This is a genomic window from Flavobacterium aeripolare, from assembly GCF_013294025.1.
Taxonomy (GTDB): Bacteria; Bacteroidota; Bacteroidia; order Flavobacteriales; family Flavobacteriaceae; genus Flavobacterium.
Genome location: NZ_JABSNL010000001.1, coordinates 1 through 115343, shown reverse-complemented (window position 1 = coordinate 115343; position 115343 = coordinate 1). Strand labels below are relative to the sequence as shown.

Below are 115343 nucleotides of genomic sequence, written 5' to 3'. Positions count from 1 at the left end.
ATTGATTAAAAAATTATCTTTTTCGATAGAAACAACGGTGTGTCCTTTAGTTTTTTTAGTACTAACTTGACCATTGGTCGCTATGCTAAAAAGGAATAATGCCGTAATTGATAGACTATAAACTATTTTCATAATGTTTTAATTAAATTTTGAATGGGTTTCCTTTTAAAGTAACTGTGCTAACAACCACATTGGCTTCTTTTACTCTTTCCTCATTTGGTTGTGCTCCTCCTACAGAAAAAGTGTAATCGCCTGGACTTACTTCCATTTTTACATCAGCATTGATTTGTGCCAATTGTTTTGGTTGCACTTTAAACGAAATAGTCTTTGTTTCACCTGCTTTTAGAAAAGTTCTTTCAAAACCAACCAATGTTCTTATGGTATTTTGAAAATCGTCTTTGGCACTTTTCATATACAATTCCGTTACTTCGTCACCATCTACTTTTCCGGTATTAGTAACATCAACTGAAAGTAGAATTTCTTTGTTGGTTGCTTGTTTTTTGTCTAAAACCAAATTGCTGTATTTAAAGGTGGTATAACTCAACCCAAAACCAAATTCATACAAGGGTTTTCCTTGAAAATAACGATAGGTTTTGCCTTTCATGTTGTAATCATCAAAAGCTGGAATATCATTAATGTCTTTATAAAAAGTAAGAGGCAAACGTCCTGATGGATTGTAATCACCAAATAAAATATCGGCAATTGCAGTTCCTCCCGCTTGTCCAGGATACCAAGCTTCTAGAATTGCTGAAATATTATCGTTTTCCCAATTGATGGCAAGCGCACTACCATTTAGCAAAACCAAAACCATTGGTTTCCCTAGTGTGCTTATTTTTTTCATCAAATTAGTTTGAGAAGCTGGTAGTTTGATATCTACACGATCACCACCTGCAAAACCGTCTACTTTCACTTTCATTTCCTCTCCTTCTAAAAGCGGACTCAACCCCATACAAAAAACGACAACATCAGATGCTTCAGCCAACGCCATTGCTTCTTTTTCAAGATTTTCATTAGGCGCTTCCCATAAAAAACGCATAATAGCATGCTCTGAATTGTCTTGCTTGTATTCTAATTTAATTTTATAGGCTTTGTTTGCTTCTAAGTCTAAATACTCGTATTCTGTTTTAGGCTCATAAACATTATCACTTTCGACAATTAATTTATCATCAACATACAATTTCATTCCAGAATAAGATTGCCCTCCTATCGCATAGCGACCTGATTTGGGAACCGAAAGATATCCCGTCCAGCGAACTGAATATTTATCATAACTCATATCTGAGAATGGAGGAGTTGTTGCCCACAAAAAGTCAACATTTTTATCGATTTGCTTGTGCGATGGGTTACCTTTTAAAGTGGTATTCGAAAAATATTCCGCTTTCAAACCTTTATTTTTTAATTTGCTGTCGGTATATAAAACAGCTGCAGGAACTGCTTCTAAAATTGGCAAACCATCTGCTAGTCTACACCCTTGTGCAAAACTCACATTGGCATTTGGCAATTTATTTTTAATCCCTTGCAAAGGTGTAATTGGTTGTGACGGAAAACCGTTGTAGTTTCCAAGTAACACATCGGCATCGTTTGCATTTGGACCAATAACCGCTACTTTTTTCAAATTTTTGCTTAATGGCAAGAGGTTATTATTTTTTAATAAAACCATTGATTTTCTAGCAGATTGAAGTGCTAGTAAACGATGTACTTCTGAATCTACTACACTATAAGGAATATCTTCATACTTCACATCGCCCTTTGGTGCAAACAAGCCAAGTTTTAATCGTGCTTCTACCAATCTTTCTACAGAAACGCTTAGTTCATCTTCAGAAATCAAACCTTGTTCTACGGCTTTCACCAATGAAGGATAAGAATCTCCACAATTTAAGTCGGTTCCCGCTTGTACGGCCATTGCAGATGCTTGCTCTTTAGTTTGTACTACTTCATGTGCTCCTTTGTTATAGAAATCAGTCACTGCCCAACAGTCAGACACGATATATCCTTTGAAACCCCAATCTTTTCTCAATAAATCACTTAATTGTTTGTTCCCGCAACAAGGCACACCTTTGAAGCTGTTATATGCACACATTACAGAATACACGCCCGATTCCTTCACCACTTTTTCGAATTGTGGACTGTAGGTATTCAACATATCAAAATCGGATGGGTCTACATTAAAACTATGACGACTCGCTTCTGGTCCGCTGTGTACCACAAAATGTTTGGCTGTTGCGATCAGTTTGTAATATTTAGGATCGTTCCCTTGTAAACCTTTTATAAATTGTACCCCCAATTCTCCCGTTAAATAAGGATCTTCTCCGTAAGTCTCCATTCCGCGACCCCATCTTGGATCTCTAAAAATATTAATGTTGGGTGTCCAGAAAGTCAAGCCTTGGTGAATACCTCTTTTATTTTTCGATACAAAATCATGGTGTTTGGCTCTCGCTTCATCTGAGATTGCATTGGCATTTTCGAACATTTGCTTTCTATCAAACATGGCACTCATTCCGATTCCTTGCGGAAAAACAGTTGCAATTCCCGCACGAGCTACTCCGTGTAGGCATTCGTTCCACCAGTTCATTTCAGGAATTTCTAATCTATCTATTGCAGCAGAGTTGTAGGTCATTTGAGAAACCTTCTCTTCCAATGTCATTTTCGAAACCAAAAAAGAAGCGCGTTCTTCAAAAGTTTTTGAGGCATCTTTATGCACTGCTACCTGTGCACCACAAGTTGTGATGGCAAGTAAAAAGAAAAGACAAATCTGTTTAGATGGAGACATATTGTATTTTTTAATTTGTAATTAGATAAATCTTGCTTGACTATTTGGTGCTGTTTTTATTTCGAAAACAGTTTGATTTTTAGGATATAAAACTGAATTTTCAAGACAAATTTGAACTTACTATTCTTAAATTATTAGCTGTTATAAAACAGACTAGTAATTGTAAAAACTGTTTGGTAAAAGTAGCAGGATGTTCCATTGTCAAATGACACTTTTGAAGCTATAACTACAACAAATCGCGCGTCTTTGACTATTTTAGGTCTTTGAGGCGGCAAGTTGAAGCGAAAATGTAAATTTTGATAGATACTAAAAAATTATAAATAGCATTAAAAAACTCCATTATTATTTAGATAATCGTAAAAAAAATGACTTTTATATAGAGATATTTATATTAAAATTGCTCAGCTGAACATGACTAAAAACGCTCAACTTTGCCCTTTTAATATTACTTGAGGATAAGACACAAAAAAACGGACTCTTACCTACAAGTCACAATTTAGCTGCTAATTCATCAGTAAAAAAGTGACCTGTAGATCTGAGTCCGTTATCTAAGTTTGCAGATTATTTTAATCCTTCAAGGAAACCGGTGTGTGCTTTTTTCACACTGTAATCGTCATTATACATTAATGGCCAATCAATATGTCCCCAGAAATCTAGTAACCAAGATTCACTATCTCTCATGCCCCAAACAGTAAGTGCATACTGATTAGCTGCAGGAATAGCATTGAAAATTTTCACTACTTCTTTATACTTATTTTTTTGTTGAAGTGCTCTTTCAGGAGTTAGTGAAGTTATATCAGTATCAGGGTTAGCTTGAATATCTAGTTCAGAGAAGTGCATTAATAAATTTCTAGAAACTGTTCCATCCACTACCGCTTGAATTTCTGAAGCAGCAGGCCCTTTATAACTAATGTGCATTTGTGCACCTAGACCATCAATAAGGTTGTCTTTTTTCAAATCATCAGCAATCTTGAAGATTGCAGTTCTTTTAGTAGCAGAAGATGCGAAGTTGTAATCATTATAAAATAATTTGCATGCAGGATCAGCAGCTCTAGCCCATTGATAACATTTTTTGATATAATCGTCGCCCAATTTTTGTTTGAAAATAGAATTTCTCAACGGGTTTCCATTACCATCATCAACAGCTTCGTTAACAACATCCCAAGATTTTACTTTTCCTTTGTAACGTGTTACTACTGTAGTGATATACTCTTTAACCATAGCCTCAAACTCAGCATTTGTACCAGTAAAATTTTTAACCCAGTCAGGTACTGCATTGTGCCATATTAGAGCGTGCCCATGAAGATTTAAGTTATTATCTGTAGCATACTTTACAATTTTATCAACTGCTGTAAAGTCATACGTTCCCTTACTTGGATACATTTGATCCATTTTCATTTCGTACTCAGACGTAATATTATCATATTCTCTTAAGATAATATCTGATGTTATTCCTGTTAATCTGCTAGACCTTACAATCATACCCACGTTAAAGTTAGCTGCTTCTTTTAGCGCCGTCGTAGGTTCAGGTCCTGTACTGATTATTTCTGTTGCGATCACGTTTGAAAATGCCGAAATTGCCTCTCCTCTCACCGCTCTTACTCTATAATAATAAGTAGTACCAGAATCTAAACCATCAATATCGAGTGTAAGAGCATTCACTACCAATTCATTATAATTTGGTAATACACTTGAAAAGTCAGCATTTGTAGCTACATCTACTAAATATTTATCAGCACGGTACACTCTTGTCCAGTTGGCAGTAAAACCAGAGTTAGTGAGGTTTACTGCAAAATAAGCATTAGGGACACCAGCAATTACTGCTACTTCATCATCGTTCTTAGAGCAACTTAATGCAAATAAACCGATACAGATAAACAAAAGAACTTGTTTTATTTTTAATTTTTTCATCTTCATTTTTTTTATAAAAAGGTTGTTGATTATTTACAACAACCTTTTTAAATATTAACATTCTCTACCTTAAATCGAATTAACGTAAAACCTTAAATCTAATATTATCAAATTGAACCTTAGAAGGATTGGGTGTCCCACCATTTTGATTAATTGTCATTTTAACTTGGTTAATTTTAGAAGGATTTACATCTCCTTGACCTTGCTCTGATGAATCATAATTAGCTCCAAAATCAGAAGTTTTAACTTCTATCGTCTGCCATCCTGCAGTTGCAATTGTATAAGAATATGCCCAGTTTCCGCCATCACTATCTACAATAAGTAAATCAATTTTAGTTCCTATCGCTCCTCCACTATTTACATCTATAAGATAAAACGCTTTATCAGCATCAGTAGCTGTTTCTTTCAAGAAAGGATTCCCTCCATCAGACTGGCTTCCATTATATCCATTTGCTGTGGCACCTGCCCATGTAAACTCTGCATAATTTCCAGATATTCCTCCTACTGCTGAATAAGTGAGGGTATTAGCATCTCCATATTTTACCCAATTGTTGTTTGGACGTAAGCTACCACCATCAAAGTCAGCTACTTTGTATAAATCAAACCCTTGATCTATATCTAAAAATCTTTTTGTAGTTCCTCCAGGGGTTGTAATCTCTACATCACCTCCAGCAATTGCAGTAGCAGGTACCATAAAACTTAATGAAGTAGAATTAATACGCGTAAAACTAACTGCTTCTCCTGCGAATTTGACAGCGGAAATATTAAAAAACCAACCCCCATTTACCGTAACTACTGTTCCTACTTTTGGAATTGCAGGTTCGAATTTTTCAGAGATGATAACTTTTGGTTGTAGAATTTCAAAACTAGAAACAACTACTTCACCATTCCCTTTTGTGATTTTTAATTCTTGCACTCCAAATCTGCTTCCCTTTTTATCATCAAAAGGGACATTAAAGAATAACGATAGATCAGAACTCAATTGTGGATTAAAAATGACATTAACTACATTGTCAAATTCAACTGTTTTAACATTACTTAGTCCTGATCCTTCTATTTTTACTAAATCCCCGGGATAGCCTTTATCCTTATTTTCAGTTGGCGGAGAGGTAGAATTGTCTAAACTGTATACGCCTTCAAACACTGCGGCACTGCTAGAATCATTATCATTTGAGCATGATGATAGTACTAAACACACAGTCAAGAATCCTATAATTTGTCTACTATTTTTTATTATTTTAATCATTGTCTTATCTTTTTAAGTATTAAAATTGAAAAGGAACTGGCGTCTCTCTTAGCAATGGATTCGCATCTAATTCAGAAGCTGGAATGGGAATCAAGAAAGAATTTGCCGTTGGTGTCACTTTTTTAGAATTTACTTCTAACAAAGCAATATTGCTGTATGCTCCTCTTTCCTGATTTGAAATAATATTTATTGCTTCCGCTCTATCTCTTCTTACTAAATCAAACCAATAATCTCCTTCCATAACCAGCTCGATTCTTCTTTCTTTAAAAATATCATTTTTCGTAATACTCGTTTTTGTAGGTAATCCTGCTCTAGTTCTCACTTTATTGAATGATGCTAAAGCATCTGCTGATGAAGTTGATCCTGAGCCAGCTAGTATTGCTTCAGCATGAATTAATAATACTTCGGCATAACGCAGCATAGTCGTATTTTGATTAGTTTGTTGCGGACATGCTCCAACAAATTCTGCTACTGAACCAATAACATATTTTCTAAAACCCATAGATCCACCAAAACCACCATTACTTACTGTGTAACCTCCTTTTTTGGTTACTAATTCTGGATAAAAATCACCAGGCAACATGATTGTAGATTTTCTTCTTTTATCATTCTCTTCATAAGCAGTACGCAAATCAATACTAGGAACAAAAGTTTTCCATCCTGTATAATCTCCTGTAATTTCAGATGTTGGCGTAATATAAGATTGCGCTGCGTTACCGTATCCATATCCTACGCAACCTACCCATTGTAATGAGAATATTGATTCTCTACTGTTATTATTTGTTGGGCTATTGAATAGTAATCCATAATCATCAATAAGAGAATAATCACCGCTTCTAATCACATTTTCAGCATGAATTTTAGCATTTGGATAATCTTTTAAAGTGATGTACACTTTTGCTAACATTCCATCGCAAGCACTTTTTATCACTCTACCTCTTTCAAGAGAACTATTCCCTGTTACTAACGGTAGACGTTTGTATGCCTCGTTATAATCGCTAATAATAAATTTGTACACATCATCCACATTGTTTCTATAGGTAGGAACTTTATCTGTGTACTGCTCAATTTTGTTTAAAATAGGCACCGCACCAAATAGTCTAACCAAATAAAAGTAAGCAGTAGCTCTCATAAAATAAGCCTCCCCTTTAACTCTTTCAACTACTTCAGGAGTAGTTTCTGGTCCTACGTTTTTTTCTAAGTTGTTTAATAGTGTATTCGACTGTGCTACAACATTAAATAATGATTGCCATCCTTCAAAAACAAACTGATTAGTTGAATTTATTGAGAAGTTCTCAAATTGCGCTAAATCAGAATAAGCACCCACAGCGTTACCGGCATAAGTATCCAATCCGTAAACAAACTTCTCATTAAAATAGAACCAAGGACGACCGTAAAGTCCGCTACCAGACCCTAATATTTGTCCATCTGAAGTATAAAAATTATCTAGAACTAATTTATCCTCTGGCGGATTGTCTAAAAATTCTGTTGAGCACGATACTGTAAAAAATACAGCTATCAAAAGCACGAAATATTTAGTTGAATTTTTCATGTTGTTATTTTTTAAAAATCTAAATTTAAACCTAATGTAAATACTCTAGCAACTGGGTAACGACCATTGTCAACTCCTGATAATAAGGCATCTTGACTAAACGAACCTACAGCAGGATCTAACCCAGAATAGTTTGTGATTGTGAACAAGTTTTGTCCTGTCATGTATATTCTTAATTTACTAAAAAATTTAGTTCTACTTATAAATTCCTCAGGCATAGTATAACCAAAAGTTACATTTTGTAATCTTAAATAAGATCCATCCTCCACAAATCGGTCAGAAACTCTACTGTTTCCATTAGGATCACCATTTACATATCTTGGTATGTTTGTGTTTTCATTTACACCTGCTATAAAACGGTTGTTTACATCAGCACTTTGGTTTGAATACGGTCCACCAGTTCCACCTAAACTTTCAGTAAGTTTTCTAGTCCAGTTGTAAATTTTGTTTCCTTGCGTTCCTAGAAATACAATAGACATATCAAGGTTTTTGTATGAGATATTATTGATTACACTGTAGGTAAAATCCGGAATTGGATTCCCAATATTTGTTCTGTCTCCAGAATCAATTTTACCATTACCATTGATATCCTTAAATTTAATATCACCAACCCATACTTTACCATTTGCACCAACCTCATTATCTGGTGTAGGGCTATCAGCAATATCTTGTTCAGATTTGTAAATTCCATCTACTTGATACCCAAAAAACTGTCCTACTGGAGAACCAACTCCCGTTTTTGTTAGCGTATTATTAAATTGAAAGTTTCTGTAAATTGCTGAATTGTCATCTCCAAAAGAAGTAAGCTTATTCTTGAATGTAGAAAATATAAATGAAGAAGTCCAGTTGAAATTATCATTTGAAATGTTTCTAGTGTTTAAAGTAATGTCCCAACCTTTGTTTTCGATATCACCAAGGTTAACAACTTTTGCTCCTAGACCTAAATTACCTTGTTGTGGATTTGTACCCAGATAAGCAGGCACTGGTTCATTAAATAAGAAGTCACTTGATACTTTTTTATAATAATCAACTTCTAAACGTAAGGCATCTTTAAATAATCCTACTTCTACACCAAAGTTAGATGCTTTGGTTGTTTCCCATTGTACCGTTGGGTTTTGAATATTTTCTTGTGCAAAACCAGTTCCAAAACCAGTAGGAAAACTTACAATTGATGAACCATACTTGTAATTACCAATATTCTGATTCCCAACTTCTCCATAACCAGCTCTAAATTTTGCGTGATTTACCACGTCTTTTATTTTTTCGAAAAAAGGCTCATTACTAATTACCCAACCTGCAGCAAATGAAGGGAAGTAACCTGTTTTGTAACCATCTCCAAAATTTGAAGAAGAATCTGAACGTAAAGTTGCAGTTAATAAATATTTGCTATTAAAGGAATAATTTAAACGCGTGAAGTAAGAATTCAAACTATTTGTTCCTTTATAATTGTCATTTGTAGCTGTCTTAGAATCTCCAAGTCCTAGCGTTGTAATATCATTTGATAAATAACCCGTTCTTGATCCTGATACTCCTTCATATTTAGATTCTTGTGATTCTTGACCTAATAAAGCAACAATATTGTGTTTCCCAAAAGTCTTAGAATACGTAAAATAATTTTGTAAAGTCCAGAAAATACTTTGATTTTGTTGCTTAACAGATACACTACTCGTACTTGTTGTTCCTATCGTAATATCTGGGTAAAAAACAGAACCATTAGTAGTATTAAAATCATATCCTAAAACAGATTTAAAAGTCAAATTTTTACTGAACGAAATTTCACCAAATAGGCTTCCTACAATTTTATATTTATCTAGGGTGTTCCCTTTGTTTAAAGCTGTAGCTACAGGATTAGAAGCCGATGTATTACCAAAACCTTCGATTGGCCCACCAAAAGTTCCATCAGAATACCTAACAGGGATATTAGGTGATTGTGATACTGCAGTACTGATTACACCATCTTCAGTGTCGTTAAAAGCTATTTTTTGTTTGGTATTAGATAGCGTAACATTATTTCCTATTTTAAACCAGTCGTTAACAGTAGTATCAACATTCAAACGCATAGAATATCTTTTAAAACCAGTGTTTATTACTATACCATCTTGCTCAAAATAATTCATCGATGTGTAATATCTTGTATTGTCTTTTCCTCCAGAAATAGTCAACTGATGATTTTGCATCTGTGCATTTCTAAAGATTTCTTTTTGCCAGTTTGTTCCTTTTCCTAGTATTTCAGGATTTTGAAATTCGTAGGGAATTTGTTGTCCTAATTCAGTGCTTACACTTGCTCTGTATTTAGCAAAATCTTGTAAATTAAGAACATCTAAAAATTTAGTTACTTGTTGAACACCGGTGTAGCTTTCATAAGAAATCACCGATTTTCCTTTCTTACCTTTTTTGGTTGTGATCAAAACTACTCCATTAGATCCTCTTGATCCATAAATCGCAGTGGCCGATGCATCTTTAAGAATATCCATAGATTCAATATCTGATGGATTTATCGCTGTTAAAGCACTTGACTTTGTTTGTCCGTTTGCACCTCCTAAAGAGTTATAATTAAAAGAGTCGTTATTGTCACCACCATTAATAGGAACACCATCGACAACATATAAAGGCTCATTTCCTGATAACGAGGCAATACCACGTATTCTGATAGAGACACCACCTCCAGGAGTTCCTGAGTTTTGAGTGATGGTAACTCCAGAAACTTTTCCTTGCAAGGCTTGATCTATTCCTGTAAATGGTTGGTCTTTTATTGATTTAGCGCTAACAGTAGAAACAGCTCCGGTTACATCTTGCTTTTTAGCAGATCCATAACCAATTACAACTACCTCGTCTAAGTTATTAGTGTCTTCTATAAGACTTACATTGATAGTACTTTTACTATCTGCTGCAATTTCCTTTGAGGTAAACCCTATAAAACTAAAAACGATTCTAGAGTTTGTAGGAACATTATCTATAACAAAAGAACCGTCTGGATTAGTGATAACTCCATTTGAAGTTCCTTTTACAGAAACATTTACACCAGGCAACGGCAATCGAGCCTGATCTGTTACGACCCCTTTAATGGTCTTGGATTGAGACAGCACCGTCTGAGTGCAAATCATTGCCAACGCTATTAGTGCGAATTTTAGCTTGATCATCATGTTAATTTGGTTTTTATTAGTTAGTTTTTTTAGTACTTGTTAAGTGCGTCACTATTAAATTGTATCGCTTCAAAATCATGTTCACTTTATCGTATTTTTCATAACGACTATTCTGGTTTATCAACATTATTTTGAGAGCTTATTGTAGAAATAAAAAAAAATATTTTTCCCCGCATAGTTTGTTTATTAATGGTTTACTTAAAAAATGAGTTTGTATTTATTAATTAGTTTACAGAGCCAAAATTAGAGGAACAGCACCCCTACAGTATAAAACAAATGATGCAAAATATAGCTCATTTGATGCATCAAAGCCGTTTGAGACCACTGATTACGGTATATTATGAATATTGATTCAAAAAAGCCATTTTATGCGGAATAATCAATCAACAGCGAATGTAATTTTATTAAGTAAAAAAAAACAGCTAAATAAATACAGAATAAGCAAGGGCAGTAAAAACATTTCACTTGTATTTTTACCGATTTTTATCGAAAATTAACACAGATTGAAATCACGATTTAAACACCGCTAATTAGTATACTATAGCCACCGAAATAGGTTAGAAATAATTCAATAAAAAAGAGCCCTTATGGAGCTCTTTTTTATTGAATTCAACTTGATTATAATCTCAATCTAATTTATTTTTTTCAAAATCTGTGGGTAGTTCTCCATATTTTGCTTTATAACATTTAGTAAAATAGGATGGAGATGCAAAGCCCACTATATAACTTATTTCGTTGATATTGCTATCTCCTAATTGTATAAGTTCTTTTGCTTTCTCCAATCGGACATTTCGAATAAATTCATTTACTGAAACTCCTGTCAACGTTTTAATTTTTCGGTACAACTGACTCCTACTTAAAAAAACTTTTGAAGCTAAAACCTCCACACTCAAATCAGAGTCACTAATATTTTCATGAATAAAAGTTAATGTCTTTTGTATAAAATCATTATCAAGAGTAGTTGTCTTTTCTTTCGTGTTCTTGGTGATTCCTTTATAAAATTTATCAAACATGATTTGCCTGCTGTTGATTAATTGCCCTAAACTGGATTTTAAAACATCCATATCAAAGGGCTTACTCATGTACATGTCTGCTCCAGAATCGATTCCTTCTAACTTGTCCTGAACTAAAGCCTTTGCCGAAAGCATCAGCAAGGGAATATGACTCGTTTTTAAATCAGCTTTTACCGCTTTACACAATTCAAGACCATTCATTACTGGCATAATCACATCTGTCAAAATTAAATCAGGCAATTTTTGTTTAGCTAATTCAAACCCTTTCTGACCATTTTCGGCAACAATTACTTTATAACTTTTTTTCAATTCGTCTTTCAAGTAATTTCGCAATTCGGTATTATCTTCAACGATTAATATCGTGTGCGTAATTTCGGCTGTAGTGGCTACTGTATCGCTTGCTGCTTTTTCATCAACCACTGCTTTTTTAATCGACTCTCTCAATACTACTTGATGTTCCTCGTCTAGAATTTCAGCTTCGGTAAAATATTCATTTCCCAACGGAAACACTACGGTAAATGTCGTTCCTACACCCAGTGTACTATCTACTTCAATCTTACCCTTGTGCAATTCAACAAAACCACGCACTACCTCCAGCCCTATTCCTGTACTTCCATAATAGGTTTTATTAAGATTGTTCACTTGGTAAAAACGATCAAAAATACGTTTGATCTCTTTCTTGTTCAATCCTGCGCCGGTATCTTCAATAGCTATTTCAAATGTTTCTACTTTGTTTTGAGTGTTAGCAAGCGGTAAAAAAATCATCTTTTGTGATGCGTTGATACTTACTTTTATTTTCCCGCTGTCAGCAGTTACTTTGAATGCATTGGAAATAATATTGAAAATAATTTTTTCAAACATTTTAGGGTCTAACCAGTCCTGCAGCGATTCTACAGTAGATTCAAATTGTAAATCAATAGCGCGACTCGCAGCTTCTTCTTCAAAATAACTAACAATATTTTTGGTAAAACCCACAACCTCTACTTGCTGTACATGCAAAGCCATTTTATTAAACTGTAGTTTATTAAAGTCCATTAACTCATTAATCAATCGCGACAATCGATCTGAACTTTTGTGAATAACAAACAATTTATTTAAAACTTCAGCAGGTAATCCAAAGCTTTTATTTTTTAAAATATCTTCTAGCGGATTAATAATCAACGTTAATGGTGTTCTAAATTCATGAGAAATATTGGTAAAAAACTGCAATTTCTTTGCATTTAATTTTTCGATTTGAACGGCCTTGTCCCTTTCAAATTGAATAGCTTGCTTCTCTTCAAATCGGTTTTGCAAAAATTTCTTCATGTAAAGAGATAACAGGATAAAAGCCAATAAATATAAGAAATAAGCAAAAGTCGTGCGCCAGAATGGCGGCAACACCTCAATATGCAATTGCAAAGGTTTTTCACTCCACACACCGCCTCTTTTGGATGCTTTAACATTAAAAATGTATTTTCCAGCAGGAAGATTGGTATAGGTAGCAGCTCTTTTTCCTCCCACAAAATTCCATTCTTCTTCAAATCCTTCTAAATAATAAGCATACTCGTTTTTACCAGGATGCGAATAATTTAAACCTATAAATTCAATAGTAAATACTGATTGATCGTACTTCAAAACTAAATGATCTGTCTCTGAAATCACTTTGCTAAGCGGAGAATCTACATCATTAGGACTAACTGATTTATTGAATAATTTAAAGTCACTAAAATATAGTAACGGTTGCTTTGCGCTTTTTGAAATTTGTTTAGGATTGAAATAATTGATTCCTTCGTAGCTACCAAAGTATAAATCGCCGTTTTTATCTTTTAAAACTGAATTATTATTGAAATCGTTATCAAGTAGTCCGTCGTCTTTTGTGAAATTTACGGCATTTTTATTCTTCAAATCAACTTTTGTAATTCCAGCTTTTCCGCTAATCCATATTGCTCCTTCCTGATCTTCAACAATCGCAGCAACTGACTTTTCTACTAATCCCTTATAATTATAATAGTAATCAAAATTATTTGTTGAAGGGCTAAAACTAAATAGTCCGGCTCCATCTGTTCCTATCCATATTTTTTTATTTTGGGACTCGTACAAAGATAAAACCGACTGGTTTTTTTGCATCTTCTTGTCCTTCATCATTTGGTTTTTTAATGCTACGACCTTAAACTTGAAATTATTGTCATGCGTAACTAAAAATAATCCCAAAGTGGAACCAAGCCAAATCCTATCATTTGAATCTACCAGCACTTTTCTAACATCTCCATTTGTCAAGCCATTTGATGAAAATGATGGCGAGTCACAATGGTAAAATTTGTTTTGGGAAGGTACATAGTAATGTAATCCTCTTAAATAAGTACCAATCCATATGATACCATTAGAATCTTCAGAGAAACTAAGCATTCTATTTGAGGCTATACCTTCAGTGTTACCAGTGTTATAATTCACAAAATTATTGGATCCTTTCTTCAAGAAGTAAATTCCGCCATCCCAACTTCCTAACCACACATTCTCTTTACTATCTAAAAATACAGTTTGAATATCATCACTTTTTAAACCCGATAAAAAAGATGCGTTTTTACTGTTGACATGCTTGTTTAATTTTTTAATTGGGTCATAATAATCAACGCCTCCGCCTTCAAGACTAATCCACAATTTCCCTACTTTATCTTTAACGATACCTGTTACCGATCTCGCTTGCAGCGAATTTTCTTTGTTATAAAGATTGCTACCTATAGCATTAAATTTGCTGTATAATTTATCAAATACATCGACGCCTTGATTGTAATACCCCAACCAAATTCGGTTTTCCTTGTCAGAAAATAAGGACCATACTGAATTTGATTTTAAGCTGTTGTTTTCAGTTTTATTATTCAAATACTTTTTGAGAATAGCACCTTGAATATCTACAAGAAACAAACCGTCATTTTCAGTAGCACATAGGATAGCATTGCCCTCAGCTTGTAACATGGCCATCACTCGTTTCTTAGTTATTGGGAATGAATTCTTAGAAAATCCAGTCACATCTCTTGATACCTTGACTAATCCATTATAAAAAGTTCCTAACCATATATTTTGCTTTCGATCTAAAACAATGGATTCTATATGCTCATTGACCAGGGATTCTCCTGCTGCATTGCGCACATTTTTCACGATTTTAGAACCAGCTTGCAAAGACTTTAATCCAAAACTAGTTCCCACGTAAATAGTACCATCTACTGCTTTAGTAAAGCAATTTACCTGATAATTAGTATAAGTGACCACTTCTGAATCTATAAAGGATATAATTGATGTTTTTAAATTGAATTTCAAAATACCTCTCCCGAAAGTCCCAATAATCAAGTTGCCTGAATTGTCTTGAATGATACTTTTTACAGGAACATCACTTTTACCGCCCTTTAATTGCTTTATTTTAAGATCAATAGTTTCAAATTTATTGAGTTCTCGATTGTAAAAACACAATCCCTGATCAGTACCAACCCATAATTTATTGTTTGAATCAACATAAGTACAATAGATAATGTTGCTTATAATCGAACTATCTTTTTGCCAATCATTTTCGAAAACGGTATAACTTAATCCATCATATTTATACAAACCAGCACCAAAAGTACCAATCCACATATACCCATATTGATCTTGAGTAATACAAGAAACTCCTCTTTTAGAAATTCCCTCATTTATATTTATAAATTGATAACCTTCATACAATTTTTGTGAATGTGCCACATTAGTAACTATACTCAACATGATAAACAAGATGAGTATCTTAAAAAATGGGAACGTTTTAATCATTTTCAAAATAAGTGATGGTTAAAAATTATAGTATCAATTTTAATTAAATAAATATGTCCTAGAGGAAATGCATGAGATGGTAAATATCAAATAACTGATTCGAATAAGCAACAATAGTGCATTCTTATTTTAAGTTAATTTTAACATTGTAAAAAAACTTGTAGCTCCTCTATAAATTTCTTTTTTATCGAAAGTTAAGTCCTTAATTTTGATCAATTAAGAAATTTCATTTCCATAATCTCGTTTCCAATGATAAACTGATCTAACAACCTAGGGATAGTGCTCCTCTTTTTATTGTATTACTTGAAACTCTAATACGATATCGTTATGATAGGTTTCAGTGGGTTGCAAAATGGAATTGGGGAAATGACTATTATGAGGAGCGTCAGGAAAGTTTTGAGGTTCAAAACAAACAGCCGGAAAAGCACCTTCACCCAAATTATTTTTGAATTTCAAATTAGGAAATTGTTTGGGAGTGTAAATGACCATTGCGGGTTGATTATGGTAGACATTCATTTTAACTCCAGACTGAGATGAATACAAACTAGCTTTCAACTGCCCCTCTCCCATCACAAATGTATCATCAAAGCCTCCAAATGTAGGTTTATTAATTTTTGAAGGAACAGTGTAATCAAAAGCCGTATTTACCGACTCTAAAATACGTCCTGACGGAATTAATTGCGCATCAACTTCTAGATGTTGCATACTATTAATCCACAATTCTTGATACAAAACAGTACCTGAACCGCTAACATTTATATAAGGATGAATCGTTAAATTAACTGGTGTAGCCTGATCTGTAATCGCTGAATAACTAATTTTTAAAGTATTAGTATCCGTGATTTCAAATGAGGCTTCTACTTTTAATTCTCCAGGATATCCATTTTCTAAATGCGGACTCACATACGTCAAAACAATGGTACTATCTGTTTGTGATTTTAAATCCCAATACTTTTTATCAAATCCTTCCCCTCCGTGCAAGTGGACACCATCGTTATGTTCTAACGGATATACCTTGCCGTCAACTTCAAATTTCCCTTTAGATATTCTTCCAGCATAACGACCTACTGTACTTCCTAAAAACAGAGTTACATCAGTATAAGGTGCTTTGATATACTCTTGAGCTTCTTCTAAACCCACGACTACATTAGTCACAGTACCTGATTTATTAGGAACTTTTAAACTAATAATTGTCGCACCAAAATTGGAAACTTCAAGTTCCATTCCGTTTTTATTCTTTAGAGTATATACTGCCAGAGTGTTCATTTAATGAGTTTTAATAGTAAGTTATTTTGATAGAACTAGTAATCCTAATTTCAAAAATTACATCGTTGCTGTGAATCCTTTAATAAATTAAATAGTATCAGCAGGGTAAACAATTCCCGCCTCTTTACGCACTTGGTCTGCGATAGTGATTAAGTCCAAACTATTTTGATGTGACCACATTTCGCTTTCAATTTTATTAGCAGCGATAGATTTATGACATTCTTCGATTTCATAGGTAAAACCTTTTCCTTTTGTAGGTAAATCAAACTTTGTTTCTACCTCATCTTGAAACAATGAATAACTCTGAGCTTCATGCCAAAGAGGGTCAATTACAATACGTCCTTTTTCACCGCTTATCGTAGCATGCATGTTGGTTCTAGCGATAAAACTACTATGTAAAACCGCTTGTGCTGTTGGATAATTCAAAAGCATGGTGGTTTGTTTGTCGGCTCCGCCTTCATAAAAAAGTGAAGATGCCGCAATGTTTTCAGGTTTCCCTAAAATCATATAGGATAAAAACAAGGGATAAACGCCCATGTCTAATAATGATCCACCGCCTAGATTCACATCTTCTAGGCGGTTTTGACCATTGTTCATTATAAAGCCAAAATCGGCATTTATGTATTGTATTTTCCCTAATTCACCCGCTCTTATTTTTGATAAAACAGCTGTAAAAGTAGGATTGAATCGGGTCCAGAAAGCCTCCATAAAAAAACGATTGTTTTTTCTAGAAGCGGTAATCATTTGCGAAGCTTGTACAAAGTTGATCGCAATTGGTTTTTCGCAAAGCACATGCTTTTTTGCATTTAGTGCTTGTATGCTCAAACTAGCATGCGAATCATGTGGCGTAGCAATATAAATGATATCAACTTGATCATCATCAAGGAGCGAATCGTAATCTCCGTAGCTTTTTACAGCACTAAACGTAGTACCAAATTCGGTCGCTTTTTCTAGTGATCGAGATGCTACAGCATACAACTGTGCATTTTCAACCAAAGCTAAATCACGCGCAAATTGCTCAGCGATATTCCCCAAACCTATAATGCCCCATTTGATTTTATTTTCGCTCATCTTGATAATGTTAATTGATAATCGCTACTAAATATGATAGTGCATTTGCTAGCACAATACAACCTAACATTGTCGTATTTGTACTTTTAACTATTGACTTTCAACTGTTAGCTTTTGACAATTAGCTATTGCCTTTCAACTTTTAACTTACAACTGTTAGCTTTTGACTATTGGCATTTGACTTTTCAACTGTTAGCTTTTGGCTATTGCCTATTGCCTTATGGCTATTAGCTATTTACTTTTACGAGCCATTACTTTTTGAACGGCTTTTAAAATAGCTTCACTATTCAAACCATATTTTGCCATCAATTGTGCTGGAGTTCCGCTTTCACCAAAAGTATCTTTGGTGGCCACATACTCTTGTGGTGTCGGTGTATTCAAGGACAATAATCCCGCGACACTTTCACCTAAGCCACCTAAATAATTGTGCTCTTCACACGTTACAATACAGCCTGTTTTGGCAACCGATTTTAAAATCGCTTCGTCGTCTAAAGGCTTAATAGTATGAATGTTAATTACTTCGGCACTAATTCCCATAGCTTCCAATTGCTCAGATGCTTGTAAAGCTTCCCAAACCAAATGTCCTGTTGCAACAATAGTTACATCTGTACCTTCAGTTAATTGAATAGCTTTTCCAATTACAAATTTATTTTCGTTTGCAACATCGGTATATTTAGGCATAAATATTGGCACTACTGGACGTCCAAAACGTAAGTATACAGGGCCGTGGTGTTCAGCAATTGCAATAGTAGCTGCTTCTGTTTGGTTGTAATCACAAGTATTAATAACAGTCATACCTGGTAACATTTTCATCATTCCGATATCTTCTAATATCTGATGCGTTGCTCCATCTTCACCCAAAGTTAATCCTGCGTGAGAAGCACAAATTTTTACATTTTTATCAGAATACGCAACAGATTGACGAATTTGATCGTACACTCTTCCTGTTGAAAAGTTGGCGAATGTTCCTGTAAACGGAATCTTGCCACCGATAGAAAGTCCTGCTGCAATACAAATCATATTTGCTTCGGCAATACCAATTTGAAAAAAACGTTCTGGGTTTTCTTCAATAAATTTTTCCATTTTAAGCGAACCAATAAGATCCGCACAAAGTGCAACAACATTAGGATTTGTTCTTCCTAATTCGGCAAGACCTGCTCCAAAACCAGAGCGCGTGTCTTTTTGTTCGGTAAATGTATATTTTTTCATTGTTGTAAATTCAAAGATTAAAAAAAGAATAATAGAAAGATTTTTAGCGACAATCTGAAAACTGATCACTCATCCCAGCACTTAAGTAGCAATCAAAGAACTTGAGACTGAATACTGAGACTGAAAACTTTCTAATAATCCCCCAAAGTTTCTGGATTTTGTCCTAATGCGTTTGCTAATTGCTCGTCACTAGGTGCTTTTCCGTGCCATGCGTGCGTATGCATCATAAAATCAACACCATTTCCCATCATGGTATGCAACAAAACACAAACAGGTTTTCCTTTTCCAGTTCTTGATTTGGCATCTTTCATTCCAGCGATAACTGCTTCGATATTATTTCCTTCTTTGATTTCGATCACATCCCAATCAAAAGCAATAAATTTATCCTTCAAACTTCCCATGCACAAAACAGTGTCTGTAGAACCATCTATTTGTTGCCCGTTAAAGTCGATTGTAGCAATAAGATTATCCACTTTTTTGGCAGAAGCATACATAATTGCTTCCCAGTTTTGGCCTTCTTGCAATTCTCCGTCACCGTGAAGTGTATAGACTAAATTAGTGTCTTTATTTAGTTTTTTTGCTTGTGCTGCACCAATCCCCACAGACAATCCTTGACCCAAAGATCCTGAAGCAATACGTACGCCAGGTAAACCATCGTGAGTTGTTGGGTGCCCTTGTAATCTTGAATTTAATAATCTAAAAGTACTTAATTCCGAAACAGGAAAATAACCACGTCGTGCTAGAACACTATAAAAAACTGGTGAAATATGACCATTAGATAGAAAGAATAAGTCTTCATCTTGACCTACCATTTCAAATTCTGGTTTCAATTCCATTAGTTCATTATACAATGCTACTAAAAACTCCGTACAACCCAAAGAAGCCCCAGGATGTCCCGAGTTTACTTTGTGTACCATTCTTAAAATATCTCTTCTGGTTTGAGATACATTATCTTGTAATTGTGAAATTTCCATACTTAGTTTCCTTTTTGGTAATCGGCTAAAAATTGTGCTAATCCGCTATCTGTCAATGGGTGTTTTAATAATCCTGTGATTGAAGATAAAGGACCTGTCATAACATCTGAACCAACTTTAGCGCAGTTGATTACATGCATTGTGTTACGAACAGAAGCAGAAAGAATTTGCGTTCCAAAATCGTAATTATCATATACTTGTCTGATTTCGGCAATTAAACCCATTCCATCGGTACAAATATCATCTAATCTTCCTAAGAAAGGCGATACATAAGTAGCACCTGCTTTAGCCGCTAATAATGCTTGACCTACTGAAAACACAAGAGTTACATTCGTTCTAATTCCTTTATCAGAGAAATATTTACATGCTTTAATTCCTGCAGCAATCATTGGTAATTTCACCACGATTTGTGGGTGCAAAGCAGCTAATTCTTCTCCTTGACTAATCATTCCTTCATAGTCTGTTGCAATAACTTCTGCAGATACGTCACCGTCCACGATTTCGCAAATTTTCACATAATGCTTCAAGATATTATCTGCACCTGTGATACCTTCTTTAGCCATTAACGATGGATTTGTAGTTACTCCATCCAAAACCCCTAAGGCTTGTGCTTCTGCAATTTCAGCTAAATTTGCTGTATCTATAAAAAATTTCATTTTTAGTTATTTTAGTTAGTTTTTAGTTTAATTTTTTTTATTTATTATCCCATAATTGGTTCATTTCCTCTAGAGTTTTCCCCTTAGTCTCTGGTACAAATTTCCAAACAAACAGCATGGCTAAGATTCCCATAACTCCATAAACCCAGTAGGCAAAACCATGATTAAACAATGCGATCAATTCGCTATTTTTATCCATTATAGGAAAAGACCAAGACACAAGATAGTTTGCTACCCATTGCACTGCTACGGCCACGGCTAATGCTTTACCTCTAATATTATTTGGGAAAATTTCTGCTAACAAAACCCAAGTTACTGGACCCCAACTCATGGCAAATCCTGCAACATAAACAAGCATACAAATTAATGCAAAGACACCCATAGAGTGTGTAAAAAATGCTGTACCTAGCGCAAACATTGCTAAGGCCATTCCTAGTGCTCCAATAATCATTAAAGGCTTACGACCAATTTTGTCAACTGTTTGAATTGCTAGAACAGTGAATATTAGATTTATTGCTCCTACTATTATAGTTTGTAGCAAAGCCGTATCTGTTCCTGACCCCATGCTTTTAAAAATTTCTGGCGCATAGTATAATACTACATTGATGCCCACAAATTGTTGAAAAACGGAAAGAAAAATACCAATAACAATCACCGATAATCCGTAAGAAAACAACTTACCTGAATGCGTAGTGACTGTATTTTGAATGTCATTTAATATCATGATAGCCTCTTCTGGACCATTTACTTTTATAAGTACATCCAAAGCTTTTTCGGGTTTAGATTGTAGTACTAAAGATCTAGGCGTATCTGGAACCGAAAATAAGAATACTAAAAAGAGAACAGCTGGCACCACCTCTGAAGCAAACATCCATCTCCATCCAATTGCATTTAACCAAGTAGCATCACCTTGACGTGCTATAAAATAGTTAACAAAATAAACTACTAGCATACCAAAAACAATAGCAAATTGATTCATTGAAACTAACTTCCCGCGATTACGTGCAGGTGCAATTTCAGATATGTAAAGAGGCGATAACATCGACGCTAAGCCCACTCCTATTCCACCAATGATTCTATAGACTATGAAAAGACTGTAAAAAGTATGGTCACCTTGACCTATAGGTTTTACAAACATCTCAGGCATTGCAGAACCTAAAGCTGAAATTAGAAATAAAACTGCAGCCAATATTAGTCCGTTTTTACGACCATATTTCTTGCTTATCACTCCTCCAAAAACACCACCTATGATACAACCTATTAATGCACTAGAGACTAAAAATCCAAGTCGCGCATTAGACGCCACCTCTGAAAGTCCGAAAGGGAGTACGAAGAATTTCTCTAAAGAACTTACTGTTCCTGAAATAACTGCTGTATCATATCCAAAAAGAAGTCCTCCAAGTGTTGCCACTAAAGTAAGTCTCCATAGATAGGCAGAATTTGATGCTGTTGACATATATTTATTTTAATTAATGGTTAGCTATAAAATTTATTGTAGTTGAATATAAGTGTACTAATAGTAGTAGTAGTAGTAAAATTTATATTCGAAAAGTATTAAAACAGCAACGAGAAGTAGTCAACAAACTACTTCTCTCTACTGCTAAACACAAATCAAAAAAATAAAATGGTTGATTAAATATATTGGTTAATTATATTTTCAAATAATTCTTGCTTACCACTTTGCAAGTTAAGCTCGCCATTTTCATGTGCAATTTTGTATAAATCTTGCATTGATAATTTTCCATCTTCAAATGCTTTTCCGTTTCCAGTATCGAATGAACTGTAACGGTCTGCTCTTAACTTATCATAAGCCGATGATGTGATAATTTTATCAGCAGTCAATAATGCTCTTGCAAAAGTATCTGCTCCACCAATGTGTGCATGGAAAGCATCATCCATATCAGTTGAGTTTCTTCTGATTTTTGCATCAAAATTAACCCCACCACCTTGAAGACCACCTGCTTTTAAGAAAACCAACATAGCTTCGGTAGTTTCTTGAATGTTATTTGGAAACTGGTCAGTATCCCATCCGTTTTGGTAATCACCACGGTTAGCATCTAAGCTTCCTAACATTCCTGCTTGAGCAGCAACATCAATTTCGTGTTGGAAAGTATGTTGTGCTAATGTGGCGTGATTTACTTCGATATTGATTTTGAAATCTTTCTCTAAACCTTGTGCGCGTAAAAACCCAATTGCAGTTGCAGTATCAAAATCATATTGATGTTTTGTTGGCTCCATAGGTTTTGGTTCAATCAAGAAATTCCCTTTGAAACCTTGAGCACGACCATAATCACGAGCCGTTCTCAAGAATTGTCCCATGTGGTCTAATTCTCTACCCATATCTGTATTTAGTAAAGACATATAACCTTCACGTCCACCCCAGAATACGTAGTTCTCACCGCCTAAAGCAATTGTTGCATCCATAGCCAATTTAATTTGACCACCAGCTCTAGCCAATACATTAAAGTCAGGATTAGTTGCTGCACCATTCATGTAACGTGGGTTTGAAAAAGCATTTGCAGTACCCCAAAGTAATTTTACTCCTGAAGCTGCTTGTTTCTCTTTCAAATACTCTGTGATTGCTGCCAATCTACTTTCTGATTCTTTGAAAGTAGCACCCTCTTGAATCAAATCATAATCATGGAAACAGTAGTAACCAAATCCCATTTTTGTAGTAAATTCAAATGCAGCATCTGCTTTTTCTTTTGCAGCTGTAAGCGCATCTGTAGGTTGGTCCCAAGGGAAATTTTGTGTTCCAGGTCCAAAAGGATCTGAACCTTGCCCACAGAAGGTATGCCAGTATGCGATAGAAAACTTAAAGTGATCACGCATTGTTTTTCCAGCTACCACTTGGTCTGGGTTGTAGTATTTGAATGCTAACGGGTTGTCAGATTCTTTTCCTTCAAATTTAATATCTCCAATTCCTTTGAAGTATTCTTTATTTCCTAAAGTTGCCATTTTTATATTTTATTTATTGATTATTAATTCTAATTCTTTTTTCCAAAGTTCGTATGCAGTTAAGTAAGGTGCTTTGTCCTTAAACGGCATGTAAGTCATTACATGGTCATTCTCCATGATCAACTTACCATATTTCTCAAAATTACCTTCGTGAAGTCCTGAAGCTCTTGCTGCTCCAATCGCTCCGGTAGTATTATATATTTCAATTTCGTGTCCGATTAAAGTCGCTACAGTATTCGAGAAAATCTCAGAACGGAATAAATTATCATTCCCTGCTCTCATTACGTTTACTTCGCTACCATCTGCTTTTAAAATATCCATTCCGTACACAAATGAGAATGCAATTCCTTCTAGGGCTGCTCTGCATACATGTGCTTTGTTGTGATTATTCAAGTTAATATTCACTAATCTAGTTCCTATGTCTTTGTTGTTCAACATTCTTTCGGCACCATTCCCAAAAGGCAACATACAAACCCCATCTGACCCCACTGCAACTTCTGAAGCTAACGTATTCATCTCTTCATAAGAACTAACAGCCAAATTGTTCAACAACCAGCGGTATTGTATCCCCGCACCATTGATGTTCAATAGTTTCCCAATTCTAGGGTTATTTTTGGTATAATTTACGTGTGCAAAATTATTAACACGAGTGCTTTCTTTTCCAGATAAATTATCAGTAACAGCATAAACAACCCCCGAAGTTCCTCCTGTAGCCGCCACTTCACCTGGATTAAAAACATTCAATGCTAATGCATTATTGGGTTGGTCACCTGCTCTGTAAAAAATAGGTGTTCCCGCAGCTAAACCACTTTCTAGTTCTCCTTTATCATCCACAGTAGATTGCAAACCAAAAGTGTCTACAATATCTGGCACCAATGACGCATCAATACCGTAATACTCTAATAAGAAATCAGCAACAGTATCCTTCTTAAAATCCCACATAATCCCTTCAGACAATCCTGAGATAGTCGTATTGATCACATTCGAAAATTTGTATGCTATATAATCTCCTGGAAGCATGAATTTATAAACCTGACTGTAAATATCTGGCTCATTTTCTTTTACCCATTTCAATTTTGAAGCAGTAAAATTTGCTGGAGAATTTAGTAAGTGTGACACACATTTATCTTCACCAATGGTGTTGAAAGCTTCATTTCCAATTTCAACCGCTCTACTGTCGCACCAAATAATCGATTTACGCAAAGGCGCACCATTTTTATCCACCAAAACCAAACCGTGCATTTGGTACGAAATCCCAATTCCTTTGATTTGCGTTCTCGAAATAGCGTATTTCTTTTTTAATTTGGCTACAGCATTACAACAATGCATCCACCATTCTTCTGGCTTCTGCTCTGCCCAACCGTTTTTTAAAGCAAGCATTTCCATTTCTGTTTCTGGTTCTTGGACAACGCCAATGCTTTTTCCGGTGGCTATTTCTACAATGGCTGCTTTTACTGACGAGCTTCCTATGTCAAATCCTATGTAATACATATTATTTGTTGTTAGATTATTTAATTAGATCTTTTAGGTTATCAAAAATATGTTATTCACTATTATTTAAGCTTAAAAATAGTATATCATCAATTTAAAGGCTTTTTGTATGCTAAAATCAAATTACGAACTATAAATCTGTAAACCGTTGATTTCATTACAAATACAAGCTATTTACCACTGAAAAAATGCGTTAAAAAAGCTTACGTAAAGGTTTAAGTAACTTTTTTATTTTAAGTAAAGAAACCAAGAATACTAGCATTAAAAACATTTTATTAAAATTGAAAATGAGTATTATTTACCTTAAATTAGCACAGCTTTTAAAACCCACAATCAACCGAAATGATACCAAAAATTACATTAAAACAAATCGCAGCTGAATTTAAAGTATCCATTGCAACAGTTTCTAAAGCTTTAAATGATAGTCATGATATCAGTTTAAAAACGAAGGAAAAAATACAAGAATTTGCAAAAGCACATCACTACAAACCCAATAAAGTAGCGTTGAGCCTTTTAAATAAAAAAACAAAAACATTAGGCGTCATTATTCCTAATATTATGAATAGCTTTTTTACCGAAGTATTTGTAGGTATCGAAGAAAAAGCATCTGCACTTGGTTACAGCCTGATTTCGTGTATTTCAAATGAATCTTACGAAAAGGAGGTTAATACCGTGGAATTATTAAAAAGCGGAACTATAGATGGTTTCATCATTTCGATTGCAGAAGAAACACAAATCAATCAGGATTTCACCCATTTAATAGACGCTATAAATCAAGGAGTTCCCATTGTACTTTTTGACCGTGTGGCCGATGAGATTATTTGTGATAAAGTAATAGTAAATGATTTTGAAGGCGCGCGTCATGCTACTAATCATTTAATCGAAACGGGCTGTAAAAAAATTGCAGTAGTTTCGGTAATTGATAATTTGAGTGTGGGGAAACTGCGAGTTGAAGGCTATAAGCAAGCTTTAAAAGATCACAATATCGTGGTAAACGAAAAAATAATTGTTCGTCTGGCGAGAAACGAAGACTTAGAAACAGCCATGAAAATTGTCCTTGCTGATAAAACAATCGATGGTTTGCTTTGTCTTGAGGAAAGTTCTGCCATGCTATCCTTAGACCTAATAAAGAAGATGCAATATAAAATACCAGAAGAAATGGCAATGATTTGCTTTACTAATGGAAAACTACCTCAGCATGTTACTCCTACTATAACCACTATCAGTCAGCATGGAAAATTCATTGGAGAAACGGCTACCAAAATGCTTGTGGACAGACTCGAAAGCAAAACAGAATTGGAATTTTCGACTAAAATTATAAAAACGAGTTTAATTCAAAGGCAGTCTACCACTCAGGTAAAATAGTCACTATTAATTAAACCTATTATATTGACAAAGTGAAGCTAAAACAATGACTAATTTTAAATTGAGATTGGGATTATGATTGTACTTTGAGATCAACGTTATGATTTAAAATGATGTTAATTCTACATTTTACTTATTAACTATAATTGCAATTAATTAAAAAGAATTATTACGTTCATTAAAACAAAATAAGTCAGTTGATTAAAGGGTAATTTATTCATCAAGTTTTGTGGCACAATCGTGGCAAATATAGTTATAAATTTTGATACAGGCAGCACCGATAAGTATGCATCCGATTAGATTCGAGTCCTACCCTTTTTTCAGTTTTTTTGACAATTCCTTAAATTCTTTTTCAAAAATTCTACGTATTATAAATACATATTTTCCAAAACATGCTTGAAATCTATCATATATTGAAAAATCAATAGTCGTATAGGCTTCTCGTGTAACCTCATCTACTTGCTTCAACATCCTATAACGATTCCCATATCCTCGGTAAAATCACAAAAGATAGTTTTTCTTTATATATAAAATATATAAGTCTATAATCCTTTTTTTCAGCGTAACATTATTATTCACACTACAATTAGCAATCTATTTTAAACCTGCAATATAAGAGCAAGAAATATATTGATGTAGATGCTATTTCCGTAAAAAAAGTTAGCTATATTTATAAAAAACAGCTATGCTAAAATTAGGAATGTAATTGATAAAGTTTTGTAGACATATAAAATACAATGCTAAATAAGATTAAATCATCTTTTTTATTTGGAACTTGGTGATCAATAGCCCTGGAGTTTCCAGCATAAATAATAAAGATATTTAATCCTAAATATTTATACCGTAAGTGCTCCAAATCCTCTACTAAAAAATCAAAATTTGTTCGGACTGCATTATTAAACTGAAAGGGGCAAATTCACATTATTCGAAATGAATAATTACTCTCTGTTGCCTTATAATTAGTAAAAGTTAGAAATCAAACGCCAAATTCTCGCTTTAGAGGACATCTTTTATTTCTAATGGTCGAACTGAATAATTTTACTAGAAATTTTAAACTATAGATCGCCATGAAGCCATTCACTTTTGACCAAATACCTATAATGATGAACAAGATTCATGATAAATTAGATTATTTAGAAAAACTAATTGCAACAATTTCTACTGTAGAAGAAAATAAGGAGGAACTTCTAAACATTAAAGAAGCATCAAAACTTTTAAATCTATCGGTATCAACAATCTATAGTAAAGTGTGCAAAAGAGAAATCCCATTCAATAAGCAAGGTAAACGCATTTATTTTTACAGGCATGAGTTAATGAAATGGATTAAGTCTGGTCGAGTAAAAACTTATTTAGAGATTGAAAATGATATTGTAAAGAGGTCAAAAATCTAAGGTAAATCTAGATTTTCAGCCTCTTTTCTTTTGTTCTCTTATTTTTAAAATCCTAATTTCTAAACATTATCAACATGCAACAGTTAGCTTTTTGATAATAGCGATGTAACAAACATTCAAAATAATTAACTATTTTTGTGCAAACAACTCCCATGAGATATGTTGTCTTAATAAGGATACTTTGTTTAGTTTTGTGATAGTTTGCTTTAAATTGTACCATAATTGTACCACAGAGGTTTGAAATGCCATTAAAGTAAGTAAAGTTATTTTCTGTATTGGGAAGTAAAAGTAACAAAGCAATACCATTATGATAATACAAGATTTAGTAGGCGAATATCTTATCACAGGAAGCAATCAAGAACGCAGTGACGAGCCTACGTACAAAGGAAAACTGGCGCTATCTCTTGATGAAAATAACCGAATTATAGCCCACTGGAATATTGGAGATAATCAAGAGCAAAACGGAACCGGATTTTTTAAAGACAATATTTTGGTTATCAATTTCTATTATGAGGTTGATGACTTAATTTTTAAAGGTGTTGCTGTTTATCGCTGTATGACTAAGGATGTACTAAATGGTTTTTGGTCAGAGAAACATGGAAATCCACTTTTTTTAGGTTCAGAACAAGCGCTCCGTATCAAATCATCTGAGGTATTGAATTAGCTGTTTATCGGTAAGTTGAGAAATTCTTATAATAAGTGTTTCAAGTAAACTATTCTCAATTTCATACTTCTATAAAATGGATTGAACGACCTAATGAATATGTTTTTGATAAGTATTAAGATTCTTAAAGTAGTTTTTTACCATGACCACATGCTATTCACATCTTTTTAAAATAGAATTTTCATTTCTTATTTTATATAATAATTAATAACATCAATGGATTCTTTAACACAAATCGTTCTTGGTATAGCTGTTGCAGAAATATGTGCTGCTACAGAACTTAAAAACAGAACTTTTTTATACGGAGCTATATTAGGTACAATCCCAGATCTAGATGTAATAATTGGTATGTTATTAAATCCAGTTGATGGTGTAATGATACATCGAGGAATAAGCCATTCCTTATTTTTATTCTTGTTTCTTTCGCCTTTTTTAGGTTGGCTAATTTCAAAAAATGAACATTATAAAATCACCGTTATCAAGGCCACAATAATGGTTTTTTGGTGTTTATTCACGCATGTCTTACTCGACATGTTTACCTCTTGGGGAACACAAATATTATGGCCATTAGAAAATCGTTTTGCCTTAAAAACAATATTTGTCATTGATCCATTATATACTATTCCTTTACTACTTTCCTTAATTTTTATATGGAAGGCAAAGAACGTATTGTTACGCAGAAAGTATGTGCGAAGAGGCTTAGTAATTAGTAGCAGTTATTTGCTGTTGACGGCTGCTGTTAAACTTTACACGCTAAATAAATTTGAAAAAGCACTACAATCACAAGATATTACTTACTCACAAATAATTGTAAAACCTACGGCCTTCAATATTATACTATGGAATGCAAATGTAGCTACTGATAGCCAATATTTATTGAGTGACTACTCGCTTCTAGATAGCCAACCTATTTCATTTACTCGTTATACTAAAAACAACGATTTAGAAAACCGTTTAAAAGGCAATCCTGACTTCGAAAAATTAAAAACTATCAGTGAAGGTTGGTATTTAATTACCAAAAAAAATGATGTTTTGTACTTCAACGATTTACGTTTCGGACTTTTAAATGATAGCATAAAGGAACCTCAATTTGCATTTAGCTATAAATTTGTTGATACAAGTTTAGGACTTAGAGCAATTGAAGAAACAAAAGAAAATAGAGACGGTAAACGACTTTTAAAGAAGATTTTCAAGCGATTACAAGGCAATTAAGATTAGAAGTTGGAGCGATTTAAATACCTCTCTTGAAGATTATTTTTGCTTAACGTGTCTAATTATCTTCAGTTATGTTTTTAACTAAATCTTTGATTGCTTCGGTTGTCCATCCTGCAGCGCCACTAAGTTGATTACAAAGGATAATTTTTTGAGTATTTGAAGTAAGTATTGATATCGACTTACTTTTTTTACCCATCCTATTTTCTTCAAGGTTTATTTTAGTAAAAGTAGCATCACAATCAAATATTTCAATAAGTGCTTCTTCACCAATGATCGCATTTGCACCTACAATTACATATCTAAAACTTTTAAAAAAGGGATTCTTTAAAAACGCTCTTCTATTATTATTTAACCCGTGGCCTTCACTATAATTTGATGGTTTAAAATTCAATTCGGTCATAAAGCAATCATTAAAGAAATTATGATCAGAATCCTTACCGACAATATCCTCTTGTACTAGTTTAATTTGGCTAACAATTTCTCTGTACATGCCCCAAGTAGTCCTTCCTTTAATCTTCCCACTATGGTAAAGCTGTGGTACTTTTGGATTAAAAATTAATTCATTATTATTCTTTTCAACATGCAGTAAGTTCTCCGTTGATTTACTTTCATTTTTGGTTATTACTTTCCACTGAAGTATATTGTTAATACTTTCATGTAGTAATAACTCGGGGCTCTGCATGATGTTAAATGCTTTTTCTTTCCCTATAAATAGAATATCCGAATCAGGATTACCAAATCCTATGTAATAGGGATTAGCTAACTGTTTTATCTGTTTAAAATCAGCTAATTTTATTTTTAAGTCATTCCAAAGCTGAAGTCGTATTGATAAATCTTGAACAGTCAATAATTTAATAAAATAAGTTTTTAGCTCTTCACTAATTAAATTATTCCCTAAAATATATTGGATGTACTTTTCCTCTAAGTCACTTTCTAAAAGTTTCTTCAATTCTTTTATTTTTATTGGTTACTATACTAGCTAATTATAATCTAATTTATTCATAAACTAAGTAATCATTATTTCTATAAGATATTACTGTTGCAAAGAATACTTAAAACCAGTCCAATATCTTTTCTCCTATTTTGTCATCTAGAATTAGCTGATCATCCTCACTTTTAAAAATCGATATTTTCCCTAAAGCACATTTATGATGTTCTTGTCCATCATTTAGTGGATTAAAACTAATAAATTCCTCCTCACTAAATGAAGTTGTATTCGATGGATACAACAACATCGCCTTATCAGCACCCCAATATTCATTATAGACATACATTTGGCGTAAATCATTGGTCGATGGTTTACTATGCTCTATATTTTTCCACTTGGTATCAATAATAAACATTCCTGAACGATTCTCTATTACTATATCGGGGCGAATTGTTATTCCGTTCCAAAGTACTTTTGACTGCTGACCGTAAATATTTACGTTTTCTGCTGCCATTTGCAAACGTACAAGCACATATTCTTCCCATAGGGAGTTCATGTCAAATAACAATGCTAACATGCGCTCTGAACCACTTGAAACACTTGGTGCGTAATTCAAAATAATCAATCTTGCAATTGCCAAAGCGGTTTCATAAGGAGCTGTTTTCCTCGATTTAGGTATTTTTGTAAATGTAGCCGCATTGGCTTTAATTACTTTTACTTCTGGAAAATCCAACTGAACTTTTTTGCATTTGTTGTATAAATAATTCCCTTTCGAACATTGCTGTATAATATGTAAGGCTTGGGCCAAAACTTGATGAACTAAATGGTCTTTTTCATACACTTGATGCGTAGTGTAAAATCGCTCCTTGTGAACAAGATTTTTACTGATATGTCCTGCAAATTCTAACTTGCCTTTTAAAGCTTTTACGTTACTAGTTTCCCTATAATATTGCTTAATTAATCCTTGACGAAGTAGTGACTGCACCTCATTTAAAAACCATTCAAAGTAAATATCAAGTAAATGAATATTTTGTTTATGAATGTTGGCTTCCCCAACTTTTTGTACCTTAAGCTTCTTGGTTACACGCAACATTTCTATCAACGCACTTTGCCAAACGTTTACATCTTCATTGTTATTATCAATTTTAGGTAGAATTTCAATAGTTAAACCATCTACTTGAATTACACCTACATAATGCTTGAATTTCAAACCTTTATGTATGACAGTAAAATATCTATTATCGTGTAACTCGTTAAGTTTTACTAAGGCGTTAAAATGATTTTCCTTAAAAGACACGTTTTCACCATCTCTGCCATAATGCAGCGAATCATGTTCGAATACTTGGATTGTACTATTGCTTTTAATCATTTTTATTCAAGAGTAATTTTACAGCTTGTTCTATGTCTCCAATCTCTTTTAACAATTCAAATTGGTTACCAATTTCTGGTTTTCCTAACCCATTGAAAGAAGCAAATTTGATTGACTTGTTATCTTTTATTTCTACAAATCCTGATCCCAAAATCAATGCTATTTTTTCGTAATCGTGATAAAAATATTCTTGTAATAAGGGAATAATAGCATTTTGAAAAGCCGCTCGTAATTCACCCGTATCATTACTGTTCAATTTCAAAAAATAAGAATGACCAATAGTGTGATCGCGATCTAATAAGACTTCAATTCTATCATTAATGGCTTCCAAAACTTCTTGTAAATTGAAACCACTGAATAAAATTTTATTTAGTAATTCAGGCTCAGGCATAATTTCAGTAAATGAAAAGCGACGCCTCAGTGCCGTGTCTAAAGCTTCCACACTTCTATCGGCTGTATTCATTGTTCCAATAATGTATAGATTAGACGGAACACCAAAATCTGTTTTAGAATACGGCAATTTTATTCTCAATTCATTCTCTGCTCCAAGTCGCTTATCACTTTCGATTAGAGTTATTAATTCCCCAAAAATAGCTGAAACATTACCCCTATTTATCTCGTCAATAAAAATGGCAAAATTACTATTTGGGTCAGCTTCCGCTCTCAAGCATAGTTTCTTAAATACACCATCTTTAATTTCATAACTCAAATCGCTCTCTCCATCTTCTAGTTTAGGTTTAATTCCCTCGATAAAATCTTCATAAGAGAAAGATTGATGAAAAGTCACAAATTCAAAGTTCTTTATCTCCGAGTCATTTTTAGGATTATAATTTTTGCTTATCTCTAGCAATTCAATTGCTTCTGGATAATATTGAATTATCAATTCTTTATCAATTGTCCATTCTGAATTTTCATTTTTATTAAAAAATAAAGGTTCTGAGCGGTTGCTGACATTGACATATTTACAATCCATAATAGTGTGACTTTGCAATTGTCCCCAAATAGTAGGTCGAACTGTTTTAGAGGATGATAGTTTTTCCTTTAAACGAATAAACTCATGGTTAAATATGTCATTTACTTTCGCCTTGCCAATATCTAAAACAGCAATAGATATAACTTGCCACCACGTTAAATCAGCAACTTTAGTTTCTAAAAATTGCTCTCGTGTTAATGAAGTTTCCTTTACTGTAAACTTGTCGAAAAACTCATCTTGAAGTTTAAACGTTTTCCCTGTTCCAGGAGGACCGTAAAGTATTTGATTTAAATCCATGCTTTTTATTTCTTTAATAATTTCATCTCCTACCTCGACTTCTTCGTTATCAGATAGTGTATCATCGCTACTTAGATCGAACATTTGATACAATATATCTTGAGCCAATAATAAAAGATTGTCCCCATCGTATTGCTCAGGAACAAAGCTTTTAACTAATGATTTCAGCTCTTCATCATCTTGAATATAATCCTGAACTATTTTATTCAGTAACTCTAAATAATGGGCGTATTTCTCATTCTTTTTGGCTGCTTTTACATCAAGAAAATTGCATAGCTTTTTATAAAAAGAAGATTTATAAAATGTATATTTTTTAGGATTATGTAGAGTTAAGTACGAAGATATAGTTCTTTCATCTTGATGGTGACCTAATGTTTCACCAATACCTCTATAAATTTCTAAAGACTTTGTATTGAAAGTATTTAAACGGCTAGAAAGGTCTATTTTTTCATCAAAAAGCATTTTGAAAAGCGCGCGCATTTCGTCTGGCTTCACTTTTGCTAAGTGATGCAAAACTGGAATAGCCATTTGATAAACCAAATTTTTATATTTGACGATCTTAATCTCCTCGTAAAAGTCAAGTGCATCAGTATTAGGTCTACCAGAAAATTCACTTATCAGCTTCCACTTATAAATTTCATGTTCTAAATGCGTTTCTTGAATGTGTTTTTTGTAAGCTGCAATAATTGATGAAAAATCATTTTTCCTTTCTATGATAAAGTCTAATTTTTCTAAATATTTAAAGATAGGTTCTCCTCCTGATAATCTCGGTGTAGGAACATCAAGCTTATCATTGTTTATTTGATCTATAATGTTTCCTAATATAAGCTTAGTAGGGTATAATTTTCCTTTGTATAACAAACCTCCTTTTCTAATATTATATCTAGATTCCCAAGGGTTTTTATCTAGAAATTGAATGGCTTTCAATACGCATTCTTGTAATATAGCTTTTTCGTTTTCAGTCATTTTATTTATTTATTTATTCCCTATTAGGGTCTTTATAAGAGAATTTTAGATCTAATATTGGTATGAAATCGTTAGAATATTAAGTGCACAGATTTTTGCAGTTCACCAAATTCAACTCGCAATTAAATAAACTTACTATCAATATCATATTTTAACCCGAGTCTATCTAATATGGAGTTTAAATTAACAACATCTGGATACTTATTTTCGTGATGTCTGAATTCCTTACCGTAATTTTTTGATACCGAAAAATGCAACATTTCATGGTACATTATAAATTTAATCAAATCTTCATTTTGCTCTATTTCGCTAGAATTCAGGATACGGTTTATTTTAATTCTAAATTTACCAGTGTTCAAGTAAGCAATACCAAAATAGGACTTCATGACTCGATGTGTCCATTCTAGGACAGGCTCATAATCAAATCTTTTTGGAAATAGGTCTTTGTTCGCTTTTAATTCCTCAAAAACAGTTACAAGTTTCTGTGTGTCAGTTGCGGGAATATTCAGCTTAAGTTTTTCTACTTTAAGATATTGGTCTCCTGTAGCAATAGTCTTTCTGTATTGATCAGGAAACGTAATTCTGCGTGTAGCATAATCCACCGCCTCAGTAAAATTTTCGATTGAATTATAAATATCAGATAATAACGGGAAATCTAAATACCATTTTTCAATGTATTCTTGCCTAGCCTTTCCTCCTAGTGATTCTTCATATAAAAGGTTTGCCAACTTATCTACCGAGGCTTCCTCACGATTTTCTAAGGTGTAAAACTCAGGTAATATAAACTCACCTGTGCTGTAGCAGGAATCGATAAACAAATCCATTATATTTCGACTTACAGCAGGATTAGGTAGGTCGTAGAAATAGTTATTGTACAGTGTATCTCGTTCCTGATCATTTGGTGAGCGGTTAGCGATACTGATACACAATTCATCCCAAGACTGTTTTTGGTGACTAAAAACAATGACTGTTCTAGATATTGGTACTGCAACTTCTGCATTCTCAATATCACTTTCAAATTGAAGCGTATACCACCCTATTGGCCAACATTCAAAGGTGGGAATAGACAATTCAGGATTATTTAAACTACTTATCTGCTTGTACAATTCATCTATCACCTCATAGGAAACTGTCTGAAAAATTACTTTTTCCTTTAACCCTATTTCCTCTGTTTCTTCAGCCTCTTCTTCAAGTGCAAATAGTGAGCTGATTTTCTCTGTATCAAGCCAACCTGTAAATTGTTCCCAATGGTCTTCAAAACTCACTAAATAAGCTTCTTTTGTTCCTTTAATTCCACCTCTTAATCCACGACCAATCATTTGAGAAAATAATATTTCACTCTGTGTCGGTCTGGTTAAAAACACGGTCTGAATCTTTGGATCATCAAATCCCTCCGTTAATTTTGAAACATTGATTAGTGCATCTAATGCTCCAACTTTGAAGTTTTCAATAATTTCAGCATGTCCCTCGATTCCTGAATAAGTGACGTCTACTTTGACACTTTCATGTTTCTCAAATTCTATTTTCAACATCCTAGCGTGTAGTATGTCAATAGCAAAAATCAAAGTTTTACCGTAGCGTTCTCTGTTTTTTAAGTAAGTGTCTACGATTAGTTTGTTACGAGTACTATTTTTACTAATTGCATTTAAAAAAGCTGGATCTAATTCACGTCGAGTTGCAAAATAAGCTTTTGTTTCTTCGGTGATGGTGTAGGTCGCTTCTAGATTTATTGCTGTGATTATTTTTTCTGGTTTTGGCCAAGCCAAATGCCCTGCTTTAATTAGTTCATTTATACCAATACCAGAAATTAGGTGGTTATCATATAAATTAGATAATATGGCTTTCTCCTTTTCAACTGTTCTAGTTGGCGTTGCTGTTAACCCTAAGAGCTTAAAATTGTCAAATTTGTTAATGGTGCCATTTATGAATATTTTAATCGTGCTTGCAACGCTGTGGTGCGCTTCATCAATAACAAACATGATTTTGTTATCCTTGTTCTTTTTACAAAACGCTTTCATTGCCTTATGCCCATTGGCACTTGCTAAGGTTTGTGAAGTAATAAAAATAACAGACTCCTTCGCTGTCGCCAAGGTTGATCCCACAGCATATCCACCACCAATTATATAGCAGTCGGTTTTTGGAGAAAGACCTTTAAGTAGTCCACTTTCTTCTATCATCGTGTTTCTAGCTTGTTCTAAGAGATCGATTCGGTGCGATATCCATACAATTTTGTAGTCTTGATGTAGTAAACTATTAAACAACCATCGCACGGCCGTGTAGGTTTTACCACCACCTGTTGGAATTTGCAGCAAACTTTTTTTCTTGTTTTTTAAAACAAAATAGCGCTCCAGTTCTTCTATAGCCTCTTCTTGGTAATCATAAGGCTGTTTATCCGATTTGCTTTTTGATGAATCGAATATAATTGGATTGTCGTCTACGATCATAAGAAGCTGCTGTATATTTTTTTTTAATTCTATTTTAGTAATCTCCTAGGAACATCCTATAATTTCCAATCTTCTATTCCTTTTCTTATGAATAATCTATTCACAGTATCAATCCCTTATCTCCATCACAAATTCCTCAATCATCCATTCTTCTACAACAACACCTTCAACAACTCTTTGCATCCTGCATCCTAAATCATTATAAAAATAATTAAAAGCAACAAGCCCGTTCATTTTCAAAATGCCTTGTTGCTTGTCTTCTTTCAAATTGACTCGCCAAGTTCTTTTTAAATTTTTAGAATAAAAACGTAAATACTGCGGAATTACTCCCATTTTTTCAAAGACAGGCGTGTTGCCAATTTGATAGGTTAAAGTAAAGTCGCTTAAATTATTGTCAGAGTTCATAAATACAATTAAGTAAATAGTTTAGTTCGCATGTGAGTTATCTAAATGTGCAGTTATATCTTTTATCTTATCACAAATAAACATATAGTCTTCAATCAATAATTTAATGTCATATACTTTTTCAGGTAGAAACATGAATTCCCCATACCTACCAGCTGAACCACGAAATGTTTTTTTAAACTGATAATGCCTAGTCTTAATATCTAAATTTTCTAAAAACGTAACTATCGAATCACGATCTTTCACAAGATGATTAAAGCGGATTTGAAGGCCTTCTCTTAACATCAGATCTGCAAAGGCAAAAAATTTAGAGCAATACACATAAGTGTCGGCGCCGTTAGTTCTTCCTTGATTATACCTTTCACTAAAAGCATCATAAATTTTTATAATATCGGCACTTTTAAAGAAAACGGTCTTTATTTCAATGTTGTTAGCTATTTTACTATCAGTACTAAGGTCACGTTTTCTTAGTCTTGTTGGTATTGAAACCACTAAATACTGGTTAATCAACCCCAATAATTGCTGTCTTTCTTCTTCTGTTTCAGTGCTGTATCCAAAGTCTATGGAGTTATCATCTGAATACTGAATCAGGTTTTGAGATGATGCAATTGCATAACTCTCATTAATATATATTTTTGCATGTAGGTCTTTAACCAAAATTAAATTAACTTTAAAAGCCCTTAGTACATCTAAGTTTTGTTGTGCGTTCTCTCTAGCGTAAATAGTAATTGTAACGCTTCTATCTACCGCTCTTTGTAAACATTTTTTAAGTTTTTGCCAGTTATCAATACTAATATAAGGTGAGACTATAATTAACTCCTTTTGTGCGTTATCAATTAAAGTCATTATCCTAGTAGCAATCTCCATAGGAGGTATAAAAATCATAATTCTTTAAATTTTAATGTAAAATAAAAGGTAAATTAACTATTTCTGCATTTCATTTTTAGCATACTCGGCTCTCCCCTCAGCTACCTCCCGATAGCTATCGGGACCAACTGCATCTTCTACCTCTCCAACCCTAACCTGACCATTCATCAACATAGGCAACAACCAATCACGTAGTGAGGCGAGTTGTTGGTTTTCTTCTTCTAATTTCACTTTCTTTTCTAAAATTGGATGTATTATACTATCTAATTTTTCAATTAAGTCAATTGGTGGAATTGTTATTCTACTTTGCTTCAAATGGTCTTGCGTAATATGTCCCATTGTAGTTTTCCTTAATTCTGCTTGCATTTTAAAATGTTGCAAATAATTAAGTAGCTCGTAATAGTAATAACTGTTAGGATATTTATTAGAAGTTACTTTAAAAATATGCTGATTTAGAGCTCCTTTTCCTCCACTCCAAATTTTCACATCTAAAGTTGCCGACCAAGAAAACAAAATATCTCCATTATTTATAACAACTCTTTCAGGAATAGTAGCACTAACAAATTCAGAATTATCAGTAAAACCAGAACCCATCTCACGAATTTTAATTACTCGATAAAAATCATCATTTTCTTTCGGTCTAAATTTTTGACAAGCTAAACCATTTGTAAAAGTGGCTACATCTAATAAACTTTTAACCTCCCACCCCTCAGGAATCTCTCTCTTCAACTCTTCATTCCAAACCATTTTACCACCACTGGTTTTATAAGGTTGTGTTCCCTCTTTGGGGGTTAGGAGGCTTGGAAAATCAAACTGTACAAACCAATAATCATAAAGCGTTTTTGCCATCGCTTCCAACTCCACATTGATTTTATTGTTGAGTTCGATTTTTGCGTCTAAATCGGAAAGAACTTTAGCTATTTTTTGTTGGGTTAAAATATTAGTAGGAATTCTAATTTCAAACTCTTTAATATCATTTGAATTTAAGTTTTTCCTAACTCCAGAGGATAAGCTTCTTAAGTTCAAATACTGAGTCTTTAAAAAGTAATAAACAAAATTATAATCAGCTTTGCTTTCATCAATAACCACATTACAACAAGCTTGATTAGTTGTCATTTCATTTTTTAAAATAGAAACATTACCCCTTGTTCTTCCTTCACCATACATTGCTATTGATAGCGTATTCTTTGGGAAAATTTTAATCGATGTGCTTTCTAGTGCATATTGTGTTATTTTTTCTGATGTTGCATAGATTTCATGCTCTCCTAATTGCTCAGTTTTAAGCCATGAGATTGTTCCATTTGTCCAAAAATTAGGATTGCTTCTCAAAGGAGTTATACCACTACCAATATTTTTTGAAATATCTTTAAGCTTTAAACTTTTATACATATTTCAACCCTTTCAAATTAGACTGAATTTCATTTTCTAACGTTTTACTTTCGCTGAAAAGCGCCTCTAAATTGGTAGTGAAGCTTTGCATTTTCGATTCAAATTCGGCTGCTGTGATATCGGTATATTCAATTTTTACTTCAAAATATTGTCCTGCACTCAAAGAGTAGTTTTTGGCTTTGATTTCGTCATAGGAAACCACCACAGAGAAATCGTCAACAGCAGTTTTACTATTAAAGGTGTTAATGATTTTGTCTTCTTCAGTAGCGCTCAAAATAGTCTTTTGGTTCTTACCTTCTTTGACCGTTGTTCCTAAGTTAGAAGCATCAATCAAAATAACATCGCCTTGATTTAGTTTGTCTAGAAACAAGATCGAAACATTGGTTCCTGTGGTTGCAAAAATATTAGAGGGCATGCTCACCACTCCCGCAAGCATTTTGCGCTCTACCATTTGCTCTCGTATTTTGCGCTCAATACCACTCTGTGCTGTTATAAAACCCGTAGGAACAACAATAGCCGCTTTCCCTTTGGTCGATAACGAATACATAATATGTTGTACAAACAAAGGATAAATGGCCATTCCTTCTTTTTTGGCTTTGGGTACGTTGGGCATTCCTGCAAAAAAACGTTCGTGGTTTTCTTTGCTGTCCAAATCGGCTACATAATCAGAGAAATCCAATTTGAAAGGCGGATTGCTCACAATGTAATCAAACTCTTGTAAGCGTCCGTTTTTGTCTTTATGATATGGGTCCAGAATGGTGTTTCCCTTTACAATATTGGGTATCGAATGCACCAAATCGTTCAAGATTAAATTCAGTCGCAATAAGTTAGACGACTTTTGAGAAATATCCTGAGAATAAACTGTGCACTTGTCCTCGCCTATCTCGTGAGCTAGATTCATTAATAAGGTTCCTGAGCCCGCACTTGGGTCATAGATGGTCGCATTGCTCACTTCGCCTTGTACGAGGCAACGAGCCATGATTTTGGCTACGGCATGCGGGGTAAAATATTCGGCGTACTTACCACCGCTATTGCTGTTGTAATCAGAGATTAAATATTCGAAAATAGTAGCGTAAAAATCAAACTTTTCGTGAAAGATATTTTCGAAACTAAAGTTGACTAGCTTGTTGATAATCGCTTTACAAAAATCGTCTCGCTTGTCGGTCACATATTTACTAATGTTTTCGAACAAGACTATTTTTTCGCCACCTTCGGTAATTACAGAGAAGATATCGCTGTTGTTTTTAGCAATATCGATTAAGGTATTGTCAAGAATATCGGCAAATTTAGGTTCGTTTTGTCTATCAAACAATGACGAAATCAATTGATCAGGATGAATGGTTGCAGTGCTTTCGCTCATTTGCATGCTTAGCATTTCGCGGTCATCGGTACTCAAGGCTCTAAAAGCTTTTTCCCAATCGTCTGCCGCTGCAATAGAAGCGTCAATTTGTTTTACCTCGTGGACAAACTTATCGTTTAGGAATTTATATAAAAATACTTGGGTGATAATCTTAAATTCGTTTCCGTCATTTCCCAAACCATAATTGGCACAAACGCTTTTTAAATCGTCAATGAGGCTTTTGGTTTGTGTTTCAAACTGTGATGTTGTATTCATTATAATTTGTTAGTTCTTTATTTTTTTATTTCTATTTTACTGCCTCGCTCAGCCATTCGGCTATCGCTCAGTACAGGCTTAAGTCGAAGCGTATGTGCTATTGACAAATTTTGTTCATCACTTGACGAGGCCTTCGACTCCGCTCAGGCAGACAAATCTACATATGATTTCCTGTCTCGCTGACCCCTTCGGCTATCGCTCAGGCTGACAAAGACGTTAATAGAATACAGTGTCTCGCTGAGCGTAGTCGAAGCGTTAGTGCTATTGATAAACTTTGCTCATAACCTCAGTGACCTTCGACTCCGCTCAAGCAGACAAATGCGCTAATTAATAATGCTGTCTCGCTGACCCCTTCGGCTTCGTTCAGGCTGACAAAGACGTTAATCGAACACATTGTCTCGCTGACCCCTTCGGCTATCGCTCAGGACAAGCTTTAGTCGAAGCGTTCGTGCTGTTACCCAGTTTTTCTAATCACTTGACGAGGCCTTCGACTCCGCTCAGGCAGACAAAGACGTTAATCGAATACAATGTCTCGCTGACCCCTTCGGCTATCGCTCAGGACAGGCTTAAGTCGAAGCGTTCGTGCTATTGACAAATTGTACTCAAATCAAGTACAACTATTCTTCTTTCTTGTAATTGCTAGAGTTGCTCTCATTTTGACAAACTGCTAATTTTTTTAAATCTTCCCATTTGTCATTAATTATAGCTTCTTTCTTTTTCCTACTCCAACCCTTTACTTGTTTTTCAAAAGCAATAGCCTGAAGTACTTCATTAAATTCTGTGCAAAAAACCAATTCAACAGGTCTTTTTTCAAAAGTATAACAATTAATATTTATACCATTTTGATGTTCCAAAAATCTTCTATTTATATCATTTGTCATACCAGTATAATAACTATTGTCGGAACATTTTAGAATATAAACATAGAATTGTTTCATAATAATAAATTTAATTAAAAGCCATATTATATACTTAAACTCTGTCGCATTACACTGTCCCGCTGAGCCCTTCGGCTATCGCTCTGGACAGGCTTAAGTCGAAGCGTGTGCGCTATTGACAAATTGTGCTCATCACCTCACGTAGCCTTCGACTTCGCTCGGGCGGACAAATGCACTAATTGAAAACACTGTCTCGCTGAGCCCTTCGGCTATCGCTCTGGACAAGCTTAAGTCGAAGCGTTCTTGCTATTGATAGACTTTGCTCATAACCTCACGAGGCCTTCGACTCCGCTCAGGCAGACAAAGACGTTAATTTAATACACTGTCCCGCTGAGCCCTTCGGCTACCGCTCTGGACAAGCTTAAGTCGAAGCGTTCTTGCTATTGATAGACTTTGCTCATAACCTCACGAGGCCTTCGACTTCGCTCGGGCGGACAAATGCACTAATTGAAAACACTGTGTCGCCGAGCCCTTCGGCTATCGCTCTGGACAAGCTTAAGTCGAAGCGTACGTGCTACTACCATGTTTTTCTTATCACCTCACGAGGCCTTCGACTCCGCTCAGGCAGACAAAGACGTTAATTTAATACACTGTCACGCTGAGCCCTTCGGCTATCGCTCTGGACAAGCTTAAGTCGAAGCGTGTGCGCTATTGACAAATTGTGCTCATCACCTCACGAGGCCTTCGACTCCGCTCAGGCAGACAAATGCACTAATTGAAAACACTGTCTCGCTGAGCCCTTCGGCTATCGCTCTGGACAAGCTTAAGTCGAAGCGTGTGCGCTACTACCATGTTTTTCTTATCACCTCACGAGGCCTTCGATTTCGCTCACGCTGACAAATGCACTACTTGAAAACACTGTGTCGCCGAGCCTTTCAGCTATCGCTCTGGACAGGCTTAAGATGAAGTATTCGTGCTACTCCACGCTATCCCTATCACCTCACGTAGCCTTCGACTCCGCTCAGGCAGACAAGTCTACATCTGATTTCTTGTCTCACTGACCCATCGGCTATTACTCGAAACTATCATAAATTTAAGCTACAAGTGTTTATGAAGGCTCAAATTATTAATAAGCAGTCCTGCCATAAAATTCATTCATGTATTCCTTAACTATAATACTGTTAATACGCTTTGCTGCAACAGTATCCAGTTGAATATTTTGTTTGTTCTTAAATTGATCAATAACCAATCGCATCATCATTTTATCCACAAAACTTTCGTTTTCAAGCATCTTCGAATTCTGTAAAATTTGAAGATCTACTTCTTTCTTCAATCCTTGCAGTGCTTCAAATAGTTTGGTTTCGCTATCCGTTAAAGGGTCTTTTTCCATCAAGCGTTTGTGCATTCGAGCATACTTCTCATCATTATCGTACTTAGCACGCAAAAGTAAATTTTTGCGCTCTAATTCTTTGGCTTGTGTATAAATTTGTTCCAAAGCTTTGATGTTAGCTTCCATTTCTTCTTTAGACACTTCACTCAAATTTTTCTTTTTGAACAAGCGTTCCAGCTCCTCTTTTAATGAAATAAAGGTTGGATCTTTTTGGTCAAAATTCCCTCCAAGCATTTCTCTAGTTTTTTGCAAGGTGGTTTTGAGCTGATCTGCCAAGACCATTTCTTCTTCCTTAATTTTCACAAAAGCAAACAATACATCTTCTAGGGCTATGTTCAACAAATTGGACGTGTCTACATTACTTTCTAAAGCTTCTTTGGTATTTATCAAAGCCAAATGATTATTAGCTTCTCTCGAAAGAACAGTAAGTTTATGAAAATCCATTTCGGCCAACATATCATAATTGCCAGACAAACGAATAAGGTTGTACAAATTCTTTGCATTATTTAATGCTTTGGTAATTTGTAACATAACCCCTCGATCTTGAATTTGGGTAATTTGTTGCGAAAATATCTCAGAATTTTGAATATCAAAAGGAAACAATACTTCCTTGATCACTTGAATTTCTGCATTGATCTCGTCCTTAGATTTGAATAAGTCAGAGTAATGCTCCATCTCATCCCCCAACTCCGATTGTAGCTCGTTGAAATAATCTTGATTGGTTTTATCAAATTCTTTTTGGATGTCAGCAAAATCAACTACATACCCGTATTTAAATTCTTTGTACGTACGATTGACACGAGTTAAAGTTTGCAATAGATTGTGTGATTTTATTACCCGTCCTATGTACAGTTTTTTTAATCGTGGTGCATCAAAACCAGTCAAAAGCATGTTGTAAACAAATAGTAAATCAATGTTTCCGTCTTTGAACTGCTCCACCTGATCTTTACGATCTGTTTTTGTCCCTATGTCGTGTAAAATAACTGCCGCAGTATTGACTTTGCTTTCAAGTTTCTTTTTGGCTCCATAGCCAGTTGAAGGCTCGGCAGCCATTAGCAAATCTGACGCAAAAGCGTTTACAGCATATTTCTCTTGGAAAATTTCGTAAAGCATTTTAGCTTGTTCAGATGAATCGCAAACTACCATCCCGCCAATCGAGTTATCATTCATCGTTATTCGAGCCTTCTCAAAATCCTGTACAATGTAATCCAGCATAGGCTCTACAAACTTTGGGTGTGCATAAACCAATTTTTTATCACCATTCCCTTTTAGAATATCAATTTCTTCTAGGGCTTCTTTTAACGTTAGTCGATAATTAGTCTCAATTTCTTCTCTAATTAAACGCAACGTATAACCATCGGCAATAGAGGAATTGTAATAATATTTGTGAATATACCCTCCAAAGAGCGATTTAGAATTATAATCCGTTCCTAATAACGGTGTACCTGTTAACCCGATCTTAATCGCATTAGCATCTGACTCATTTAAGTTGGCCAAAAAACTCCCCTTAGGATTATAACTGCGGTGCACTTCGTCCAAGAAATATATTCTTTGAATATTTAGATTATAATCGGTATTTCGAACCACATCAGGATCATCCTGAAATTTCTGGATGTTCACTACTGTAATCTCCGCCTTACCCGAATGATTATGAATCACGCTAGTGGCCTTAATGTCTTTTGCAAAAGCATCCCTGCTACTTATTTCATGTACAGTCAGTCCACGACTTTTGAATTCTTTTGCTGATTGAATCAATAAATCAATTCGATCCACAATAAAATAGAATTTGGGAACTATATTTTTTTTACGGTAGTAGTCCGTTAAGTACTTTACATTATAAAACGCCAAAGCTGTTTTACCGCTTCCTTGTGTGTGCCAAATAATTCCTTTTTTTACCCCTTGCTCCAACTTGGACTCGATGGCTTTGGTCGCAAAAAGTTGCGGGTAGCGCATGATGTGCTTTTGCAAACCTTTAGATCCTTTGACATAAGCAATGCCATATTGCAGCATAAAACGCAGACGCTCCTTTTGTAACAACGAAGTACAAATACGATTGGTTGGTGTATCAGGATTTTTATTGGTGATAAATTCAGGGGCATTTTTGATTCCAACCAAATTATTGTCTTTCAAAACCAAAATCTCTGTTGCATCATCTAGATCGGTTAAAACAGTAGTGAATTCTTCCTGCAATTCTTCCCTAAAAAAATTAAAACTTGGTTTTTGATATGATGCAGTAGCGTAAAATGCTCCTTGCAACATCAAAGTCGACTCCTTATCGTATTCCATATTATTGGAAAAAAGCATCAACTGCGTCATGTTGACGAAATGGCGGAATTTTTTATTCTTGAAACGGCTTTCTATGCGGTTGTGTTCTGCTTGTATTCCGTCAAGGTTATTTGGCTTTTTCACTTCGATAAATACCAAAGGAATTCCATTAATCAATATCGTAATGTCTGGACGAAATTCTTCATCATCTTTTTTGTAGGTAAGCTCGGTAACTATGTGAAAAGTATTGTTTTCGAAATTTTCAAAATCGATAAAACGAATACCTGATTGGTCCGTTATTTTCTCGTAAAAAGCTTTCCCTAAATCTTCATTCTCTAGAGATAGCGCTAGTTCAAGGTATATTCTTGAAATATCCGCATCATTCAAAGTTGAATTGAGCCTCAAAACACTTTCTCTAAAAATATCGGTAAAAATATTGGTACTTTCATCTCGCACTGCATTAGCCAATGATAAATAGTCATAACCTAAGCGCATTAGATGAAGTATAGCGGGAATTTTAACTCTTGAATCTTCGTTGAAAGCCATTAAAAAAGTTCTTAAAGTATAAATAAAAAACAATATTTGTCCAATTACCAAACTTAGGCATTTAAACCCTAAAACGAAAGTAAGTAAAAACTTAGTTTACATTTTTTTTAAATAAAAATGCATTTCGCTTATACAGTACATTAGCTGATAGCATCAATATAATTTTCCGAATCTAAAAGTGTACAATATGATATAATATTTACTGATCATCACTATGAATATTATAACTAATGTAAAAAGTACCATAACCCATTCCCTTTTTAAGAGCCTTAATTTTACTGTACTAAAATAATTTTAATACAAGCAAAATGAAAAAGCAAACAATATTTATCACAGGAGCAGGATCAGGATTAGGAAAAGGAACAGCAATAGGACTAGCACAACAAGGGCACAAAGTGATTGCTGCCGTGCATACATGGGAACAAATGTCTCGATTTAAAGAAGAATTAGCAGACACCGATTATAAAAAACAAATTGAATTAATAAAAATAGACATCTTAGATCCTATTGACCGCAAAAGAGCGTGGCAATACGATATTGATATTTTAGTAAACAATGCTGGTAGAGCCGAAACCGGACCTATGGCTGAGATTCCCGTAAATTATCTTAGAGAAGTGATGGAGGTGAATACCTTTGGAACACTTGAATTTTCACAGCCTTTTATTAAAAAAATGGTTGAAAAGAAAAAAGGGAAAGTTATTTTTCTTTCATCGATTGCTGGATTAGTGACTAATCCGTTTTTAGGGGCGTATAATGCATCAAAGCACGCGCTTGAGGCCGTTGTTCAATGTTTACGTGATGAATTGCAACCTTTTGGAGTGACAGTGGCAACTATCAATCCAGGGCCATTCGAAACTGGTTTTAACGATCGCGCTTATGATTCTTACAAACAATGGTTTGATGAAGACGTACACTTTACTCCTAAAAAAGATATTGAAAAAGCAGCGAAACAAATGGGGAAAATGCAATTAGATCCACAAGTGATGATTGATAAAATGGTCGAAATCATTCCGCAAGAAAATCACAACTTTAGAACCATACACACTGAGGAATTTGTGGCAATGTGTAAAGAATATCAAGACCGTCAGTACGAAATTCAAACGAACGAAATTGACAAATCTAAAAAATAATACAATTGAGATAAAACTCTTAATTAGTAGTCATGTAAAAGGCCATCTCGATTGAGGTGGCCTTTTTTATTAGGGAGAAGTTATTTAAAAAGTGTATTTAAGCTAGCGTAAAAACTAATGGTTTTAATCTATTATTTAAACGGCTACAGCTAGAATTGATGATGGCTCAGCGTGTATTAAGCTTGCTGTTTTGGCATCGATACAACCAAAAAAGAAAGTATCAATTACTTCTTGAAAAATAGGATTTGCATTCTCGGTTTGGCTAAATAGTGTCATTGATGACAGTAATTTCATCGCACCCAAATCACCTAAAATACCTTCAGCTGATTTTTTCTTGTATTCTAATAATAAGCCTGTTGCTTCAATCAAATTTCTTGAAAGTACTGGATGCTGCATGTAACGATTTGCTTCGTCTAAATCTTTGATTCCGTAGTAATCAGAGACGTTGCTTTTTCCTAAACCTCTATATTGTGGAAATACAAACCACATCCAGTGTGTTTCTTTTTTCCCTCTTTTTAATTCTGATAATGCAGTAGTATATAATTTATTTTGTGCTTCTAAAAAACGTTGCAATTCAATGTTTGAATAAGACATGATTCTATATTTTAAATCTAATTAATTTTAATGGCTGTACCCTTTTGTACTTTATTGCCGATGCAAATTTAGATCTGACAACAGCAAAATTTCTTACAGTATTTTGGCGTAAGCTTATAACTTTTTACTTTTATCATTATCTCCTTATGGCTTACTAATAGTGAGGTTCCCAATAAAACTGTATTCTAAGAATTAATTTAATAATTATGTTTCTAACATAGAGCTACTCACTTATGCTGCTCTTTTATTCGAATAAATGTAGCTCAGCTAAAAGCAAGTAGTTATAACTTCAAAATATAATAAGGAGAGAAAATTAAAATGCCACAGATTAAATACTATTAATCTGTGGTAAAGTGATTGTATAAATGCTGTTTTAAAACTAAATACTATACAGCTGTAAAAATAGCATTGACAATACGTTGTGATGTCGCCTCACAAAAATCCAAACCAGAATAATCTGGATTAAACCCACCTATATAAGGAACCGCCATAATATAGATTTGGTCATTATAAGCACCGTAATGATCTAATATTTGGAAATGGTCATTAATACTTATTCCTGAAACGTTCAAGTAGTAATTTCCTGACGCGTCTGATTCTATAAAACTATTTCCTGCATTCATCGCTTCAATAGCGACTGCTTCTGACTGGTATCTTAGTTTTGCTGGACTAACTGCTTTTTGTTTCTTCAAACTCGCAAACGGAAAATCTTCATAAGATAAATGCGGCTGCCCTACACAATCAATAAATGTTTTATAATAAACAGACTGTGGTTTTTTATTGTCGTCCATGAATTTGTAGACAATTCCTCCTTGTTCTTGTGGGACTACTTCACTATCAAAACCCACCGCTTGTATCGATAAAATACCTGCATGATAGAGCGCCATTAATTCAACACAAGAGGCTTGAGGAACAAAGGCAATTACTATAGAAATCAATGGCATCAACACTTTTTGTAAACGCTGCATGTCTTCTGCCGAAAAGTATTTGGCTGGGTGGTTCATAGCAAAACTCAATACCGCTAACATCTCTTTCCAGTAAATAGATTGGTGTCTTTTAATGGACTTCTCGGCTTCGGTGTATTCTGCTTTAAGTAATAAAAATGGATCTAGGGTAAGACGTAAATCCATCATTTCGTCTACAAACTCTTCGATACTTAAATCCTTGATTTTAGCGTGAAACTCGGGATCTTTGTCTCTAAAAATGTCTTTAAAATCTTTTTGGAATAAATAATCGAGTGATAAAAAACCGCCATTCCCTTTTTTATGCACGTTGATTTCGTCCTCAGTTAATAACGAGTCATTTGATAAATGAGAATCTTCAAGGTGAAACCTAACTGCTGGCAGCAAGCCACCGCGAGAATGCATTACTATTTTTAAGTCTTTACTTTCTTCATTTAAGGTATAGGTAAAGCTTCCGTTTTCTTCTTTATGAAAAGCACCATTTTCTCTTGCGAGCGTCCTTATGGCATCTACAGCCGTCAAGGAAGCTCCTCTTACAGCCACCGCATGGTTCACTTTTAACGCTACTTTTGCCGGGGGATAAGGCGAATCAAAACAACCCTCAAATTTTCCTTCAAAACGAGATGGCCAAGAATGACCAGTACAAATAACCACATCATCAAAACGTATTTTTTCATTGGCAGTAGCTACCCAAACAATTTTGTTTTCTTGGTCATAATCGATATCTACTACCGGAGTTTCATAGCGAACAAGCGTTTCGATACCCATTTTCACAGCGATTTCTTGTAATAAATCAAATTGTGCAGTCAAATAATACCCAAAAAGTAGTCTTGGAAGCACTTTATACTCATTAAAATTTTCAATTTTTATATCAAATCGCTCCAGCAGTTCTTGAGGCACCGTTTGTAGCCACTCGCCTATTGATGTAACTAATTCTGGCGTTTCATTATCAGAAATATTAGTTACATGTTCGTCATTTGCTCCTTCTGTACTGTAGGGCATTCCAGCACCTAAAACGGCTTTCTTTTCAAATATTTCTACTTCAAAATTGCTGTTTCCAGTTTCTAATAATCTTTTATAAAGAAACAGTCCACTAGGGCCTCCTCCTACTATCGCAATGCGTCTTTTAGCTTTCATCAATTTTTGGGATGTATTAGTTGCGTTGTATATTTTTATGTAAATAATAATTATCTGAATTGTAATTGATTAAAAGAGATAATCTAAATTGTTTGTTTGGCTTGGTTGTTTTTTTTTTCGAATAATAAACAGCCCATATGTACTTGAATAAAACCAACAATTTACCTAAAAGCACTGTTCTTATAATGTGCTAAAACAGCTTATTTTAGTTCTTTTAATAGGGTATAAAAGTAAACGAACAAGGCTGTTTGTGATTATGGGATTTGGCTATAATTTTATAAAATTCCCAACAAGCTTACTTACAATATCAGTCGAAGAATTACAGCTGTTATAATAATTTAAGAGGAAGTGTGTTTTTAAAAATCGAACAGCCAAATAGTGCTCAAAAAGGATTTTTAGCGGTTTTTTTTAAGGGAAGTGCAACAAAAAGTATAATATTAATTCATTTTTAACATAATATTGCTAGGCTATCTAGTGCAAAATTCTATTTTTGCTATTCAATTATAATATTAAAAATATGAAAGAGTTAGTAGCAAAAATTAATGCTGAATTTGAAACATTTACTGCAGAAACAGAATCTCTAGTTGAAAAAGGAGTTAAAGCTGCTGGAGCAAGAGCACGTAAATCAACTTTAGAAATGGAAAAAATGCTAAAGGAATTTAGAAAACTTTCTATCGAAGAGTCTAAAAAATAATTCGTTATTTATTAAAAAGTCCTTAGTGAAAACTAAGGACTTTTTTTTGTGCTTTAAATAATGGTTTTCAAGGATTATATTGGCATTAAGCTAATTTTGCTCTTACTTCCCTCACCTCTCTTCTTAAATCCATCAAAACATCTTTTAAACTCTCAGGAGTTAGATCATCTGGAGTAAATTCTTCGGTGGCGAGACTACAGGCAAATTCCCAAATCTCTAATATTTCTGAAGCTTTCACTTCGTATGATTTATAATACGCATTATCAGAGTGCAGTACTAAGGCATTTTTACCATTCTTATTTAACCTTTTATAAACGATACCTTCATTTTTTGTAAGTAAAATATAGGTTTTACCATCTCGCACTTCTCCTAGCGTTTCTATATAACGTCCCACGATGTAAAAACCACTTTTGTGAGGAGGCATAGAATCACCATCTACAGGGAATGCTCTAAATTTTCCGTTGCGCAACCACGGCAACGAAATTTGCTGTAAATTCTCAATAAACTCAGGATCTGAGTAACCAGAAAGGTATCCTGCTCGCGCTTTGTGCGGAATTATTTCGATAAAATTATCTCCATCTTTATTGACGGTAATGGGCAATAAAATACGATTGTCTTCTAGTTTCAACAATTCATCGATTGGCACTTTTCGCACATCTACAGAGAGTAACAAATCAATGCTAATGTGATAATACTGCGCTATCTTTTTTAGAATATCATAAGGTGCCTCTGAGGTTCCATCTTCATATTTCACATAGCGTCCGCGAGTTATAGCAAGCGATTCAGCTAATTTCTCTTGTGAAATTTTCCTTTTAATCCTTAGATTTCTAATGTTGTCAGAAAATATAGACATGATTTTTTTGTTATAATTTGTAACAACAAATATAATTAATTTTGTTACAATCAGCGCTAATTTTGCTTTTTATAAATCAAAAAAATAATGAGCAGAGCAATTGTACATATGGACTTGGATACCTTTTTTGTATCCTGCGAACGCTTAATAAATTCGCAACTAGAGGGAATTCCTTTAATTATAGGCGGTGGCGATCGCGGTGTGGTTGCTTCTTGCTCTTATGAAGCAAGACGTTTTGGTGTGCGCTCTGCCATGCCTATTGCGATGGCCTTAAAACTGTGTCCGCAAGCAAAAATCGTAAAAGGTGACATGGAGCGGTATTCACAATTATCACACGATGTTACACAGGTAATTAGCGAGAAAGCTCCTGTGGTAGAAAAAGCGAGTATCGACGAGTTCTATCTTGATATTACAGGAATGGATCGTTTTCACGGGGCTTATAAATGGACAAATGAACTGGCTGACCGCGTGGTTAAAGAAACAGGATTGCCCATAAGTTTTGCTTTATCAATTAATAAAACCGTTTCTAAAATAGCCACCGGAGAAGGCAAACCATTGGGGAATCTCGAAATCTCTGAGGAGCAAGTACGCCCATTCTTGAATCCGTTATCGATTCAAAAAATCCCTATGGTGGGTGATGTTACTTTTCAATTATTGTCTCGCATTGGGATTAGAAAAATACAAACCCTAGCCGAAATGCCCGCCGAAGTACTGCAAAGAATGATTGGTAAAAACGGATTGGAGATTTGGAAAAAAGCAAACGGTGTCGATAATCAAGCCGTAGAGCCGTATACCGAGAGAAAATCGATTACCACAGAGCACACCTTCTCTGAGGATACCATCAACATGGCACAATTAAAATCGGTGCTTTCAGGAATGGTTGAAAAGTTGGCTTTCCAGCTTCGCTCTGAGCAATGGCTTACATCAACGGTGGTTGTTAAAATACGCTATGCCAACTTTGACACCGAGACCAAGCAAAGTAAAATTGCTTATACCTCTGCTGATCATCAGCTTCACGAGAAGGTAATGGAACTTTTTGAGAAGCTGTATCAAAGGCGTATGCGGCTGCGCTTAGTGGGAATCCGTTTTAGTGGATTAGTGCATGGAACGTACCAGATAAACCTATTTGAGGACACTCAAGAAATGCTATCACTGTACACTGCCATGGATTCTCTTAAAAGCAGGTACGGTTTTGATGCGGTCATGCGATGCGCCGGTGCAGCATTAAAACCCAATACCAAAAACGAAATATTAAATAGAAAACAGTAATCTAATTTATAGCTTGAACATGTATTTAAACTGTCACTCTTACCATTCTCTACGATACGGCACTATTCCGCTCGATGATCTTATTCATCATGGTATTAAGGCGGGAGTTACAACTATGGCCTTAACTGATATTAATACTGTTACCGGAATTTATGATTTTATTAGTGCGTGTAAAAAGGCAAATATAAAACCATTAGTAGGCATGGAATTCCGTTCTGGAAATGATTTGCGCTACATTGGTTTGGCTAAAAACAAGGAAGGTCTTGCTGCAATGAATCGGTTTTTAACGGCACATAATTTCAGTGGTGAACCGTTACCCATGGTTGCGCCACAGTGGGAAGCTGTAATTGTAATTTATAGCTTTGAAAATGCACCAGAAGTACTGGGTAAAAATGAGTATATCGGACTAAGACCGGAAGAGGTAAATAAATTATATTCGAAAGAATGGAACGCTAAAATGGCTAAGATGGTTATTTTACAGCCGGTGACTTTTCGAACAAAAACCGAATTCAACTTACATAAAATTTTGAGAGCAATCGACACCAATACCGTGCTCTCAAAACTCACCGAAGACGATTATGCAAAAAGCACCGAGGTAATGGTAGACCTAGAAATACTGTTGCAAGCCTATCAAAATTATCCCGAAGTCATTGCAAATACGCAATCTGTTATTCAGGAATGTAACTTTGATTTTGACTTTTCGATACCAAAAAATAAAATACACTATACCAATTCTAAAAAAAACGACATTGCTTTACTTACACGATTGGCAAAAATAGGATTAAAATGGCGCTATGGCACAAACAATCAGGAGGCTATAGCTCGAATGGAAAAAGAGCTTAAAGTCATTGACCAACTCGAGTTTAGCGGGTATTTCTTGATCAACTTTGACATTGTGAGGTACAGTAGTAGTCAAGGATTTTTACACATAGGCCGTGGTAGTGGCGCTAATAGTATTATTGCTTATTGCTTAGGGATTACCGCGATTTGTCCGCTGGAACTCGATTTGTATTTTGAGCGTTTCTTGAATTTAAACCGTAAGAGTCCTCCTGATTTTGATATCGACTGGAGCTGGAAAGAGCGCGACATTATTTTAGAATATATCTTCAAGCGTTATGGTAGAGAGCACGTTGCTTTTTGCGGTACAAATGTGGAGTTTAAATATCGTTCGATCTTTAGAGAAGTAGGAAAAGTTTTTGGTTTACCCAAAGAAGAATTAGACGTGCTGGCTAAAAACCCAACCAAATTACAACCCAATAACAACATCGTAAAACTGGTACAACAATACGGAAAACTGCTCGAAAAATATCCCAATCAGCGCAGCATGCATTCGTGTGGCATTTTGATTTCTGAAGAGCCTATCACTAATTACACACCGCTGGAAATGCCTCCTAAAGGCTTTCCTATTGTACTCTTTGACATGCATATCGCAGAGTCTATTGGTTTTGAAAAGTTTGATGTTTTGAGTCAGCGCGGCATAGGTCATATCGATGAAAGCGTGAAGCTTATCGCTAAGAATAAAGGGATTCATGTAGACATAAGAAATACTGATTTGTCAAAAAATGAGGCTATTGCAAATGTGGCCCTTTCACAAGGAAACACAATAGGTTGTTTTTATATCGAAAGTCCCGCTATGAGAGGATTATTGCGACGATTAAAATGTAATGATTACAAGACGCTTGTAGCTGCTTCTTCTATTATACGTCCTGGAGTGGCACAGTCAGGAATGATGAAAGAATATATCTACCGGCACAATCATCCTGATAAATTCGAATACTTTCATCCCGTATTTAAAGAGCAATTAGGTGAAACCTATGGCATCATGGTGTATCAAGAAGATGTGATAAAAATTGCCTTGCATTACGGTGGCCTCCCCGCTGCAGATGGGGATATCCTGCGACGTGCTATGAGTGGAAAAGGCCGTTCACTAGATGCTCTTAAAAAAGTAAAAGACAATTTTTTTGCTTGCTGTGCTATTAAAGGACATCCTCTTGAACTTAGTGAAGAAATTTATAGACAAATAGAATCTTTTGCAGGCTACTCTTTTTGTAAAGCACACTCTGCTTCTTACGCCGTAGAAAGTTATCAAAGTTTGTATTTAAAAGTGTATTTCCCTATCGAATTCATGGTTGCCGTAATTAACAATCAAGGTGGTTTTTATCGAACAGAAGTCTACGTGCACGAAGCACGCATGGCAGGAGCGACCGTGCATAATCCTTGCGTGAATAATAGTGAATACACCACTACCGTTGAAGGAAAAGAAGTTTATTTAGGCTTTCAACATTTATTAGGGATCAATACTGCGGTTGCTTTAAACATTGTCGCTGAGCGAGAAAACAATGGCAATTATCAATCACTAGATGATTTTATAAATCGAATTCCCATTGGGCTTGAAAACATTAAAATATTAATTTTTATTGGTGCTTTTAAGTTTACCAATAAAACAAAAAACCAACTCTTGATTCTAGCGAGTTTGCGGTACAATTCACCCATCCCCCCTACTGATTTACTTTTACTGAAGGAACCAACTAAAGAATTTATATTGCCTAAACTAGACCGCGATCCACTGGAAGATGCTTTTGACGAGATAGAGTTATTGAGTTTTCCGGTTTCTTATACGCCCTTTGAATTGTTGCAAACAAAGTTTAGAGGCGATGTGATGGCAAAACAAATGATTCACCACCACAAAAAACAAGTGCGCCTACTTGCCTATTTAATTTCGAGAAAACAAGTACCTACAAAACGAGGGACTATGTATTTTGGGACTTGGATTGATGTAGAAGGAACCTATTTTGACACCACACATTTTCCTGATAATTTACTGCAGTATCCCTTTGAAGGTGGCGGTTGTTACTTATTACTAGGAACTGTAGAAGTAGATTATCATTTTCCTACAATCACCATAAGTAAAATGGCTAAAATGCCTTTTGTACCTGATCCAAGATATTCTGATGCTAAAGACCACCAATTTACTACACAAAAAAGTTTGAAGGAAGATGTGAGTAGTACCCAAAGAAAACCTTATCCTCAGGCACACGAAATAAACATACCGAGATATAAAATGCAATAGCTACCCTAAAATCTAATTTATGACACTTTTTAATGATACTGATATATTTACACAAGGAACAGCAGGTAAAGTTATCTATGATTTACCTGATGGAGAGCTAATGCTAATTGACCAATTCATTTCAAAACCAGAGGCTGATCTATATTATGATCGCTTATTGAAACAGACCCAATGGCGGCATTATGAAATGGAATTGTACAATAAAAAATTAGTAGCTCCTAGAATGATTGCATGGTACCAAGATAATGAAACCACCACCTGGCCCTCAGAATTAATGAAAATAAGACATCAAGTCGAAAACGAACTTCAAGACAGCTTCAATGCTGTTCTATTAAATTTATATCGCAACGGAAACGATAGCGTGGCTTGGCATAGTGATAAAGAAAACAATACAGGCCAAAATCCCAATATAGCCTCGATTACCTTTGGGGAAACCCGTGTTTTTAAATTGCGTCACAAGTTTAATAAAGAATTGCCGGTAATCGAAATTCCGCTGCATCACGGTTCGTTCTTGCTACTATCGGGAACTACAAATACGTTCTGGCAACATCAAGTTCCTAAAACGGCAAAGCAAATATTGCCTAGAATAAATTTAACTTTTAGGCAAGTATATCAAGATGTCGAATTCTTGTAATCATTTATTATAATTACAGTTACAACGATAAACTGCGTTGATAGTTTAACTAATTTTTCAATCTTGTACTGCACAAAGTAATGCTCGAAACATCAGCTATTCTGAGTGTAAAAGTGAGAATAGCATTTTTATAAATCGACCCTTTTACCAATCTTGGAAATAAGATTGCCAATTTTTTAAAATGGTAAAACCCATGAGGAATGCTATGCGATATGCTGCTAGATTGGATAAAATAGTACTAGATAATAAAAATAGCATCCCTGATAGTAGAAGCATAGCTACCGTATAAACAGCTACTCCTAAATTTACCTTCTAAAACTTACATTATTCTCCAAAAAACAAAAAAAATAGTTTCTTACTACAAACTGCAATCCTTATATTTGCACTCTTATTAAAAATGACAGATGAAAATATCTTATAACTGGTTAAAACAATTCATTAAAATAGACTGGAACTCTGAAGAAGCAGCAGCATTACTAACTGATTTAGGTCTAGAAGTAGAGGTTGTTGAAAAATACCAATCTATAAAAGGTGGATTAGAAGGAATTGTAGTGGGACACGTACTTACTTGCATTCCACATCCAGATGCTGACAGACTAAAATTAACAACGGTTGATATTGGTACCGGAACTCCTATACAAATTGTGTGTGGAGCGGCTAATGTTGATGCAGGTCAAAAAGTTCCTGTTGCAACAATAGGCACCGTTTTATATGATAAAGAAGGCGGTTCTTTTACTATTAAAAAAGGAAAAATACGCGGTCAAGAAAGTCACGGAATGATTTGTGCTGAAGATGAACTTGGTCTAGGTGAAAGTCATGACGGAATTATGATTCTTGACAATGCACTTGTACCTGGTACAAAAGCATCAGAAGTTTTTAAAGTTGAAAACGACGAAGTATTTGAAATAGGCTTAACGCCAAATCGTGCTGATGCCATGAGCCACCTAGGTACTGCTCGTGATTTAAGAGCAGGATTAATTCAAAGTGGTCTTAACTTAGAATTGATTACACCATCAGTGAGTAATTTTAGAGTTGATATGCGTACTTTAAAAATTGACACTGTTATTGAAGACACACAACTAGCTCCTAGATATTGCGGTGTTACCATATCTGGAATTACAGTTAAACCATCTCCAAAATGGTTACAAGATAGATTGAAAGCAATTGGATTAACTCCAAAAAATAATATTGTCGATGTTACAAATTATGTTTTACATGATTTAGGACAACCACTACACGCATTTGACGCTTCAAAAATTAACGGAAAAATTATCGTTAAAATATTAGAAGCAGGTACTAAATTCACGACACTTGATGATGTGGAACGTACTTTGCACGAAGAAGATTTGATGATATGCGATGAAAAAGGGCCTTTATGTATTGCGGGAGTTTTTGGAGGTAAAAATTCAGGAGTTACAGAGCATACCAATACAATCTTTTTAGAAAGTGCCTACTTTAATCCAGTGAGCATTAGAAAAACGGCAAAAAGACATCAGTTGAGTACCGACGCTTCTTTTAGATTTGAAAGAGGAATTGACCCTACTATCACTGCTTATGCTTTGAAACGTGCAGCATTATTAATTCAAGAAGTTGCTGGTGGAGAAATCACATCGGATGTGAGTGATGTTTACCAAAAAAAGATTGAAGACTTTGCTGTGTTCTTAAACTTTTGCAATGTTAAGAAAATCATTGGTCAAGAAATACCAAAAGATATCATCAAGCAAATTTTAGTTTCACTTGAGATTAAAGTCAACAGTGTGTCTGAAACTGGTTTGGGATTAACAATTCCTGCCTACAGAGTTGATGTACAAAGAGAGATTGATGTTATCGAAGAAATATTAAGAGTATACGGATACAACAACATTAATTTTTCGAATAAATTTAATGCTACAGTAGCTAACTCTCCTAGAAACGAAGATTATAAATTACAGAATATTATTGCTACACAATTGAATTCGCAAGGATTTCATGAGATGATGGCTAACTCATTGACAACGGCAAATTATGTAGCGCTTTCTGAAACATTAAAAGAAGAGCACAACGTTACCATGTTAAATCCATTGAGTAATGATCTTGCAACAATGCGTCAATCATTATTGTTTTCAGGATTAGAAGCAATCTCTTATAATATCAATAGAAAAAACAGCGATTTAAAACTGTTTGAATTTGGTAAAACATACCACAAGTATTTATCAGGTTACGAAGAGAATAAACATTTGTCTGTTTTTATAACTGGAAACAAAACGGATGAAAGCTGGATTAACGCACAAAAACCAACAGACTTTTTCTTATTAAAAGGATACGTTGATGCTGTATTGTCTCGTTTTGGGATTCAGAAAACACAAAACAGTCCGGTAACTTCTGATGTATTCTCAGAAGGAATTGCAATAGGAAGCGGACACAATGCATTAGTAGAATTCGGAATGGTTAAGAAATCGATTTTGAAAAATTTCGGAATCAAGCAAGAAGTATATTATGCTGACTTTAATTGGGATATTATTCTAAAGGCTGCAGCAACTAAAATTAAGTTTACTGACATTCCTAAGTACCCTGAAGTTCGTAGAGATTTAGCACTACTAGTTGACAACAATGTGAACTACGACGCTATTTTTGCAATAGCAAAACAATCAGAAAAGAACCTACTAAAGAACATTAACCTGTTTGATGTTTACGAAGGAAAAAATCTACCTGAAGGTAAAAAATCATATGCGATTAGTTTTATAATCCAAGATGTATCTAAAACATTGACAGATGTACAAATTGATAAAATAATGGTTAAAATGCAAAAAGCATTCGAAACAGAACTTGGCGCAACATTGAGATAATTACTCCAACATATAGTAACTAAAAAATCCCAACACATTAATTTGTGTTGGGATTTTTTTATGTTTACTATTTAGTCCTGATTTATCAGAAAACTAAGTACTAAATACTACTTAGTTTTTTGGTAATAAAACGGCATCAACAACGTGAATTACACCGTTAGATTGGTTTACATCAGCAATTGTAACCATTGACATACCACCTTTTTCGTCAGTAATATATAATTTTTTACCTTTCATCCAAGCTGTTAATGTACCACCACTTACTGTTTTCATAGTTGCTTTCCCGTTTCCTTTTTTGATTGCCATAGCAATATCAGAAGCGTTCATTTTTCCAGCTACAACATGGTAAGTAAGAATTGTTTGTAACATTTTTTTGTTCTCTGGCATTAATAATGTTGCCACTGTTCCTTCTGGTAATTTGTCAAAAGCTGTATTTGTAGGAGCAAAAACTGTAAAAGGCCCTTTTCCTTGTAATGTTTCAACTAAATCAGCTGCTTTTACTGCCGCAACTAAAGTTGTGTGATCTTTTGAATTTACTGCGTTCTCAACAATGTTTTTGTTAGGAAACATCTCTGCTCCACCAACCATTACTGATTTTTGAGCGAATGATGTTGCTCCGAATACTAATGCTAAAAATGCTACTGATAAAAATTTTCTTGTTTTCATAATTGTAATTATTAAGTTATATAAAAGCATTTACGCCATTATTACTCTTATGGTTTTAAAACCAATGATAAAAAAACAATAAAATTCATATCTTGCTATTTAGCAATAGATTAGAATACTATAAAATATTCAAAAAAGATTGATGTTTAAATTATTTTTAATTAAACAAAGCTACCACAGCTGCTAATACAGAAAACAAAATTATCAATGCATATAGCACAACAAACACAAGCGATACAATACCTATAAATTTGTAGTGTGATTTTAAATGTTCAAAAGATGAGTTGATTAACTCATTATCATTTACTTTGAAAGCCTTTTTCATTTTAGATGAAAACTGGAACAAATAATAAACTGGAAAAAAATAAATCAAAGCAATTACTAAATACAATCCCGAAATAAATCCGGTACCAATACCCATCATTGGATTCATTCCTCCACTCATATTATTTAAAGCTGAAAAAATCGTACCAATAAACAACGCAAGTAAAACCATAAAGCCAATTCCTACAAAGCCTAAGATAGACATAAAGTACGCCCATTTAGCTGTTTCTTTAAGAAAGCCTTGTGCCTCTTGGCTTAAGTACATTTTTTCATTCTCTTGAAAAGTAATTCCTTCCATGTTTTTAAATTTTTATAATTATTTTCAAATATATACATTTTATCAGAAAATACAACACAAAAAAAAAGCCTCACATTACTGTGAGGCTTTAAATATATAGATTGTCTGAGAATTATTTTTTCTCTGATTTTTCCATTTTAGCTTTCAATGCAGCTAATACATCATTGCTATCTCCTAAAGTAGATGCAGGTGCATTAGTTGAGTTTGAAGCTGAAGAATTGTTATCATTGTTAGCTTTCACATTTTTCTCTTCTTCTTCACGGAAGATAGCAGTGTGAGATGCAACAACTCTTTTAAATTCTTTGTTGAATTCGATTACTTTGAAATCAGCAGATTCTCCTTTTTTCAATTTCTTACCATCTTCTTTTTCAAGGTGACGAGTAGGAATGAAAGCAACGATATCATCTCCAAATTCTACAGTAGCTCCTTTATCAACGATCTCAGAGATCTCTCCGTTGTGGATAGTTCCAACAGCGAATGAATCTTCGTACTGATCCCATGGATTAGGAGTAGTTTGTTTGTGACCTAAAGATAATTTACGTCCATCAACATCTAATTCTAATACAACAACGTCAAGTTTTTCACCAACGTTAACGAATTCAGATGGGTGTTTGATTTTCTTAGTCCAAGATAAGTCAGAGATGTAAATTAATCCATCAATTCCTTCTTCAAGTTCTACGAAGATACCAAAGTTAGTAAAGTTTCTAACGATACCTGAATGTTTAGAACCTACAGGGTATTTAGAAGTAATATCAGTCCAAGGATCTTGAGATAATTGTTTGATACCTAATGACATTTTACGGTCATCTCTATCTAATGTTAAGATAACAGCTTCAACAACATCACCTACTTTTACGAAATCTTGAGCAGAACGTAAATGAGTAGACCAAGACATTTCAGAAACGTGGATTAAACCTTCAACACCTTCAGCAACTTCGATGAAAGCTCCGTAATCAGCAATAACAACTACTTTTCCTTTAACTTTATCTCCAATAGCCAAGTTAGCATCTAATGCATCCCATGGGTGAGCGTTTAATTGTTTCAATCCTAATTGAATTCTTGTTTTCTCATCATCGAAATCAAGGATTACAACATTTAATTTTTGATCTAATTCAAGAACTTCAGATGGGTGGTTGATTCTAGACCAAGAAAGGTCAGTAATGTGAATCAATCCATCAACTCCACCTAAGTCAATAAAGACACCATAAGAAGTAATGTTTTTAACAACACCTTCTAATACTTGTCCTTTTTGTAATTGACCGATGATTTCTTTTTTCTGTACTTCAATATCCGCTTCAATAAGCGCTTTGTGAGATACAACAACGTTTTTAAATTCGTGGTTGATTTTCACAACTTTGAATTCCATTGTTTTATTTACGTAAACATCGTAATCTCTAATTGGCTTAACATCAATTTGAGATCCTGGTAAGAACGCTTCAATTCCGAAAACGTCAACGATCATACCACCTTTAGTTCTGCATTTTACAAAACCATTAACGATTTCACCTGTTTCGTTTGCAGCAATAACTCTATCCCATGATTTGATAGTACGTGCTTTTCTGTGAGATAAAACTAGTTGTCCAGTTTTGTCCTCACGGATATCGATTAATACTTCAACAGTATCACCTACTTTTAAATTTGGGTTGTAACGGAATTCGTTTAATGAAATAACACCTTCCGATTTTGCGTTGATATCAACGATAACGTCTCTATCTGTAATTCTAACAACAGTACCATCAACTACTTCTTCTTGATCAGTAGCGATAAAAGTTTTAGTAACTAGTTCTTCGAATTCTAATAAGTTTTTTTCATCTACTGGATCGATACCTTCTTCGAAGTTATGCCAGTTAAAATTTGCTAAAAACTCTTCTTGTGATTGGATTTGTTCAGACATGCTGATTAAAATTTGTATTCTGCATTCTCTCGAGTTTCATAAAGCAGTAGAAAACAACAGAAGTTGTTTGTATAATTAATTGATACCTAATGGAAACTCTTATCCACCAAAAGGTCTGCAAAAGTAATACTTTTATTTGAAACAACAAAAATATTCAGCAAAAGATAACTTACTGAAAATCAGAAGCGAAACAATAGGCTTTTTTACCGGCATGGTTTCCCGCTCTCGCCTTTATCTCTTCGTTCCAAAAAAAGGAACTACGAGGATACCGGCTCCATCGGGGCTAGGCAGCTTACATCCTTCATTTTCAGCCAAAAAAAACCCGATATCTCTCAACATCGGGTTACTATATAAGGTATAAATCTTAATGATTTAACTTCTCAACAATTTTAGGATCGTGCTTGTGCTTGAATAATAATCCAAATGCAATCGCAATAATCAAAGCATATAAAGCAAATGAAAGCCATATTGTGTGCCAGTCTTTCATTAGAATCACATTACTCAGGGTTCCATTCGATAAAATTTCTACTCCTTGCCCCTTGATAAATTCTCCCATAACAGGATTAGTAGGTTCGGTTTCTAAGAATGCAGAAAGCGAGGCTGTTGAATCAAATGACTTTGTAAAGAAATGATCGATTGCCCACCCAGAAGTAAAACTTCCTAAAATAGCACCAAAACCATTAGTCATCATCATAAACAATCCTTGTGCCGACGATCTGTTCTTAGGATCTGTATTTGTTTCTACAAATAGTGATCCTGAAATATTAAAGAAATCAAACGCCATACCATAAACGATACAAGACATAATAATCATCCACAATCCATTTGTAGGATCTCCATAAGCAAAGAATCCAAAACGAAGTACCCAAGCCAACATACTAATCAACATCACTTTTTTGATTCCGTAGCGTTTCAAGAAAAACGGAATTGCAAGTATAAACAACGTTTCAGAGACCTGAGAAATAGACATAATGATTGTAGAATATTTCACTACAAATGAATCAGCGTAAATTGGAAAATGTTTGAATTCATCTAAGAACACATCTCCATAAGCATTTGTTAACTGCAAGGCTCCTCCTAGGAACATTGAAAAAACAAAAAATAAGGCCATTTTATAATTAGCAAATAATTTAAATGACTCTAAACCTAAGACCTCCATAGTTGAGGCATTTTCTTTTATCAATCGTTGTGGCTTACTCTTAGGCAATGAAAAAGCATAAACCCCTAAGATCAAAGCAGCAATACCAGCAATATAAAATTGATTGGCTGTTGCTTTATTTCCGGTTAAGTTAGTAATCCACATCGCTACAATAAACCCGATAGTACCAAAAACACGAATAGGTGGAAAATCTTTTACGATATCGTTTTTATTCATTATTAAGGCATTGTACGAGATAGAATTACTCAATGAAATTGTTGGCATATAAAAACACATCGCCAATAAAATGATATAAATAAATGTCGTAGGTTCAGATACCGTAGGCAAATAGAACAATACTGCAGCGTATAAAATATGTAAAACACCGTATAGTTTTTCGGCATTTATCCATCTATCAGCAATGATACCTGTTAATGTAGGCATAAACAATGAGGCGATCCCCATGGTACTAAAAACTAAACCAAATTGCGTACCATCCCAATTTTTAGTCCCAAACCAGTAGTTTGCAATTGTAATCAACCAAGCTCCCCAAACAAAAAACTGTAGAAAACTCATTAAGATCAATCTGTACTTAATTCCCATGTGCTGAATTGTATTTATTTCAAAATTTACAAGGCGTAAATCTAATATTAAAAATGGTATCTACAAAAAATTATAACGTTTTAGTAATATCATTTACTAGTGTACTAACAAAAGTAAATTGTTCGTCTTTAGTCATGTCAGAATTATCCATCTCTATCGCATCATCAGCAACCACTAATGGCGAATCTTCTCTATGCGTATCGATATAATCTCTTTCCTGAACATTTTTCAAGACCGCTTCATAACTTACGTTATCCCCTTTAGCAACGAGCTCATCGTAGCGTCTTTTAGCACGTGTTGCAGCGGTAGCATTCATAAATATCTTTAATTCAGCCTCTGGAAAAACAACAGTACCAATATCTCTACCATCCATTACAATACCTTTGTCTTTCCCAATTTCTTGCTGCTGCTCCACTAATTTAGAACGCACTTCAGATATTTCAGCAACTTTACTTACAAAACTAGATACCGTAATATTTCGAATGTCATTTTCAACATTAATGCCGTTCAAAAATATTTCGCCAAAACCAACTTCGGGGTTGAATTTAAAGTGCAGTTTTATCTCTGGTAAAACCCGTATTAACTCATCAACTTTGAAAAACTCCTTTGTTATCAGCTCGTTTTGCATAGCATACAACGTAACCGCTCTGTACATAGCACCTGTATCGACGTATACGTATCCTAAAGTGTTTGCTAATTGCTTAGCTAATGTTGATTTACCTGTAGATGAAAAACCATCGATTGCAATTGTAATTTTTTTAGTCAAAATAATATAATTGAAAATTAAGTGGTCATTCTTATTAACGGAATGGTTGCTAAAAAGAAACCAAAATACAATCTAATAAGAAATCAATTTAAAATAAAATACTTCCATACGCTCATAAAAAAGCTAGGAAACTTACTGCGCGAAGATAAAGCTAAAAAAGTACTCAAGCCAAAACATCTTCTAGGATATATTGCCTTTTCGAACAAAAAAAATTCCAAAACCAAAACCTTTAAATGAAGTTTTGATTCTGGAATTCTATATATTCAATGCTATGATACTATACTAATTTCTTAGCATTTTTCACATTTTGATCTGTAAGTGCCACTTTAAGTACTTCACTCATTTCTTTCACAAAATGAAAAGTCAAACCATCTAAATACTCTGGTTTGATTTCGTCAATATCACTTTTATTCTCATGACACAAGATGATTTCCTTAATATTAGCTCTCTTTGCGGCCAATATCTTTTCTTTAATACCACCTACAGGCAATACCTTTCCTCTTAAAGTAATCTCACCAGTCATCGCAATATTTTTCTTAATGCGCTTTTGTGTGTATAAAGACACTAGTGAAGTAAGCATCGCAATACCAGCACTAGGTCCGTCCTTAGGGGTTGCTCCTTCTGGAACGTGCAAGTGAATGTTGTTTTTAGTTAGAATTTCAGGATTGATTCCTAGAATTTCAGCATTTGCTTTGATGTATTCTAAAGCAATAGTTGCTGATTCCTTCATCACATTCCCAAGATTACCCGTGATAGTCATCGTTCCTTTACCCGGAGAAATTAAAGATTCGATAAATAAAATATCTCCTCCTACACTTGTCCATGCTAGACCTGTAACCACTCCTGCAACATCGTTACTTTCATATTTATCTCTAATCATTCTAGGCGCGCCTAAAACCTTGATAAGATCCTCATCAGTAACTTTCTTATTATACTCTTCCTCCATCGCAACAGATTTTGCCGCATTTCTAATCACCTGAGCGATTTTTGCTTCTAATCCACGTACTCCTGATTCTCTAGTATATCCTTCAACGATTTTTTCTAATTGTTTTTTTCCAATAGTCAAATCTTTCGAAGTTAATCCGTGTTCTTTTAATTGACGCGTTAACAAATGCTGACGGGCAATTTCTACCTTTTCTTCGATAGTATAACCAGACATTTTAATCACTTCCATCCTATCGCGTAATGCTGGCTGGATTGCTCCCATGTTATTTGAAGTAGCAATAAACATCACCTTAGATAAATCAAATCCCATTTCTAAGAAATTATCATAGAAAGCATTGTTTTGTTCCGGGTCTAAAACTTCTAATAATGCCGACGATGGATCTCCTTGATTGCTATTTGACAATTTATCAATTTCGTCTAAAACAAAAACAGGGTTAGCCGTTTTAGCTTTTTTCAAACTCTGAATAATACGTCCTGGCATAGCGCCAATATATGTTTTTCTATGTCCTCTAATTTCAGATTCATCACGCAAACCACCTAAAGAAATACGAACATACTCTCTACCTAAAGCTTCAGCAACCGAGCGACCAATCGAGGTTTTACCCACACCTGGAGGTCCTGTCAAACAAATAATAGGAGACTTCATATCATTTCGCAGTTTTAATACTGCCAAGTGCTCAATCATTCTCTTTTTTACCTCTTCTAATCCAAAGTGGTCTCTATCTAAAATCTTTTGCGCTCTTTTTAAATCAAAATTATCTTTTGAATATTCGTTCCAAGGCAATTCTAAAAACAACTCCAAATAATTTCTTTGAATTCCGAAATCAGGAGCTTGCGGATTCATACGACGCATTTTAGACAATTCTTTCTCAAAATGTTTTTGCGTTTTTTCGTCCCACTTTTTAGTTTTTGCTTTTTGGGACATCTCATCCATCTCCTCTTCTTGTGAAACGCCACCAAGCTCTTCTTGGATGGTTTTCATTTGTTGATGCAAGAAATACTCTCTTTGCTGCTGATCTAAATCAAAACGAACTTTTGACTGAATGTCGTTTTTAAGTTCTAACTTTTGCAACTCAATATTCATATAACGAAGCGTTTCTAATGCTCTGTCTTTAAGATTACTAATAGCTAATAGATCTTGCTTTTCTTTAACACTCAAATTCATGTTTGACGTCACAAAATTGATAAGGAAAGATTGGCTTTCGATATTTTTAATAGCAAAAGTAGCTTCGCTAGGAATATTCGGGCTCTCCTTAATTATCTGGATAGCAAGATCTTTAACCGACTCTAAAATCGCTAAAAATTCGCTGTCCTTTTGATCAGGTCGACTCTCTTCAAACTCCTTTATTGTAGCAGTTAAATAAGGATCCTCTGCAACAACAGTATCAATTTCAAAACGTTTTTTACCTTGTAGAATTACTGTCGTATTTCCATCAGGCATTTTTAAAACGCGTAAAATTCTTGCTACAGTCCCTATAGTGTGAATATCATCTTTAGTAGGATCTTCGTCTTCCTCGTTCTTTTGAGCAACGACTCCTATTATTTTACCCGCAGCATTAGCATCATCGATTAATTTAATCGATTTGTCGCGTCCAGCAGTAATGGGAATTACTACTCCAGGAAATAAAACCATGTTTCGCAATGGTAAAATAGGCAATGATTCGGGCAGTTGCTCGTTAATCATTTCCTCTTCGTCTTCAGGTGTTAATAATGGAATCAATTCGGCTTCAGAATCAAATTCTTGAAGTGACAAGTTGTCAATTGTTAGTATTTTATGGTTTGACATAGTATTTTTTAAGTCTTTTTGTCATTAAGTTTAATAATCCAGGTAAATATTGGCTTCGCTTTAATTAAAATACAGCAAGAAACACTTTAATTTATTTACAGTGTTAATGGGGCAATCACTGTGCCATTAAATGAAAGTGATTTTCTGTAATAATTTTGCATGCCTCCCTTTAATCGCTGTATTTATCTATTCGAAGGGACTAAAATAGCAATAAATTGCAGTTTAAAGTAATGCAATCAAATTATTTTCTATAAAACTGTAACAAGCTAGTAATTCAATCGTCTTTATAAGTAACTAGCAACATCTAATTGAAAATTAACCAACAAGACAGTAGCCATTTAGTAGTGCTTTGCAAACAACAAAATCAAAAAGCACAATTCGAGATTTATAATCGTTACTGTAAAGCGATGTATAATGTGGCGCTCCGTATTGTAAAAGACCAACATTTTGCCGAAGACATTATGCAAGAGTCTTTTTTAAAAGCGTTTACTAAAATTGATAGTTATCAAGGAGATGTCAGCTTTGGTGCTTGGTTAAAGAGAATAACAATTAACTGCAGTATCGATTTCTATAAAAAGAACAACAAGAACTACTTAGAAGATTACAATAATGCAGTGGCATCTGTTCCAGAAATTACTGAGCAGAACCAAGAATGTAGCGACTTACAAGACCTTAAAACACAGCATTTACTAGCTGCTTTAATGGCTCTAAAAGAAAGCTATCGTGTAGTGCTTACCCTATTTTACATTGAAGGATATGACCAAGAAGAGATTAGCCAAATAGTAGGTATTTCGGATAGTAACTGCAGAACAACACTATGCCGCGCAAAAGAAAAATTAAGATCAAATTTAATGCAACTATGAAAGATGAAATGGATAACTTAGATCACTTATTTTATAATAAAGAGCAAGAAGATTGGGACACAGCACAACTTCCCTCAGGACACCATGACCGATTTAAACAGCGACTTACTAAGAACAAACCAAAGCGCTTACTGCCCTTCTATCTTAGTATTGCTGCTATGCTATTGCTTTTCCTGGGACTTGCGTTTCACTATGCAAGGGAACCAAAAACCAAGGAATACCAATTTGCATCGCAACAAAATAAACAAACAGATTCTATTTTTTCTGTAATAATCACTAGCAAGCTCAATGAAATAAAAGATAAAAAATCTCCTGAAAACGAGAAGATCATTGCAGATGCTATGAAACAAATGAAACAATTAGATAATGATTATGATAAAATAATAATTGAACTCCAAAAAAACGGAGAGAATAAAATCATTATTGCTGCATTAATTAGCAACCTAGAAACCCGAATTTCATTTTTAAAGGAGGTTTTACAACACATAGAAACAAACGAACATTTAATGAGCCTGCGACATGAAGAAACTACTTAGCCCCATTGTATTACTCTTGCTGATTCCGCTGGTTGTTTTTTCGAATGAAAGCAATTTTGCAATCACAAAACAGAAAACCATTAAAAAAACTTATCTGGTAAACTCTGATGCCAGTTTAGCCATTTCGAATCTATACGGAAACATAACAGTAATGTGCTGGGACGAGGATAAAATTGATCTTGATATTGTTATTAAAGCCAGTAGCAATAGTGAAAAATGGGTCAATCAACGTTTAAATGATATAGCTGTAGACATTGTAGCACTAAAGGGAATAGTTACAGCAAAAACAATTTTAGCGAGTTTAAACGTTAAAAACAAAAATGGAAATAATAGCTTTGAAATCAATTACATTGTGAAAATTCCAAGAAATAGTGCTAATGTATCGTTGACAAATAAATTTGGAGACATTACCGCAGCTGACTTAAAAGCAAGTACAATAATAGATTGTAAATATGGGACAGTGAATCTAGCACGATTAACAAACGAACAAAATACTATTGCGATGAGCTACTGCGATCACTCAAAGATTTCGTTTTTAAACAACGGAAGTATCACCGCAAAATACTCTGAACTTGCTATTGATGAAGTAAATCAACTAGACCTTAATTCAGAGTATACTAATGTTGCTATACTCAATGCTACAGCTATTAAATACACCAGTAAATACGGAACTTTAGATTTTAAGAATGTTAAAAATCTAAATGGTTTGGGGAATTACCTAAAATTGAAAATTGGTACTTTAAGTAACAGCTTGAATATCAATACAAAATATAGCGATATCAATTTAAAATCCATTAACGCAAAGGCAAATACAATTAATTTAGTCACTAACTTTAGCAATATTAAATTAGGCTATAGTGAGGGGTTTGACTTTGATTTTGAAATTGCTACAAAATATGCCAACGTTAGTTATCCTAATGACTTAATTATTACCAGTAAAGAGGAAACGAACTTAAGTAAAAAGTACATTGGGTACAGCAAGAAGAATTCCGGCAATAGCATTAAAATTTCTGCCGATTACGGAAATATATCATTAACCAATAAATAAACTAATCATGAAAAAAAGTATCAAACTAGCGGCTTGCTTAAGCCTATTATTCGTTTTTGCAGCAAATGCGCAGTGGAAATCAAGAAAAAAAATTAAAGGAAATGGCATCATTGTAACAGAAAAACGTACCACCGCTGATTATGACCAAATAAAAGTTGGAGGTTTTTTTGATATTCTGCTAGTCGATGGAAAAGAGGGAAATATTACAATTGAAGGCGAAGAAAATATTATTCCTGCAGTGGTTGTCGAAGTTACTAATCATGTACTTACTATTTACCCAGATAAAAATACCAACTTCACTAGTAGAAAAAGGCTCGTGATTACAGTTCCCGTGGAAGCTGTATCTGCAGTTTCACTAGCAGGATCAGGAAGTATTATTTCAAAAACAACAATAAAATCAGACAATCTATCGGTACAACTATCAGGATCAGGAGATATCAATCTTTCACTGATTGCTAAAAATGTGAAAACATCACTTAGCGGTTCTGGTGACATTGTTTTGACCGGTACGACAACGAGTTATGATACTAGCTTAGCAGGTTCAGGAGATATTGAAAGTGACGAACTAGTTGCTATGAATGTAAATGCAGCATTATCTGGATCAGGAGACATTAGTGTAAATTGCAGCACTGACTTACAAGCCACAGTAGCTGGTTCAGGAGACATCACGTATAGCGGTAAACCATTAAAAAAAGAAACTAAAGTGAGTGGATCAGGTAGAATATCTATGAAGTAATCCCTACTTTACAATGTAAAAAGCTGCTATGACGTGATTATAGCAGCTTTTTTATTTTCGAATATTAAGATGACTTCTCTTTCTTTATCATGGCTAGCATTACAAATCCTAGTAAAAAGAATACTGCCAATATTAAAAAAGAGTTTCTCATTGAGTTTGTGAGCGCTCCCACAAACCCGAAGATAAAAGTCCCAAACACAATAGCAAATTTTTCGGTTACATCAAAAAAACTGAAATAGGTAGCGTGGTCCTCTGTATCTGGTAATAATTTTGAATAAGTAGAACGTGACAACGATTGAATTGCTCCTAGAACCATACCTATCGTCCCTCCTAGCGCATAAAACTGTAAGTCTATTGATTCACTTTTTGCATCAAGCATATATGCTGCTACACATATCCCACACCAGATCATTATGGTGATTTTTAATGTATTAATGTTCCCTATTTTTTCTGAAATTCTAGAGAACAAGAAGGCTCCAAAAATAGCAACCAAATTGATAATTAAAATAATAATGATCAATTTACTAGTGTCAATTCCTAATTCTTTTTTACCAAATAATCCTGCCAATAAAATTACCGTTTGAACTCCTATACTATACAGGAAGAAAGCAATCAAGAACTGCTTAAGCGCTAGTTGTTCTTGAACATTTTTAAATACTATTTTCAGTTCTTTTAATCCCTTAAAGATATAATCCTTCTCAGGCTTTTTATGAAATACGTTATTAGGCAAATAGTAAAATGTAACTTGTGCAAAGCCTATCCACCAAATCCCTACTGCTAGAAACGAAATCCTAGCTGGTAACGAGCTATCCGTGATTCCAAAAAGATCTGGCTTCATTACTAATAGTAAACTAAAGCATAAAAGTAATAACGAACCTAAATAACCAAACATAAAACCCTTTGCACTTACCCTATCGTGTTGTTCAGGGTGTGCAATTTCAGGCAAATAAGAGTTATAAAAAACAATACTTCCCCAAAAACCAATACTAGCAAGAATGGTTCCTACTATTCCTATCCAAAGCGTGTCTTGACCTGTAAAAAAGAAGAGGCTAATAACTGACAGTGATCCCAAATAACAAAAGAACTTTAAGAACTTTTTTTTATTTCCAGTATAATCAGCGATTCCTGATAAAATAGGAGAAAGTAGCGCCACGATTAAAAATGAAAAAGACAATGAATACGATAACAGCGTACTATTATTAAAATCTGTACCTAAAAATTCAACTCTACCACCATTGTTACCCGTAACCGAATCATAATAAATAGGAAAAATTGCTGTAGCTATAACTAAGCTGTATACTGAGTTTGCCCAATCATAAAAGGCCCATGCATTTATTAATTTTTCGTCTCCTTTTTGTAATGATTTCATAGTAGATAATTTTGGACTAATGTATTTAATTTATTCTTCAACTTATGAAAAGTATGAAAAATAATCATAAAAAAAGCCAATTCCGAAGAATTGGCTTTGAACTATATGTTAGAACGCTTATTTAAATACAACACCAAATTTAGCTGCAGTAGCTTTTGCTTCTGGAAGCATCGCTTTTAAGTTTGCAATTCTAGTAGCATCAGAAGGGTGCGTACTCATGAATTCTGGTTGTGCAGCTCCATCTGAATTAGCCGACATTCTTGACCAAAATTCTATTGCTTGATCTGGATTGTATCCTGCAATTGCCATTAGTGTCAAACCTATTTTATCTGCTTCTGTTTCATTACTTCTACTAAACGGTAACATAACTCCGTATTGTGATCCTAAACCGTAAGCAGTACCAAATGCCTGCTGAGCTGCGGCACTTTTTCCTGAAGTCGCTACTGATAATCCAGCACCTACATATTCTTGAATTTGTGAAACACTCATACGTTGTGCACCATGATTTGCTAATGCGTGAGAAACCTCATGCCCCATTACAGTTGCTAAACCAGCATCATCTTTAGTAATTGGTAATATCCCTGAATAAACAACAATTTTTCCTCCTGGCATACACCAAGCATTTACATCAGGACTATTCACTAATTTATATTCCCATTGGTATCCCTCTAGGTAAGCTGTTTGTCCTAAAGACGCTAAATACTTTTCGGCTGCAACTTTAATTTTCATTCCAACTGTTTCTACTTTCTTAGCTTCTGCAGTTCCTGTGATAACTTTGTTTTCTTTCAAAAATTCACCATACTGCTGAAAAGATGTTGGAAACAATTCACTGTTAGAAACAAAATTTAGAGTTTTTTTACCTGTTAATGGGTTTGTAGCACAAGAGAATAATAATCCTACTATTCCTAATCCTACTAATATTGAATGCTTTTTCATGGTTATTTATTTAATTAGTTAACAAAAATACAAATATTATTCACTAATCATTTATATAATTTAGTTCATTTATATCATTATAAAACTATTTACTCCCCACTTAAATGCAAAACATGAAATTCTTTTGGCACAATCAAGTATCCATTTGCATTGATTTGATCGCAATTAAAATCTTCACTTTCATTGTTTAGCTGAATACTTTTGACTTTAAAAGGTAGTCCAATTAAGTTAATCTTGTAATCAGAATAATTAGTTTCAAATTTACCCTCTTTATGCAATTGTATAATCACCTCTTTCTCTTTACCGGTTACCTGAAAAGTTAAAAAGCTGTATCTTCCTTTTTTATAATCATAACCATCTTGCGCATCTTCATACACCACAGATTTTTCAATTCCTTCTTTATAGTATAAATCTAATGTGAGTTCGTCAAAATCCAATTCCTCAACATATTGCTGCACCGGATATTTAGGAATAACTGCTCCAGCTTTAATGAACAAGGGAATCTCGTCAAACTTAGTGTCGACCCACATTTCTTTTCCACCGCAAACTAATCTATTTGTCCAGTAGTTATACCACTCCCCTTTTGGGAGATACATTCTACGCCCAACAGAATTTGGTTCTAATATAGGGCAAACTAAGATTTGGTTACCAAAGATGAATTCATCATTACGATAATGCGTTTGCGTATCTTCTTGATCGTAATATACAAGTGGTTTTAACATAGGAACACCTTCCTCAATATACTGCCAGAACATAGTATATAAATACGGTAATAACTGGTATCTTAAATTTACAAATTTTCTAGTGATATCAATTACTTCTGTATCGAATGCCCAAGGTTCTTGATCGCCATGATCTCCAGATGAGTGTGTTCTACAAAAAGGGTGAAACACCGCTAATTGAATCCATCGCGCATATAATTCGCCGGAAGGCTGCTCTGCAAATCCACCAATATCTGAACCCGTGAATCCCATTCCAGAAATAGACAAACGTTGTACTTGTATATTTGCGATCCATAAATGCTCCCAAGTGGCTACATTATCTCCTGTCCATGACGAACTGTAGCGTTGCGTTCCTGCATAAGCAGATCTTGTAATTATAAAAGGACGTTTAGGATACGTATATTTTTTAACTCCGTGATAAGTAGCGCGAGCCATTTGCATACCATAAATATTATGTGCTTTTCTATGACTGCAAGGGTTACCGTCATAGTCATGGCGCACGTCCATAGGGAATGTTTTATTAGGAACCTCCATAACTGCAGGTTCATTCATATCATTCCAAACTCCTTTGACACCTACGTCAGCAATTAATTCTTTGAATAATCCAGCCCACCACTCTCGCACTTCGGGATTTGTATAATCAGGAAAATTACATTCTCCTGGCCACACCTTTCCTTTCATATAAGGTCCGTCAGCTCTTTTACAAAAATAATCGTTCTTTAAACCCTCTTGATAAACATTGTATTCTTTGTCAATTTTAATTCCAGGATCGATAATCACCACAGTTTTAAAACCATCATCAGACAGCTCTTTTACCATCCTTTTAGGATCAGGAAAATATTCTTTATTCCACGTAAAACATCTAAAACCTTCCATGTAATCGATATCAAGATAAATCGCATCACACGGGATTTTAAGTTCTCTAAACTTGGCTGTAATTTCTTTTACATTACTCTCTGGAAAATAACTCCATTTACACTGATGATAGCCTAAAGCCCACAATGGTGGTAACTCAGGTTTACCAGTAAGATCAGTATATGTAGTAACAACATCCTCCATTTGAGGACCATAAATGAAATAATAATTCATCTCACCACCCTCAGACCAAAAACTAGTTACATTTCTACGCTCTTGACAAAAGTCAAAAAACGTTCTAAAAGTATTGTCAAAGAAAATTCCGTACGCTTGTTTATTTTGTAATCCTATATAAAACGGAACCACTTTGTATAAAGGTTCCTGGTCTTTTTGAAAAGCATATTGATCTGTAGCAAAATTCTCAATACGCTTGCCTTTTAAATTCATTTGGGTAGCTTTATCACCCAAACCATAAAAAGACTCCCCATCTTTTGAAGCTTTACTCATTTTAACGATGTTCCCACCAAACTCGTAACTCTCCTCCCAGTGAAATCCTAGCTCGTCTTCAAGCAACACTGCTCCAGACAAATCATAGATAGATACTCTTAAATCGGCTTTCTGGATTTTACATTTTACTTTGCTTGTTTGTATTTGGTAATAATCTACCTCATCAGTAAATTCTAAAGCATTGTAACCATGCAATTGCGTGGTGTCAATCGCATACGAAAAGTCATTGCTGAAATAGCCTTTTGTTGTAAAACGAAAACGAATTAAACTATCTCTAAGTACGGTTACTTTTAAAATAACATTATTGTCTGTATTGAAATAAAAAGAGTCTACATTTTTTTCAAATGACACTATTTTTGTTGGATATAAATCTCCTTTGTATTCTAATTCGGTATTTGTTATCATACTATTTGCTATTATTATTTGACCTTCACTTTGCTAGTAAACTTACAAAAAAAAGGTCTTAAAGCTTTATTATTAGCTTGTTATTAACGAAATCGTTGTATAATTCTTCCTCTCTTTTTTATCGCTATTTTGCATTTATTGTTTTGCAACAGCTTAAAAAACGGAATTCACAATAAGCGCACTTTAAAAATTACTTCTATTGCGTAATTTTAAAAACCTTAACACTTAGTGGTCCCAATACTAAAGCTGCGGAATGTGCTCTACCATCGTAACTAATAGCATCAATTTTGACTTTTTTGCTGTCTTTGACATCACTTCCGCCGTAAATTTTAGCATCCGAATTAAAAATTTCGATCAAAGATCCTTTCTTTGGGATACCTATGCGGTACTCTTCTCGTACTACTTGAGTGAAATTACAAACTACGATCAGGTTGTCTTTCTCCATATTTCCTTTTCGAATAAAAGAAAAAACTGCATTTTGATGATCTGAATAATTGATCCATTCAAATCCGTCAGCACTAAATTGTTTTTCATACAAAGCAGGTTCCGATTTATAAATTGTATTTAAGTCAGTAATAAGCTTTTTTATACCACTATGATAGGGATATTGCAATAAATGCCAATCTAAACTTTGTTCAAAATTCCACTCTGCACTTTGTCCAAATTCACATCCCATAAATAAAAGCTTTGTTCCGGGGTGCGTAAACATATAACCGTACAGCAATCTTAAATTTGCAAACTTTTGCCATTCATCACCTGGCATTCGACCGAAAATTGATTTTTTACCGTGTACTACCTCATCATGAGACAAAGGCAGCATGAAATTCTCAGTAAAAGCATAAGTCATCGAGAATGTTAGTTCGTTTTGATGGTATTTTCTATACACAGTATCTTTCTTAAAATACGTTAGTGTATCATGCATCCAACCCATCATCCATTTCATTCCAAATCCGAGACCACCCATATCTGTAGGTCTAGAAACCATAGGAAACGAGGTACTTTCTTCGGCAATGGTTTGTACGCCTTCATAATTACTATAAACAGCCTCATTAAAATCTTTTAGAAAACTAATGGTATCTAGATTTTGGTTTCCACCAAAGATGTTAGGTTCCCATTCGCCGTCATTTCGAGAATAATCAAGATACAACATAGAAGCCACTGCATCAACTCGCAGTCCATCAACATGGTAGTGATGAAGCCAGAATAGTGCATTGCTTATTAGAAAGGAACGAACCTCACTGCGACCGTAATTAAAAACCAAACTCTTCCAGTCAGGATGGTAGCCTTTTCTTCTATCAGGATGCTCGTATAAATTAGAACCGTCAAAAAAGCCTAACCCATGCGCGTCATCAGGAAAATGTGAGGGAACCCAATCAAGTATCACTCCAATATCATTTTGATGCAATCGCTCAATTAAATGCATGAATTCCTGCGGTGTTCCAAAACGTGATGTAGGTGCAAAATAACCTGTCAACTGATATCCCCACGAAGGATCGTATGGATACTCCATGACCGGCATGAACTCGACATGAGTAAACCCCATTTCTTTAACATGCGTCACTAAATCAACAGCAAAATCTAAATACGTTAGAAAATTTGTTCCGTCATGTGAACGCTTCCAAGATCCTAAATGCACTTCGTAAACTGAATAAGGCTTGTCTAAATTATTAAAGTCTTTGCGGTTTTTAAGCCACTTTTGATCGTCCCATTGATATTCTAAATCCCAAATCACCGATGCCGTATGTGGTGGTTTCTCACAGTAAAAGCTAAACGGATCTGCTTTTTCAGTCACTACGCCACCTATAGCAGAGGTTATCTTGTATTTGTAAATAGCGCCATGGCCAACATTAGGTATAAAACCCTCCCAGATACCTGAGGAATCCCAACGTACTTGTAATAAATGCGCTCCGCCGGTCCAATAATTAAAATCACCTACAACAGATACTGTCGCCGCTGAAGGAGCCCAAACAGCAAAATAAACGCCTTTTACACCGTCTTTTTCAATTATATGTGCGCCTAGTTTTTCATATAAACGGTAATGCTTACCTGCTTTAAATAAGTTGATATCAAAATCAGTAAAAAGAGAATGTGTTTGTACGGTACTCATATAAGGCTGTGATGTAATAGTAAATGAATGTAAAATAGTGCAATTGTAGTCCTGTTATCCTATGCGGTAATTATCAGGAATGATTGCGCCTTTTTTAATAACTACAATTCCTTCTTTAACCACATAAAGTTCATTTGCAAAATCTTCTAAATGATTCCCTCCTTTTATATAAACATCATTTCCTATACGGCAATTTTTATCTACTAAGGCACACTCTATGTGACAGCGTTCCCCAATACCTATTAAGTTTTTACTGTTTGCAATGTCTCTCTCTATTTCTTCTAAACTTTGATACAAATCATTACCCATAACATAGCTGTTGCGAATAATAGTCTCCTTACCAATGCGGGCTCTAATCCCTATAACCGATTTCTTAATCTCTGCAGCACTGATAATACAACCTTCAGAAATTAAGGACTCTTCGATTAGCGAGTTATGAAATTTAGATGGTGGTAATAATCTAGGACGAGTATAAATTTTATTATCGTTATCAAATAGATTAAATTGAGGAATATCATCCGTTAAACCTATGTTTGCTTCAAAGAAAGAATCAATATTACCAATATCTGTCCAATAGCCTTCATATTGATAACTTAGTATCTTACGGTTCCCTACAGCTTGAGGTATAATCTCTTTACCAAAATCTTTAGTATCAGGATCGCTCATCAACTCTTCTAGAAGCGCTCTGTTAAAAATGTAGATTCCCATCGAAGCTAGGTATTTTTTACCCTCACTCTTCATTTGATCGCTTACATCAGATTCCCAATCAGGTAGAAGCGCGGTAACTGGTTTTTCGATAAAAGAAATGATTTCGTTTTTATCGTTAGTTTTTAATATCCCAAAATCTGGTGCATCCTTAGCGTTCACTGGTAGGGTTGCTATTGAAATTTCAGCCCCAGAATTCATGTGAGCTTCAATCATATCGTTAAAATCCATTTGGTACAACTGATCTCCAGAAAGTATCAAAGCGTAATCAAACTCATGGTTTAAAAAATGCGGCATGCATTGTCTCACCGCATCGGCAGTTCCTTGAAACCAAGTTGGGTTTTCAGGTGTTTGCTCAGCAGCAAGTATGTCTACAAACGCCTGACTAAATGCGTTAAAGGTGTAGGTGTTCTTAATATGTGCATTTAAAGACGCTGAGTTGAACTGCGTGAGCACAAACATCCTCTTAATGTCAGAGTTTAAACAATTTGAAATAGGTATGTCAACTAATCTGTATTTTCCGGCAATTGGTACAGCTGGCTTTGATCGAGTAGCAGTTAAAGGAGATAATCTTGATCCTTGCCCACCTCCAAGAATAATTGATACTACATTTTTCTTTTTAAATTTCATACTTTATCTATTAATAGTTTGTAAACTTCTAAATATTCTTGACACACACGTTCCCATGAGTGATCCGTATTCATGCCTAATTGAATGACCTTATTCAGGTGCTCTTTATCACTGTATAATCCTATCGCTCTCTTGATAGAATAACAAATATCTCCCACTGAGGCTTGATCGTGACAAATACCGTTTCCGTTATCACCATAATCAACAACTGTATCTTGTAAACCACCCGTGCGTCTAACTATAGGAACTGTTCCATAACGCATAGCATACATCTGGTTTAATCCACATGGCTCAACTCTTGAAGGCATTAATATAAAGTCGGCACCTGCATAGATTAGATGCGCTAGTTCTTCATTATATCCTATGTAGGTATTGTAATTCCCTTTATAATCTCCTAATAAGCTATTCAAGTCATTTTCTATTGCAGTGTTCCCTGAACCTAGAATTAAAATATTTATCTCTTTGTAATTTTCTGATAGTGCTAATGCAGCAGCTTGAGCTAATAAATCGCCTCCTTTCTCACTTAACAATCTTCCTATAAAAGAGAAAAGTGGTTTAGTAGGATCTAAATTAAACAGCTTACAAAGTATTTTTTTATTCTCTAATTTTCCTATTTCAAAACTGGCTACGCTATAATGTTTTTCTAATAATTTATCTGATTCAGGATTCCATACTTGCGTATCAATTCCGTTCAAGATTCCCCTAGACTTATATTGTACCATAGTAAACAAGCGTTCGAGACCATTTGCAAAATGACTGATCTCCTCTAAGTAGCTTGGAGAAACTGTTGTTACATGCCAAGCACATTTAACCCCTACTGCGAGCGAATTAATACAATAATCCCACTCTAGCAAATTTGCATGCTCAATATCAAATTCAGGTAAGTAATGTAGTTTATCAAAGCCAAATTGTCCTTGATACAAGCCATTGTGAATAGTGATAATTGATGGTGTATTACGCAATACTTCGTAGCGATGCGAGTACAACATCATAAAAGGAATTAAACCTGTGTGGTGATCATGGCAATTAATAATGTCAGGCACCGTAGCACGATGAGAAAGCCAATTTAATGTTGCAATTTGAAAAGAAATAAATCGCTCGATGTCATCTTCGTAACCGTAAACATCTGGCCTATCAAATAACGACGGAATAGCGACTAGATAAAGTTCGAATCCTAATTTATTGGTGTTTTCCTTCAAAATCTCATACGGAAATTCAAAGGGACCCATTTTTACAACATCTTCGTATACCGCTGTAAACTGGTTTTTCTCCTTGAACTTTGTATCATAGCAAGGCATGACTACACTAACTGTGTTTCCTAGGCTATTTTGATATTTTGGTAATGCACCTACCACGTCTCCCAGACCACCTACCTTTGCAACAGGATAGCATTCTGCACTAATATGAACTATATCCATTACATTTTTTTATATTTTTACTTACTGATGATCAATATAACTACGATTTCTATTTAGTAATCTTACAAATGTTAGCTATTTAAACATAGCAGAATAACTTATAAATAGAGTACTTTTAACGTTTTCTAAAATTAGTTAAAAATTAATACAATAACCGAACGTCTCAAAATTTAGTGAAATGTCAAAAAAAACTCCAATTCCTACACAATCTTTAAAAATACCCGCTATTATTTTGCATAGCAGTAGACTTATATCAGTAATTTCCCCTAAACTAACCACTTTATTCACTTCTAAATTATTTACAACACCTATAAAACACAAAACTCCTAAGCGAGAATTGAATATGGATGCTAATTCTGTACAAAATAAACTGACAATACCTGCAATAAATAAGGACGTTGTTGTATATGAATATGGAAAAAGTGACAAAAAAATACTCCTTGTTCACGGGTGGTCCGGTCGCGGTACACAACTATTTAAAATAGCCGATGAGTTAATTAAGGAAGGCTATGCCACGGTGAGTTTTGATGCTCCAGGACACGGTAAAGCACCAGGAAACAACAGTATAATGGTTGATTTTATTGCAGCTATTTTAGAAATTGATAAGCAATACGGTCCTTTTGAAGCAGCGATAGGTCATTCGCTAGGTGGCATGTCTGTATTGAATGCTATAAAGCAAGGCTTAAAAGTCAAGAGTGCTTAGGTTATAGGAAGCGGTGATGTGGTGCAAGATATTATAGATGATTTCATCTCTAAGTTGCAACTCGATAAAAAGTATGCCACTTTACTTAGAGAGCATTTCGAAAAAAAATATGGCGGAAACATGAGCGATTACTCTGCTTTTGAAGCGGCAAAAGAGATTACAATACCAGTTCTCGTTGTTCATGACAATCAAGATTATGAAGTTCCTGTTACAGCAGGTAAAAATATCTACAAACACCTTAAGGATGGTGAGTTACTTTTAACAGAAAATTTGGGACACCGTAAGATCCTTGGTGATACTAAAGTTATCGAAAAAGTCGTTAACTTTACAGTTACACATTAATATTAAATTTGATACAAAATGGAATATCCTATAAATAAGACAGAAGCACAATGGAAAGAGGAATTAGGGGAAGAAAGATACCGTATTTTACGAGAGAAAGGCACCGAGCGTCCGCATACAGGAACCTATAACTTGCACTACGAAGCAGGTACCTACTGCTGTGGTGCGTGTAACGAACCCCTATTTGAAAGTGACTCTAAGTTTGATGCACACTGTGGCTGGCCGTCTTTTGATGATGCCATCCCCGGTAAAGTAAAAAATGTACTTGATAAATCACATGGCATGATACGCACCGAAATTGTTTGTGCAAACTGCGGAAGCCACTTAGGGCACGTTTTTAATGACGGTCCTACAGCTACAGGACAGCGATACTGCGTGAATTCATTATCAGTAGATTTTAAAGAATAGATTTATTTCACTCTCAAAAAGTCAGGACCTAGTTTGTATAACTTAGTCCTGACTTTGTGATTTAAACCCACTGTCCACAGACATACTAAAGCAGATTAAATCCATTTTAAAGATGTACATGGATATAGACGTAGACAAAGTAAATAATCATATAAAAATTAAAATTATGGCATGCCCACCCAAAAAATTAATAGTTATTAGGGGCGGTCGCGCTATTCGCTACAAGTCCGCGCTCTTCCTGCGTCAGGCTGTGGGCTTTTCACTACTATCCCTCATGCAGCACAAACTAACAAGAAGGCATAAAAAAGCCATTTCAACACGAGATGAAATGGCTGTTTATTGTTTATTTATATTCGCTTAAAAGCAAATTTTAGCAACTATATTTTGCACACTAGTTATGGCAGTTGTATCTTCAATCGTAGGTCCTGCAACCCAAACTGTTTTATAAGTTACTTCGGTCGCTGCTTTTGTAACGGCATTAGAACCAATCATGTATCGAATCATTTTAACCCATTTTTTCAAGGTCTTGTTCTTGTTTAGCGTGCGCTCTATCCATGATTGCTTTGTACCTACTTTTTGAACATAAGGGGTATTGATTACCGTACAAGGAGTTCCTGATATTTTTTCAGTTAATACAATGTCCTTTTTACCATAATCGACACAAGCTTGTTTGTACTCCTGCGACACTCCCGATTCAAAAGAAGCTATAAACGGACTCCCAACAGAGACACCTACAGCACCATAAGACATCATTGTATCAAGATTTGCTTTGTTACTCACTCCTCCTGCTGATATAACAGGCAGTAACGTTTTCTCATTAAGTTCCTTAATTAATGACGCTGCAGATAAATTACCTCTATGACCACCCGCCTCATTGTTAACAGCAATTAAGGCATCTGCGCCTAAGCTTTCAACTTTTTTGGCAAAAGCCAAATCAGTTACATCACAAAAAACTTTAATTCCTGCTTTATGAGCTTGTCTAATTGTTTCTTCTGGAGAACCTAGTGACGTTATAATAAAATCAACCTTCTCCTCACATAAAACAGCTAACTGATCTTTGTATTTAATGTTTGATTTGTTAACAATCAAATTGTAACCAAAACTTCCTCCTTGAACCTTAGCATTTTTCAATTCTCGAACTGAGGCACGCAATTCTTCAATCGTTCTATAGTTTAAAGCTGGAATGCATCCAGCAACTCCTGCATTCATTCCTTCGATTACCATTTTAGTATTCGAAACAAGAAACATAGGCGCCATAATCAACGGATGTTTAATATTTAAGAGGGCAGTAAGTGTAGGTTTTATCATTATAAGGTTATTTATAGTAAACAAATATAAACAAATTTACTATGCACGCCTAGTAAATTTCGAAAACAGAAGAATACATAGAACTCTTAAGTCACAGGAGTCTAAACCATCATCTCGTTTTATAAAAATTTATGATAGAAAAGCTTTTTTAAATTTAGGCTTCACCCGCTTTAAAGTTGCTTGTTCATAGGCATATCCCATACTTATCAACGCACCCTCTGTATATGGTAAACCAAAAAACGAAAAGCCTACCGGTAAATCATAAACAGTTCCACCGGGAACGGTAATGTGTGGATAACCACTGGCGGCAGCAGGCATTGTTAATGAATATCCCCACCTATCGCCATAAATTAGATCAATGCTGCAGGCAGGTCCCATTGTGATTCCGCAAATAGCATCTAAAGAATTTCCTTTTATAACACTATCTAAGATGGCTTTGCTTCCTTCAAAACTTTTGTTCAAAGCAATTTTATATTCCTGATCAGTTAACGCGCCTTTTAACTGCGAACTATCTAATATTTCTTGATTAAAGTAAGGCATTGCTTTAGATCTATTGAGTAAATTATAATCAATAACTTCTTTTAATGATTTAACGTTAGCATTGGCTTTAGCTAGATAACGATTTAACCCATCTTTAAATTCGTATTGCAATACAGTGTATTCGGCGTCACCTGATTCACTTATGCGATCTAAGTAATCAATTTCGACAATAGTAGCTCCTAGACTTTTTAATAAATTTATCGAATCAGTAAAAATAGTATTGATAGCGGGGTTTGTCCCCTGCAATTTTCTTTCGATACCAATGCGTTTTCCCACTAGTCCATTTTTGTCTAAATACTTTGTATAATCTGTTTGCAGTTTTCCCTTACTTTGTAAAGTGACTCCATCTTTTTCATCTTCACCTACCATCCCAGCGAGTAATAGGGCTGCATCAGTTACTGTGCGTGCCATGGGGCCTGCAGTATCTTGAGTTGCCGAGATAGGAATAATCCCTGACCTACTCACTAATCCTACTGTTGGCTTGATACCTACAATACCATTTACTGATGCAGGGCAAACAATAGAACCGTCAGTTTCTGTACCCACAGCCACTGCACATAAATTTGCAGAAACTGCAACGCCAGAGCCGGCACTTGAACCACACGGACTGTGATCAATTATATAAGGATTTTTTGTTTGGCGTCCACGACTACTCCAACCCGAAGAAGATTGTGTAGACCTGAAATTAGCCCATTCACTTAAATTGGTTTTACCCAAAATAACAGCACCTGCTGCACGCAATCTTTTAACTACAAAGGCATCTTCGCTGGCGATATTGCCCATCATGGCAAGCGAACCTGCAGTAGTTTGCATTTTATCAGCGGTGTCAATATTATCTTTTATAAGTACGGGAATTCCATGCAACGGTCCACGCTTTTTACCCGCAGATAATTCAATATCTAGTTTTTTAGCAATATCAAGCGCCTCAGGATTGATTTCGATAACTGAATTCAAAGTCGGTCCCTCCTTGTCTATGGCGAGAATACGATCTAAATACAATTGCGTTACTTGCTCGATGGTATGGGTTCCTGCAGCAAATTTTTGAGACAAACTATTAATTGTTTCTTCGTCTAAATCAAATTGTGGTGCATCACCTGAATTAGCGTCATCAGCAATCTCTTTATCTTTATTATTATTAATGCAACTTGTAATTAAAAAAGCGCCAAGCCCAGCAGAGGCAAGCGTAGTGGCTGTCAAAAAAGACCTTCTTTTCATAATGATGGTTTGGTTAATTAATCCACTAATTTACTTTATTAGAAGATTATTTAAAAGTTTTCTCAAATTTTAACACTACGAGATATCTTAAATTCTTGTACTAATATCTAAAATATATTTACAGAATAATAAGCTATTAAGTTAGCGACAGATAATTTAAAATTTTATATTTAAAATACTAATTAAAAACTACTTATATCTTATTACTGATAGCGATACTTTAATATAGAGATGAAGTATGCTTTACTTAGAATTAGGTAATTAAAGGACAATAAAAAAGGATGTCCGAAAAAATTCAAACATCCTAAATTACAAAAAACCAACTAAGTAATTATTATTAAAAACCATAGCGGTTCACATTATAGTAGAGTTAGGGCAAACTCGTAATAACTGCTTCTTAATTCGATTCAAATATAACTAAAAATCGGATTAAAAACATCTATTTATCGATTATATACACTTATTTACTTGTTACATAAGTTATAACTTACAATTACGGAGCTAATCTCTCAATTTTCCAGTCGTGTTCATTTTCTACTGAATATCTAATTCTGTCATGTAAACGATTGGGCCTACCTTGCCAGAATTCTACTACTGTAGGCTTTACAATATAGCCACCCCAATTTGATGGTCTTGCGATAGATTCGCTTTCATACTTCTTTTCTAAAGCACTTAAATTATTCTCTAGAAAAGTACGTGATGGAATCACTTGACTTTGATTAGAAACGATGGCGCCTAATTTACTTCCATCAGGTCGAGAGTCAAAATAATTGTCTGAGGTAGCTGGAGTCACTTTTTGCGCTACCCCTTTAATGATCACTTGACGTTCCATACTATGCCAAAAAAAGGATAGACACACATTTGGATTGTCCGCAATTGCTTGCCCTTTCTCTGAATCGTAATTGGTATAGAAGGTAAAACCTTCTTCGTTGAATTTCTTTAATAACACAACGCGAGACTTTGGAAAACCATCTTTACCTATAGTAGCAACAGTCATCGCATTCACCTCTTCTACTCCACCAAAATCTTCTGTTTCATGAAACCATTGGTTAAATAAATTGATTGGATCTTCGGGAACATTAGTTTCTAGTAATTCACTTTTTTCGTATGATTTTCTATAATCACTTAAGTCGTTTGTATTCATATCTTATAAAATAATAACAGTTGTACAATGCAGCCAAATTTAGAAATTAAAATTCCTACCATCCTCGGCTAATAATATATTTGGGAACACAGTTAAAGCTTCTTCTCTAAAAATTTCGATCTTATCGTATCGAGTAGAATAATGTCCTAGAATTAATTGCTTTACCCCTGCTTTTAGAGCAATAGTCGCCGCTTGTTTTGCAGTGCTATGCATTGTTTTACTAGCAAGAGATTCTTCTGATTCTAGAAATGTGGATTCGTGATACAACACATCTACACCTTCAATTAAGGGAATAATTGCTTCCTCATAAGCAGTATCTGAACAAAATGCATAGCGCAGCGGTACCGGCGGATTGAGTGACAATTCCTTATTAGGAATAACGCGACCATCATCAAGCGTGACGTCTCTACCATTTTTAATATTTTGATAGTAACATTTATCTATTTGATAAGAGGCTACTACTTCAATATTCAATTTTCTAGCTTCGGTTTTTTCTTCGAATAAAAATCCATTAGTATAAATGCGATGTTTTAACGGAATCGTTTTAACAACTACTTTTTCATCCTCATAGACAACAACACTTTCTTTAGCCTCAAGTTCGTTAAAATGCAACTTAAACGTGGGCCAGGAATTTGACAATCTAAGCTGCAGTTTAATAATTTCTTTAATGCCTTTAGGACCATGAATATACATATCTGTATTGCGACCTAGTAACATAAAGGTCGAAATCAATCCTATAAGTCCAAAGAAGTGATCACCATGCAGGTGCGAGATAAAAATATGGTTAATTTTAGAAAATTTAACTTTGTTCTTGCGGAGTTGTACCTGTGTACCTTCGCCACAATCTATTAAAAACAACCTGTTTTTAATATCTAATAACTGTGCCGTAGGATTAGTAAATGTGCGTGGTGTAGCTGCGTAGCAACCGAGTATAGTTAAATTCAATTTGAAATTTTATTTTAATAATTGTTAGCGTTAACAATAATGATAAGAGAACAAATTTATAGGTAGTCCTTAAAACCCTAAATCGCGTTCAATTTCTTCCATTTCGATAATATCATGGGCTTCTAATAAAGAAGGGACCACTAAAATAGCATCTGAAACTTCGTTAAAATCAATATTATCTGCAACTATAACAAATGATTTTTTTGCTTTGATATGTTGTTTTGATAGCGCAACAAAAGTTTCAATATCGGCAACATTTAAGTTTTTATAAGCTAGCAAATCGATTGTAATATTACTCTTTTCAAAAGACTTGTATTGTTGCGTCAATTTAGTTAAAAATGAAGGCAAATCACCTTGAGTATCTTTAATTATAACGGTATGTGATTTATGATCTACTTTCATTGTATTAATTTTATGTGGTTATAGTACTACTGTGCAAAAAATGATTTACTGAATTTTTGAAGCCAATAAGTAAATGACCGCCATTCTAATCGCGACACCATTCTCTACTTGGTTCAAAATTACAGATTGTTGTGAGTCGGCTACGTCAGATGTGATTTCGACTCCTCTATTTATAGGACCGGGATGCATTACTACGATTTCTTTGTTCAGCGAATCCAGCAAAGCTTTATCTAAACCATACTGCTGTGCATATTCCCTAGTCGAAGGAAAGAAATTCACATCCATACGTTCGTTTTGCACACGCAACATATTTGCCACATCGCACCATTCTAAGGCTTTTCTAAGATTAGGCTCCACAGTAACGCCTAGAGATTCGATATATTTAGGAATCAGCGTTTTTGGGCCACAAACCTTTACTTCGGCTCCTTGCATCTTTAAAGCATAGATATTAGACAAAGCGACTCTTGAATGTAAAATATCGCCTACGATCACTACCTTCTTACCGGCTACATCTCCTAGTTTTTCTCGAATGGAATAACTATCTAACAAAGCTTGAGTGGGATGCTCATGAGCACCATCTCCCGCATTAACAATACTTGCCTTAACGTTATTAGATAAAAAATGCGCAGCACCAGGAGTGGCGTGGCGCATGACAACCATATCAACTTTCATCGATAGAATATTATTTACCGTATCGATTAAAGTTTCTCCTTTTTTAACAGACGATTGTGCTGCCGAAAAACTAATAACATCAGCAGAGAGCCTTTTCTGGGCCAATTCAAAAGAGAGTTTTGTACGGGTACTGTTTTCGAAAAAAATATTTGCAATAGTAATATCACGTAAAGAGGGCACTTTTTTTATGGGTCTATTGATTACTTCTTTAAAATGATCAGCAGTTTCAAAAATAAGATCGATATCATTTTTATTGATGTACTTTATTCCCAATAAATGATTTACGCTTAACTCTTTCATTATAGTATGATTAAATATTTTATACGCTTGATTGTAGGTCTTTATGTGGTAATCAAATGAACTTCATCAGTTCCTTCATTTTCTTTCCAGGTCACTTTTACTTTTTCATTATTAATGGCATCAACTTGTCTTCCTCTATAATCAGGCTGTATAGGCAAGTTGCGACTGAAGCGTCTGTCTATTAAAACTAACAATTCAATTTCTGATGGCCTACCAAAGGATTGAATAGCAGTCAAAGCAGCACGAATACTTCTTCCCGTAAACAATACATCATCAATGAAGATGACTTTTTTGTTTTCGACTATAAAATTAATTTTAGTTTTATTTGCTTCAAGTGGCTTATCCGTGCGACGAAAATCATCTCTAAAAAAAGTGATGTCTAAATAACCCAACATGATTTCAGGAGTATTGTAGTCGTTTTCTAAAATTTGCTTTAAACGCTCTGCCATGAAAGTCCCTCTAGGTTGGATTCCTACCAAAATAGTATCCTTAAAATCGAGGTGTTTTTCAATTAATTGACAAGCCAAACGGTGTAGAATGATATTGACTTCTTTGGCATTAAGTAAAACTTTTTGAGTCATAGTAAAATATAGTGTTTGGTAAGGCAAATATACAAATTCAATTGTATGAATTATTATATATCGCTTTAGAAAATTAATTTCTGTACCACATATCATACTACTTCCTGAATATACAGCTACAGTACAGTGTTGTGACGGAACTAAATCACGCTACGAACTAATAGTATTTAAGGGTACAGCAAAATATCACAACTCTTTATCAAAATTCTATAAAGTGTTAAAATGATGTTCTGTGTACTTTTACAGTAACAAAACAAATCAATTATAACAATTTAATTTATACGATATGCAAAAGAGAATCAACAGATTATTAATGCTTTTTTTAGTGTTATTTTCATTTACAAGTTGTGAAGTAGTAGGAGGAATTTTTAAAGCCGGTATGGGAGTAGGAATCTTCATCGTGATTGCAGTAATAGCAGTAATTTTATGGATCGTCAGTAAAGTCTTTAGTCGAAAATAAATACAAAAAAAAACTCCTGTAAATTTTACAGGAGTTTTTTTTATTGTGTTATTTAGTCTAAAACTACTTTGCGTACATTTTAGTTCTTAATTCTTGCACTTTTTCATCGTCAAGGTATTCATCAAAAGTCATGTAGCTATCGATCGCACCATTTGGTGTTAACTCAACAACTCTATTTCCTACAGTTTGAGCAAATTCATGATCATGAGTAGTGAATATCACAGATCCTTTGTAATTTTTCAAAGAATTATTGAACGCTGTAATCGACTCTAGGTCTAAGTGATTTGTAGGTTCGTCAATCATTAACACATTTGCTCTTTCCATCATCATACGAGACATCATACAACGTACTTTTTCTCCTCCTGATAACACACGGCAAGTTTTTAACGCTTCTTCACCTGAGAAAATCATTTTACCTAGAAAACTACGTATGTTTACTTCGTCACGCTCTTCTTCTGTTTTAACCCATTGACGCAACCAGTCTACTAATGATAAATCATTTTCAAAGTAAGCATGGTTTTCAACTGGTAAGTAAGCTTGATTTGTAGTTACACCCCAATCAAAATTCCCAGAATCAGCAACTTGTTTTCCGTTTAGGATTTCGTAGAAAGCTGTTGTTGCACGAGAATCCTTAGAGAATAAAACAATTTTATCTCCTTTGGCCATATTCAAATCAACTCCTTTAAACAATACTTCTCCATCAACAGAGGCACTTAAATTTTGAATATTTAAAATTTGATCTCCTGCTTCACGCTCCTGATCAAAAATAATTGCTGGATAACGACGACTTGAAGGTTTAATCTCAGAGATATTTAATTTACTAATCATCTTTTTACGAGATGTTGCTTGTTTAGACTTGGCAACATTCGCAGAAAAACGGCGAATAAATTCTTCTAATTCTTGTTTCTTTTCTTCGGCCTTCTTATTTTGTTGTGCACGTTGCTTCGCTGCTAATTGACTAGACTCATACCAGAAAGTATAATTACCTGAATAGTGATTAATTTTACCAAAATCAATATCAGAAATATGTGTACATACTGAATCTAAAAAGTGTCTATCATGCGAAACTACAATTACAGTGTTCTCATAATTTGCAAGGAAGTTTTCTAACCAAGCAATGGTTTCAAAATCCAAGTCATTGGTAGGCTCATCCATGATTAATAGATCAGGATTACCAAAAAGCGCTTGTGCTAATAACACACGAACTTTAATTTTACCCTCTAGATCGCCCATCAACGTGTAATGGTGCTCCTCTGTAATTCCTAAATTGGAAAGCATTGAAGCCGCATCAGAATCAGCGTTCCATCCGTTCATTTCTTCAAATTGAACTTGCAGCTCCCCTATTTTATCTGCATTTTTATCATTGTAATCCAGATAAAGTTCGTCCATTTCTTTTTTAACTGCATACAATACTTTATTCCCCATCATTACGGTTTCAAGTACGGTATGTTCGTCAAACATATTGTGGTTTTGGTTTAAAACCGACATACGTTTTCCGGTCTCTAAGTGAATGTGCCCCGAAGTAGGATCCATATCGCCAGAGATTATTTTAAGAAATGTAGATTTTCCAGCTCCATTTGCTCCAATAACCCCATATATATTTCCATGAGTAAACGTAGTGTTTACTTCATCAAATAAGATTCTTTTTCCAAACTGAACTGATAAATTATTAACTGTTAACATGCATGTTTGTTTTATAAATTTTGTGCAAATTTACGAAAAAATTTATGATTTTTATAAGGGCTATCATATTAAGATTTTTATTCGAAAAAACAAAAAATATGATACCGATAACTAGTGCAGTTCCTAGCTTTACTTACAATTACGATTTTATAAAATTAGTTTAAATAAGAAAGGCTTAAATCAAGGAGTACACAGCAACTTACTATATACAAAATCAGTATAGGATTCTAAAGTAATTATAGTAAATACGAGTAGAATCAAATAATTATTATACATAACGAACTGATAATTACATTAAATGTATTTTTAAGTAGATATTTTTAAATATATTTTTTTTTAAAGCGCTTAAAATATACTTTTACGACCGAACTAAAATCTATTAAAATATAATCCATTTATAATTATGAATTCAGAAAATGTACAAACTAAATGGGGACAATTCATCTCGCTGATTATTGTCTTCTTTTTTTGGGGTTTCGTTGGCTCTGCCAATGATATTTTAATTCCCGTATTCAAAAAAGTGTTTACACTGTCACAGGTAGAGTCTCAGTTAGTCGCTTGGGCATTTTATGTAGCCTACTTTGTGGGTTCGATTATTTTCTTCTTGATTTCTTTAAAAGTAGATGTGCTTCAAAAATTTGGTTATAAAAAAACATTATCTGCAGGTTTACTTTTATCAGCTGTAGGTTCGTTCTTATTTGTGCCAGCAGCTACTATGCAAAGCTTTCCCTTTTTCTTAACTGCTTTATTCACGGTAGGGTTAGGATTTTCGATCCAGCAAATTGTTGCTAATCCATTAGCTATAAAAATGGGAAGTCCAGATACTGGAGCGCACCGTTTAACACTTGCCGGAGGAATCAATTCGTTCGGAACTACAATTGGAGCTATTTTACTTGGTATCGCGTTATTTGGTATGGGAAGTAATAAAAAAACAAACTTGTCTTTAGAGGATATTAAGTTGCCTTTTATCATTTTAGGAGTTGCTTTTATACTAGTAGCTATTTTTATGAATTTCTCTAAAATTGAAAATCCTGCAAAAATAGAAAAAACAGTCATTGCAGACCACACCGATAAGTTCAACATTTTAGATTACCCACAGCTGTATTTAGGAATGTTAGGGATCTTTATATACGTAGGTACTGAAGTAACAATCATTAGTAATTTGCCTGCATTATTACACACTGTAGAGTTTGGTAAAATCCTTGAAGATGCTATTTCGCCTTTTATCGCACTGTATTGGGGTAGTTTAATGATTGGCCGATGGAATGGTGGTGTCAATGTTTTCAACACATCTAATCTAGTCAATACAGCTCTAAAATTCATTGTGCCTGCAATTGCTTTTGGTGTGATCATAGGTGCCAATATTTTTGCACAACATGATGTTTCGTCATTTTACATCTACCCTATCTGGATTTTACTCTTCATTGGTGTTAGCTTCGTTGGTGGTAAAAATGCTGGTAAAACGCTAATGCTTTTTGGCCTATCAGGTTTAGTTATGATGTTTGCTGGTCTTGTTTGCCCTGATACTGAAACAGCAAAATTCTTCTTTATATCTGGCGGACTGTTCCTTTCTATCATGTGGCCTTCAATTTTTGATTTGGCTATAGCGGGATTAGGAAAAAACACTGGTAAAGCGTCTTCTTTTTTAATTATGATGATTCTTGGAGGGGGAGTTATTCCACTAATTCAAGGAAGTATTTGCGATATTGATCTTACTAGTCCTGAAGGAATATTTGGAATTTCATGGACACATTTCTCTTATGTAATTCCGTTATTAGGTTTTGCATATTTAGGATGGTACGGTTATTACTGCCCTAAAATATTAAAAAGACAAGGAATTAGTCACGTACAATCTGAAGGTGGCGGACATTAATTGCTGCTGCTTTAAGTCCATAAGTTATTTTTAATTCGACCCTAAGACCATCAAATTTATTTGGTGGTCTTTTTTTCTGGCATCACTTTTGAATTTTCGAAATATAACAGATACATTTACTCAAATTTAGATTATGAAAAAACTACTACTTTTCTTTTTTTCGATTATTATAGTTAGCTCCTGTGGCGTAAAGAAAACGCAAAATCTACTGAGCGAAGGTGATTATGACGCAGCAATTAATCGTGCTGTAGAAGGACTTCGATCTAACAAAGATTCTAAAGGAAAACAAGATTATGTTTATCTATTAGAAGAGGCGTTTGCCAAGGCTAAAGAACGTGATTTACTTAAGTTAGATTTAATGATAAAAGGCAACCATCCTCGTGATTACGAACCTATTTATACAACTTTCCTACAGCTGAACACGCGTCAAGAAACCATTAGACCGTTGCTTCCACTACCGTTGCTCAACAGAAACCGTAATGCTATTTTTCCATTCGAAAATTATAATGACCAAATTATAGGTAGTCGAAATAAATTGTCGCAATATTTATATGATAACTCAAAAGCATTGATGCTTACTAATGATAAAAAAATCTTTCGAAGAGCCTTTGATGACTTGTCTTACCTGAACCAAATCAACCCTAATTATAAAGACGTGCTTAAATTAATGGATGAAGCACAGTTTAAAGGCACCGATTTTATTAGCGTACAATTAAACAATCAAACTAATATGGTAATTCCACGAAACCTACAGGATGATTTATTAGATTTTAGCACCTATGGTTTGAATACTAATTGGACGGTGTATCATAGTGCCCGTCAAAGCAATATTAAATACGATTATGCAGTGGCTCTTAATTTTCAAACGATAAATATTAGTCCTGAACGCGTGAATGAAAGAAACTTTTTTAATGAAAGACAAATTAAAATTGGCTTAAAGAACTTACTTGATAAAAAAGGTAACATCGTTAAAGACAGTTTGGGCAAAGCGATACAGGTAGATAATTTTAAAACGGTAAGCGCTCGAGTATATGAGTCTCAGCAACACAAAGCTTGCCAGGTAATTGCTAATGTAGTATTTACTAATTTGCAAAACAATCAAGTAATACAGTCTTTTCCTTTGAATAGTGAGTCTGTTTTTGACAATATTTACGCCACTTTTAGAGGAGATCGAAGAGCCATTGACTTAGAATATAACGATTATTTTGATCGCCGTCCTATTCCTTTTCCGTCAAATGAGCAGATGGTTTTTGATACGGGAGAAGATCTCAAGAACAAGTTAAAAGTCATTTTAAAGAACAATCGATTATAAAATTAATTTCCTCTACTTCAAATACAATTAAGCTCGTCAAACAATAGTTTTTCGAGCTTATTTTTTGCCAATAAAATAACACAATGTAAAAATTTTGTTAGAATTGTCGTTTTATTAACAACGCATTAAAAATATATGTACTTTTGCAGAGATGAAAAATACAAGTTTACATATAACTTCAATCTCACGGATAAAATTGACTCCTGCTTCGCCCGAAGTACGGACACTATCACTATAGTGTTTATTTAAGTCATTCGATTTTATTCATTTTTTCATTTTCCTGTTTTGAAATTCCAACTGTATTCCATTGGATTTACATATCCAAAAACCTGTATTATAACCGTATTGATATCATTTTTAACTAAATGTTATTCAATTACTTATACTCGTTTATTAAATAATAAATCGGTAACTTTCAGTCGTATTTCTGCTACTATCAAACAATCATTTTTAACTCAAAAATTCATCTTTTAAAATGAATATCTCCATTATTATAGCACAGGAAGAACATTTTAAGTACGCACAAGTTATATGCGATACCATAGAATCATCTGCCCTATTGAGAGGAACCGGAATAGCCAAACGTACGCCGGAATACATCCAGAAAAAGATGGAAAATCAAGATGCCGTCATTGCACTAGTTGATGGTGTTTTTGCAGGTTTTTGTTATATCGAAAGCTGGCAAGAAAGCAACTATGTCGCGCACTCTGGATTGATTGTACATCCTGATTTTAGAAACCTTGGCTTAGCCAAAAAGATTAAATCTAAGGTATTTGAATATTCATTGAAGAAGTATCCCAATGCGAAAGTATTCGGAATCACCACTGGTTTAGCGGTAATGAAACTCAACTCTGACTTAGGCTACAAACCAGTACCGTTTTCGGAGTTAACCACCGATCCTAGTTTCTGGAAAGGCTGCCAAACCTGCACTAATTACGAAATCCTAAAAAGCAAAGACAATAAAATGTGTTTGTGTACTGGAATGCTGTATGATCCAAAAGAGAAACCAAAAGTACCACCAAAACATACGTTCAATACCCGGATTTGGAACCGATTGAAAAAAATAAAGCAAGCGCTTTTCTTAGAAGATTAATTCCTAGTCCTCCCAGAAAAATAGGGAGATATAACAGGGAAATACCGAGAAGCATAGAATAATTAATTAAAATAGTAACCCAATAAACGTCCATTCCTTCAGAAAGGTCGTTGGGAATAAAAATAAAATCAAAATGAAAAAAGTTGTATTAGCATATAGTGGCGGTTTAGACACATCATACTGCCTTAAATATTTAAAAAACGAAAAAGGATACGAAGTTCACACTGTTTTAATCAATACCGGTGGATTTGATGACGAAGAATTAAAAGCAATCGAAGAGAGAGCCTACGAACTAGGAAGCGCCAAACACGCTAATCTAACCATCGTGGACAAATACTACGACAAAGCCATTAAATATTTAATTTATGGGAATGTTTTAAAGAACAACACCTACCCATTATCAGTAAGTGCTGAGAGAGTTTTTCAAGCGATTGAAGCTATTAAATACGCCAAATCTGTTGGTGCAGAGGCTATCGCACACGGTAGCACAGGCGCAGGAAATGACCAAATCCGTTTTGATTTGATTTTTCAAACCATTGCTCCCGAAATCGAAATCATCACGCCTATTCGTGACTTGAAACTTTCTAGACAAGAAGAAGTAGATTATTTATCAAAAAACGGCGTGCATTATTCTTGGGAAAAAGCGCAATATTCAATCAATAAAGGACTTTGGGGAACAAGTGTTGGCGGTAAAGAAACGTTGACTTCGCACCAAGCATTACCGAGTGAGGCTTATCCTTCTCAATTAACAAAGGAAGGCGAAGAAAAAGTAACGCTTGAATTCAAACAAGGAGAAATTGTTGCCGTAAATGGTAAAAAAGACAAACCCTCTAATAATATCGTTGCATTAGAAAAATTAGCAAATGCGTACGCCATAGGTCGTGATACCCACGTAGGTGACACCATTATTGGGATCAAAGGAAGAGTTGGTTTTGAAGCCGCTGCTCCGTTAATTATCATCAAAGCGCATCATTTACTTGAGAAACACACACTTGGTAAATGGCAACAATACTGGAAAGAGCAACTAGGTAACTGGTACGGAATGTTATTTCACGAAGGACAATTTCTTGATCCTGTAATGCGTAACATCGAGGCGTTTCTTGAAGATACTCAAAAAACAGTAAACGGAACCGTGACTGTTTCCTTGAAACCGTATCATTTTTCGCTTGACGGAATCAAATCGGATAATGACTTGATGACAAATAGTTTTGGTCAGTATGGCGAAATGAACAATGCCTGGACGTCTGATGATGCGAAAGGATTTATCAAAATTTTAGGAAACGCCCAAAACATTTATTCTGCAGTAAACAACGAAACTTACGAATAAGATAAAGTATATTTTTTTGGAGCAGAAACATTTTGTTCCTCAAGAAATCCAGTCCCGCTTTCCGTTACAATCTTTTCATTTTTCAAAAAAAGGAAAAGGATTTTTACTACAATCGGGGCTAATTAAGAACATTTTGATTTTTCAATATGTTTCTCAAAACAAAAAAGTTGAAGTTTTTTCAAGTGCTTTACTACTTTTTTAAACCATTAAGAGATTAAGAAAAATTAAGCTAAATGGAACTTAATTCCTTAATGGTTAAAAAATAAAAATGTTATAAAAATAAAAATTATGATTAACATAGGAATAATAGGCGGATCAGGATATACAGCAGGAGAATTAATAAGGATCTTGATGTTTCACCCTCATGCAAAAATTGATTTTATTTACAGCACCACAAATGCTGGAAAGCCCTTATCTGTTGCGCATCAAGATCTAATGGGAGATATCGAAATGAATTTCACCGATACTGTGAACCCCAATGTTAATGTACTCTTTCTTTGTTTGGGACACGGCAAGTCGATTTCATTTTTAAAAGAAAATCAGTTTGCAAGTCACACAAAAATTATCGACTTAGGGAATGATTTCCGTTTAATAAAAGACAAAGATTTCGACGGAAAATCTTTTGTTTACGGATTGCCTGAACTAAATAAAATTAGTATTAAAAACGCCAACTATATCGCCAATCCAGGTTGTTTTGCAACCGCGATCCAACTAGCTTTATTGCCCTTAGCAGCGGATGGTTTACTAACCGAAGATGTGCACATCAACGCGACAACTGGAAGTACTGGAGCAGGTGTTAGTTTATCAGCTACTTCGCATTTTAGTTGGAGAAACAACAATTTCTCGCATTACAAAGCTTTTGAACACCAACATTTGGGCGAAATAAACCAAAGCATCAATCAATTGCAAGCATCGTATGCCAACGAATTGATTTTTGTACCCAACAGAGGAGATTTCCCCAGAGGAATTTTTGCTACGCTATACACAAAATCAGAGGAAAGTTTAGAACAACTACTTACAAAATACCAAGCGTTTTATAAAGACCAACCCTTTGTAACTGTTACCACTGAAAACATCAACATGAAGCAAGTAGTACAAACCAACAAATGCATTATCAGTTTAATGAAAAAAGGAAACCGGGTTTTGATCACCTCAGTGATTGATAATTTACTAAAAGGCGCCTCTGGACAAGCCGTTCAAAACATGAACCTCATGTTTGGATTGGACGAAACCACAGGGTTGCATTTGAAACCATCAGGTTTCTAAAAAATTGTTTCAAGTTTAAAGTTTCATGTTTTACGCGAACTTGAAACTTTAAACCTTAAACTAAAAAAACAAAAAACCATGAACTTATTTGACGTTTACCCATTATACCCTATCACTCCTGTAAAAGCACTTGACTGCACCATTACAGACGACAAAGGGATCGAATATTTAGATTTATACTCTGGTCACGGAGTGATATCTATCGGACATACGCAACCGTATTACGTTGCTAAAGTTAAAGAGCAGTTGGACAAATTGAGTTTTTACTCGAATGCGATTCAGAATCCATTGCAAGTGGAACTAGCGGACAAACTAGGCAAACTTTCTGGCTATACCGATTACAGTTTGTTTTTATGTTCATCTGGTGCCGAAGCAAATGAAAATGCTTTAAAAATGGCCTCTTTTCATACTAACAAAGCAAGAGTAGTCTCTTTTGAAAACGCTTTTCACGGACGTACCTCTGCTGCTGTAGCAACTACAGATAACAAAAAGATAGTTGCACCTATCAATGCGCAACAAGTAGTGACTTTCTTACCATTGAACCAAATCGATTTGGTAGAAGCCGAATTGAAAAAAGGAGATGTGGCTTGCGTAATAATTGAGCCTATTCAAGGTGTAGGTGGTCTAGACCAAGGAACAACCGAATTTTTTCAAGCACTTGAAAAAGTTTGCAAAGCTCATGATGTGGTTTTGATTATGGATGAGGTACAATCTGGTTTTGGAAGAAGCGGGAAGTTTTTTGCACACCAATTTCATGGCATCACACCAGATATTATTTGCATGGCCAAAGGTATGGGGAATGGTTTCCCTATTGGTGGTATTTTAATTGCTCCGCACTTTAAAGCGAGCTACGGATTGCTTGGGACTACTTTTGGTGGAAGTCATTTGGCTTGTGCTGCAAGTATTGCCGTTCTTGAAGTAATTGAGAAAGAAAACTTGATGGCAAATGCTACCAAAGTTGAAGCTTACTTTTTGGAAGCGATCAAAGTAATACCCGAAATTATCAAAGTAAAAGGAAGAGGATTGATGCTAGGAATCGAATTTGATTTTGACGTGAGCGCTTTGAGAAAGAAAATGATTATCGAAAAACACATTTTCACCGGTGGAGCAAACAATAAAAACTTATTGAGAATTCTACCTCCTTTAACGATTACTACTGATGCTATTGATACATTTATAGTGGCTTTGCAGGAATCGTTGGCAGAGTTGAAGTAGTTTCTTTTAGTTGCAAAGTTTCTTAGTTACTGAGTTGCTGAGTTTGAGACATAAGATAAGATTCCCAGTCAAACAGTTGTAATTTAAAGAATATAATCAAAGATAGTGTGCGTGAGGGATAGCAGTGAAGCTCTTTTTTTATCAATTGCCACGGGTTTTAACCCGTGGCAATTGATAAAAAAAAGCGGGAACGAATAGCCCGACCCGATAGGGACACGCCCAAAAAATTATAAATAAAATATAATGAGCAAAATACTTCCAATCGAAAAGAGAAATGCTGTTTTAAGTACAATGGCAGTACTTTTAGAGCAAGAAAGAGCGAACCTAAAAGCAGTAAATCAACAGGACCTAAGCAATTATTCTGGGAATGATTTGGCTATGGAAAAGCGTTTGCTTGTTGATGACGCGAAGATTGACGGAATGATATTGTCATTGCAACAATTAACGAGTCAAGAAGATCCGGTGGGAAAAGTTCGTTTTGATTTTACACACGAAAACGGAATGAAAATCAGCAATAAAACAGCTGCTTTTGGAACTATTTTGATCATTTATGAATCTCGTCCTGACGTAACTGTAGAAGCGGGAGGAATCGCTTTTAAGTCGGGAAACAAGATTTTATTGAAAGGCGGAAAAGAGTCTTTGCTGTCTAATTTAAAGATTGTGAGTCTTTGGTATCAAGCGCTAAAAGATAATGACGTTGCTACTTCATGGGTGGAATATTTGAATTATGACCGCACCGAAACACAGGCTTTTTTAGAAAACCCAACACAAAAAGTGGACTTGATTGTACCTCGTGGTGGCGAACAATTAATCGCTTTCACAAAGAAGCACGCTACCTGTCCCGTTATTGTAAGTGGTCGCGGAAACAACTTTGTATACGTAAATAAGGAGGCCGATTTAGAAAAAGCAATAGCAATAATAATTAACGGAAAGACCTCAAACATATCCGTTTGCAATGCTTTGGATAAAGTATTAATTGATACCAACCTTCCAAACTGGGCGATTTTTGCAAAACAATTAGTGACAGAATTACAACTCTTTAATGTAACCGTTTTAGGAGATGCAGCTGTTGCAAAAGCGACTGGAGTAAAAGCAATAGAGTCCGATTTGATTTGGTATGAAGAGTTTTTAGACCATAAAATTGTAATTGGCGCGACCAATTCTGATCAAGAAGCGATTGACAAAATCAATAAATATTGTGGCGGACATTCGGCTTCTATAATTACAGAAAATAACGCAATCGCGCAGGAGTTTATGGATAACGTAGACACAGCAGCCGTTTATCAAAATGCCTCTACCCGATTTACCGACGGCGGACAATTTGGACTTGGTGGCGAACTAGCAATCAGTACAGACAAACTGCATCAACGTGGACCAATCGGTTTGCAACACCTAGTTACCAATAAATGGTATGTTTACGGAGAAGGACAGATAAGGTAGTTTGCAGTAATCAGTTTTCAGTAATCAGTAATCAGTTTGAGAAAATAGTAACTACAATTAAAGTACTAAATACTAACACACAGCTTTGCGACCTTTGCGTTTTTATAGATAAAAAAGAAAAAATCCTTTGTGCCCTTTGCGGTTAAAAGTAAATAAATAAAACCCCTCGTGGTTAAATAAAGATCATGTCTAAAAAAAGAATATTACTAAAAATAGGTACCAATACCTTAACCAGAGAAACCAACCATATTTCGAGAGGAAAGATTGAGGATATTGGAATGCAAATTGCAGCTTTGAACGAAGAATATGAGTTTATCATTGTAAGTTCTGGCGCTATTGCTGCTGCAAAACAGTTTGTGAAATTGGAGAGCAAAGGAAAAGAAATAGTGGTTAAACAAGCGTTGGCTTCTATTGGACAACCACATTTAATGCGGATATTCCATGAAAATTTTAGTGATTTAGGATTGCTGACTTCGCAGTGTCTACTCTCCTATTCCGACTTTGAAAAAGACCAGTCAAAAGTAAATATTGTCAATACGATTAATGTTTTAGTGGAGAACAATTACATTCCGATTATTAATGAAAATGATACTGTTGCAACGGATGAAATTCGGTTTGGTGACAACGATAAATTAGCGGCATTAGCGGCAGTTTTATTAAAAGTAGACATATTAATCATAGCTACTAATACAAATGGCATATACACAAAATCGTCTATTCATGACGCCGTACCGGAAACGATTACTTTAGTTACAGACCTACAACTTCTAGACAAAGAAGTAGGCGACGCTAAATCATCACAAGGAACCGGCGGCATGCAATCTAAGATAGAAGCGGCTGCAATTGCAAAAGCAGCCAATATAGAGACTTGGGTTGTGAATGGTTTAAATGATAATTTCATTTTGAATGCGATAAACAACAGCATTCCGTTTACTAAGATCGTGTAACTAAAAATGGTACGCAGATGACGCGGATTCGCTATGGCGAAAACGCTGATAAAAACAGATTTTAAAATATGGAATTACTACATGCAAACTTAACAGATGCTATCATTAAGACTTTTTACGAGGTATATAATGAACCTGGATATGGTTTTTTGGAAAAAGTATATCAAAATGCCTTATTTTTAGAATTGAAAAATAAAGGATCTCAAGTTGAAGCACAGATTGCGAACTAGGTTTACTTCTCAATTTTGGCAAAAAACCAGAATTTAGAAGGAAAATATTTGAAAACAATAGAAAAAAATAAATCCGCAGCTTGAGCAGCGTAAAAGAAAAATAGAAAACATTTAAAAAAATCAGCACTTATCCGTGTCTTCGCGATAGCGAATCCGTTTAATCAGTGTCTAATAAAACAGATTATGAATTACACTTCAATAAAAGATATCGACTCCCTCTCTAAATGGGTAAAGTCGGCAATTAAAATTAAGAGCAACCCGCTTAAAAACAAAAAATTAGGTAAAAACAAAACATTGGGTATGTTGTTTTTTAATCCAAGTTTGAGAACGCGTTTGAGTACACAAAAGGCTGCTTTGAACCTTGGAATGAACGTCATGGTGATGAATTTTACCAATGAAGGTTGGACACTAGAGTTTGAAGACGGAGCAGTAATGAATCAAGGCGCTTCGGAGCATATCAAAGAAGCAGCTGAAGTAGTTTCTCAATATTGTGATATCATTGCGGTAAGGGCTTTTGCTGGTCTTGTCGACAAGGAAAAAGACAATGCCGAAACGGTAATGGCTGGATTCCTAAAATACGCGACTGTGCCTATTGTGAATATGGAAGGCTGCACGGGGCACCCTCTTCAGGCACTCGCTGACGCCATCACAATGGAAGAACATAAGACGGCGCACAAACCAAAAGTAGTATTATCATGGGCGCCACACCCCAAAGCTTTACCGCAGGCTGTCGCCAATTCCTTTGTGGAAATGATGCAGTTGCAAGACGCTGATTTTGTCATTACACATCCAGAAGGCTACGAACTAAATCCTGAAATCACGAAGAATTCAATAATAGAATACGATCAAAATAAAGCATTCGAAAATGCCGATTTTATTTACACTAAAAACTGGAGTAATTATAACGACTACGGCAAAATCACCAACAGTGATCCAAGTTGGACAGTAACCGCAGAAAAGATGGCATTAACCAATAGCGCTAAATTCATGCATTGTTTACCGGTAAGACGTAATGTAATTGTTGCCGATGAAGTGATTGACAGCGAGAATTCGATTGTAATCGAACAAGCTAACAATAGAACCTATGCAGTGCAATTGGTGTTGCAAAAAATACTAATCCCCTTAGCCCCCAAAGGGGGAATAAAAACAAAAAAGTCTAAAAAGAAAAAATAATGACTATACCGTTAGAAAACTCCAACATATCAATTTTGGGAGGGCTGCGTAAATTAGTAACCCTTGTGAAAATTGGCGGAAACATCATTGATGATGCCAACGAATTACAACAATTTTTATCAGATTTCTCTAAAATTGAGGGTTATAAAGTACTGGTGCACGGTGGTGGAAAGTCAGCTACCAAAATGGCCAAAAGCATTGGACTTGTTCCTCAAATGATTGACGGTCGCCGCATTACTGATGCCGCTATGCTAGAGGTTGTTGTCATGATTTATGCAGGGCAAATCAATAAAAATATTGTGGCTCAATTGCAAGGACATAATACAAATGCGATGGGATTTTCTGGAGCGGATGGAAATTTAATTCAGTCCGATAAAAGAAACCATCCTACAATCGATTACGGTTTTGTGGGTGATGTAAAGTCAGTCAATACTCCCCTACTATCAACGTTATTAGAGAGCGGTATCATTCCTGTTTTTTGCGCGATTACCCACGATAAAAACGGACAATTATTAAACACTAATGCCGATACGATTGCAAGCGAATTAGCCATTGCCTTATCAGAAGTCTATGATGTAACTTTGAATTATTGCTTTGAGAAACCAGGTGTGCTATATGATGCCGAAGACGATTCGTCTGTAATTGATCAAATCAATCCAAATTTATACACCAAATTAAAAGAGGAAAAAGCCATACATTCTGGAATGATTCCTAAATTGGATAACTGTTTCAATAGCTTATCTAAAGGAGTTCAAAAAATCAGGATAGGACACCACAATATGTTGAAAAACACTGAAGCCATCTGTACCACAATACAGTTGTAACGCTTTAAATAAATACAAGATCGACCTGTTTTCATAGAAACTAAGTCTTTCGAATTAAAAAAAACTAAAAAATGCGCCTTTGTGCCTTTGCGGTAAAAAATTATGAAAAACAAAGAAACACTTACTCAAGAAGCGATTGCCTTATTAAAAAACCTGATTGAAACTCAGTCTTTTTCTAGTGAAGAAGAAAATACGGCAGTCTTAATCGAAAACTGGTTTGCGATAAACGACATTCCGTTTGAGAGAGAAAACAACAATATTTGGGCCTACAATAAGACATTCGATAAAAGCAAACCAACACTTTTACTGAACTCACACCACGACACCGTTAGACCCAATCAGGCGTACACTAAAGACCCACTGAAAGCCATTGTAGAAGACGGAAAACTATACGGTTTAGGGAGTAATGATGCCGGTGGTTGCTTGGTTTCTCTATTGGCAACTTTTGTACATTTTTATGCCGCAGAAAATTTGCCTTATAATGTTGTGATCGTAGCTTCGGCCGAAGAAGAAAGCAGTGGTAAAAATGGTTTGAACAGTGTTTTAAAACATTTACCTGAATTGGAGTGTGCCATCGTAGGCGAACCTACTTTAATGCAATTGGCCATCGCCGAAAAAGGATTACTAGTTTTGGATGTAAAAATCAAAGGTACACCCAGTCATGCCGCGCATCAAAATGAAGACAATGCGTTGTACAAAACAATTCCCGTAATGGAATGGTTTAAAAATTATACATTTGATAAAGTATCTGAGCAGTTAGGACCAGTAAAAATGACCGTTACGCAAATCAATGCAGGAAAACAACACAACGTAGTTCCTTCAGAATGTGATATCGTTGTTGATATTCGGGTAAACGATTGCTATACCAATCACGAAGTTTTGGCAATTGTACAAGAACACGTAAATGCAGCGGTTACCCCACGCTCTATGAATTTAAGTTCCTCGTCTATTCCCCAATCTCATGGATTGGTACAAGCCGGAATCGCCTTAGGTCGTACCACTTATGGCTCTCCTACCCTTTCTGACCAATCAGTTTTGAGCTGTAAATCATTAAAATTAGGACCTGGAGACACACTGCGGTCCCACTCAGCTGACGAATTTATATATGTAAACGAAATCGAAGAAGGAATCGACTTGTATATTAAAATACTAGGGGATTTTTTAAAGCAATAAAATAATTAGGAGCTATTTCCTGCTATCCGCTTTATCTTTTCCTGCTTAAGAAAGCAAGAAAAGGATGACGCTTCTATCAGGGCTAGAATTTAGTGCACTGATAAAACATTTGCGACTCTCTGGGCGACCTTCTAGAAGCTCTGCGAAACAAAAAATATAAACAAAGCGACAACATAAAAACTTGAAACTTTAAATAATAGAAAAAAAGCTTTGCGACTCTCTGGGCAACCTACGAGAATCTCTGCGAAATAAAAAACAATAGTTAAGCTTCAACCAAAACTTGAAACTTTAAACCTGAAACAAAAATAAAATATGAAACTTTGGGAAAAAGGAATACCTACTGATAAACAAATCGAACATTTCACTGTTGGAAACGATCGTGAATTGGATTTGGTCTTAGCAAAATACGATGCCTTGGGTTCTATCGCTCACGCTAAAATGCTAGGAAGCATTGGTTTATTAACCACTACCGAAACTGATTCATTAGTAGTTGCTCTAAACGAAATCATTGCTGATGTAGCCGCTGGAAATTTCGAAATCGAAGATTCATTTGAAGATGTACATTCGAAAATCGAATATTTATTGACGGTAAAACTAGGAGATGCGGGTAAAAAAATACATACCGCACGTTCTCGTAACGATCAAGTTTTAGTGGATGTCAATTTGTATTTGAAAGATGTTGTTATCGAAATGAAAACGCAAGTAAAATCACTTTTTGATTTGTTAATGGAATCTGCTGAGAAGTACCAAAACGTTTTATTACCTGGATATACGCACCTGCAAATCGCGATGCCGTCCTCATTCGGAATGTGGTTTTCTGCCTATGCGGAGACTTTGATTGACGATATCACCATGTTGAACGCGGCTTTAAAAGTAGTCGATCAAAATCCTTTGGGTTCTGCTGCAGGATATGGTAGCTCCTTCCCTATTGATCGTACTTTTACGACAAAGGAATTAGGTTTCGAAACCTTAAAATATAACTCTGTAGCCGCTCAAATGAGCCGTGGAAAATCAGAGAAAACACTGGCTTTTGCTATGAGTAGCGTGGCCGCAACACTAGCGAAGTTTTCTATGGATGTTTGTTTGTACATGAGTCAGAATTTTGATTTTATCGGTTTACCTGCCCATTTAACTACTGGCTCGAGTATTATGCCGCACAAGAAAAATCCTGATGTATTCGAATTAATTCGCGGAAAATGCAACAAAATTCAAGCATTGCCTTACGAGATAACATTGATTACTAATAACCTCCCTAGCGGTTATCATAGGGATTTGCAGCTATTAAAAGAAGGATTGTTTCCAGCTATTCAAAACTTGCAAGCTTGCTTAGACATTGCTATTTTTTCGATTAAAGACATTAAAGTAAAAGACAATATCCTAGCCGATAAGAAGTACGATTATTTGTTTACAGTAGACACTTTGAACGAAATGGTAGTTGCAGGAATGCCTTTTAGAGATGCTTACAAAGCGGTAGCTGAGCAACTAGAAAACGGAACTTATGAATCACCAAAAGCAACACAGCACACACATGAAGGAAGCATAAACAACTTATGTTTAGCTGAAATAAAAGAGAAAATGAATCGCGCTTTTTAGCGGTCTATTTAACTACACACAACTACTTTAAAATCTGTTCTCACAAGGAGCAGATTTTTTTATACTGGCCATTCCATAATAGCTATTTAGAATTTAAGTGCGCTAAATTATATATATTTGGCTATTAGCTAATCAAAAACCACTCATGAATCGTTTTAAAGAACAAAAAACCCAAGCCCTTTTTGATCAAAACTTAATTACAGAGGTACAGTTTACTCAAGTAAAGGCGTATAGGAATCTAGGTATTTTTTCGCTACAGGCCGAGTTAAAATTATTCCTGTATCTATCTGTATTGTCGTTTACAACTGGAATTGGTGTCCTAATTTATCAAAATATCGACTCTATAGGCCATTTAGCTATTTTAGGGATTTTGTTAGTAGTGACAGTAGGCTGCTATTATATTAGTTTTAAAAATTCAAGCGGCTTTAATAGGGCACAAACTAGCTTTGAAAATCCCGTTTATGATTACATTATTCTCGCTGCCGTCCTATTAAGCTGTATTTTTATAGGCTATTTACAATTTCAGTATACCACTTTTGGAACGCATTATGGTTTGGCTACTTTGATTCCTACCACCTTGGGTCTCTTTTGTGCCTACTACTTTGATCACAAAGGTATTTTATCAGTTGCAATCACTGGGCTTGCCGCTTATGTGGGTTTATCAGTATCGCCACAATCGCTATTGCAGAATGAATTTTATGATACTAATACGTTGAGTTATTCGGCGATTGGTCTGGGAATCGCACTCATAGCTTGGGCTATTTACAGTCAGCACATTGCTTTAAAAAAACATTTTACAATAATATACCTCACGTTTGGACTGCACTTAATCGCAATTTCTTGCATCAACAATTTATTTCAACCGTATTGGCTTGCATTTGCACTGATTCTAGCGGGTACTGTATTTTATTTTTACAAAGCAAGTTATCACTATCAGGCGATATCACTCTTAATTTTTACGGTAATTTATGGGTATATAGGAGCCAATATATTTTTATTTAAAATTGTGGAGTTCATTCGAATCGAGGACTTTTTAATTCCGTTTTTCTTTATGGTACCGTTTTACTTTGTAGGTTCCATCATCTTATTTATAAAATTGATTAAGCAGTTCAATAAACAAAAAGTACAATGATAGTTCACGACAAAAAATTATTAGAAAATGCCGGTTTAGCTCATGAAGCACAAACTTTAAGTAAGGCAGGATTTATTACAAAAGAGCAGTGTAAAGCAATCATAGAAAGTTTGACACTTGCTAAAACAAATGATAATCTACTGGTGAGAATCCTTTTTTTTATTCTAGGTTCCTTTTTATATTCATCAATTTGTGGTTTTTTTACTTTACTAACTCTAGATTCTATTACTAGTAATTATGAATATCTTCTATTTTTCTTTGCTATTGTTGGCTTTGCAGGTGCTGAAGTATTGAGTAAATCAAAATTTTATGGTCATGGTCTTGACGATGCCTTTATATTAGGAGCACAGCTCAACCTGGCAATAGCATTAGGCGCTGCAACAAATGGTTACGAACTCGTTATTGCTAGTTTTATAACAGTAACGGCGCTATTAAGTTATCTGCGTTACCTGCATCTATCAATGGCTTTACTATGCTGTTTATCACTCACAGCAGTCGTTATTTACAGCGTATTCAACTTATCGCCATTTGTGCACTCTTTTTTACCCTTTATTATGATGGCATTTGCAATAGTGCTCTACCTTTTAAGTAATAAACTACAGCAGAAACCAGTACAATCCTTTTACTATAACGGCTACTTAGTAGTTCAATATTTTGCCACAGTCATCTTTTATTTTTCAGGAAACTACTTAGTGGTGCGCGAACTTTCAATTGAATTAATGGGACAAGATGTTGCTCCGGGAAATGATATTCCCTTTGCTTATTTATTTTATGCTTTCACCTTTATGGTGCCTGCCGCTTATTTATTCTTAGCTATAAAAAATAAAGACCGAATCTTACTATGGGTCGGTTTGTTAAGTTTGTGTTTCTCAGTATACACCATCCGATTTTACTATGCACTCTTACCTATTGAGATTGCGCTCACCATAGGTGGAGCAGTACTATTTGCTGCAACGCTTTTTACTATTCGAAAATTAAAAAACAAAGAAACCGGAATCACTTTTCAGGCTGACCGATTTACAGAAACCAACGCTTTCCTCGCTGCCGAAATAGTGGTTACATCACAGATGGGAAGTATACAACCAGAAGTCACCGTTGACTCTCCAATTGAATTTGGAGGTGGTGATTTTAGCGGTGGTGGCTCGGGAGGTAGTTTCTAAGATGAGCGTGGAATTCGAAAATTAAATTTTTACATGTTATAATAATCGATTCTGTTTGTGGAAAATTAACCGCTAATTCGCAAATTAAAAAAGTGGTTAAAAATATGTGTTATAACTTCTGTCAGTGAAACCATTATATACTATCTAAAGCAATATAAAAATCTGCGAATTTGCGGTAAAATACAATTGCTACATTTTTAATAGATTCATTTTGTCTGTAGTCAACCGCTAATTCGCAAATTAAAAAAGTAGTTCAAAATATGTGTTATAATTTATATCAGTGAAACCACTATTTACTATCTAGATCAAAATAAAAATCTGCGAATTTGCGGTGAAAGTAATTCCTGCACTTTTAATTGATTCTGTTTGTGGGAAGTGAACCGCTAACTCGCAAATTAAAAAAGTGGTTAAAAATATGTGTTGTACTTCTATCAGTGAAACCACTATTTACTATCTAGATCAAAATAAAAATCTGCGAATTTGCGGTAAAATACAATTGCTACATTTTTAATCGATTCATTTTGTGGGAAGTGAACCGCTAATTCGCAAATTAAAAAAGTGGTTAAAAATATGTGTTATAACTTCTGTCAGTGAAACTACTATATACTATCTAGATCAAAATAAAAATCTGCGAATTTGCGGTAAAATACAATTGCTACACTTTTATTAGATTCTGTTTGCGGAAAATTAACCGCTAATTCGCAAATTAAATTGTTACTGGATTAGTTATAATCGATTCATTTTGTGGGAAGTCAACCGCTAATTCGCAAATTAAAAAAAGTGGTTAAAAATATGTGTTATAACTTCTGTCAGTGAAACTACTATATACTATCTAGATCAAAATAAAAATCTGCGAATTTGCGGTAAAATACAATTGCTACACTTTTAATTGATTCTGTTTGTGGGAAGTGAACCGCTAATTCGCAAAATAAATTGTTACTGGATTAGTTATAATCGATTCATTTTGTGGGAAGTCAACCGCTAATTCGCAAATTAAAAAAATAAAAAGGATTGGTCATAGTGTCATCTATAAAAACTACTAGCTGGCAGCCTAAGCAATATAAAAATCTGCGAATTTGCGGTAAAATACAATTGCTACATTTTTAATTGATTCTGTTTGTGGAAAATTAACCGCTAATTCGCAAATTAAAAAAGTGGTTAAAAACATGTGTTATAACTTCTGTCGGTGAAACCATTATTTACTATCTAGATCAAAATAAAAATCTGCGAATTTGCGGTAAAATACAACTGCTACATTTTTAATAGATTCTGTTTGTGGGAAGTGAACCGCTAATTCGCAAATTAAAAAAGTGGTTAAAAACATGTGTGATAACTTCTGTCAGTGAAACCACTATTTACTGCCTAGAACAAAATAAAAATCTGCGAATTTGCGGTAAAATAGTATTGAATTAGAATATCTAGCTTCTATCAGTGAAACCACTATTTACTATCTAGAACAAAATACAAATCTGCGAATTTGCGGTAAGATAGTATTGAATTAGAATATCTAGCTTCCATTAGTGAAACTACTATTTACTATCAGAAGCAAAATAGAAATCTCCGGAATTGTGTTTAAAACATTTCTGCTGATTATGAGATTGAGACGGCATCGCATAAAAAAACAGATTCACAATTAAAATCGTGAATCTGTTTTCTATTATTTACGCAATTGCAGTGGTAGTAATTAATTCCCTTTCGATAAATATAATTATACTTTTGCTTTTAAAGCAGCAGCGTCAATATCACTATGTGAAGTATTGTAAACTGCTTTTCCGTTTTTGATTAAAATCAATTGTGGTGATTGGTGTTGCACTCCAAAACGGCTTGCAATATCATTTGAAATTTCGCGAAAAGCGATTAAATCTAAGAAATAAGGCGTTACTTTTTCAGGGAAATCAAACTCGTTTTCGAATTGTTTCAACGCCATACGGCTAATGCTGCATCTTGTACTGTGTTTAAAGATAGCAACTGGCTTGTCTTTTGACTCAGCTATAATTTCGTTCAATTGGTCTATGTGGTTCAATGGTTCCCAATCCATTTTAATGTTAGATTGATTTTCATTCTCTGAACTCCCAAAAATATTTTTAAAAAAACTCATAATTTGTCGGTATTTAAGTCATTTTGACGGTAATAGATGATATAAATCATATTATATACGCCGTTTTGTCTGTAATTTTACTATGGAATATAAATTGAATATCCATTTACAAAGATAAAATAAATAAGTTATACTATTTTAATAAAGTATGCTATCATTCGATAAGAATTAATGTAGCATCATAAAACATACGATTATGAACATCAATAAATTTACCATTAAATCGCAGGAAGCTATCCAGCAAGCACAGCAGCTCGCTCAAGGTTATGGACAGCAACAAATAGAGAACGAACACATTTTTAAAGCCATATTTGATGTCGATGAAAATGTGGCTCCTTTTATATTAAAGAAACTCAATGTAAATGTGCCCTTATTCATCCAAGTTTTAGACAGCACCATTCAAAGTTTCCCTAAAGTTTCTGGAGGAGAATTACGACTATCACGAGACGCAAATGCGGCATTGATTGATGCTGAAAATATTGCTACAAAAATGAACGATGAATTTGTTTCTATCGAACATTTAATATTGGCTATTTTTGGTTCTCGTTCAAAGGTTTCGCAAATATTAAAAGACCAAGGAGTAACCGAAAAAGGCTTGAAAGCAGCTATAGACGAACTGCGAAAAGGAGAGCGAGTAACATCGGCTTCGGCTGAGGAAACCTACAACTCTTTAAACAAATATGCTAAAAATCTAAACGAATTAGCCAAAGCCGGAAAGCTAGATCCTGTAATAGGTCGCGACGAAGAAATAAGACGTGTATTGCAAATTTTAACGCGCCGCACAAAAAACAACCCCATGCTTGTGGGAGAACCTGGTGTGGGTAAAACGGCTATTGCCGAAGGATTAGCACACCGTATTGTAGATGGTGATGTACCTGATAATTTAAAGGACAAAATTGTTTTTTCTCTCGATATGGGAGCACTTATTGCGGGAGCCAAATTTAAGGGTGAGTTTGAAGAGCGCTTGAAAGCAGTAGTAAAAGAGGTAACTGCTGCCGAGGGAGATATTGTACTTTTCATCGATGAGATTCACACCCTTGTAGGTGCCGGAGGTGGCGAAGGCGCTATGGATGCCGCTAATATCTTGAAACCTGCACTAGCTCGTGGTGAACTCCGTGCTATTGGAGCAACGACATTAGACGAATACCAAAAATATTTCGAAAAAGACAAAGCCCTAGAGCGTCGTTTCCAGAAAATTATTATCGAAGAGCCGGATACCGAAAGTGCAATTTCGATTTTGCGTGGAATTAAAGAAAAATACGAAACACATCATAAAGTCCAAATCAAAGATGAGGCTATTATTGCTGCTGTAGAGCTATCGCAGCGTTATATTACGAATCGCTTTTTACCAGACAAAGCCATTGACTTAATGGATGAAGCGGCTTCAAAAATTAGAATGGAAATCAATTCTAAACCAGAGGAACTAGATGTTCTAGACCGAAAAGTGATGCAACTCGAAATCGAAATTGAAGCGATTAAGCGCGAAAAAGATGAGAGCAAGCTTAAGGTTCTAGGGATGGAACTCGCCAACTTAAAAGAAGATCGCAACACTATTTACACTAAATGGAAATCAGAGAAAGATGTTGTTGATAATGTGCAAGCCATCAAAACCGAAATTGAAGATTACAAATATGAAGCAGAACGTGCAGAACGCGACGGCGATTATGGAAAAGTAGCCGAAATACGTTACGGAAAAATCAAAGAAGCCCAAGAGCGACTCGATATTTTACACAAAGAATTACTAGAAAACCAAGCACATGGGAGTTCGTTAATAAAAGAAGAAGTTACCCGCGAGGACATTGCTGAAGTTGTGGCAAAATGGACAGGAATTCCCGTGATGAAAATGCTACAGGGAGAGCGTGAAAAACTATTGCATCTAGAGGAAGAATTGCACCGCCGCGTGGTAGGTCAAGAAGAAGCGATTGAAGCGGTGAGTGATGCCGTGCGCCGCTCTCGTGCTGGACTGCAAGACATGCGTAAACCGGTGGGAAGTTTCCTTTTTTTGGGGACAACCGGTGTGGGGAAAACAGAATTGGCAAAAGCCCTAGCTGAATATTTATTTGACGATGAAAACGCCATGACCCGTATTGATATGAGCGAGTACCAAGAGCGCCATAGTGTGAGCCGTCTAGTAGGCGCGCCTCCAGGATATGTGGGTTATGACGAAGGTGGACAGTTGACAGAGGCGGTGCGTAGAAAACCGTATTCGGTGATTTTATTAGACGAAATCGAAAAAGCACATCCAGATACTTTCAACATTTTGCTGCAGGTACTTGATGAAGGACGATTAACCGACAATAAAGGACGCTTAGCCGATTTTAAAAATACGATTATCATCATGACCTCAAACATGGGGAGCCAGATTATTCAAGAGAAATTTGAGAACAGCACTGCTAATAGTATCGAAGAAACCACTGAAGAGGCTAAAACAGATGTGCTGCAGTTATTGAAACAAACCGTGCGACCAGAATTTATCAATCGTATCGATGAGATTGTAATGTTTACGCCTTTGACAACGGCTAATATTTCTAAAATTGTGAGTATACAACTTAAATCAGTTACTAAGATGCTGGCACTACAAGGCATCACTATGGATGCCACACCAGATGCAATTGCACAGCTATCACATAAGGGATTTGATCCACAATTTGGAGCCCGCCCCGTGAAACGTGTCATTCAGCGTGAGGTATTAAACAAGCTATCAAAGGAGATTCTAGCTGGTAAAATAGCAACAGACAGCATCATCTTACTAGATGCTTTTGACGGCGAATTAGTGTTTAGAAATCAAACCGAATTAGTAGAATAGTTAGCTGTTTTTTATGGTATAAAGAAAACATCAGTCGTGAGGCTGGTGTTTTTTTTATGCCAAAATTTATGGGAGCATAATGATCCCTTTTCATAACAAGCTTCCCTCCTGCTCTCTGCTGTATCTCTTCGTCCCTAAATGAAGGGACTACGAGGATGCCGCGACGATCAGGGCTAGATAGCACGTTATATAATTAGAATACAATTGTAAAAATAGCGCACTAATTATCGTATTTATCTACATAACAAACACTTAACTCTTAATTAAGTTTATTTATTTACTTATCTTTAAAAAAAAATGACCTAATAATGAACTGGAGTGCAAAGATTATTACCCACAAAAAAGTAAAGCGAATTGCTGTTTATTTTGAACAAAACATTCAAATGCAAGAAAAAATAAAAGAGTGTGAAGGAGCGCTATGGAGCACTACAAAGGCAGTATGGCACGTGGCAGATACCGTAGAAAACAGGTTTAGATTTGAGCTCATACCGCATTCACAATCCTTACCATCAAGGGAAGGCATAGAACAAATAGAAAAATTTATAAACAATTTACGTTCGCAACGTTACAGCAACAGTACCGTGGTCTCGTACAGTGATGCTATAAAATCATTTTTAACCTATTATCGCGAAAAACCCGTAAACGAAATTACGAATGAGGATGTAATTATCTATAACAACGACTACATATTAAAACATGATTTTTCGGCGTCTTATCAAAACCAAATTGTAAATGCAATTAAATTATTTTTTCAAACTATAAGGGAAACTAAAATAGTTATTGATAAAATTCATCGTCCTAAACGTGCCAAAGTGCTACCCAATGTACTTAGTAAAAAAGAGGTAAAATTGATACTAGACGCGCATAGCAACATCAAGCATAAAACAATGCTGGCGGTGATTTATAGCTGTGGATTGCGCTGCGGCGAATTGCTGGCGCTACGACCTATAGATATAGATTCTAAACGTAATATAGTTTTACTAAAAAATTCAAAAGGAAAGAAAGATCGCATTGTACCCCTGAGTCCTAAAATACTAGAAATGTTACGTGAATATTACAAAATCTGCAAACCAAAACACTATCTATTTGAAGGGCAAATAGAAGGAAGAGCATACAAGGCACGCAGCTTACAGCTGATCTTAAAGCAAGCTTTAGCAAAATCTGGAATTAAAAAGCCGGTTACACTGCACTGGCTTCGCCATAGTTATGCTACCCATTTACTAGAAAATGGAACCGACTTGAGATACATACAAGAATTACTAGGACATAACAGCAGCAAAACCACCGAAATATACACCCATGTAAGCACAAAAAGTATTCAACAAATAAAAAGCCCTTTTGACGATTTGTAAGGGAAATTTTCTATATTTGAAAAACTAATAAAGCGAAATAATCCTTCGCTTATACACCCAATTTTGGATGGATAAAGGAAGGTTAGCTTCGCATATATATGAGTTAGCAGTAATTTTGGCACAGAATCAGAAATTTGACCTAGAAAAGTATATTATTAAAGATAAATTAAAGAGTGAAAGATAGTGAAAATTAAATG

85 protein-coding genes (1 of these 85 running past the window's edge) are annotated in these 115343 nt (G+C 34.8%); 36 read left to right on the top strand and 49 right to left on the bottom strand.

All coding sequences use genetic code 11. The features are described from left to right. From HNQ00_RS00425 to HNQ00_RS00350, 15 genes are all read right to left on the bottom strand, one after another. Positions 1–132: the beginning of a hypothetical protein gene (locus HNQ00_RS00425; protein WP_173836000.1), read on the bottom strand. 984 nt of this gene lie to the left of the window's left edge; only the first 132 of its 1116 coding nucleotides appear in the window; its start codon is at positions 130–132; its stop codon lies beyond the left edge, outside the window. A gap of 10 nt (positions 133–142) precedes the next feature. Continuing rightward, a complete protein-coding gene (locus tag HNQ00_RS00420; protein WP_173835998.1) occupies positions 143–2770 on the bottom strand; it encodes a glycoside hydrolase family 3 C-terminal domain-containing protein in 2628 nt (875 codons plus the stop codon). A 561-nt stretch (positions 2771–3331) separates the two neighbouring features. Beyond that, the gene (locus HNQ00_RS00415; RefSeq protein WP_173835996.1) at positions 3332–4681 is read right to left on the bottom strand and encodes an endo-1,4-beta-xylanase; all 1350 of its coding nucleotides are present in this window, start codon (positions 4679–4681) and stop codon (positions 3332–3334) included. 79 nt (positions 4682–4760) lie between these two features. Next, entirely contained in the window at positions 4761–5927 is a 1167-nt protein-coding gene (locus tag HNQ00_RS00410) for an IPT/TIG domain-containing protein (RefSeq protein WP_173835994.1), read from the bottom strand. A 19-nt stretch (positions 5928–5946) separates the two neighbouring features. Beyond that, a complete protein-coding gene (locus HNQ00_RS00405; RefSeq protein ID WP_173835991.1) occupies positions 5947–7479 on the bottom strand; it encodes a RagB/SusD family nutrient uptake outer membrane protein in 1533 nt (510 codons plus the stop codon). A gap of 11 nt (positions 7480–7490) precedes the next feature. Beyond that, complete coding sequence (locus HNQ00_RS00400; protein ID WP_173835989.1) at positions 7491–10622, bottom strand: SusC/RagA family TonB-linked outer membrane protein; 3132 nt, start codon at positions 10620–10622, stop codon at positions 7491–7493. Positions 10623–11248: 626 nt separating this feature from the next. Beyond that, positions 11249–15412, bottom strand: coding sequence for a hybrid sensor histidine kinase/response regulator transcription factor (locus HNQ00_RS00395; protein ID WP_254598401.1), 4164 nt, complete (start codon positions 15410–15412; stop codon positions 11249–11251). Between the two features lie 291 nt (positions 15413–15703). Then, positions 15704–16678 (bottom strand): aldose epimerase family protein, encoded by a 975-nt coding sequence (locus HNQ00_RS00390; RefSeq protein ID WP_173835987.1) that lies wholly within the window; start codon positions 16676–16678, stop codon positions 15704–15706. Between the two features lie 87 nt (positions 16679–16765). After that, entirely contained in the window at positions 16766–17749 is a 984-nt protein-coding gene (locus HNQ00_RS00385) for a Gfo/Idh/MocA family protein (protein ID WP_173835985.1), read from the bottom strand. A gap of 231 nt (positions 17750–17980) precedes the next feature. After that, positions 17981–18958 carry a transketolase family protein gene (locus HNQ00_RS00375; protein ID WP_173835981.1) on the bottom strand — a complete coding sequence of 326 codons (978 nt, stop codon included), beginning with the start codon at positions 18956–18958 and terminating at the stop codon, positions 17981–17983. Between the two features lie 131 nt (positions 18959–19089). Then, positions 19090–19932, bottom strand: coding sequence for a transketolase (locus tag HNQ00_RS00370; protein WP_173835979.1), 843 nt, complete (start codon positions 19930–19932; stop codon positions 19090–19092). Positions 19933–19934: 2 nt separating this feature from the next. Then, positions 19935–20588, bottom strand: coding sequence for a fructose-6-phosphate aldolase (gene fsa / locus HNQ00_RS00365; protein ID WP_173835977.1), 654 nt, complete (start codon positions 20586–20588; stop codon positions 19935–19937). Positions 20589–20625: 37 nt separating this feature from the next. Further along, the gene (gene xylE / locus HNQ00_RS00360) at positions 20626–22044 is read right to left on the bottom strand and encodes a D-xylose transporter XylE (protein ID WP_173835975.1); all 1419 of its coding nucleotides are present in this window, start codon (positions 22042–22044) and stop codon (positions 20626–20628) included. 176 nt (positions 22045–22220) lie between these two features. Beyond that, positions 22221–23546, bottom strand: a complete 1326-nt coding sequence (gene xylA / locus HNQ00_RS00355; RefSeq protein WP_173835973.1) for a xylose isomerase — start codon at positions 23544–23546, stop codon at positions 22221–22223. A gap of 9 nt (positions 23547–23555) precedes the next feature. Further along, on the bottom strand, positions 23556–25037 hold the full coding sequence (locus HNQ00_RS00350; protein WP_173835971.1) for a xylulokinase: 1482 nt from the start codon (positions 25035–25037) through the stop codon (positions 23556–23558). Between the two features lie 342 nt (positions 25038–25379). Between HNQ00_RS00350 and HNQ00_RS00345 the strand changes: the two genes are divergently transcribed. The 4 genes from HNQ00_RS00345 (at position 25380) to HNQ00_RS00330 (ending at position 29669) form a co-directional block, all read left to right on the top strand. Next, on the top strand, positions 25380–26402 hold the full coding sequence (locus HNQ00_RS00345; protein ID WP_173835969.1) for a LacI family DNA-binding transcriptional regulator: 1023 nt from the start codon (positions 25380–25382) through the stop codon (positions 26400–26402). Positions 26403–27469: 1067 nt separating this feature from the next. After that, on the top strand, positions 27470–27793 hold the full coding sequence (locus HNQ00_RS00340) for a helix-turn-helix domain-containing protein (RefSeq protein WP_173835967.1): 324 nt from the start codon (positions 27470–27472) through the stop codon (positions 27791–27793). Positions 27794–28100: 307 nt separating this feature from the next. Further along, on the top strand, positions 28101–28457 hold the full coding sequence (locus HNQ00_RS00335; protein WP_173835965.1) for a hypothetical protein: 357 nt from the start codon (positions 28101–28103) through the stop codon (positions 28455–28457). A 216-nt stretch (positions 28458–28673) separates the two neighbouring features. Beyond that, on the top strand, positions 28674–29669 hold the full coding sequence (locus tag HNQ00_RS00330) for a metal-dependent hydrolase (protein WP_173835963.1): 996 nt from the start codon (positions 28674–28676) through the stop codon (positions 29667–29669). A gap of 58 nt (positions 29670–29727) precedes the next feature. On the opposite strand, the gene HNQ00_RS00325 is transcribed toward HNQ00_RS00330, so the two are convergent. From HNQ00_RS00325 to HNQ00_RS00280, 10 genes are all read right to left on the bottom strand, one after another. After that, positions 29728–30621 (bottom strand): hypothetical protein, encoded by an 894-nt coding sequence (locus HNQ00_RS00325; protein ID WP_173835961.1) that lies wholly within the window; start codon positions 30619–30621, stop codon positions 29728–29730. Positions 30622–30724: 103 nt separating this feature from the next. After that, on the bottom strand, positions 30725–31969 hold the full coding sequence (locus HNQ00_RS00320; RefSeq protein WP_217425230.1) for an McrC family protein: 1245 nt from the start codon (positions 31967–31969) through the stop codon (positions 30725–30727). Continuing rightward, a complete protein-coding gene (locus HNQ00_RS00315; RefSeq protein WP_173835959.1) occupies positions 31962–34205 on the bottom strand; it encodes an McrB family protein in 2244 nt (747 codons plus the stop codon). The genes HNQ00_RS00320 and HNQ00_RS00315 overlap by 8 nt, the downstream gene beginning before the upstream one ends. A 122-nt stretch (positions 34206–34327) precedes the next feature. Further along, positions 34328–36649: a DEAD/DEAH box helicase gene (locus HNQ00_RS00310; protein WP_173835957.1), complete on the bottom strand. Its 2322-nt coding sequence runs from the start codon at positions 36647–36649 to the stop codon at positions 34328–34330. Positions 36650–36757: 108 nt separating this feature from the next. Continuing rightward, entirely contained in the window at positions 36758–37054 is a 297-nt protein-coding gene (locus HNQ00_RS00305; protein ID WP_173835955.1) for a hypothetical protein, read from the bottom strand. 21 nt (positions 37055–37075) lie between these two features. Continuing rightward, the gene (locus HNQ00_RS00300) at positions 37076–37939 is read right to left on the bottom strand and encodes a phospholipase D-like domain-containing protein (RefSeq protein ID WP_173835953.1); all 864 of its coding nucleotides are present in this window, start codon (positions 37937–37939) and stop codon (positions 37076–37078) included. Between the two features lie 39 nt (positions 37940–37978). Then, positions 37979–39310 carry a restriction endonuclease subunit S gene (locus HNQ00_RS00295; RefSeq protein ID WP_173835952.1) on the bottom strand — a complete coding sequence of 444 codons (1332 nt, stop codon included), beginning with the start codon at positions 39308–39310 and terminating at the stop codon, positions 37979–37981. Beyond that, the gene (locus HNQ00_RS00290) at positions 39303–40925 is read right to left on the bottom strand and encodes an HsdM family class I SAM-dependent methyltransferase (protein WP_173835949.1); all 1623 of its coding nucleotides are present in this window, start codon (positions 40923–40925) and stop codon (positions 39303–39305) included. The genes HNQ00_RS00295 and HNQ00_RS00290 overlap by 8 nt, the downstream gene beginning before the upstream one ends. A 617-nt stretch (positions 40926–41542) precedes the next feature. Then, positions 41543–41863: a GIY-YIG nuclease family protein gene (locus HNQ00_RS00285; RefSeq protein WP_173835947.1), complete on the bottom strand. Its 321-nt coding sequence runs from the start codon at positions 41861–41863 to the stop codon at positions 41543–41545. Positions 41864–42929: 1066 nt separating this feature from the next. Next, positions 42930–46004, bottom strand: a complete 3075-nt coding sequence (locus HNQ00_RS00280) for a type I restriction endonuclease subunit R (RefSeq protein WP_173835945.1) — start codon at positions 46002–46004, stop codon at positions 42930–42932. Positions 46005–46312: 308 nt separating this feature from the next. Here HNQ00_RS00280 and HNQ00_RS00275 point away from each other — a divergent pair, with 308 nt between their 5' ends. Then, positions 46313–47134 carry an SDR family oxidoreductase gene (locus HNQ00_RS00275; protein WP_173835943.1) on the top strand — a complete coding sequence of 274 codons (822 nt, stop codon included), beginning with the start codon at positions 46313–46315 and terminating at the stop codon, positions 47132–47134. Between the two features lie 135 nt (positions 47135–47269). Here HNQ00_RS00275 and HNQ00_RS00270 read toward each other — a convergent pair whose 3' ends face one another. Beyond that, the gene (locus tag HNQ00_RS00270; RefSeq protein ID WP_173835941.1) at positions 47270–47728 is read right to left on the bottom strand and encodes a DUF1810 domain-containing protein; all 459 of its coding nucleotides are present in this window, start codon (positions 47726–47728) and stop codon (positions 47270–47272) included. Between the two features lie 386 nt (positions 47729–48114). Beyond that, positions 48115–49827, bottom strand: a complete 1713-nt coding sequence (locus HNQ00_RS00265) for an FAD/NAD(P)-binding protein (RefSeq protein ID WP_173835939.1) — start codon at positions 49825–49827, stop codon at positions 48115–48117. A 517-nt stretch (positions 49828–50344) separates the two neighbouring features. Here HNQ00_RS00265 and HNQ00_RS00260 point away from each other — a divergent pair. Beyond that, on the top strand, positions 50345–50521 hold the full coding sequence (locus HNQ00_RS00260) for a histone H1 (RefSeq protein WP_173835937.1): 177 nt from the start codon (positions 50345–50347) through the stop codon (positions 50519–50521). A gap of 85 nt (positions 50522–50606) precedes the next feature. Here the strand turns inward: HNQ00_RS00260 and HNQ00_RS00255 are convergent, their stop codons facing one another. Then, on the bottom strand, positions 50607–51374 hold the full coding sequence (locus HNQ00_RS00255; RefSeq protein ID WP_173835935.1) for an XRE family transcriptional regulator: 768 nt from the start codon (positions 51372–51374) through the stop codon (positions 50607–50609). Between the two features lie 87 nt (positions 51375–51461). Between HNQ00_RS00255 and dinB the strand changes: the two genes are divergently transcribed. The 4 genes from dinB (at position 51462) to pheT (ending at position 59172) form a co-directional block, all read left to right on the top strand. Then, positions 51462–52643 (top strand): DNA polymerase IV, encoded by a 1182-nt coding sequence (gene dinB / locus HNQ00_RS00250; RefSeq protein WP_173835933.1) that lies wholly within the window; start codon positions 51462–51464, stop codon positions 52641–52643. 19 nt (positions 52644–52662) lie between these two features. Continuing rightward, positions 52663–55713 (top strand): DNA polymerase III subunit alpha, encoded by a 3051-nt coding sequence (locus tag HNQ00_RS00245; RefSeq protein WP_173835925.1) that lies wholly within the window; start codon positions 52663–52665, stop codon positions 55711–55713. Between the two features lie 19 nt (positions 55714–55732). Next, entirely contained in the window at positions 55733–56347 is a 615-nt protein-coding gene (locus HNQ00_RS00240) for an alpha-ketoglutarate-dependent dioxygenase AlkB family protein (RefSeq protein WP_173835923.1), read from the top strand. Positions 56348–56751: 404 nt separating this feature from the next. Then, complete coding sequence (pheT, locus tag HNQ00_RS00235; protein WP_173835921.1) at positions 56752–59172, top strand: phenylalanine--tRNA ligase subunit beta; 2421 nt, start codon at positions 56752–56754, stop codon at positions 59170–59172. A 111-nt stretch (positions 59173–59283) separates the two neighbouring features. Here pheT and HNQ00_RS00230 read toward each other — a convergent pair whose 3' ends face one another. The 6 genes from HNQ00_RS00230 to lon all read right to left on the bottom strand — a co-directional run bounded on the left by HNQ00_RS00230 (position 59284) and on the right by lon (position 67592). Continuing rightward, positions 59284–59838, bottom strand: coding sequence for a fasciclin domain-containing protein (locus HNQ00_RS00230; RefSeq protein ID WP_173835919.1), 555 nt, complete (start codon positions 59836–59838; stop codon positions 59284–59286). 157 nt (positions 59839–59995) lie between these two features. Continuing rightward, the gene (locus HNQ00_RS00225) at positions 59996–60460 is read right to left on the bottom strand and encodes a DUF5362 family protein (protein WP_173835917.1); all 465 of its coding nucleotides are present in this window, start codon (positions 60458–60460) and stop codon (positions 59996–59998) included. 112 nt (positions 60461–60572) lie between these two features. Beyond that, the gene (gene rpsA, locus HNQ00_RS00220) at positions 60573–62354 is read right to left on the bottom strand and encodes a 30S ribosomal protein S1 (protein WP_173835915.1); all 1782 of its coding nucleotides are present in this window, start codon (positions 62352–62354) and stop codon (positions 60573–60575) included. Positions 62355–62718: 364 nt separating this feature from the next. Next, positions 62719–64095: a nucleoside permease gene (locus HNQ00_RS00215; RefSeq protein WP_173835913.1), complete on the bottom strand. Its 1377-nt coding sequence runs from the start codon at positions 64093–64095 to the stop codon at positions 62719–62721. A 70-nt stretch (positions 64096–64165) separates the two neighbouring features. Beyond that, entirely contained in the window at positions 64166–64861 is a 696-nt protein-coding gene (cmk, locus tag HNQ00_RS00210) for a (d)CMP kinase (RefSeq protein WP_173835911.1), read from the bottom strand. 277 nt (positions 64862–65138) lie between these two features. Next, positions 65139–67592 (bottom strand): endopeptidase La, encoded by a 2454-nt coding sequence (lon, locus tag HNQ00_RS00205; RefSeq protein ID WP_173835909.1) that lies wholly within the window; start codon positions 67590–67592, stop codon positions 65139–65141. Positions 67593–67900: 308 nt separating this feature from the next. Between lon and HNQ00_RS00200 the strand changes: the two genes are divergently transcribed. The 4 genes from HNQ00_RS00200 to HNQ00_RS00185 are packed head-to-tail and all read left to right on the top strand — an operon-like array spanning position 67901 to position 70775. After that, positions 67901–68455 (top strand): RNA polymerase sigma factor, encoded by a 555-nt coding sequence (locus HNQ00_RS00200; RefSeq protein WP_173835907.1) that lies wholly within the window; start codon positions 67901–67903, stop codon positions 68453–68455. Continuing rightward, complete coding sequence (locus HNQ00_RS00195) at positions 68452–68991, top strand: anti-sigma factor (RefSeq protein WP_173835905.1); 540 nt, start codon at positions 68452–68454, stop codon at positions 68989–68991. Before HNQ00_RS00200 ends, HNQ00_RS00195 begins: the two co-directional genes overlap by 4 nt. Continuing rightward, the gene (locus HNQ00_RS00190) at positions 68975–70039 is read left to right on the top strand and encodes a hypothetical protein (RefSeq protein ID WP_173835903.1); all 1065 of its coding nucleotides are present in this window, start codon (positions 68975–68977) and stop codon (positions 70037–70039) included. The genes HNQ00_RS00195 and HNQ00_RS00190 overlap by 17 nt, the downstream gene beginning before the upstream one ends. A 7-nt stretch (positions 70040–70046) precedes the next feature. Further along, a complete protein-coding gene (locus tag HNQ00_RS00185) occupies positions 70047–70775 on the top strand; it encodes a head GIN domain-containing protein (protein ID WP_173835901.1) in 729 nt (242 codons plus the stop codon). 64 nt (positions 70776–70839) lie between these two features. Here HNQ00_RS00185 and HNQ00_RS00180 read toward each other — a convergent pair whose 3' ends face one another. The 6 genes from HNQ00_RS00180 to HNQ00_RS00155 all read right to left on the bottom strand — a co-directional run bounded on the left by HNQ00_RS00180 (position 70840) and on the right by HNQ00_RS00155 (position 80429). Beyond that, positions 70840–72144, bottom strand: coding sequence for an MFS transporter (locus HNQ00_RS00180; RefSeq protein ID WP_173835899.1), 1305 nt, complete (start codon positions 72142–72144; stop codon positions 70840–70842). Between the two features lie 117 nt (positions 72145–72261). Further along, on the bottom strand, positions 72262–73080 hold the full coding sequence (locus HNQ00_RS00175) for a M48 family metallopeptidase (protein WP_173835897.1): 819 nt from the start codon (positions 73078–73080) through the stop codon (positions 72262–72264). Between the two features lie 89 nt (positions 73081–73169). Next, positions 73170–75569 carry a glycoside hydrolase family 31 protein gene (locus HNQ00_RS00170; RefSeq protein WP_173835895.1) on the bottom strand — a complete coding sequence of 800 codons (2400 nt, stop codon included), beginning with the start codon at positions 75567–75569 and terminating at the stop codon, positions 73170–73172. 196 nt (positions 75570–75765) lie between these two features. Next, positions 75766–77676, bottom strand: a complete 1911-nt coding sequence (gene glgB, locus HNQ00_RS00165; RefSeq protein WP_173835893.1) for a 1,4-alpha-glucan branching protein GlgB — start codon at positions 77674–77676, stop codon at positions 75766–75768. A 54-nt stretch (positions 77677–77730) separates the two neighbouring features. Continuing rightward, positions 77731–79011 carry a glucose-1-phosphate adenylyltransferase gene (locus HNQ00_RS00160; RefSeq protein WP_173835891.1) on the bottom strand — a complete coding sequence of 427 codons (1281 nt, stop codon included), beginning with the start codon at positions 79009–79011 and terminating at the stop codon, positions 77731–77733. Further along, positions 79008–80429 (bottom strand): glycogen synthase, encoded by a 1422-nt coding sequence (locus tag HNQ00_RS00155; protein ID WP_173835889.1) that lies wholly within the window; start codon positions 80427–80429, stop codon positions 79008–79010. Before HNQ00_RS00155 ends, HNQ00_RS00160 begins: the two co-directional genes overlap by 4 nt. A 178-nt stretch (positions 80430–80607) precedes the next feature. On the opposite strand from HNQ00_RS00155, the gene HNQ00_RS16385 reads away from it, so the two are divergent. The 4 genes from HNQ00_RS16385 (at position 80608) to HNQ00_RS00140 (ending at position 82243) form a co-directional block, all read left to right on the top strand. After that, a complete protein-coding gene (locus HNQ00_RS16385; protein WP_371738637.1) occupies positions 80608–81132 on the top strand; it encodes an alpha/beta hydrolase in 525 nt (174 codons plus the stop codon). Between the two features lie 18 nt (positions 81133–81150). Continuing rightward, entirely contained in the window at positions 81151–81474 is a 324-nt protein-coding gene (locus HNQ00_RS16380; RefSeq protein WP_371738635.1) for an alpha/beta hydrolase family protein, read from the top strand. Between the two features lie 18 nt (positions 81475–81492). Next, on the top strand, positions 81493–81882 hold the full coding sequence (gene msrB / locus HNQ00_RS00145; protein WP_173835887.1) for a peptide-methionine (R)-S-oxide reductase MsrB: 390 nt from the start codon (positions 81493–81495) through the stop codon (positions 81880–81882). A 118-nt stretch (positions 81883–82000) separates the two neighbouring features. Beyond that, the gene (locus tag HNQ00_RS00140) at positions 82001–82243 is read left to right on the top strand and encodes a hypothetical protein (RefSeq protein ID WP_173835885.1); all 243 of its coding nucleotides are present in this window, start codon (positions 82001–82003) and stop codon (positions 82241–82243) included. Here the strand turns inward: HNQ00_RS00140 and HNQ00_RS00135 are convergent. The 7 genes from HNQ00_RS00135 to pyrR form a co-directional block, all read right to left on the bottom strand. Beyond that, positions 82240–83190 (bottom strand): NAD(P)H-dependent flavin oxidoreductase, encoded by a 951-nt coding sequence (locus tag HNQ00_RS00135; protein ID WP_173835883.1) that lies wholly within the window; start codon positions 83188–83190, stop codon positions 82240–82242. The two genes, HNQ00_RS00140 and HNQ00_RS00135, sit on opposite strands and share 4 nt — an antisense overlap. Before the next feature lie 129 nt (positions 83191–83319). Continuing rightward, on the bottom strand, positions 83320–84945 hold the full coding sequence (locus HNQ00_RS00130) for an amidase (RefSeq protein ID WP_173835881.1): 1626 nt from the start codon (positions 84943–84945) through the stop codon (positions 83320–83322). 493 nt (positions 84946–85438) lie between these two features. After that, positions 85439–86089, bottom strand: coding sequence for a pyridoxamine 5'-phosphate oxidase (pdxH, locus tag HNQ00_RS00125; protein WP_173835879.1), 651 nt, complete (start codon positions 86087–86089; stop codon positions 85439–85441). A gap of 39 nt (positions 86090–86128) precedes the next feature. Beyond that, positions 86129–87034, bottom strand: coding sequence for a ribonuclease Z (locus tag HNQ00_RS00120; RefSeq protein ID WP_173835877.1), 906 nt, complete (start codon positions 87032–87034; stop codon positions 86129–86131). Positions 87035–87103: 69 nt separating this feature from the next. Continuing rightward, positions 87104–87436 (bottom strand): ribonuclease Z, encoded by a 333-nt coding sequence (locus HNQ00_RS00115; protein WP_173835875.1) that lies wholly within the window; start codon positions 87434–87436, stop codon positions 87104–87106. A 45-nt stretch (positions 87437–87481) separates the two neighbouring features. Beyond that, on the bottom strand, positions 87482–88408 hold the full coding sequence (locus HNQ00_RS00110) for an aspartate carbamoyltransferase catalytic subunit (protein WP_173835873.1): 927 nt from the start codon (positions 88406–88408) through the stop codon (positions 87482–87484). Between the two features lie 41 nt (positions 88409–88449). Then, positions 88450–88989, bottom strand: coding sequence for a bifunctional pyr operon transcriptional regulator/uracil phosphoribosyltransferase PyrR (gene pyrR, locus HNQ00_RS00105; protein ID WP_173835871.1), 540 nt, complete (start codon positions 88987–88989; stop codon positions 88450–88452). 286 nt (positions 88990–89275) lie between these two features. Between pyrR and HNQ00_RS00100 the strand changes: the two genes are divergently transcribed. Next, positions 89276–89449, top strand: coding sequence for a hypothetical protein (locus HNQ00_RS00100; protein ID WP_173835869.1), 174 nt, complete (start codon positions 89276–89278; stop codon positions 89447–89449). Between the two features lie 63 nt (positions 89450–89512). On the opposite strand, the gene HNQ00_RS00095 is transcribed toward HNQ00_RS00100, so the two are convergent. Further along, positions 89513–91132, bottom strand: a complete 1620-nt coding sequence (locus tag HNQ00_RS00095; protein WP_173835867.1) for an ABC-F family ATP-binding cassette domain-containing protein — start codon at positions 91130–91132, stop codon at positions 89513–89515. Positions 91133–91535: 403 nt separating this feature from the next. Between HNQ00_RS00095 and HNQ00_RS00090 the strand changes: the two genes are divergently transcribed. From HNQ00_RS00090 to HNQ00_RS00020, 15 genes are all read left to right on the top strand, one after another. Further along, positions 91536–93005, top strand: coding sequence for an MFS transporter (locus tag HNQ00_RS00090; protein WP_173835865.1), 1470 nt, complete (start codon positions 91536–91538; stop codon positions 93003–93005). Positions 93006–93138: 133 nt separating this feature from the next. Next, on the top strand, positions 93139–94317 hold the full coding sequence (locus HNQ00_RS00085; RefSeq protein WP_173835863.1) for a hypothetical protein: 1179 nt from the start codon (positions 93139–93141) through the stop codon (positions 94315–94317). Positions 94318–94792: 475 nt separating this feature from the next. After that, complete coding sequence (locus HNQ00_RS00080) at positions 94793–95410, top strand: GNAT family N-acetyltransferase (protein WP_173835861.1); 618 nt, start codon at positions 94793–94795, stop codon at positions 95408–95410. Positions 95411–95543: 133 nt separating this feature from the next. Next, positions 95544–96737 carry an argininosuccinate synthase gene (locus tag HNQ00_RS00075; protein ID WP_173835859.1) on the top strand — a complete coding sequence of 398 codons (1194 nt, stop codon included), beginning with the start codon at positions 95544–95546 and terminating at the stop codon, positions 96735–96737. A gap of 288 nt (positions 96738–97025) precedes the next feature. Then, positions 97026–98003 carry an N-acetyl-gamma-glutamyl-phosphate reductase gene (gene argC, locus HNQ00_RS00070; RefSeq protein ID WP_173835856.1) on the top strand — a complete coding sequence of 326 codons (978 nt, stop codon included), beginning with the start codon at positions 97026–97028 and terminating at the stop codon, positions 98001–98003. A gap of 78 nt (positions 98004–98081) precedes the next feature. Beyond that, the gene (locus tag HNQ00_RS00065; RefSeq protein ID WP_173835854.1) at positions 98082–99218 is read left to right on the top strand and encodes an aspartate aminotransferase family protein; all 1137 of its coding nucleotides are present in this window, start codon (positions 98082–98084) and stop codon (positions 99216–99218) included. Between the two features lie 243 nt (positions 99219–99461). Then, complete coding sequence (locus HNQ00_RS00060; RefSeq protein WP_173835852.1) at positions 99462–100658, top strand: glutamate-5-semialdehyde dehydrogenase; 1197 nt, start codon at positions 99462–99464, stop codon at positions 100656–100658. A 185-nt stretch (positions 100659–100843) separates the two neighbouring features. Next, positions 100844–101605 carry a glutamate 5-kinase gene (proB, locus tag HNQ00_RS00055; RefSeq protein ID WP_173835850.1) on the top strand — a complete coding sequence of 254 codons (762 nt, stop codon included), beginning with the start codon at positions 100844–100846 and terminating at the stop codon, positions 101603–101605. 68 nt (positions 101606–101673) lie between these two features. Next, positions 101674–101835: a GxxExxY protein gene (locus HNQ00_RS00050; RefSeq protein ID WP_254598400.1), complete on the top strand. Its 162-nt coding sequence runs from the start codon at positions 101674–101676 to the stop codon at positions 101833–101835. A gap of 183 nt (positions 101836–102018) precedes the next feature. After that, positions 102019–103008 carry an N-acetylornithine carbamoyltransferase gene (locus HNQ00_RS00045; protein ID WP_173835848.1) on the top strand — a complete coding sequence of 330 codons (990 nt, stop codon included), beginning with the start codon at positions 102019–102021 and terminating at the stop codon, positions 103006–103008. Then, positions 103008–103832, top strand: a complete 825-nt coding sequence (gene argB / locus HNQ00_RS00040) for an acetylglutamate kinase (RefSeq protein ID WP_173835846.1) — start codon at positions 103008–103010, stop codon at positions 103830–103832. The genes HNQ00_RS00045 and argB overlap by 1 nt, the downstream gene beginning before the upstream one ends. A 102-nt stretch (positions 103833–103934) precedes the next feature. Then, positions 103935–105005 (top strand): M20 family metallo-hydrolase, encoded by a 1071-nt coding sequence (locus tag HNQ00_RS00035; protein ID WP_173835844.1) that lies wholly within the window; start codon positions 103935–103937, stop codon positions 105003–105005. Between the two features lie 312 nt (positions 105006–105317). Beyond that, a complete protein-coding gene (argH, locus tag HNQ00_RS00030; RefSeq protein ID WP_173835842.1) occupies positions 105318–106598 on the top strand; it encodes an argininosuccinate lyase in 1281 nt (426 codons plus the stop codon). Between the two features lie 145 nt (positions 106599–106743). Continuing rightward, on the top strand, positions 106744–107730 hold the full coding sequence (locus HNQ00_RS00025) for a DUF2157 domain-containing protein (RefSeq protein WP_173835840.1): 987 nt from the start codon (positions 106744–106746) through the stop codon (positions 107728–107730). After that, entirely contained in the window at positions 107727–108890 is a 1164-nt protein-coding gene (locus HNQ00_RS00020) for a hypothetical protein (protein ID WP_173835838.1), read from the top strand. The genes HNQ00_RS00025 and HNQ00_RS00020 overlap by 4 nt, the downstream gene beginning before the upstream one ends. 1708 nt (positions 108891–110598) lie before the next feature. Here HNQ00_RS00020 and ytxJ read toward each other — a convergent pair. Continuing rightward, entirely contained in the window at positions 110599–110988 is a 390-nt protein-coding gene (gene ytxJ, locus HNQ00_RS00015; protein ID WP_173835836.1) for a bacillithiol system redox-active protein YtxJ, read from the bottom strand. Positions 110989–111184: 196 nt separating this feature from the next. Between ytxJ and clpB the strand changes: the two genes are divergently transcribed. Both clpB and xerA read left to right on the top strand, forming a co-directional pair. Next, positions 111185–113794 (top strand): ATP-dependent chaperone ClpB, encoded by a 2610-nt coding sequence (gene clpB, locus HNQ00_RS00010; protein ID WP_173835834.1) that lies wholly within the window; start codon positions 111185–111187, stop codon positions 113792–113794. A 308-nt stretch (positions 113795–114102) separates the two neighbouring features. Next, positions 114103–115146 (top strand): site-specific tyrosine recombinase/integron integrase, encoded by a 1044-nt coding sequence (gene xerA, locus HNQ00_RS00005; RefSeq protein WP_173835832.1) that lies wholly within the window; start codon positions 114103–114105, stop codon positions 115144–115146. Positions 115147–115343: the final 197 nt, after the last annotated feature.

Coding starts and splice junctions, on each gene's coding strand:
- HNQ00_RS00315 (WP_173835959.1), bottom strand. CDS start 34,205: ATGACTGAAAACGAAAAAGCTATATTACAAGAATGCGTATTGAAAGCC.
- glgB (WP_173835893.1), bottom strand. CDS start 77,676: ATGAGTACCGTACAAACACATTCTCTTTTTACTGATTTTGATATCAAC.
- HNQ00_RS00405 (WP_173835991.1), bottom strand. CDS start 7,479: ATGAAAAATTCAACTAAATATTTCGTGCTTTTGATAGCTGTATTTTTT.
- HNQ00_RS00100 (WP_173835869.1), top strand. CDS start 89,276: ATGCAAAAGAGAATCAACAGATTATTAATGCTTTTTTTAGTGTTATTT.
- HNQ00_RS00225 (WP_173835917.1), bottom strand. CDS start 60,460: ATGGAAGGAATTACTTTTCAAGAGAATGAAAAAATGTACTTAAGCCAA.
- HNQ00_RS00285 (WP_173835947.1), bottom strand. CDS start 41,863: ATGAAACAATTCTATGTTTATATTCTAAAATGTTCCGACAATAGTTAT.
- HNQ00_RS00255 (WP_173835935.1), bottom strand. CDS start 51,374: ATGTCTATATTTTCTGACAACATTAGAAATCTAAGGATTAAAAGGAAA.
- HNQ00_RS00395 (WP_254598401.1), bottom strand. CDS start 15,412: ATGATTAAAACGTTCCCATTTTTTAAGATACTCATCTTGTTTATCATG.
- HNQ00_RS00185 (WP_173835901.1), top strand. CDS start 70,047: ATGAAAAAAAGTATCAAACTAGCGGCTTGCTTAAGCCTATTATTCGTT.
- HNQ00_RS00230 (WP_173835919.1), bottom strand. CDS start 59,838: ATGAAAACAAGAAAATTTTTATCAGTAGCATTTTTAGCATTAGTATTC.
- xerA (WP_173835832.1), top strand. CDS start 114,103: ATGAACTGGAGTGCAAAGATTATTACCCACAAAAAAGTAAAGCGAATT.
- HNQ00_RS00080 (WP_173835861.1), top strand. CDS start 94,793: ATGAATATCTCCATTATTATAGCACAGGAAGAACATTTTAAGTACGCA.
- ytxJ (WP_173835836.1), bottom strand. CDS start 110,988: ATGAGTTTTTTTAAAAATATTTTTGGGAGTTCAGAGAATGAAAATCAA.
- HNQ00_RS00115 (WP_173835875.1), bottom strand. CDS start 87,436: ATGAAAGTAGATCATAAATCACATACCGTTATAATTAAAGATACTCAA.
- proB (WP_173835850.1), top strand. CDS start 100,844: ATGTCTAAAAAAAGAATATTACTAAAAATAGGTACCAATACCTTAACC.
- HNQ00_RS00095 (WP_173835867.1), bottom strand. CDS start 91,132: ATGTTAACAGTTAATAATTTATCAGTTCAGTTTGGAAAAAGAATCTTA.
- HNQ00_RS00375 (WP_173835981.1), bottom strand. CDS start 18,958: ATGAAAAAATATACATTTACCGAACAAAAAGACACGCGCTCTGGTTTT.
- HNQ00_RS00240 (WP_173835923.1), top strand. CDS start 55,733: ATGACACTTTTTAATGATACTGATATATTTACACAAGGAACAGCAGGT.
- xylA (WP_173835973.1), bottom strand. CDS start 23,546: ATGGCAACTTTAGGAAATAAAGAATACTTCAAAGGAATTGGAGATATT.
- HNQ00_RS00260 (WP_173835937.1), top strand. CDS start 50,345: ATGAAAGAGTTAGTAGCAAAAATTAATGCTGAATTTGAAACATTTACT.
- HNQ00_RS00275 (WP_173835943.1), top strand. CDS start 46,313: ATGAAAAAGCAAACAATATTTATCACAGGAGCAGGATCAGGATTAGGA.
- xylE (WP_173835975.1), bottom strand. CDS start 22,044: ATGTCAACAGCATCAAATTCTGCCTATCTATGGAGACTTACTTTAGTG.
- dinB (WP_173835933.1), top strand. CDS start 51,462: ATGAGCAGAGCAATTGTACATATGGACTTGGATACCTTTTTTGTATCC.
- HNQ00_RS00305 (WP_173835955.1), bottom strand. CDS start 37,054: ATGAACTCTGACAATAATTTAAGCGACTTTACTTTAACCTATCAAATT.
- pheT (WP_173835921.1), top strand. CDS start 56,752: ATGAAAATATCTTATAACTGGTTAAAACAATTCATTAAAATAGACTGG.
- HNQ00_RS00390 (WP_173835987.1), bottom strand. CDS start 16,678: ATGAACACTCTGGCAGTATATACTCTAAAGAATAAAAACGGAATGGAA.
- HNQ00_RS00330 (WP_173835963.1), top strand. CDS start 28,674: ATGGATTCTTTAACACAAATCGTTCTTGGTATAGCTGTTGCAGAAATA.
- HNQ00_RS00175 (WP_173835897.1), bottom strand. CDS start 73,080: ATGAAAAAGCATTCAATATTAGTAGGATTAGGAATAGTAGGATTATTA.
- HNQ00_RS00090 (WP_173835865.1), top strand. CDS start 91,536: ATGAATTCAGAAAATGTACAAACTAAATGGGGACAATTCATCTCGCTG.
- HNQ00_RS00045 (WP_173835848.1), top strand. CDS start 102,019: ATGAATTACACTTCAATAAAAGATATCGACTCCCTCTCTAAATGGGTA.
- rpsA (WP_173835915.1), bottom strand. CDS start 62,354: ATGTCTGAACAAATCCAATCACAAGAAGAGTTTTTAGCAAATTTTAAC.
- HNQ00_RS00350 (WP_173835971.1), bottom strand. CDS start 25,037: ATGTATTACATAGGATTTGACATAGGAAGCTCGTCAGTAAAAGCAGCC.
- HNQ00_RS00370 (WP_173835979.1), bottom strand. CDS start 19,932: ATGGAAATTTCACAATTACAAGATAATGTATCTCAAACCAGAAGAGAT.
- HNQ00_RS00290 (WP_173835949.1), bottom strand. CDS start 40,925: ATGAATACAACATCACAGTTTGAAACACAAACCAAAAGCCTCATTGAC.
- HNQ00_RS00140 (WP_173835885.1), top strand. CDS start 82,001: ATGGATATAGACGTAGACAAAGTAAATAATCATATAAAAATTAAAATT.
- HNQ00_RS00310 (WP_173835957.1), bottom strand. CDS start 36,649: ATGATCGTAGACGACAATCCAATTATATTCGATTCATCAAAAAGCAAA.
- HNQ00_RS16385 (WP_371738637.1), top strand. CDS start 80,608: ATGTCAAAAAAAACTCCAATTCCTACACAATCTTTAAAAATACCCGCT.
- HNQ00_RS00400 (WP_173835989.1), bottom strand. CDS start 10,622: ATGATGATCAAGCTAAAATTCGCACTAATAGCGTTGGCAATGATTTGC.
- pdxH (WP_173835879.1), bottom strand. CDS start 86,089: ATGAATACAAACGACTTAAGTGATTATAGAAAATCATACGAAAAAAGT.
- HNQ00_RS00135 (WP_173835883.1), bottom strand. CDS start 83,190: ATGATAAAACCTACACTTACTGCCCTCTTAAATATTAAACATCCGTTG.
- HNQ00_RS00085 (WP_173835863.1), top strand. CDS start 93,139: ATGAAAAAACTACTACTTTTCTTTTTTTCGATTATTATAGTTAGCTCC.
- HNQ00_RS00415 (WP_173835996.1), bottom strand. CDS start 4,681: ATGAAAAAATTAAAAATAAAACAAGTTCTTTTGTTTATCTGTATCGGT.
- HNQ00_RS00060 (WP_173835852.1), top strand. CDS start 99,462: ATGAGCAAAATACTTCCAATCGAAAAGAGAAATGCTGTTTTAAGTACA.
- HNQ00_RS00385 (WP_173835985.1), bottom strand. CDS start 17,749: ATGAGCGAAAATAAAATCAAATGGGGCATTATAGGTTTGGGGAATATC.
- HNQ00_RS00195 (WP_173835905.1), top strand. CDS start 68,452: ATGAAAGATGAAATGGATAACTTAGATCACTTATTTTATAATAAAGAG.
- argB (WP_173835846.1), top strand. CDS start 103,008: ATGACTATACCGTTAGAAAACTCCAACATATCAATTTTGGGAGGGCTG.
- HNQ00_RS00075 (WP_173835859.1), top strand. CDS start 95,544: ATGAAAAAAGTTGTATTAGCATATAGTGGCGGTTTAGACACATCATAC.
- argC (WP_173835856.1), top strand. CDS start 97,026: ATGATTAACATAGGAATAATAGGCGGATCAGGATATACAGCAGGAGAA.
- fsa (WP_173835977.1), bottom strand. CDS start 20,588: ATGAAATTTTTTATAGATACAGCAAATTTAGCTGAAATTGCAGAAGCA.
- HNQ00_RS00300 (WP_173835953.1), bottom strand. CDS start 37,939: ATGATTTTTATACCTCCTATGGAGATTGCTACTAGGATAATGACTTTA.
- HNQ00_RS00170 (WP_173835895.1), bottom strand. CDS start 75,569: ATGATAACAAATACCGAATTAGAATACAAAGGAGATTTATATCCAACA.
- HNQ00_RS00345 (WP_173835969.1), top strand. CDS start 25,380: ATGATACCAAAAATTACATTAAAACAAATCGCAGCTGAATTTAAAGTA.
- HNQ00_RS00190 (WP_173835903.1), top strand. CDS start 68,975: ATGAAGAAACTACTTAGCCCCATTGTATTACTCTTGCTGATTCCGCTG.
- HNQ00_RS00130 (WP_173835881.1), bottom strand. CDS start 84,945: ATGAAAAGAAGGTCTTTTTTGACAGCCACTACGCTTGCCTCTGCTGGG.
- HNQ00_RS00025 (WP_173835840.1), top strand. CDS start 106,744: ATGAATCGTTTTAAAGAACAAAAAACCCAAGCCCTTTTTGATCAAAAC.
- HNQ00_RS00215 (WP_173835913.1), bottom strand. CDS start 64,095: ATGGGAATTAAGTACAGATTGATCTTAATGAGTTTTCTACAGTTTTTT.
- msrB (WP_173835887.1), top strand. CDS start 81,493: ATGGAATATCCTATAAATAAGACAGAAGCACAATGGAAAGAGGAATTA.
- HNQ00_RS00245 (WP_173835925.1), top strand. CDS start 52,663: ATGTATTTAAACTGTCACTCTTACCATTCTCTACGATACGGCACTATT.
- HNQ00_RS00265 (WP_173835939.1), bottom strand. CDS start 49,827: ATGAAAGCTAAAAGACGCATTGCGATAGTAGGAGGAGGCCCTAGTGGA.
- HNQ00_RS00110 (WP_173835873.1), bottom strand. CDS start 88,408: ATGAAAGAGTTAAGCGTAAATCATTTATTGGGAATAAAGTACATCAAT.
- HNQ00_RS00160 (WP_173835891.1), bottom strand. CDS start 79,011: ATGAAATTTAAAAAGAAAAATGTAGTATCAATTATTCTTGGAGGTGGG.
- clpB (WP_173835834.1), top strand. CDS start 111,185: ATGAACATCAATAAATTTACCATTAAATCGCAGGAAGCTATCCAGCAA.
- HNQ00_RS00295 (WP_173835952.1), bottom strand. CDS start 39,310: ATGTATAAAAGTTTAAAGCTTAAAGATATTTCAAAAAATATTGGTAGT.
- HNQ00_RS00270 (WP_173835941.1), bottom strand. CDS start 47,728: ATGTCTTATTCAAACATTGAATTGCAACGTTTTTTAGAAGCACAAAAT.
- HNQ00_RS00320 (WP_217425230.1), bottom strand. CDS start 31,969: ATGATTAAAAGCAATAGTACAATCCAAGTATTCGAACATGATTCGCTG.
- HNQ00_RS00180 (WP_173835899.1), bottom strand. CDS start 72,144: ATGAAATCATTACAAAAAGGAGACGAAAAATTAATAAATGCATGGGCC.
- HNQ00_RS00335 (WP_173835965.1), top strand. CDS start 28,101: ATGATAATACAAGATTTAGTAGGCGAATATCTTATCACAGGAAGCAAT.
- argH (WP_173835842.1), top strand. CDS start 105,318: ATGAAACTTTGGGAAAAAGGAATACCTACTGATAAACAAATCGAACAT.
- HNQ00_RS00035 (WP_173835844.1), top strand. CDS start 103,935: ATGAAAAACAAAGAAACACTTACTCAAGAAGCGATTGCCTTATTAAAA.
- HNQ00_RS00340 (WP_173835967.1), top strand. CDS start 27,470: ATGAAGCCATTCACTTTTGACCAAATACCTATAATGATGAACAAGATT.
- HNQ00_RS00410 (WP_173835994.1), bottom strand. CDS start 5,927: ATGATTAAAATAATAAAAAATAGTAGACAAATTATAGGATTCTTGACT.
- HNQ00_RS00280 (WP_173835945.1), bottom strand. CDS start 46,004: ATGGCTTTCAACGAAGATTCAAGAGTTAAAATTCCCGCTATACTTCAT.
- HNQ00_RS00065 (WP_173835854.1), top strand. CDS start 98,082: ATGAACTTATTTGACGTTTACCCATTATACCCTATCACTCCTGTAAAA.
- lon (WP_173835909.1), bottom strand. CDS start 67,592: ATGTCAAACCATAAAATACTAACAATTGACAACTTGTCACTTCAAGAA.
- HNQ00_RS00020 (WP_173835838.1), top strand. CDS start 107,727: ATGATAGTTCACGACAAAAAATTATTAGAAAATGCCGGTTTAGCTCAT.
- HNQ00_RS00420 (WP_173835998.1), bottom strand. CDS start 2,770: ATGTCTCCATCTAAACAGATTTGTCTTTTCTTTTTACTTGCCATCACA.
- HNQ00_RS00050 (WP_254598400.1), top strand. CDS start 101,674: ATGGAATTACTACATGCAAACTTAACAGATGCTATCATTAAGACTTTT.
- HNQ00_RS00155 (WP_173835889.1), bottom strand. CDS start 80,429: ATGGATATAGTTCATATTAGTGCAGAATGCTATCCTGTTGCAAAGGTA.
- pyrR (WP_173835871.1), bottom strand. CDS start 88,989: ATGACTCAAAAAGTTTTACTTAATGCCAAAGAAGTCAATATCATTCTA.